This is a genomic window from Kitasatospora sp. MAA4 (genome assembly GCF_029893355.1).
In the GTDB taxonomy this organism is placed as follows: domain Bacteria; phylum Actinomycetota; class Actinomycetes; order Streptomycetales; family Streptomycetaceae; genus Kitasatospora.
The window spans coordinates 1-99,429 of sequence record NZ_JARZAI010000028.1 but is presented as its reverse complement, the minus strand read 5'-3'; the positions used below and the strand labels follow the sequence as shown (position 1 = coordinate 99,429).

The window sequence follows — 99,429 nt, the reverse complement described above, 5'->3', positions numbered from 1 at the left end:
CTAGCCCCTGTACGCCGAGAAGCACGGTGGGGGGGGCGGCCGCGGGCGGCCCCCCCCCCCGGCGTGGCGGGTGGGGGGGGCGGCGGCGAAAAGCCCCGGGGGTGGTGCCCCCGGGGCGGCCCCCCCCGGGGGGCGGGGGCGCCCCCCGGCGCGCGGGCCCCCAACGTCGCCTCGGCCCGCGCCGCCCGGGTGCCCCCGTGCGCAAGGGCCCCCGGCACGGAGACAGCCGGCGCCGACAGCGCGTCCGGGTAGCGGAAGGCCAGCGCGATCTCGCACTCGCCGCCGCGCAGCATCGCCAGCGACTCCGGCGGCTCGGCCTCCACCAGCGACACGCGGACCCCCGGATGGGCGCCCCGCAGCCGGGCGACAGCGGGCGGCACAAGAGTGGAACTCGCGGTCGGGAACGACACCAGGCGCACCCGTCCGGCCCGCAGGCCGGCGATCGCCGCCACCTCCTCCTCGGCGGCCGAGAGGCCGGCCAGGATCCCGGTGGCGTGCTTCAGCAGCACCTGGCCGGCCTCGCTCAGCTGCATGCCGCGGCCGACCCGGACCACCAGGGGCAGCTGCACCGACTTCTCCAGCGCCTTCATCTGCTGGCTGACCGCCGGCTGGGTGCATCCCAGTTCGCGAGCGGCGGCGGAGAAGGAGCCGGTGCGGGCGACGGCCCGCAGGACACGGAGATGGCGAGCCTCGATCATGCGTTCACGCTACGCCCCCGAGAGCCCGTCCCCGTACCGCGCGGGCCCGGGTACGCCGAAGGCCCGGCACCCCCGCTGAGCAGGGGTGCCGGGCCTCGAACGTACGTACTTAGTGCGAGTGGCCGTGGCCGCCGTGCGAGTGGCCGGCGTCGGCCTCCTCCGCGGCGGGCTTCTCCACCACGAGGGTCTCGGTGGTGAGGAGCAGCGAGGCGATCGAGGCCGCGTTCTCCAGCGCCGAGCGGGTGACCTTGACCGGGTCGATGACGCCGGCCTTCAGCAGGTCGCCGTACTCGCCGGTGGCGGCGTTGAAGCCGAAGCCCGCCTCCATCTCGGCGACCTTGTGGGTGATGACGTAGCCCTCGAGGCCGGCGTTCTGGGCGATCCAGCGCAGCGGCTCGGCGAGCGCCTTGCGGACCACCGCGACACCGGTCGCCTCGTCGCCGGTCAGGCCCAGGCCGCCGTCGAGCACCTTCTGGGCGTGCACGAGAGAGGCGCCACCACCGGCGACGATGCCCTCCTCGACCGCGGCACGGGTCGCCGAGATGGCGTCCTCCAGGCGGTGCTTGCGCTCCTTGAGCTCCACCTCGGTGGCGGCGCCGACCTTGATCACGCAGACGCCGCCGGCCAGCTTGGCCAGGCGCTCCTGCAGCTTCTCGCGGTCCCAGTCCGAGTCGGTGTTGGCGATCTCGGCCTTGATCTGGGCCACTCGGCCGGCGACGGCCTCGTGGTCACCGGCACCGTCGACGACCGTGGTCTCGTCCTTGGTGATGGTCACCCGGCGGGCGGTGCCCAGCAGGTCCAGACCGGCCTGGTCGAGCTTGAGGCCGACCTCCTCGGAGATGACGGTGGCACCGGTCAGGGTGGCCAGGTCGCCCAGGATGGCCTTGCGGCGGTCACCGAAGCCGGGGGCCTTGACGGCCACCGCGTTGAAGGTGCCGCGGATCTTGTTCACCACGAGGGTGGAGAGCGCCTCGCCGTCCACGTCCTCGGCGATGATCAGCAGCGGCTTGGAGGCACCGCCCTGGAGGATCTTCTCCAGCAGCGGGAGCAGCTCCTGGATCGAGGAGATCTTGCCCTGGTTGATCAGGATGTAGGGGTCCTCCAGGACCGCTTCCTGACGCTCCGCGTCGGTCACGAAGTACGGCGAGAGGTAGCCCTTGTCGAACTGCATGCCCTCGGTGAAGTCCAGCTCCACGCCGAAGGTGTTCGACTCCTCGACGGTGATGACGCCGTCCTTGCCGACCTTGTCGATCGCCTCGGCGATCAGCTCGCCGACCTGCGGGTCCTGGGCGGAGAGCGACGCGACGGCGGCGATGTCGTCCTTGCCGTCGACCTCACGGGCGACCGAGAGCAGGTGCTCGGTGACGGCCGCGACGGCCTTGTCGATGCCCTTCTTCAGGGCGGCCGGGCCGGCGCCCGCGGCGACGTTGCGCAGACCCTCGTTGACCAGGGCCTGGGCCAGCACGGTGGCGGTGGTGGTGCCGTCACCCGCGACGTCGTTGGTCTTGGTGGCGACCTCCTTGACGAGCTGCGCGCCAAGGTTCTCGTACGGGTCGTCGAGCTCGACCTCGCGGGCGATGGTGACGCCGTCGTTGGTGATGGTCGGGGCGCCGAACTTCTTGTCGATGACGACGTTGCGGCCCTTGGGACCGATGGTCACCTTGACGGTGTCGGCCAGCTTGTTCACACCGCGCTCCAGCGAGCGGCGGGCGTCCTCGTCGAACTGCAGGATCTTCGGCATGGTTCCGTTTCCTTGGGTTTCTGCGCTACGTGAGCCAACAACCGCGCCCCGGGCCCCTGTCAGTGCTGACACGGATCCGGGGCGAGGCGAGGTGGCGGGCGGCTGGCCCGCCGGACTTGCTTACTTCTCGATGATGGCGAGAACGTCGCGAGCCGAGAGGACGAGGTACTCCTCGCCCGCGTACTTCACCTCGGTGCCGCCGTACTTGGAGTACAGGACGACGTCGCCGACGGCGACATCGAGCGGAAGACGCTGGCCGTCCTCGAAGCGGCCCGGGCCGACGGCCAGGACAACGCCCTCCTGGGGCTTCTCCTTGGCGGTGTCCGGGATAACCAGGCCGGAGGCCGTGGTGGTCTCGGCGTCGAGCGGCTGGACCACAATGCGGTCCTCAAGCGGCTTGATGGCAACCTTGCTGCTGGCGGTGGTCACGTCCGAGTTCCCCTTCGGAGATTACGGGGTTGTCTTACAGGTAGGTGGCGACGTCTGCCGGTCTGCCGTCGCGGGGGTCAGACCTGCTCTGTCGCGTTAGCACTCTCCCTGGGGGGAGTGCCAGGAACGACCATAGGCCGCGGTTAGCACTCAGTCAACCAGAGTGCCAACGGCGCGCCCATGGTTTCGCTGTGACCGGTGTGCCCGGGCGCGTCGCCGCCGGGGACAATGGGCGGGTGGAGACCGAGATCTTTGAGGCCCTGCTGACCGACGCGGGCCGGCAGCTGCTGGCCGAGCTGCGCGAGTACGCCCCCGGCGAGGAGCTGGCGCTGGCCACCCGGCTGCGCCGCGAGCACCCCGCCGAGCTGGTCTCCGCCGCGCTCGCGCAGGCGCTGCTGCGCCAGCGTGCCCGGGCGAAGTTCGGCGAGGACGCCGACTCGATGTACTTCACCCCCAACGGCGTCGAGCAGTCCACCCGGCGCAGCGTGGCCGACTGGCGGGCGCAGCGCTTCGCGGCGCTGGGCGTACGGCGGCTGGCAGACCTGTGCGGCGGCATCGGCGGCGACGCGATCGCGCTGGCCCGGGCCGGGATCGAGGTGCTGGCCGTCGACCGCGACCCGCTGGCCTGCGCGGCCGCCGCCGCCAACGCCGCGGCGCTCGGCCTCGCCGACCGGATCGAGGTGCGCTGCGCCGACGTCACCGAGGTGGACGTCACCGGCTTCGACGCGGTCTTCACCGACCCCGCCCGGCGCACCTCCAAGGGCAGGGTCTTCGACCCCTCGGCCTACTCCCCGCCGCTCTCCTGGGCCGTCGAGGCCGGTCGCCGGACCCCGTTCGGCGCGCTCAAGGTGGCGCCCGGCATCCCGCACGACCTGGTGCCCGAGGACGCCGAGGCCGAGTGGGTCTCCGACCACGGGGACGTGAAGGAGGCGGTGCTCTGGTTCGGCACCAAGGCCGCCGAACCGCACCGGGCCACCCTGCTCCCCGGCGACCGCACGCTGACCGGCGGCCGACTGCCCGACCCGGCGGCGGGCCCGACCCGGCGCTACCTCTACGAGCCGGACGGCGCGGTGATCCGCGCCCACCTGGTCGCCGAGGTCGCCGAGCAGGTCGGCGGCACGCTGATCGACCCGATGATCGCCTACCTGACGTCCGACCAGCTGGTCCCGACCCCCTACGCCCATGCGTACGAGATCACCGACCAGCTGCCGTTCAACATCAAGAAGCTCAAGTCCCTGCTGCGCAAGCGCGGGGTGGGCACCGTGGTGATCAAGAAGCGCGGCATCGGCCTGACCCCGGAGGAGCTGCGCCGCGCGCTCAAGCCCGAGGGCCCGAACACGGCGACCGTCTTCATGACCCGGATCGGCACCACCCCGGTGATGCTGCTGGGGCAGCCGGCGGGCTAGGGCCTAGGCGGGTGGCTGGATGTAGTCCTCGAGGCGGGCCACCGAGAAGCCCTGCTCCTGGATACGGCTGAGCAGTTCGCCGAACATCTCGGTCATCGTCTCGCCCTTGAGGTCCTTGGGACCGCGGAAGTGCGCCAGGATGATGTCGCCGGGCTTCAGCTTCTTGTCGCCCGTCTGGTACTGCATGTCGTGGATCTGCATGGTCTCGTGCCACAGCACGACGGCACGCGGACCGCACTGCTGGACGGCGGTGTTGAGCGTCGGGGTGTGCGCGCCGTCGCCGTAGGGCGGGCGGAACAGGAAGGGCGCGGCGCCGTACTGCTGGGTCAGCACCTGCTGGTCGCCGCAGACCTCGGTCTTCTGCTGCTCGGCCGACTTGGTGCTCATCGCCGGGTGGTGCAGCGTGTGGTTCTGGATCAGGTTGCCCTGTGCCTGAAGTGGCTTGAAGTAGCCGTAGTCGTTCTTGATGGCGTCGTCCATCAGGAACATCGTGATCGGGACCTTGAGGTCGTTCATCATCTCGATGAACTTGGGGTCCTTCTCCGCGCCGTCGTCGATCGTCACGAAGACCACCTTGTCGGTGGTCGGGATCGCGCTGATCACCGGGACGGCACCGGTCTTGGTGAGCTTGACGGGCTTGTCCGCCGGGGCCGGCGGGGCCGGCTGCATCGGCTGGAGCTTCCACTTGGCCCAGGCCGCGGCGCCGGCGGCGCCTGCCGGAGCCGAGGACTTGGGCACTGGCGGCAGCGCCGTCTGCACGGGCTGCGCGGAGGCCGCGGGCGACAGCGCACCCGGCGCGGACCTGGCGCCGCCACTGCTGCCGCAGCCGCTGATCGCGGCGGCCAGGGCGAGCGAGCCGGCCAGGTAGATCCTCGTCCGGCTCCAGTCGTACGTCTTCACCGCGTTGCGCTCCCCGGGCTGCTGTTCGGTCAGGTCTAGACCGAGAACGCTACCGTGCCACGACGTACTCACTGTTGAACGACCAGCGGTGCACGGGCCGCGCCAGCAGCCCGGCCGGCGGTTCGGGGACGGCCGCCGGCTCGGTCCCCTCCCACCAGCCGATCAGCAGCACGCGCTCCCCCGGCGCGCTGAACAGCTCGACCCGGGCCGCGCCTTCGAGCGCGGGCACCGCGAACTCCCGTGCCCAGGCGAGCAGTTCAGGCGCCCGGCCGTCCGCCGCCCGGGCCTCCCACATCGCCGCGACGGTGCTCACGCACCGCCGCCCAGGGCGCGGTAGGCCTCGCCGTGCACGTCGTTGTGCGGCACCGAGACCTCGGTGACCGGCAGCGAGGAGTCCGCCGACAGGTCCAGCGCGGAGGCAGCGCGGCCCCGCCAGACCATCTCCGAGCCGAGTGCCGCCACCATCGCGCCGTTGTCCGTGCAGAGCCCGGGACGCGGCACCCGCAGCCGGATGCCCGCCTTCTCGCAGCGCTGCAGGGCCATCTCGCGCAGCCGCGAGTTGGCCGCCACGCCGCCGCCGATCATCAGGTGGTCCACGCCGTTCTCCCGGCAGGCCTTGACCGCCTTGCGGGTCAGCACGTCGGTGACCGCCTCCTGGAAGGACGCGGCGACGTCCGCGATCGGCACCTCCTCGCCGGCCCGCCGCTTGGCCTCCACCCAGCGGGCGACGGCGGTCTTCAGGCCGGAGAAGGAGAAGTCGTAGGCGGGGTCCTTCGGGCCGCTCAGGCCGCGCGGGAAGGCGATCGCCTTCGGGTCGCCCTCGCGAGCCATGCGGTCCACCACCGGACCGCCGGGGAAGCCCAGGCCCAGCACCCGGGCCACCTTGTCGAAGGCCTCGCCGGCCGCGTCGTCGATGGTGGCGCCGAGCGGGCGGACGTCGCTGGTGATGTCGGTGGTCAGCAGCAGCGAGGAGTGGCCGCCGGAGACCAGCAGCGCCATCGTCGGCTCGGGCAGCCGGCCGTGCTCCAGCTGGTCCACGCAGATGTGCGAGGCCAGGTGGTTGACGCCGTACAGCGGCTTGTCCAGCGCCCAGGCGTAGGCCTTGGCCGCCGAGACGCCGACCAGCAGCGCGCCGGCCAGGCCGGGACCGGCGGTGACCGCGATGCCGTCCAGGTCGGAGGCCTTGATGCCGGCGGTGTCCAGCGCGCGCTGGATGGTCGGGACCATCGCCTCCAGGTGCGCGCGGCTGGCGATCTCGGGGACCACGCCGCCGAAGCGGGCGTGGTCGTTGACGCTGGAGGCCACCGCGTCGGCCAGCAGGGTGGTGCCGCGCACGATGCCGACGCCGGTCTCGTCGCAGGAGGTCTCGATGCCGAGGACGAGCGGTTCGTCAGCCATGGAGGGATTCCTTCAGATCATCGTTCGGGTGAGCATCGCCGCTCGGGTGGTCCAGGCGCATCACCAGGGCGTCCACGTCGATCGGCTGGTAGTAGCCGCGCCGGATGCCGACTGGGACGAAGCCGAAGCGCTCGTAGAGCCGCTGGGCGCGCAGGTTGTCGACCCGAACCTCCAGCAGCAGTTCGGTGCAGCCGCGCCGCACCGACTCGTCGATCAGGTCGGTGAGCAGCACCGCGCCGAGCCCCGCCCCCTGGTGGCGCTCGTCGACGGCGATGGTCTGGACGTCGCCCTCGGTGCCGATGGCCATCAGGCCGGCGTAGCCGACGATCGTGCCGTCCTCGGTGGTGGCCACGGTGTAGTGGCGGTTGCCGCCGGGGTGGGTCTCGGCGAGTTCGGACCAGTACATGGCCGGCGACCAGGCGTCGTCGGGGAAGAGCCGCAGCTCCAGCGCCATCACCGGGTCGATGTCCCACCAGCGCATCGGCCGCAGCGTGGTCCGCGTGTGCACAGCGGTCACGCCGGGAGCACCGCCTTGTAGCCTGCGGGCACCTGGGCGTCGGGGCGGCGCAGGTAGAGCGGGAGCGGGGGCAGCAGCTCGCGGCCGGCCGCCAGCTCGGTGGCGGCGAAGTCGGCCATCGCGCCGGCCGAGACGTGCTCGGGGGCACGGGCGTCGGTGAACACCTCGCGGTAGAGCAGCGCGCCGGCGCCGACCGCGACCGGACGGGCCGTCAACTCGGCGGGACGGTCGACCGAGGGACCCTCGGCGCGGGTGCCGTCGGCGTCGTAGGAGGCCCAGTAGACCTCCTTGCGCCGGGCGTCGGTGGCGACCGTGAACGGGCCGGTCAGCCCCTCGGCGCGGGCCTGGTGGGCGATCGCGTCCAGGGTGCAGACGCCGTACACCGGCAGGCCGAGCGCGTGGCCGAGCGCGGCGGCGGTGACCAGGCCGACCCGCAGGCCGGTGTACGGGCCGGGGCCGACCCCGACCACCAGCCCCGTGAGCTCGTGTTTGTCGACGCCGGCCTCGGCGAGCGCCCGGCCGATCGCGGGGAGCAGCAGCTCCCCGTGGCGACGGGCGTCGACCTGGTGGGTCTGCGCCAGGACGGCCGTTCCGTCATGGACGGCGGCGGTGACGGCGGGGGTAGCGGTGTCGAACGCGAGCAGCAGCACGGCTCCAGGTTAGAGGGTCGGCGGCTCGACCATTTGTCCTGGTACGGAACACACGTTCTCGGCGTCGCCGAGCGGGGCCGTGGAACTGGCACCATAAGACCGACCAGCACTACGGATGGTGGGAGCACTCGTGGCAAAGATCGGTCCCGGAGTCGTCGTCACCGGTCTGACCCTGGGCGCCCTGGCGGTGGTGAGCCTGCTCGCCATCCAGGCGAACGGCGCCGAGACGCGCACCGCGGCCGCCGGCCCGCGGCCCGGCGCCACCGGCTCCCCGTCCGCCTCGCCCTCGCCGAGCGCCTCTCCCTCGGCCGCCCTGGCCGCACTGCCCGCCGCCTCCGGCACCGGCCGCCGGGTGGTCTACTCGGTGAGCGCCCGCCAGGTGTGGCTGGTCGACCCGAAGAAGACCCCGCAGGTGCAGGCCGCCTTCGCGGTGGAGCCCGGTTCGGTCAGCCCGGAGACCGGCAGCTTCACCGTCTACAGCCGGGCGGCGGCGACCACCGGCACGGACGGCCGGCAGGTCGAGCACGTGGTCCGGTTCGCCGAGCAGAGCGGGACGGTCTTCGGCTTCAGCGCCGCCGTCGACGGCGCGACCCCCTCGCCCGACCCCAAGGTCAGGACCGGCGGCATCCGGGAGAGCCGGGAGAACGGTCAGACGCTCTGGGACTTCGCCCCGACCGGCACCCGGGTGATCGTGATCGCCTGAGCGCGCCGGCGCCCGGCCACGGCGTCCCCTCTCCCTGCCACGGCGTCCCCTCGCTCTGCCACGGCGTCACCCGGCCGCGGCGGCGTGCAGACCGCCGCGGCGGCCGCGGTCGCGGCCAGCAGGGCGCGCATCGGGACTGTGCTCTGAGCGGGGGTGCTGCTCGACATGGCGCCTCCGTAGTTAGGCATACCTAACTGCCGCACCCATCCCATCACGCCCGGTGCCCTACCCGCAACACTTTCCCGACACCGTGTCGGGAAAACCTCAGCGCGCGTCCAGGGCCGCCAGGTCGACGCCGTCCCAGCGGCTGCCCAGGCCGTTCAGGGTGACCCGGCGCGGGTCGGGTCCGTCCACCGACACCTCGGCATCGCCACGCTCGATCCGCACCTCCAGTCGGCTCTCGGAGAGGTCCTCGACCTTGCCCTCGCCCCACTCGACCACCACCACCGACTCGGGCAGCGACACGTCCAGGTCGAGATCCTCCATCTCGTCCAGGCCGCCGCCCAGCCGGTAGGCGTCCACGTGCACCAGCGCGGGGCCGCCGACCAGCGACGGATGCACCCGGGCGATCACGAAGGTCGGCGAGGTGACCGCCCCGCGCACGCCGAGGCCGACCCCGAGCCCCCGGGTCAGCGTGGTCTTCCCCGCGCCCAGCTCACCGGAGAGCAGCACCAGGTCCCCGGGTCGGAGCAGGCCGGCCAGCCGCTCGCCGAGACCGTTCATCCGTTCGGGGGTGGGGACGGTGAGAGTGGTGTACGAGCCCATGATTCCTCTGCCTGTGTCGGTCGGTCCAAGCCAACGGTGCCATAAGACCGACCGGCGATTGGGGGGCGGCGTCGCGGGCCGATGGCTCTCTCCCCCACCCTTCGGGCGGGAGGTGCCCCCTTGGACGGCTTCTCCTCAGTCGCCCTCCTTGCCCGGCAACGGGCAGGAGGGGCCCTGATGCTCCGCATGGACTCCTTCGTCGGCACCGCCCAGACTCGGCCCTCGACCCTCCCCCAGCCTTCGGCCGGGGGCACCCCCTCCTTCACCCACCCCCCAATCGCCGGTCGGTCTAACGCAGTCGGTGCCTACTGCGGTCCCGCCAACTCCTGGACGGCACGCGGCAGTCGCAGACCGGCGCGGGCGGCGGCGCGGCCGAGCAGCGCCGCGAGGCTGCGGTTCACCTCGTCCGGGCGCTCCAGCATCACCAGGTGCCCGGCGTCGGGCAGCAGCACCAGGTCGGCGTCCGGCAGCGCGCGGGCGATCGCCTCGCTGTGCGCCGCCGGCGTCAGCAGATCCCTGGTGCCGGCCAGCACCAGCGCCGGCACCCCCGCGACGGTGGCCAGCGCGGTGGCCTTCTCGTGCACCCCGAACGCCGGGTAGAACTCGGCCACCACGTCGATCGGCGTGCTGTCCAGCAGCTGCTCGGCGAACCGGGCCACCGCCGGGTCGACGTCCTTGGCGCCAAAGGAGAACCGGCGGTAGAGCACCGCGGCCAGATCCGCGCCGACCCGCCGGGTGGCCTCCACCAGGCCGACCTGGCTGCCCAGCAGCCTCACCACGCCGGGGCCCAGCCGGCGCCAGACCCGGGCGCCCATCGCGGGCAGGCCGAGCGTGACGGTGTCCCAGTCGCCGGCCGTGGTACCGATCAGCGCGACGCCGACCACCCGCTCCCGGAACAGCTCCGGGTGCTGGTCGGCCAGCGCCATCACCGTCATGCCGCCCATCGAGTGGCCCACCAGCACGACGGGCCCGGTCGGCACGACCTCGTCCAGCACGGCCTTGAGGTCGGAGCCCAGCTGGTCGATGCTCGCGGGCTCGCCGGCCAGGTAGGAGCGGGAGCGCTCGGAGCGGCCGTGGCTGCGCTGGTCCCAGCACACCAGCCGCAGGCTGCCGCGCAGCGCGGCCCGCTGGAAGTGCCAGCTGTCCTGGTTGAGGCAGTAGCCGTGGCAGAGCACCACGGTGAGTCCGCCGGCGTCCGGGGCGTCCGGGGTGTCAGGGGTGTCCACCTCGACGTAGAGCTCGGTGCCGTCGGCGGCCGCCACCGTGCGCGACCGGCCGCGCAGGGTGCCGAACGGCGCGGCCGCGTCGAGCTCCTCGCGGGCCCGGCGGCGGGTCGCCCGGCCCACCGTCAGCCGTTCGATGGCGACGCCCGCGGCGGCGCCGGCCGCGACCACGCCGACCGAGATGCCGATCAGCCCGGCCCGGCTCACCCCGCTGCCACCGGCCGGCTCGGTCATCCGACGGTTCCGATGCCACCGACATAGCGGCGCGGCACGCGGGCGCCGATCCGGGTGACGATCTCGTACGCGATGGTGCCGGCCGCGCGGGCCCAGTCCTCGGCCGTCGGCTCGCCGCGCTCGCCGTTGCCGAAGACCAGCACCTCCTCGCCCACCTCGGGCGTCTCGCCGGCGAGGTCCACCACGAACTGGTCCATCGCGATCCGCCCGGCCGCGGTCCGCCACTTGCCGCCGATCTGCACCGGTCCCGCGCCGCTGGCCTGCCGGGGCAGGCCGTCCGCGTAACCGAGCGGGACCAGACCCAGGGTGGTCTCGCCGGGGGTGTGGTACAGGTGCCCGTAGCTGACGCCGTGCCCGCCCGGCACGGTCTTCACCAGCGCCAGGCGCGCGTGCAGCGCCATCACCGGGCGCAGCCCGAAGTCGGCGGGCGGGCCGACCTCCGGGACCGGCGACAGTCCGTACATCGCCAGCCCGGTGCGGACCAGGTCGTAGTGGGCCTCGGGCAGCAGCAGGGTGGCCGGCGAGTTGGCCAGGTGCCGCACCTCGGGCGTGACCCCGGCCCGCTCGGCGTGGTCGAGGGCCGCCGCGAAGGCGTCCAGCTGGGCCCGGACGGACGGGTGGCCGGGCTCGTCGGCGGCGGCGAAGTGCGACCAGAGGCCGACCACCTCGATCAGCCCCTCGGCCTGGGCGCGCAGCGCGGCGTCCACCAGGTCGGGCCAGTCGTGCGGCTGGCAGCCGTTGCGGCCCAGACCCGTGTCGGCCTTGAGATGCACCCGGCCCGGGACGCCGGTCAGCCGGACGGCCGCGAGCAGCTCGTCCAGCGCCCACCGGCCGCTCACCGAGATGTCCACCGAGGCCCGCAGTGCCTCGGCCCACGGGCCGCCGGGGGTCCAGAGCCAGCACAGGATGCGGGCCCGCTCCGGTCCGATGCCGCCCGCGCGCAGCGCGAGCGCCTCGTCGGGCGTCGCGGTGCCGAGCCAGCGGACGCCGGCCGCCAGGGCCTCCAGGGCGCACGGCAGCGCGCCGTGGCCGTAGCCGTTGGCCTTCACCACGGCCATCAGCGCGGCGCTCGGCGCGCGCTCCCGCAGAGCCGCGAGGTTGCCGCGCAGGGCCGCCAGATCGATGGCGGCCTCGGCGCGCACTCCGTCAGCGAGCATGGCGGTCCCGGTCGTCGTCGCAGTTGTCATCCGGGTCAGTCTCCCAGACCTGCGGAGATTCCCGTCCGACGCCCCTGCGGCCCCCGGTGTCCCTCCTGCACCGCGCGCCAGGCGCTCGGCAGGGCGGCGGCGACCTCCGAGGCGGTGACAGGCGCACCGGGTCCGCCGCCGAGGACGCCGCCCGCGGCGGCGATCCGGCCGGCCAGGCCGTGCAGGTAGGCGGCGGCCGGGGCGGCGTCCCAGGGGTCGAGCCCGGCGGCCAGCAGGGCGCCGGCCAGGCCGGCCAGCACGTCGCCGCTGCCCGCCGTGGCCAGCCAGGAGGTGCCGGTGGGGTTGACCCGGACGGCGCCGTCCGGGCGGGCGACCACCGTGGTCGAGCCCTTGAGCAGCACGGTCGCGCCGAAGCGGACGGCCAGTTCGCGGGCGTACCGCAGCCGGGCCGCGGCGACCTGGTCCGCGGTCACGCCGCCGCCGAGCAGCCGGGCCGCCTCGCCGGTGTGCGGGGTCAGCAGGGTCGGTGCGCTGCGGCCGGCCAGCTCGGTGGGGCCGCGGCGGGCGAGTTCGGTCAGGGCGTCGGCGTCGATCAGCGCCGGGACCTCGGCGGCCAGCGCGTCGGCCAACGCGTCGGCGGCGTCGTCGCCGGAGCCCGGGCCGACCACCCAGGCCTGCACCCGCCCGGGGGTCAGCAGCACCTCGGGGTGGCACCGGACCACCTCCTCGGCCGGCCGGCCCTGGTAGCGGACGGCGCCCGCGCCGCCGTGCAGCGCTCCGGCCACGGCCAGCAGGGCGGCGCCCGGGTAGCGCTCGGAGCCCGCGAGCAGGCCGAGGACGCCCCGACGGTACTTGTCGCTCTCGGTGGCCGGGTGCGGCAGCAGGGCGGCCAGCTCGGCGTGCTGAAGAGCCTGGACGGCGGCCTCGGCGGGCGCCAGGCCGATCGGCACCAGTTGGAGCGCGCCGACGTAGCCGGCGCCCGGGTCCACCAGCAGGCCGGGCTTGTACGTCCCGAAGGTCACCGTGACGTCGGCGCGCAGCGCCGCGCCCGGGACCTCGCCGGTGTCCGCGTCGACCCCACTCGGCAGGTCCACCGCGACCAGCACCCCGGTCCGCGGCGCCGTCGCGTACGGCTGGGCCGCCGGGCGCAGGCCGCCGCTCCCGCCGATGCCGACGATGCCGTCGAGGACGAGGTCGGCGCGCCGGAAGTCGGCCAGGCCGACGTCCGGGTCCGCACTCACCCGGCCACCCGCGGCCCGCAGCGCCGCCAGGCCGCCCGCGTGGGCGCGGTCCGGGCTGAGCAGCACCGCACTGACGGCCGCGCCGCGACGGGCCAGCCGGGCGCCTGCGAAGAGCGCGTCACCACCGTTGTCACCGCTGCCGGCCAGCACCAGGACACGGCTGCCGTAGACCCGCCCCCGACGCTCCGTCAGCAGTCGCGCGCAGGTGGCGGCCAGGCCGGCCACCGCGCGGTCCATCAGCGGCTGCCCGGCCAGCGCGGCCTCGGCGGCACGTACCTGTTCGACGGTGTGAGCGTGGCGCATGGCTCGACGCTACCCCGCGCCCTCAGCGATCACCACGGCCGTCGCCACGCCGGCATCGTGGCTCAGCGAGAGGTGCCAGCTGCGGACACCCAGCCGCTCGGCCAGTGCCTCGATCGTCCCCGTGACGTGCAGAGTCGGCCGGCCCGACTCCTCGGACCGCACCTCCGCGTCGTGCCAGTCCAACCCACCCGGCGCACCGAGCGCCTTGGCCAGCGCCTCCTTCGCGGCGAACCGCGCCGCCAGCGAGGCCGCCCCCCGCCTCGCGCCACTCGCAAGCAACTGCTCCGCCGGGGTGAACAGCCGGTCCGCCATCCCCGGCGTCCGCTCCAGCGCAGCCTCGAACCGCTCGATGGAGGCGACGTCGATTCCCACTCCGATGATCACCCAGCCGACGATACGGGACGCCCCCGCGACAGGGAGCCCGGTCGCCCGGCACACTTTCGAGTGAGCATCACGTCGACAGCCCGCCCTGCCCGGTCCGCGCACCTACGGTGGCGTTACCGGAGCAGCAGGAGGGAGAAGGGCCATGGTCGCCATGCCAGCCATCGAGCGTCCGGTGAGCGCCGAAGGGGATCTCCTTCAGGAGTTCCTGGAGCTCTCCACCCCGGAGGGCTACCGAGCCGAACTCATCGACGGGGAGATCGTCGTGACACCACCACCGGACGGCGCGCACGAGACCGCGATCGCGCTGATCGTCAGGCAGCTGATGCGCAAGGCCGCCACCGAGTGCGACGCTCTGGGCAACAAGGGCCTGATCACCCCCGGAGGCCGATTCATCCCTGACGGTACTGTCACGCCGGTCGGCCACTTCGAGCATGCCGAGTCCTGGGCGGGGACCGCCGGCGTGCTGTTGGTCTACGAGGTCACCTCCACCCACCCCGCCAAGGACCGCGAGGCCAAGCGGCTCGGCTACGCCGCCGCGGGCATCCCCTGCTACCTGCTGGTCGACCGCGACGAGGCCAAGGTGACACTGTTCACCGACCCGGAGAGGGGCGACTACGCCTCGAGCCACCAGGTCGCCTTCGGCAAGCCCCTCGACCTGCCCGCCCCGTTCTCCTTCACCCTGGACACCGGCCCCCTGCGGTAGTCCGCAGGGGGCCGGGGGCCTCGCTACTCCACCGTGACGGACTTCGCCAGGTTGCGGGGCTGGTCCACCTCGTGGCCCTTGGCCGTCGCCAGCTCGCAGGCGAAGACCTGGAGCGGGACGGTCGACACCAGCGGCTGGAGCAGGGTCGGCGTCACCGGGATGCGGATCAGGTGGTCGGCGTACGGGACGACCGCCTCGTCGCCCTCCTCGGCGATCACGATGGTCCGCGCACCGCGGGCCCGGATCTCCTGGATGTTGGAGACGATCTTGTCGTGCAGGATCGAGCGCCCGCGCGGCGAGGGGACGACGACCACGACCGGCAGCCCCTCCTCGATCAGCGCGATCGGTCCGTGCTTCAGCTCGCCCGCCGCGAAGCCCTCGGCGTGCATGTACGCCAGCTCCTTGAGCTTGAGCGCACCCTCCAGCGCCACCGGGAAGCCCACGTGGCGGCCGAGGAACAGCACCGAGTTGGCGTCCGCCAGCGACCGGGCCAGCTCGCGCACCGGCTCCATGGTCTCCAGCACCTGCTCGACCTGGCGCGGCGCGTCCGCGAGCTGCTCGATGACGGCGCGGATCTCGTCGCCCCACTTGGTGCCGCGCACCTGGCCCAGGTACAGGGCGACCAGGTAGCAGGCGACCAGCTGGGTGAGGAACGCCTTGGTGGAGGCGACCGCGACCTCGGGGCCGGCGTGCGTGTAGAGCACGGCGTCCGACTCGCGCGGGATCGTCGACCCGTTGGTGTTGCAGATCGCCAGCACCTTGGCGCCCTGCTCGCGGGCGTGCCGCAGCGCCATCAGGGTGTCCATGGTCTCGCCGGACTGCGAGATCGCGATGACCAGCGTGCGGTCGTCCAGGATCGGGTCCCGGTAGCGGAACTCCGAGGCCACCTCGACCTCGCACGGGACGCGGGTCCAGTGCTCGATGGCGTACTTGGCGATCATGCCGGCGTGGAACGCGGTGCCGCAGGCCACGATGACGACCTTGTCGACCTCGCGCAGCACCGAGTCCGGGATGCGCACCTCGTCCAGGGTCAGCCGGCCGTCGGTGCCGATCCGGCCGAGCAGGGTGTCCGCGACCGCCTTCGGCTGCTCGGCGATCTCCTTGAGCATGAAGTAGTCGTAGCCGCCCTTCTCGGCGGCCGAGGCGTCCCAGTCCACGTGGTACTCGCGGACGTCGGCGGGGGTGCCGTCGAAGTTGGTGACGGTCACCGCGTCGCCGCGCAGCTCCACGACCTGGTCCTGGCCCAGCTCGATCGCCTCGCGGGTGTGCGCGATGAACGCCGAGACGTCCGAGGCGAGGAAGTTCTCGCCGACGCCGCGCCCGACCACCAGCGGCGAGTTGCGCCGCGCACCGACCACCACGTCCGGCGCGTCCGCGTGCACCGCGACCAGCGTGAAAGCGCCGTCCAGCTGGCGGCAGACGATCCGCATGGCCTCGGCCAGGTCACCGGTGTAGGCCTCGGCCAGCAGGTGGGCGACCACCTCGGTGTCGGTCTCCGAACGCAGCGTGTGGCCGCGCTCGGTCAGCTCGGACCGCAGCCAGGCGAAGTTCTCGATGATGCCGTTGTGCACCACCGCGACCCGCAGGTCGTCGTCCAGGTGAGGGTGGGCGTTGGCATCGGTCGGGCCGCCGTGGGTGGCCCAACGGGTGTGGCCGATACCGGTGGTGCCGCCGGGGAGGGGGGTCTCGGCGAGCGACTTCTCAAGATTGACGAGCTTGCCGGCCCGCTTGTCGGTGGCGAGGCTCCACTGCCCTGCGGAGTCCGCCGTCTGGATGGCCACGCCGGCTGAGTCGTACCCTCGGTACTCCAGCCGCCGCAGCCCTGCGATCACTACATCGAGCGCGGGCTGAGAGCCCACATAACCAACAATTCCGCACATGTGTGTCAGCATAAGGGCCGCTCGATTTCACCCAGGCCACGGCCGGGACAACGGTGCGTGACCGACACCACAGCACCGGCCCGGCCGACTACGGCCCACAATGGACGGGTGCTGACCGAACTGTGTACGCGGGGCGCTGCCACCGCGCCCGGCCCATCGCCGTCTCCGTACGTCGATCTCTCCCGGGCCGAGTGGAGCGCCCTGCGCGACCGAACGCCGCTGCCGCTCTCCGCGCAGGAGGTGGAACAGCTGCGTGGCCTCGGCACCGCCCTGGACCTGGACGAGGTACGGGACGTCTACCTGCCGCTCTCCCGGCTGCTCAACCTCTACATCCACGCCACCCACGAACTGCGCGGCGCGCTGGGCACCTTCCTCGACATGGGGGACACCGAGCGCACCCGGACGCCGTTCATCATCGGCGTGGCCGGGTCGGTGGCGGTGGGCAAGTCCACCAGCGCCCGTCTGCTGCAGGCCCTGCTCGCCCGCTGGCCCGAGCACCCGCGGGTCGAACTGGTGACCACCGACGGCTTCCTGCTCCCCAACGAGGAGCTGCGCCGACGCGGCCTGATGGCCCGCAAGGGCTTCCCGGAGTCCTACGACCGCCGGGCGCTGATGCGCTTCGTCGCGGACGTGAAGGCGGGCAAGCAGGAGGTCACCGCGCCGGTCTACTCGCACCTGGTCTACGACATCGTGCCGGACCGCCGGCTCACCGTGCAGCGCCCGGACATCCTGATCGTCGAGGGACTGAACGTCCTGCAGCCGGCCCTGCCCGGCCACGACGGCCGGACCCGGCTCGCGGTGGCCGACTACTTCGACTTCTCGATCTACGTCGACGCCCGCACCGACGACATCGAGAGCTGGTACCTGTCCCGCTTCAAGAAGCTGCGGGACACCGCCTTCCTGGACCCGAACTCCTACTTCCGCCGCTTCACCGAGGTGCCGGAGAGCGAGGCGCTGGAGTACGGCCGGCAGGTCTGGCGGACCATCAACAAGCCCAACCTGCTGGAGAACGTGCTGCCCACCCGCGGCCGGGCGACGCTGGTGCTGCAGAAGGGCGCCGACCACAAGGTCCGCCGCGCCCTTCTGCGCAAACTCTGACCGCAGGTCAGCCCAGGTGGGTGCGGACCGACTCGGCGAGCCGCTCGGCGATCGCCCGGGCCTGGTCCTGGTCGGCCGCCTCCACCATTACCCGAACCAGCGGCTCGGTACCGGACGGACGGAGCAACACCCGTCCGGTGCCGCCGAGTTCGGCCTCCGCCTCGGCGACGGCGGCAGTCAGCTCGGCGCAGTCGCCGACCCGGGTGCGGTCCACGCCCTTGACGTTGATCAGCAGCTGCGGGAGCCGGGTCATCACGGCGGCGAGATCGGCCAACGGCTGCTTGGTGGCGGCCAGTCGGGCTCCGAGCATCAGGCCGGTGAGCGTGCCGTCGCCGGTGGTCGCGTGGTCCAGCAGGATCACGTGGCCGGACTGCTCACCGCCGAGCGCGTAGCCGTGCGCCTTCATCGCCTCCAGCACGTAGCGGTCGCCCACCGCGGTCTGGATCAGCTCGATACCCTCGCGCTCCATGGCCAGCTTGAAGCCGAGGTTGGACATCACGGTGGCCACCGCGGTGTTGCGGCGCAGCGTGCCGGCCTCGCGCATGGCGACGGCGAGGATGGCGAGGATCTGGTCGCCGTCCACCACGTTGCCGTCCGCGTCGGCGGCCAGGCAGCGGTCCGCGTCGCCGTCCAGCGCGATGCCGAAGTCGGCCCTGTGCTCGCGCATCGCGGCCTGGAGCTGGTCCAGGTGGGTCGAGCCGACGCCGTCGTTGATGTTCAGACCGGTGGGCTCGGCGCCCAGCGTGTAGACCACCTCCGCGCCGGCCCGGGCGAAGGCCTCGGGGGCGACCCGGGCGGCCGCGCCGTGCGCGCCGTCGATGACGACCTTGACGCCGTCCAGCCGGTTCGGCAGCACCGCGACCAGGTGGGCGACGTACTTGTCGAAGCCCTCGGTGTACTCGCGCACCCGGCCGACGGCCTCGCCGGTCGGGCGGGTCCAGTCCTCCTCGGTGCCGTGCGAGTAGCGGTGGTAGTGCGCCTCGATGGCGTCCTCGATGGCGTCGTCCAGCTTGATGCCGCCGCGGGCGAGGAACTTGATGCCGTTGTCGGGCATCGCGTTGTGGCTGGCGGAGAGCATCACGCCGAAGTCCGCGCCGAGCGAGCCGGTCAGGTACGCCACTGCGGGGGTGGGCAGCACGCCGACCCGCAGGACGTCCACGCCCGCGCTCGCGAGGCCGGCGATGACCGCCGCCTCCAGGAACTCGCCCGAGGCGCGCGGGTCGCGGCCGACCACCGCGACCGGGCGGTGCCCGGCGAACGCCCCCGCGTCGCCCAGTACATGGGCTGCCGCCACCGAGAGGCTCAGCGCCAGCTCGGCGGTCAGCCCCTCATTGGCCACACCACGTACGCCGTCCGTACCGAAGAGTCGTGCCACTGGTCCCGTCCTTTGTCGCCGGCCGCCGGCGGGGGCGCCCAGCGCCGACCCGGCCCGCGGGAAGGAGTCCCCCTGGCCGCCTGACCGGTCCAGGGAGCACGACGCCCCGGGGCACATGAAGTGCTCCGGGGCGTACAAGTCCCACCTGCGGGGTGCGCACCATGGCTGGTACGCACCCCGCGGCGTGACTAGCGCTTGCTGTACTGCGGGGCCTTGCGGGCCTTCTTGAGACCGGCCTTCTTGCGCTCGACGGCACGGGCGTCACGCATCAGGAAGCCGGCCTTCTTGAGGGCGGGACGGTTGTTGTCCACGTCCACCTCGTTCAGGGCACGGGCCACGCCGAGGCGCAGCGCGTAGGCCTGACCGGAGACGCCGCCACCCGAGATGCGGGCGATGACGTCGTAACGGCCGTCCAGCTCAAGGAGCTTGAAGGGCTCGTTCACGGTCTGCTGGTGCACCTTGTTGGGGAAGTAGTTCTCCAGGGTGCGACCGTTGATCTTCCACTTGCCGGTGCCGGGGACGATGCGCACGCGGGCGATCGCCTCCTTGCGACGGCCCAGGCCGGCGGCCGGGATGGCCTCGGCGAAGCGGCCGACCGAGGACTCGGTCGAGTAGGAGGTCTCTTCCTCGGAGGTGTACTCGGTGAGCTCCACCTCGTCGTTGAAGTCGACCTCAAGGGTGGTCTCAGCGGCAGTCTCGGCCACGGTGTTCCTCAGCTTTTCAGTGATGGGGGGCTTGGTGGCCGGAATTACTGCGCGACCTGGGTGATCTCGAACGGCACCGGCTGCTGCGCAGCGTGCGGGTGCTGGTCGCCCGAGTAGACCTTCAGCTTGGAGAGCATCTGGCGGCCCAGGGTGTTCTTGGGGATCATGCCCTTGATGGCCTTCTCGACTGCCTTCTCCGGGTTCTTGTCCAGGAGGTCGTCGTAGCGGACCGAGCGGAGACCGCCCGGGAAACCGCTGTGGCGGTAGGCCAGCTTCTGGGTCTTCTTGTTCCCAGACAGGTGCACCTTGTCCGCGTTGATGATGATGACGAAGTCACCAGTGTCAACGTGCGGCGCGTAGATCGCCTTGTGCTTGCCCCGGAGGAGGTTGGCGGCCTGGGAGGCCAGGCGGCCGAGCACAACGTCTTGCGCGTCGATGACGTGCCACTGACGCTGGACGTCGCCGGGCTTGGGGCTGTACGTACGCACGGTCGTAGCCTTCGCTTTTCAGTGAGTGAGTCCTGACAGGAGCACCTGGACGAGGGATCAGCCCGGACCCGCTTGGACGCAATTCAAGGGGGAGCCGCTGGTCATCGGCCTGGTATCTCCGGCGTACCGACCTCTCACGTGAGATGGAGCGAGCCAATACGCACAACAAGGGCCAACCTTACCCGCCCGGCTGGGCAGGTCCAAATCACCGGCCCGTGCTCACCGCTCGCGCTGCACCCGGGCCTCGTCCCAGACCGGCTCCGGCGACTCGTAGACCTTGCCGTCCGAGCCGAAAACCAGGAAGCGGTCGAAGGTCTTGGCGAACCAGCGGTCGTGCGTGACGCACAGCACCGTGCCGTCGAAGGCCTCCAGCCCCTCCTGGAGGGCCTCGGCGCTCTCCAGGTCCAGGTTGTCCGTGGGCTCGTCCAGCAGCAGGGCGGTGACGCCGTCCAGCTCCAGTTTGAGGATCATCAGCCTGGCCTGCTGGCCACCGGAGAGCGACTCGAAGCGCTGCTCCTCCTGCTTGTCCAGCTCGTAGCGGCGCAGCACGCCCATCGCGGCCTTGCGGTCCAGCGCGTGCTCCTCCTCGACGATCGAGCGCACGGTGCGGCCGAACAGCTCGGGGTGCGCATGGGTCTGCCGGAAGTGCCCGGCCACCACCCGGGCGCCGAGCTTCCAGGTTCCGGTGTGGGCCACCGTCTCGTCGCCCGCCAGCATCCGCAGGAAGTGCGACTTGCCGGAGCCGTTGGAGCCCAGCACCGCGACCCGCTCGCCGTAATAGACCTCCAGGTCGAAGGGCATCATCAGGCCGGTGAGCCCCAGCTTCTCCAGGGTGACCGCCCGCACACCGGTGCGGCCGCCCTTGAGGCGCATGCTGATGGACTGCTCGCGCGGGGGCTCCTCCGGGCGGCCGGCGTCCTCGAACTTCTTCAGCCGGGTCTGCGCGGCGGCGTAGCGGGTGGCCAGCGCGTGGCTGACCGAGGCCGCCTGGCGCAGCGTGACCACCAGCTTCTTGAGCTTGGCGTGTTCCTCGTCCCAACGCCGCCCGAGCTCCTCGAAGCGGGCGAAGCGCTCCTTGCGGGCCTCGTGGAAGGACTCGAACCCGCCGCCGTGCACCCAGACGCTGCTGCCACCGCCGCCGAAGCCCGACTCGACGCTGATGATCTTGTCGGCGGCCCGGGAGAGCAGCTCCCGGTCGTGCGAGATGAAGAGCACGGTCTTGGAGGTGGACCGGATGGCCTCCTCCAGCCAGCGCTTGCCCGGGACGTCCAGGTAGTTGTCCGGCTCGTCCAGCAGCAGCACCTCCTCGGGGCCGCGCAGCAGCGCCTCCAGCACCAGCCGCTTCTGCTCGCCGCCGGAGAGCGTGTTGAGGCCGCGGAACTGGGCCCGGTCGAACGGCATCCCGAGGGCCGCCGTGGTGCAGACGTCCCAGTCGGTCTCGTACTCGTAGCCGCCCGCGTCGGCCCAGTCGGCCAGCGCCTGGGCGTAGGCCATCTGGCTCTTCTCGTCGTCCTGCGCCATCATCGCCAGCTCGGCGGCGTCCACCGTCCTGGCGGCCACCGCGATCCGCTGCGGCGCGACGGAGACCAGCAGGTCGCGGACGGAGGCGTCGGCCGGCAGCGCGCCGGGCGTCTCGCGCTGGTCCTCGCGGCCGGTGGTGCCGACGAACTGGCGCATCACGCCGAGCCCGCCGCTGACCGTCACCGTGCCGCCGTGCGGCTGCGTGTCGCCCGCGATCATGCGCAGCAACGTGGTCTTGCCGGCGCCGTTGGCGCCCACCAGGGCGACCGCGGAGCCCTCGCCGACCCGGAAGGACGCGTCGTCGAACAGCACCCGCCCGTCCGGCAGGTAGTACTCAAGGTGCGAAATCTCGACGTGTCCCATGAGGGCGATTTTGCTATGCCGAGGGCTCCCGGCCCAAACGGATTACCCCTGGCCAGGCAGCGTGCGCATCCGGCGCGCCTCGCGGTTGCGCTCGGCGAGCTTGTCGTCGGCCGGGTAGCCGACCTCCTCCAGCGTCAGCCCGTACGGCCGGACCACGTTGACGGCGCTGTTGCGCACCCGCCCGGCCAGCACCTGTCCGGGGAACTCCACCGGCCGGTGCCCGTCGCCCACCAGCAGCATCGAACCGACCAGCGCCCGCACCATGTTGTGGCAGAAGGCGTCCGCCCGCACCGTGGCCACCGCCAACTGCCCGGCCACACCGGCGGTGTGGCTGTCCGCCGGGACCCGCTCCCAGTGCAGGTCGAGCAGCGTGCGGATGGTGGTGGCACCCTCGCGCTTCTTGCAGTACGCGGCGAAGTCGTGCTCGCCGAGCAGCAGCCGGGCCGCCTCGTTCATCAGGTCGATGTCCAGCGGGCGGTCGTGCCAGAGCACATGGCCGCGCAGCAGCGGGTCCACGCCGCCCTGGTGGTCGGCCACCCGGTAGGCGTACCGGCGCCAGATCGCGGCGAAGCGGGCGTCGAAGCCGGCCGGCGCCTCGGACAGCCGGTAGATCCGGACGTCGCCCGGCAGCCGCCCGGCGAGCCGGCGCAGCAGCTTCTCACCGTGCTCGGCCCACAGCTCGACCGGCAGGTCCACATGCGCGACCTGCCCGCGCGCGTGCACCCCGGCGTCCGTGCGCCCGGCCACGGTCAGGTCGTAGGGCTCGGCGGAGCGCGTCACGATCTGCAGCGCGCTCTCGATCTCGCCCTGCACCGTCCGCCGCCCGGGCTGCCGCGCCCACCCGGAGAACTCGGCCCCCTGGTACGCCAGATCCAACCGGATCCGCACGGTCCCCTCGGCCGGCCCGTCCTGCCGCTGGGGCTGCTCGCAATCCTTCAGCACTGCCAGTACTCCCGTACTCCCGGTAGAAAGGAACGGGCCCGCTCCCCCATCACTGGGAGAACGGGCCCGGACAACACCTCAGGGTGTTCAGGCGGTCTCGACCTCAGAGGTCTCGACAGCAGGAGCCTCGGCAACCTCGGCGTCCTTGGCGGCACGCTTGGTGGCACCCTCGGCCTCGCCGACGGCGGTCTGCGCGACGGTCAGCGCCTCGACCAGCTCGATCACGGCCATCGGGGCGTTGTCGCCACGACGGGGACCGATCTTGGTGATACGGGTGTAGCCACCCGGGCGGTTCTCGTAGCGCGGCGCAATCTCGGTGAAGAGGGTGTGCAGCACGGAGACGTCGGTGATCGTCTTGCGGACGATACGACGGTTGTGGATGTCACCGACCTTCGCCTTGGTGATCAGGCGCTCGGCCAGCGGGCGCATCCGACGGGCCTTGGCCTCGGTCGTGGTGATGCGGCCGTACTGGAACAGCTCGCGGCACAGGCCGGCGAGCAGCAGCGGCTCGTGGTGCGGGCCACCGCCGAGGCGGGCACCCTTCGTGGGACGGGGCATGGTAGCTCCTTGTATCTCCGAATCCGGCCGTATCAGGTACCGGAACGGGCGTCCGGGCACTGTTGCCCGAGCGGCTTTCCTTCATGAATCGGGGCGGCTCCGGTGGGAGCCGCCCCGAGCCAAACTCAGTACTGCTCAGTCTCCGCGTAACCCGCGTCGTCCAGGTCGTCGGCGCCGAAGGCGTCGGCGGCGGCGGTCGGGTCGAATCCGGGCGGGCTGTCCTTGAGGGCCAGGCCCATGCCGGCCAGCTTCGCCTTGACCTCGTCGATCGACTTCGCACCAAAGTTGCGGATGTCGAGCAGGTCGGCCTCGGAGCGGGCCACGAGCTCACCCACGGTGTGGATGCCCTCGCGCTTGAGGCAGTTGTACGACCGAACGGTGAGCTCGAGCTCCTCGATCGGCAGCGCCAGGTCGGCCGCCAGGGCGGCGTCCGTCGGCGAGGGGCCCATGTCGATGCCCTCGGCGTCGATGTTCAGCTCGCGGGCGAGACCGAACAGCTCCACCAGGGTCTTACCGGCCGACGCCATGGCGTCACGCGGGCGCATGGCGGGCTTGGTCTCGACGTCGACGATCAGCTTGTCGAAGTCGGTGCGCTGCTCGACACGGGTGGCCTCGACCTTGTAGGTGACCTTCAGCACGGGGCTGTAGATCGAGTCGACCGGGATACGGCCGATCTCCTGGCCGGAAGCCTTGTTCTGGACGGCGGAGACGTAGCCGCGACCGCGCTCGACGGTCAGCTCCATCTCCAGCTTGCCCTTGCCGTTGAGCGTGGCGAGGACGAGCTCGGGGTTGTGCACCTCGACACCGGCCGGGGGGGCGATGTCGGCGGCGGTGACCACACCGGGGCCCTGCTTGCGCAGGTACATCACGACCGGCTCGTCGTGCTCCGAGGAGACGACCAGCTGCTTGATGTTGAGGATGAGGTCGGTGACGTCCTCCTTGACGCCCGGCACGGTGGTGAACTCGTGCAGGACACCGTCGACGCGGATGCTGGTGACAGCGGCACCCGGGATCGAGGAGAGGAGCGTGCGGCGCAGGGAGTTGCCGAGGGTGTAGCCGAAGCCCGGCTCGAGCGGCTCGATCACGAACCGCGAGCGGTACTCGTCGACGACCTCTTCGGTCAGCGAGGGGCGCTGAGCGATCAGCATTTTGGATCCTCCAGTTGTTCTCGACGCCCACTATTTGACGTCGAACAGAACCAAGCGTACGGGGTCCCAATCGCAGCAACAACGAACTGCATGGGACCCCGTACGTGGTTTAAAGCACCAGTACCCGAAGGCGCTGCGTCAGACGCGGCGACGCTTCGGCGGACGGCAGCCGTTGTGCGGGGTGGGGGTGACGTCCTGGATCGAGCCGACCTCCAGGCCGGTGGCCTGGAGCGAGCGGATCGCGGTCTCGCGGCCGGAGCCCGGACCCTTCACGAAGACGTCGACCTTGCGCATGCCGTGCTCCTGCGCGCGACGGGCAGCGGCCTCGGCGGCCATCTGCGCGGCGAACGGGGTGGACTTGCGCGAGCCCTTGAAGCCGACGTGGCCGGCGGAGGCCCAGGAGATCACGTTGCCCGCGGGGTCCGTGATCGAAACGATGGTGTTGTTGAACGTGCTCTTGATGTGGGCGTGCCCATGAGCGACGTTCTTCTTCTCCTTGCGGCGCACCTTCTTGGCGCCGGCAGCCTGACGACCCTTGGGGGGCATAAGTCTGTTTCTCCTACTGAGGTGATCGGTCCGCTACCCGCGGGCCGGAGGGAAGTCCGGTTTAGGGGCGGACTACTTCTTGCCCGGCTTCTTCTTGCCGGCAATCGCGCGACGCGGGCCCTTGCGGGTACGCGCGTTGGTGTGGGTGCGCTGACCGCGGACCGGCAGGCCACGGCGGTGACGCAGACCCTCGTAGCAGCCGATCTCGACCTTGCGGCGGATGTCGGCGGCCACCTCACGGCGGAGGTCACCCTCAACGGTGTAGTTGGCGTCGATCCACTGCGCGAGCTTGACGAGGTCGTCCTCGCTGATGTCGCGAACGCGGATGTCGGGGTTCACGCCAGTCTCGGCCAGCGACTGCTGGGCGCGGGTACGGCCGATGCCGTAGACGTACGTGAGGGCGATCTCGATCCGCTTTTCGCGGGGGAGATCAACGCCGGCGAGGCGTGCCATTCATGGCTCCTGTGATTCTTCAGAGGTCTTACGAACTGCCTACTCCTACAACTCTCGCTGAGGGAGCCCCGGCCTCTGACCGGGGGTGGCAGTCCGTCCAAGGGTGGACGGATCGGGCAGCCCGTGTATGACGTTGGTGCGCGTCGCGCGAAGTACTACGAGAAATGCGGGGGGACGATCAGCCCTGGCGCTGCTTGTGGCGCAGGTTGTCGCAGATCACCATGACCCGGCCGTGACGGCGGATCACCTTGCACTTGTCGCAGATCTTCTTGACGCTCGGCTTGACCTTCATGGTTCAGGTTCTCCGGGTCTAGATCTGACGTTACTTGTAGCGGTAGACGATCCGACCACGCGTCAGGTCGTAGGGGCTGAGCTCCACCACGACCCGGTCGTCCGGCAGGATGCGGATGTAGTGCATACGCATCTTGCCGCTGATGTGCGCGAGGACCTTGTGACCGTTCTGCAGCTCAACCTTGAACATGGCGTTCGGGAGAGACTCGATCACGGTGCCCTCGATCTCAATGGCGCCTTGCTTCTTTGCCATGAACTGCGAGATCCACCTTCCGGGACCGGCTACCGTATGCGGCACGCTCGTGCGAACCTGGGTTCACCCCGTCCCTAGGGAAGAGGGCGTGCAAGAGCACGCTACGAGTGAGCCGACAGTCCATCGTACGTTACCGGCGCACGGAACCCAAAACCGGGGCTAGTACTGCGAGTGCTGCTGCGCACCGATCCGGATCGGCTGGACGACGGCGGTGCAGGCGGCGCAACGGCTCGCGGCCTCCGGTATCTCGGTGAGGCACTCGGGGCACGGGCGCTTCGCCGCCTTCGGCTTCTTCGGCAGGTAGCGGGCGCTCGCCTTGCTCACCGGCAGCACCACGCAGAAGTACAGCACCGCCGCGGTCATCACGAAGGTGATCAGCACGTTCAGGAACTGCCCGTACGGGAAGGTCACTCCGGCCTGGGTGAACGACTTCGAGCTGAAGTCGCCGGCCGCGCCGGTCGCCACGCCCACCAGCGGGGTGAGGAAGGCCTTGACGAAACCGCCGACCACGGCCGTGAACGCGGAGCCGATGACGATGCCGACGCCCATGTCGACGACGTTGCCGCGCATCATGAACTCGCGGAAGCCCTTGAGCACTGTTGTCCCCTATATGTCCGATACGCCTGGTGTTCGAACCAGTGACGATACCGGCTATCCGAGCGGGTCCGGCGCCGCGGTCACGCCCAGCGCCGCGAGCTGCGCCTTTCCGCCGTCGAAGGCGGTCAGCACCAGCGGGCCCTGCTCGGTGACGGCGACCGAGTGCTCCCAGTGCGCCGCCCAGGTCCCGTCGTTGGTGACGACCGTCCAGTCGTCCTCCAGCACGCTGGTGTGCGGGGTGCCCAGCGAGACCATCGGCTCGATCGCCAGGACCGTGCCGGGGATCAGCTTCGGGCCCTTGCCGCGGCCGCGCTCGACGTAGTTCAGCACGTGCGGCTCCATGTGCATCGCGGTGCCGATGCCGTGGCCGCCGTAGCCCTCGGTGATGCCCCACTTGCCCTTGGGCGGCAGCGGCTGACGGCGGATGAAGCCCTCGATCGCCTTGGACACGTCGGCCAGCCGGTTGCCCTTCTTCATCTGGGCGATGCCGGCCCACATCGAGCCCTCGGTCACCCGGCTGAGCATCTCGACCTCGGGACGAACCTCGCCGACCGGGACGGTGATGGCGGCGTCGCCGTGCCAGCCGTCCACGATCGCGCCGCAGTCGATGGAGATGACGTCGCCCTCGAGCAGCACCCGGTCACCGGGGATCCCGTGCACCACCTCGTTGTTGACCGAGGCGCAGATCACCCCGGGGAACCAGAGGCCGCCGTGGTCGGCGCGGAAGTTGGAGGTGGCGCCGTGGTCGGCGATGACCTTGGCCGCGATGTCGTTCAGCTCCTGGGTGCTGATCCCGGGGGCCACCGCGGCGCGGCAGGCCTTGAGGGCCTCGGCGACGACCAGGCCGGCCACCCGCATCTTCGCGATCTGCTCGGAGGTCTTGATCTCCACCATCTGGGCCACGCCTTTCGTCTGTGTACCGCACGGTCCTTGCCGGGCGGCCCTTCGCTGAGACAACGGTACGACGCCGCACGGCCGCGGCGCCCCGACCCGGGGCGCCGCGGCCGTGGGGCACGCGGGGTGTCGCTCAGAAACCTGTTGTTCAGGCCTGCTTGCGCTGCTCCAGCGCGTCAACGGCGCGCTGGGTGACCTCGTCCACCTTGCCGAGCGCCGGGATCGTGGTGACCAGGCCCTGCTGGGCGTAGTACTCGATGATCGGCTCGGTCTCGGTGTGGTAGACCTCGAGGCGGTTGCGGACCGTCGACTCGGTGTCGTCGGCACGCTGGTACAGCTCGCCACCGCACTCGTCGCAGACGCCCTCGACGGACGGCGCGTTGTAGTGCACGTGGAACACGTGGCTGCCGTCGTTGCGGCACAGCCGGCGACCGGCGATGCGCTTGACGACCTCGTCCTCGGGGACCTCCAGGTCCAGCACGCCGTTGAGGGCGATGCCGGACTCCGCAAGGATCTCGTCCAGGGCCTTGGCCTGCACGAGGTTGCGGGGGAACCCGTCCAGCAGGAAGCCGTGGGCGGCGTCCTCCTGGGCGAGCCGGTCCTTGGCCATCCCGATGGTCACCTCGTCCGGTACGAGCCGACCTGCGTCCATGTAGCCCTTGGCCTCGAGCCCCAACGGGGTGCCCTGGCTGATGTTGGCCCGGAAGAGGTCGCCGGTGGAGATGTGCGGGATGGACAGGGTCTTGGCCAGAACATGCGCCTGAGTACCCTTCCCGGCCCCGGGAGGTCCGACGAGGACGATACGCATCAGCGGAGGAACCCTTCGTAATTACGCTGCTGGAGCTGGCTCTCGATCTGCTTCACAGTTTCGAGTCCGACGCCGACGATGATGAGGATGCTGGTGCCGCCAAACGGAATGGTTGTGCTCTGCTTGAGGGCGACGAGGCCGATCATCGGGATCAACGCGATCAGGCCCAGGTAGAGCGATCCCGGCCACGTGATGCGGGTGAGCACGTAGTTCAGGTATTCGGCCGTCGGGCGGCCGGCCCGGATGCCCGGGATGAAGCCACCATACTTCTTCATATTGTCGGCAACTTCTTCGGGGTTGAAGGAGATGGCGACGTAGAAGAAGGCGAAGAACACGATCAGGACGAAGTACGTCGCCATGTAGATCGGGTGGTCACCCTTGGTGAAGTTGTTCTGGATCCAGACCGCCCAGCCCGCCTTGCTGCTCGTCAGCTGGGCCACCAGGGCCGGGATGTACAGCAGCGACGAGGCGAAGATCACCGGGATGACACCGGCCTGGTTGACCTTCAGCGGGATGTAGGTCGAGGTGCCGCCGAAGGCACGCCGCCCGATCATGCGCTTGGCGTACTGCACCGGGATCCGGCGCTGCGCCTGCTCGACGAAGATGACCAGGACCACCACCACGACGCCCACACCGAGGACCGCGAAGAAGTCGATCCAGCCGCTCGCGAGCGTGCCGGCCTTCTTGATGGCCCAGAGCTGGCCCGGGAAACCGGACGCGATCGAGGTGAAGATCAGGATGGACATGCCGTTGCCGATGCCGCGGTCGGTGATCAGCTCACCGAGCCACATGATCATCGTGGTACCGGCGGTCATCGTCACGACCATGACCATGATCCGGAAGACCGAGGTGTCCGGGACGACCTGGTTGCCGACCGGGCAGGTCGAGAACAGCGCGCCGTTGGACGCGGTGGCCACGATGCCGGTGCCCTGGAGGATCGCGAGCGCGATGGTCAGGTAGCGGGTGTACTGCGTGATCTTCGTGGTGCCGGCCTGACCCTCCTTCTTCAGCGCTTCCAGTCGCGGGATCACGACGGTCAGCAGCTGGAGGATGATGCTGGCGGTGATGTAGGGCATGATGCCGAGCGCGAAGATCGTCAGCTGGAGCAGAGCTCCACCACTGAACAGGTTCACAAGGCCGAAGAGACCGTTGTTCGCCTGCTTCACACATGTGTTCACGGCGACAAAGTTGACGCCCGGGACGGGAACGTGCGCACCCATCCGGAACAGCACCATGATGCCCAGCGTGAACAGCAGCTTCTTGCGCAGGTCGGGCGTCTTGAACGCCCGCGCGAACGCACTGAGCACGGTGCCTCCTGCGCCCCCCGCGCGTCGTCGGCGGGAGGGTCGGTCCTGATGGGGGGAGTAAGGGTGTTCCAGCTACCACAAGGCAGACTGTCGCAGCCTACAAGGGAACTCCACGGACTCTAACAGTGTGTGGCCACCCGAATGAAGCTCGTGCGCCATGCGCTTCGCCCGGCCGGGCCGGGATGCCCGGTTTTGGCCGGGGATGCGTCCGGCAGAGTCCGGATTCGGGTGCAGATGAACACACAAAAGGCTGGGCCCCGCCCCTCTCGAAAGAGGGACGGGGCCCAGCCCGTGAAGCTGAGTCAGCCTTGCGTGACCTGAAGTCAGATCAGCTCGGTGACGGTACCGCCGGCGGCGGTGATCTTCGTGGCGGCCGAAGCGGAGACGGCGTCAACCGAAACCTGCAGCGCGACGGAGACCTCGCCGGTGCCCAGGACCTTGACGAGCGAGTTCTTGCGAACCGCGCCCTTCTCGACCAGGCCCTCGACGGTGACCTCTCCACCCTGCGGGTAGAGCTCGGCCAGCTTGTCGAGGTTGACCACCTGGAAGGTGATCTTGAAGGGGTTCTTGAAGCCCTTGAGCTTCGGCAGACGCATGTGGAGGGGCATCTGCCCACCCTCGAAGCGCTGCGGAACCTGGTAACGGGCCTTGGTGCCCTTGGTGCCACGACCAGCGGTCTTACCCTTGGATGCCTCACCACGACCAACACGGGTCTTGGCGGTCTTGGCACCCGGGGCGGGCCGCAGGTTGTGGATCTTGAGCGGAGAGTCCGCCATGTCAGTCAACCTCCTCGACCGTGACGAGGTGACGCACGGTCTGGGCCATCCCGCGAATCTCGGGACGGTCCTCCTTGACGACCACATCGTGCATACGCTTCAGACCCAGCGAGCGCAGCGTCTCGCGGTGGTTCTGCTTGCTACCGATGTAGGACTTGGTCTGGGTGATCTTCAGGCGAGCCATCAGACACCCGCCCCTGCCGCAGCGGCGGTGCCGGCCGCGCGAGCGCGCAGCAGGGCGGCCGGGGCCACGTCCTCCAGCGGCAGGCCACGACGGGCAGCGATCTCCTCGGGGCGAACAAGGCCCTTCAGAGCGGCCACCGTGGCGTGCACGATGTTGATCGCGTTGTCCGAGCCGAGCGACTTCGACAGGATGTCGTGAACGCCGGCGCACTCCAGGACGGCACGCACCGGGCCACCGGCGATAACGCCGGTACCGGGGGACGCCGGCTTCAGGAGCACGACGCCGGCGGCCTTCTCACCCTGGATCGGGTGCGGAATGGTGCCCTGGATACGGGGGACCTTGAAGAAGTTCTTCTTGGCCTCCTCAACACCCTTGGCGATGGCGGCCGGAACCTCCTTCGCCTTGCCGTATCCGACACCCACGGTGCCGTCACCGTCGCCCACCACGACCAGCGCGGTGAAGCTGAAACGACGACCACCCTTGACAACCTTGGCGACACGGTTGATCGCAACGACGCGCTCAACGTAAGCGGTCTTCTCGACGGCGGGGGCGTTGCCCCGGTCGTCGCGCTTACGGTCACGCCGCTCGCCACCGCCGGTGCCGCCGCCGGCGCCGCTACCGCGGCGCTGGGGTCCAGCCATTGGAATTACCTCTCTCGATTACGTCCGTCGACTGAGCCGACGAGCGGCTTAGAAGTCGAGCCCAGCCTCACGGGCAGCGTCCGCCAGGGCGGCGATGCGCCCCGCGTAACGGTTGCCCGCGCGGTCGAAGACGACCGTCTCGATGCCGGCGGCCTTGGTGCGCTCAGCGACCAGGGCGCCGACCTTCTTGGCCAGCTCGCTCTTGTCGCCCTCGACGCCCTTGACGGACACGTCGAGGGTGGACGCCGACGCGAGGGTGTGACCCTTGGCGTCGTCGATGACCTGGGCGAAGATGTGGCGGTTCGAGCGGGTCACGACCAGACGAGGACGAACCTCGGTGCCGGTGACGCGCTTGCGAACGCGGATGGCACGGCGCTTGCGGGCAGAGGGCTTGTAAGCGTTGCCCTTGCCGATCTTGACAGAAAGACTCTTGCCCATGGCTTACTTACCGCTCTTTCCGACCTTGCGGCGGATGACCTCGCCCGCGTACTTGATGCCCTTGCCCTTGTACGGGTCGGGCTTACGCAGCTTGCGGATCTTGGCCGAAATTTCTCCGACCAGCTGCTTGTCGGTCCCGTCCACGTGGAACTTGGTGGGAGACTCGACCGCGAAGGTGATGCCCTCCGGGGCCTCGATCAGGACCGGGTGGCTGAAGCCGAGCTGGAACTCCAGGTTGGAGCCCTTCAGCGCGACACGGTAACCAACACCGTTGATCTCCAGCGACTTGCGGTAGCCCGCGGTCACGCCGGTGATCATGTTCGCCACCAGCGTGCGGGAAAGGCCGTGAAGGGCCTTCGACTGACGCTCGTCGTTCGGGCGCGAGACGACAAGGGTGCCGGTCTCGTCCTTGCTGATCTCGATCGGCTCGGCAACGGTGTGCGAGAGGGAGCCCTTGGGGCCCTTCACGCCGACCGTCTGGCCATCGATGGTGACGTCCACGCCGGCGGGAACCGGGATGGGCAGCCGTCCAATACGCGACATTGCTGTACCTCCGTTTCCCGAATTACCAGACGTAGGCGAGAACTTCTCCGCCTACGCCCTTCTTGGCGGCCTGCTTGTCCGTGAGGAGACCCGAGGACGTGGAGATGATCGCCACGCCCAGGCCGCCGAGGACCTTCGGCAGGTTGGTGGACTTTGCGTAGACCCGCAGGCCCGGCTTGCTGATGCGCTTGATACCAGCGATCGAGCGCTCGCGGTTGGGGCCGAACTTGAGCTCGATGGTCAGCTTCTTGCCGACCTCGCCCTCCTGCGGCTCCTCGACCTTCCAGCCGGAGATGTAACCCTCCTGCTGCAGGATCTGCGCGACGTGCGACTTGATCTTGCTAGCCGGCATCGCCACGGTGTCGTGGTACGCCGAGTTCGCGTTACGCAGACGCGTGAGCATGTCTGCGATGGGGTCGGTCATGGTCATGATGGCCTCAGGCCTCTCTCGCCGTGGTTTCTCCGCGCCAGGTCCCCCCGTCGCACTCCGAGGAGTGCGACAGGGGCACAGACGCAGGGGACCTGCGGCGTTAGTAAGACTGGGTGCGAGCCTTCCGAAGAAGGTCACGACAGCTACGGAGCTGCCGCGCCAGGGGGCCCGACCCCACTACCTTACGGGATCCGGTACAGGAGCCCAAAAGGAGGTGCTGTGGGGTCGGACACCACTGTGTCTCGCGTTGGCGTGCCGAGGGTCCTGGACTACCAGGAGCTCTTGGTCACGCCCGGCAGCTCGCCGCGGTGCGCCATCTCACGGAGGCAGACACGGCACAGGCCGAACTTGCGGTACACCGAGTGCGGACGGCCGCAGCGCTGGCAGCGCGTGTAGGCGCGGACCGCGAACTTCGGCTTACGAGCGGCCTTCGCGATAAGGGACTTCTTCGCCATGGCTTACGCCTCCTTGAACGGGAAGCCCAGAGCGCGCAGGAGCGCCCGGCCCTCGTCGTCGGTCTGGGCGGTGGTCACGACGGTGATGTCCATACCGCGCTGACGGTCGACCTTGTCCTGGTCGATCTCGTGGAACATGACCTGCTCGGTCAGACCGAAGGTGTAGTTGCCACGGCCGTCGAACTGCTTCGGGGAGAGACCACGGAAGTCACGGATACGCGGCAGAGCCAGCGACACCAGACGGTCCAGGAACTCCCACATGCGGTCACCACGGAGGGTGACGTGGGTGCCGATCGGCTGGCCCTCACGCAGCTTGAACTGCGCGATGGACTTGCGAGCCTTCGTCACCGCCGGCTTCTGGCCGGTGATGGCGGTGAGGTCGCGGATGGCACCGTCGATCAGCTTGGAGTCGCGGGCGGCCTCGCCCACACCCATGTTGACCACGACCTTGACCAGGCCGGGGATCAGCATGACGTTCTCGTAGGAGAACTCTTCCTTGAGCTGGCCCTTGATCTCGGAGTTGTAACGCTCCTTGAGGCGGGGGGCCACCTTCTCGACGTTCTCGATGGTCGTCTCAGACATCAGATGTCCTCACCGGTTCGCTTGGCAACGCGGATCTTGTTGCCCTCGTCATCGAAGCGGTAACCAACGCGAGTGACGACCTTCTTGCCGTCCTTCTCCACGACCAGCTGCACGTTGGAAACGTGCACCGGGGCCTCGACGGTGATGATGCCACCGGCGGTGCCCTGGCCGGGCTTGGTGTGCTTCTTGACCCGGTTCACACCCTCGACGAGAACCTTGTTGGCCTCGGGCATGGCCTGAATGACCTTGCCCTGCTTGCCGCGGTCCTTGCCGGTGATGACCTGAACCAGGTCACCCTTCTTGATCTTCATGCTGTTCGCCATGGGTTAGAGCACCTCCGGCGCAAGCGAGATGATCTTCATGAACTTCTTGTCGCGCAGCTCGCGGCCCACCGGGCCGAAGATGCGGGTTCCACGGGGGTCACCATCGGTGTTCTTCAGAACAACCGCGGCGTTCTCGTCGAACCGGATGTACGAACCGTCGGGACGACGGCGCGACTTCACGGTGCGGACGATGACGCACTTGACGACATCACCCTTCTTCACCGAACCACCGGGGATCGCGTCCTTGACGGTCGCGACAATGACGTCCCCGATACCGGCGTAGCGGCGACCGGAACCACCGAGAACGCGGATGCAAAGGATTTCCTTTGCGCCCGTGTTGTCGGCGACACGCAGTCGCGACTCCTGCTGGATCACAGCTTTCTCCTGATCGTCAACGAGAGCTGACGGGCCGGCCGCTGCTCACACCGGCGCCCGCGAGGGACCCGATGCACATACGGCCGTACCCGAACAACTTCGTTACTTGGCCTTCTCGAGGATCTCGACGACGCGCCAGCGCTTCGTCGCGGACAGCGGGCGGGTCTCCGCGAGGAGGACCCGGTCGCCGATGCCGCAGGCGTTCGCCTCGTCGTGCGCCTTCAGCTTGTTCGTACGGCGGATGACCTTGCCGTACAGAGCGTGCTTGACGCGGTCCTCGACGGCGACGACGACGGTCTTGTCCATCTTGTCGCTGACGACGAGACCCTCACGGGTCTTGCGGAAGCCGCGCGCCTCAGTCTCGTTGGTGGTGTTCTCAGTCATCAGGCGTTCTCCACCGTCTCGATGCCCAGCTCGCGCTCGCGCATCAGGGTGTAAATACGCGCGATGTCCTTACGGACGAGCTTGAGCCGTCCGTGGTTGTCGAGCTGCCCGGTCGCCGCCTGGAAGCGGAGGTTGAACAGCTCCTCCTTGGCCTCGCGCAGCTTGCCAACGAGTCCGTCGTTGTCGAGCTCGCGAAGCTCTGCAGCCTTGGTGCCGGCCGACATCAGCTCTCACCTGCCTCGCGCCGGACAATCCGGCACTTCATCGGGAGCTTGTGAGCAGCGCGGGTGAGCGCCTCACGAGCAACCTTCTCATTGGGGTAGGACAGTTCAAACATGATCCGTCCCGGGTGAACGTTGGCAATCCACCACTCCGGCGAACCCTTACCGGAACCCATGCGGGTCTCGGCAGGCTTCTTGGTGAGGGGACGGTCCGGGTAAATGTTGATCCAGACCTTGCCGCCACGCTTGATGTGACGGGTGATGGCGATACGAGCGGACTCGATCTGCCGGTTCGTCACGTAGGCCGGGGTGACGGCCTGGATGCCGTACTCGCCGAACGCGAGTTCGGTGCCACCCTTCGAAGCGCCGCGGCGCTTCGGGTGGTGCTGCTTGCGGTGCTTGACCCGACGGGGGATCAGCATGTCGGTCAGGCCTCCGTTCCGGTGCTCTCGACAGCCGGCGCCTCGGCGGTCACCTGGGCAGCGCCCTCGGTGTTCGCCGGACGACGGCCGCCACGGGCTGCGCCACCGCGCTCGCCACCGCGGCCACCGCGCTCGCCGCCACGCGCGGGGCGGGCGTCGGTGCGGGCCGGGCGGTTGCCCGAGCGGGCAGCAGCGTTCTCAGCGCGGACCTCGGCGATGTTCTTGACATCACCCTTGTAGATCCAGACCTTCACGCCGATACGGCCGAAGGTCGTCTTGGCCTCGAAGAAGCCGTAGTCGACGTTCGCGCGCAGCGTGTGCAGCGGCACACGACCCTCGCGGTAGAACTCCGAACGGCTCATCTCGGCGCCGCCGAGACGACCGGAGCACTGGACCTTGATGCCCTTGGCGCCGGACTTCATGGTGCCCTGCATGCTCTTGCGCATGGCACGGCGGAACGACACGCGGGAGGACAGCTGCTCCGCGACGCCCTGAGCCACGAGCTGGGCGTCCAGCTCGGGGTTCTTGACCTCGAGGATGTTCAGCTGGACCTGCTTGCCGGTCAGCTTCTCGAGGTCGCCGCGGATGCGGTCGGCCTCGGTGCCACGGCGACCGATCACGATGCCGGGGCGGGCGGTGTGGATGTCGACCCGGACGCGGTCGCGGGTGCGCTCGATCTCAACCTTCGAGATACCGGCACGCTCCATGCCCTTCGTCATCATGCGACGAATGGCAACGTCTTCCTTGACGTAGTCCGAGTACAGCTTGTCGGCGTACCAGCGGGACTTGAAGTCCGTGCTGATGCCGAGGCGGAACCCGTGCGGGTTAACCTTCTGGCCCATTACCGGGTCCCTTCCTTGCTGCTGACGACCACGGTGATGTGGCTGGTCCGCTTGCGGATCCGGTAGGCGCGGCCCTGGGCACGCGGACGGAACCGCTTCAGGGTCGGGCCCTCGTCAACGTACGCCTCGCTGATGACGAGGTCGTCCACGTTGTTGTGGTTGTAGTTGTGCACGGCGTTGGCAATGGCGCTGTCAAGCACCTTGCCGACCGGCACAGTCGCGGCCTGCGGAGCGAAACGCAGGACCGCCTGGGCCTCCGTGGCGTTCAGGCCACGGATGAGGTCCACCACGCGGCGGGCCTTCATGGGCGTGACGCGGATGTACCGCGCCTGGGCCCTGGCTTCCATGGTTGTCCCCTTGCTGGTGTAAGTCATGAGTCGTTGCTTATCCGCTTGGCGACTAGCGACGCTTCGACTTGCGGTCGTCCTTGACGTGACCGCGGAACGTACGCGTCGGCGCGAACTCGCCGAGCTTGTGGCCGACCATCGACTCGGTGACGAACACCGGGACGTGCTTACGACCATCGTGCACCGCGATCGTGTGACCGAGCATGCTCGGGCTGATCACGGAGCGACGGGACCAGGTCTTGATGACGTTCTGGGTACCCGCTTCGTTCTGGACATCCACCTTCTTGATGAGGTGGCCGTCGATGAAGGGGCCCTTCTTGAGACTGCGCGGCATCTGACCTGCTCCTAGCGCTTCTTGTTGGTCTTGCGGCGGCGCACGATGAGGGCGTTCGAGGCCTTGTTCGGCTTACGAGTACGACCCTCCTTCTTGCCCCACGGCGAAACCGGGTGGCGACCACCGGAGGTCTTACCCTCACCACCACCGTGCGGGTGGTCGATCGGGTTCATGGCCACACCACGCACGGTCGGGCGAACGCCCTTCCAGCGCATACGGCCGGCCTTGCCCCAGTTGATGTTCGACTGCTCGGCGTTGCCGACCTCGCCGATGGTCGCGCGGCAGCGCGCGTCCACCATGCGGGTCTCGCCGGACGGCATACGAAGGGTCGCGAAGCGCCCCTCGCGGGCCAGCAGCTGGATACCGGCGCCGGCGGAGCGGGCCATCTTGGCACCGCCGCCCGGACGCAGCTCCACAGCGTGGATAACGGTACCGACCGGGATGTTGCGCAGCGGCAGGTTGTTGCCCGGCTTGATGTCGGCCGCGGGGCCGTTCTCAATACGGTCACCCTGCGACAGCTTCGCGGGGGCGATGATGTAGCGCTTCTCGCCGTCCGCGTAGTGCAGCAGCGCGATGCGCGCGGTGCGGTTGGGGTCGTACTCGATGTGCGCGACCTTGGCCGGCACGCCGTCCTTGTCGTGACGACGGAAGTCGATCACGCGGTAGGCGCGCTTGTGTCCGCCACCCTGGTGGCGAGCGGTGATACGACCGGCGTTGTTACGGCCGCCCTTGCTGTGCAGGGGGCGAACCAGCGACTTCTCCGGCGTGGACCGCGTGATCTCTACGAAGTCGGCCACGCTGGAGCCACGACGGCCCGGCGTAGTCGGCTTGTACTTGCGGATGCCCATTTGGCTCTCTCGTCCTCGTCCTTATCGACGGCACGATCTCCGTTAGGAGACCGGACCACCGAAGATGTCGATGCGGTTGCCCTCAGCCAGCGTCACGATGGCGCGCTTGGTGTCCTTGCGCTTGCCAAAGCCCGTCTTGGAGCGCTTGCGCTTGCCCTGACGGTTGAGCGTGTTGACGGACTCGACCTTGACCGAGAAGACCGCTTCGATGGCCTGCTTGATCTGGGTCTTGTTGGCACCCGGCGACACGACGAACGTGTACTTGTTCTCGTCGAGGAGCGAGTAGCTCTTCTCCGAGATGACCGGCTTCACCAAGATGTCACGGGGGTCCGTGAACGTCTTGCTCGTGATCTCTGCAGCCATCAGGCGGCGCTCCCTTCGAGCTCGCCCTCAGCAGCCACAGCCTTGGCGGACGCGGCGGGACCCGCCACGAAACGCTCGAAGGCGGCCTGGGTGAAGACCACGTCGTCGGAGACGAGCACGTCGTAGGTGTTCAGCTGACCGGCGTCCAGGATGTGGACGTTCGGCAGGTTGCGGGCGCTCTTCAGACCCAGCTCGTCGGCACGCTCGACGACGAGGAGGATGTTCTTGCGCTCGGTGATCTTGCCGAACAGGCCCTTGGCGGCCTTGGTCGACGGCGCCTCGGTCGCGGTCACGTCGGTGATGACGTGGATGCGGTCGTAACGGGCCCGGTCGGTGAGCGCGCTGCGCAGAGCGGCGGCGATCATCTTCTTCGGGGTCCGCTGCGAGTAGTCACGCGGCTTGGGGCCGTGGACGATGCCACCGCCCGCGAACTGCGGCGCGCGGGTCGAGCCCTGACGGGCGCGGCCGGTGCCCTTCTGGCGGTACGGCTTGCGGCCGCCGCCTCGGACCTCGCCACGACGCTTGGTCGAGTGCGTACCCTGGCGGGCGCCGGCGAGCTGAGCCACGACGACCTGGTGCATCAGCGGAACGCTGACCTTGGCGTCGAAGATCTCAGCCGGCAGCTCAAGGGTGCCGGTCTTGTCGCCCGCGGGCGACAGGATGTCAATGGTGCTCATATCCTCACAGCCCCTTCGCCGCGGTGCGGACGAGGATGAGGCCGCCGTTCGGACCGGGGATTGCGCCCTTGATCAGGAGCAGCCCCTTCTCCGCGTCAACGGCGTGGATGGTCAGGTTCTGGGTGGTCACGCGCTCGTGGCCCATCCGGCCGGCCATCTTCATGCCCTTGAACACGCGACCCGGGGTGGCGCAGCCACCGATCGAGCCGGGCGAACGGTGCTTGCGCTGCACGCCGTGACCGGCGCCGAGGCCCTTGAAGTTGTGACGCTTCATGACACCGGCGAAGCCCTTGCCCTTGGAGGTGCCGGTCACGTCGACCTTGACACCCGCCTCGAACAGCTCGGCGGTGATCTCCTGGCCCAGCGTGTACTCGGACGCGTCCGAGGTACGCAGCTCGACCAGGTGGCGGCGCGGGGTGACACCGGCCTTGGCGAAGTGACCCGCGAGGGGCTTGTTCACCTTGCGGGGGTCGATCTCGCCGAAACCGATCTGCACGGCGTCGTAGCCGGTGCCATCAGCGGTGTGGATCTGGGTCACGACATTGGGCCCGGCCTTGACGACGGTCACCGGAACGATCCGGTTGTTCTCGTCCCAGACCTGGGTCATGCCGAGCTTCTCGCCCAGGATGCCCTTAATCTGCTTTGCCATCTTCGTCGCGCCTCTCAGAGCTTGATCTCGATGTCGACGCCGGCCGGAAGGTCGAGGCGCATCAGCGAGTCAACGGTCTTCGGGGTCGGGTCGAGGATGTCGATCAGACGCTTGTGGGTGCGCATCTCGAAGTGCTCGCGCGAGTCCTTGTACTTGTGCGGCGAGCGGATGACGCAGTAAACGTTCTTCTCAGTGGGCAGCGGCACCGGGCCCGCGACCTGCGCACCAGTGCGAATGACGGTCTCGACGATCTTCTTCGCCGAGGAGTCAATCACCTCGTGGTCGTAGGCCTTGAGCCGGATGCGGATCTTCTGTCCCGCCATGGCTACTCAGTAGTCCTTTGTCTCGTCTGCTGCTTCTACTGCCGGATTCATCCGGGTGGACTGGTCCGGTGGTGCCCCTGGGTGGTTACCCTCCGGTCCACGCGCTCGGGCGTGTCGCCCTGACGCTCAAGAAAAAGGTAAAACAGTTACCTTTTTCAGTGGATCTGGAGTGTCTTGCACCCATCGGATACCGGGTCGAGGCCCTGCCCACGCTTCCCGGAAGATTCCCGTACGTCCGCCCCGCAGCTGCCGCGGTGTCGCTTACACACCACTGCATTCACATACAGCACGTGAACACATGAACGGCCATCACGGGAACGACGAGTACTTGGGACTCGCTTCCGGTCCTCCCGGTGGGAGGCGCGCAGCATCGGCACTCAACCGAGCAACCCAGGTAGTCTGCCATACCAGCAGGCACCGGCGCCAATCGGGACAACCCACTGGGCCGTAGGAGCGATGTCCGCACAGGTGCGCGACCCCGCACGTGGTTGCGGCAGGTCGGCATCTTATGATTTGGGGCTCTGGCGCCATTCACTCCCGGGCGAGACCACTGACGCCGCATCAGGCGGCCCGGCCCCACCTCTGAGGAAGAACGATCTTGACGACCCACCCTGCGTCACCGGTCGCCGCGCCGGCCGCGGTGCTCCCGATCTCAGGACTCCGGGCGCGAACCGCCGCCATCCGCGAGCAGGCGACCGCGAGGTCGGCAGCAGGGTACGCCGTCGAGGCGCTGGTCGCCTTCACCGCGGCGCTGATCCTGCCGATCTCCGTACGGCACCTGCGACTGGACCCGCTGGACCGGATCGGGCAGGTCAGCGGGCTCGCCGCACTGCAGCTCCGGTTCGCTCTGGTCGGCATCGTACTCGTTGCCATGCTCATGGCAGCACTCCGGCTCCGCGGTTCCCGCCACTTCCCGCTCGTGGTGCGCCTCAGCGCCGCCGCCGCGGCGGGCCTGGCGAGCGGGTTCGTGGCCGGCGGCGCGGTGATCTCGCTGCTCGGCACCCCGTGGCCGATGTTCGGCCTGAACGGGGACAGCGGCCGGATCGTCGAGTGGTCCAGCCTGGTCGCCCACGGGCACTCGGTTCCGCCGGAGGCCCTGGTCTACCCGCCCGGACCGCTCTACACGCTGGGCTACTACGCCGAGTGGTTCCGCGGCGGCAACACCGCGTACGCCTTCAAGGACCTGCAGATCCTCGGCGCGGCCGTCACCGGCCCGCTGGCGTACCTGTGCTGGCGCCTGGTGCTCAGCCCGGTCCGCGCGCTGGCCTTCGGCGTGCTGCCGGCCTTCGCCATCATCGACGCCTACAAGCCGTACAGCGCCACCGTGTTGATCATGCTGGTGCCCGTACTGGCCGCGATGGTACGGGAGTTGAGCAAGTCCGCCACCCAGCGCTGGACGCCGGTGCTGGTCAAGGGCGCCGCCTTCGGGGTGGTGCTCGGCGTGCTGTTCCTGACCTACTCCGGCTGGTTCGTCTGGAGTGCGGCGGGGGTGATAGCGGCTGCCGCCATCTTCTTCCCCTGGCGGACCGGACTGCTCAAGGGCGCCGGGTTCCTGGGCGCCACCGTCGCCGCCTTCGTGGTCGTCGCCGGCAGCTACGCCGTGACGCTGCTGCAGCAGTCGGCCACGACGGTGGACAAGAACTTCTCGTTCGACACCAAGACCGACCCGGCGTACTTCCTGATGTGGCGCACCGACATGCCCGGCAAGGTCGGCCAGTGGCCGGTGCCCGGTGAGCTCGGCGGCATCGGGCTGTTCGCCATCGTGCTCTTCGTCTGCCTGGGCGTCTGCCTCTGGCTCGGCATGCGCAAGCCCTTCGTGGTCACCGTGGTCTGCATGTTCGCCAGCGCCTGGGTGATGCGGATGTACTTCGCCTCGGAGATGTACTCGACCCAGACGGTGCAGCTCTGGCTGCGGACCGACAACCAACTGCTCTACTGCGCGCTGATTCTGGGCGGCCTGGCCGTCCACCTGGTGGTGCGCGAGCTCACCGCCCGCGGGAAGTTCCCGAGCCCGCAGACCGCCGTGATCGGGGCCTTCGTCGGACTGCTCTTCCTCTTCGGGTCGGTGGCCTCCTCGATGTCGGACCGCTACATGCCGGCCAAGGAGAACAGCTACAAGATCCTGCCCTGGGTCTCGCACACGGTCCGCGAGCTCAACGGCAAGTGCCCCACCTACGCGCCGAACCACACCTGTAGCCAGGATGGCGACCAGACCTGGCAGCAGCTGATCCAGTAGGGACGCCCTGACCAGCCGCACCGGCGGCCCGATCTGCTGCCCTCTCTCATCCGGAGACCCAATCTTCATGTCGGACGTATCCCGAGAATCCCGAACTGCTGGAATCGCGCGCCCACTTCGAGCCTTCGTCAGCTGGCCGGCGGCCTCCCGTCGGCGACTGTGGGTGATGGGCTTCCTGCTGTTCTTCACGCTGGCCGGCGCGTGGTCGATCGCGACGCCCATCGTGGGGTCCCCGGACGAGCCGTCCCACATCGTCCGGGCCGCCGCGGTCGCCCGCGGTGAGATCAACGGCCGCGAGGTGATGGTCAAGTCGAGCGTCGGCTGGATCCCGACGGTGTTCGCCAACTCCCAGTTCGACCTGCCGGAGTGGTACAGCGAACTCGAGGGCAACAACCACTGCTACGAGGACAACCTCAACTCGGCCGCCTGCGCGCCGAAGATCAGCAACAACACCGAGACCGCGCCGGCGACCACCGCGGCCGGGCGCTACAACCCCTTCTACTACGTGTTCGTGGGGTGGCCCAGCCTGCTGGTGGCGGGCCCCAACGCGATCTACCTGATGCGGCTCGCCTCGGCGGCCTTCACCGCCGCGCTGCTGGCCAGCGCGCTGGTGACCGCCGCGGAGTGGCGCCGCAACGCGCGGGTGGTCAAGATCGGCGTCCTGACGGCGGCGACGCCGATGGTGCTGTTCCTGGGCGGGGCGGTGAACCCCAACGGCGTCGAGTCCGCGGCCGGCCTGCTGGCCTGGACGGCGATCCTGTCCATGCTGATGGAGCACCGGCCCGAACTGCTCAGGCGCCGGCTCGTCCGAGCCACCGTCGCGATGGTGATCGTGCTGGAGATCAGACCGCTCGGCCCGATCTGGATCGCCGGGGCCGTGCTCACCGGCCTGATCGTCGCCGACCGGCAGGCGCTGCGCGAGATCCTGCGCAGCACCGGCGTCCGGATCTCCGCGGGGATCGGCGTGCTGGCCACCGCGCTGGCGCTGCTGTGGAGCCACACCCACCCGGACCACTCGTACATCGACGCGCACCTGGGCCACAAGCGCATCCTGCACGACACGATCATCCAGTCCTCGGACTACTTCCACGGCATGATCGGCAACTTCGGCTGGCTGGACACCCCGGCGCCCTTCCTCACCTACCTGATCTGGGGCGGGGTGCTCTGCGCCATCGGCACCCTGGCGCTGATGTACGGCAAGGGCCGGGAGATCTTCGCCGTGCTCGGCACCACCTTCGCCCTGTTCATCATCCCGATCGTCGCGATGCTGCTGCAGGCCGGCAAGCTCGGCGAGATCTGGCAGGGCCGCTACCTGCTGCCGCTGGCCGTCGGCCTGCCGCTGCTGACCGCGATGGTCATCTCGCGTCGGCTGCCCGAGAGCAGCCTGCCCCAGCTGCGGCTGCCGCTCACGGTCGGCGTCTCGCTGGCGATGGCGAACGTCGCGGCGTTCTACTGGGCGCTGCGCCGCAACGGAATCGGCAACGTCAACCTCCAGGCGATGGCCAAGATGGACTGGAACCCGCCCTACGGCTGGGAGTTGTGGACCGTGCTCTACCTGGTCGCCGCCTTCGCGCTGGTCTGGCCGCTGCTGGGCCGCACGGTCCAGCGCGTCCCCGGCGTCCCGGCCGCCGGATCGCAGCCGGGCACCCCGGACGCGACCACCGGCCAGGAGCTCTCGCCCCGGATCCCGGTCCGCCCGTGAGCTGACCGCACCGCGGGCAACGCGAAGGAGCCCGGCTCGCAGACACCGTCTGCGAGCCGGGCTCCTTCGCGTTGCCTCAGGAGATCTTGACCCACCCGTTGAAGGGGCCGCCCTGGACCTGCTCGCCGGTCGCCCAGGTGGCGCCGGTCGCGTCCACCGCGGTGACGGTCATCGTGCCGTTGCCGTCCAGCGTGACCGCCGGTCCGCGGACGAAGGCGGGGCCGCCGACCAGCAGCTGCCGGTCGTGCCAGCCGGAGCCGTTCTGCTCGAAGCGGGCTATCGTGCCGTCGGCCGTCCGGGCGAAGAGGTTCTCGGTCCCGCCGCGGACCGAGGAGAGCGCGATCGCCGGCGTGCCCTGCTGGCCGCCGCTGGTGCTCACCCGCTGCCAGCCGGTGAAGGCCTCGCCGGCCACCTTCTGGCTGTCCACCCAGAGGTCGCCCGCGGTGTCCACCGCGGAGACCGACATGCCGCCCTTGGTGGTCAGGGTCACCGCCGGGTCGCTCGCGAAGACCGGGCCGCCGGGCAGCAGGGCCCGGGGGCGCCAGCTCGGGCCGGACTGGCCGAAGTAGCCGATCGCCCCCTGCGCGGTGCGGACGAAGACGTTCTGCGTCCCGCCGCCGGCCGGGGAGACCAGCATCGCCGGGGTGCCGGCCAGGCCGCCGCCCGTGCTCATCCGCTGCCAGCCGCCGAACGGCGTGCCGGGGAGCACCTGGGTGTCGACCCAGACGTCGCCCGCGGTGTCCACCGCAGAGACCGACATGCCGCCTGCGGGCGTCAGCACGACCGCCGGGTCGCCGGCGAACACCGGGCCGCCGGAGAGCAGCTGGCGGTCCTGCCAGCCGGAGACGGTGTGCGAGTAGTACCCGATCGCACCGCCGGCCGTCCGGACGAAGACGCTCTGCGTGCCGCTGGCGGCGACGGAGACCAGCATCGCCGGGGCGCCGGCCAGGCCGCCGCCCGTGCCGATCCTGGTCCAACCGGTGAACGGGCCGCCGGCGTCCGCCTGGTTGGCCACCCACAGGGCGCCCTGGGCATCGATCCGGGCGGTGGAGGTCACGCCGGTCTCGGTGGTGACGGCCGTGGTGCCGTTGTGCGTCCCGCACGCCGTCAGGTCCTGGTTGTAGACCAGCAGATCGGAGGAGCCGAACAGCCCGAAGGTCCGGTAGTGGACCACCTGGTAGGGGCTGCCGGTCTTCTCGGGGGTGGCGGTCTCCAGGAAGCAGGGCACCATCGAGGGGAACTCGATCATGCCGATCAGCGCCAGGCGCTGCGAGGAGTGGGTGCCGTTCCACTCCAGACCGGCGTCGATGTGCTCGACGGGCGCGCCCGCGTCCGCCAGCCGCTGCGCGGTCCGCCAGCGCACCGTGTCGTACGCCATGCCGCTGGCCGTGATGGCCAGCGAGAACAGCGTGACGACCAGCGTCAGCAGGCCGGCGACGGTGCGCTGCGCGGTGTGCAGCCGACCCGGCGCCGGGGTGCGCGACTCGGCGAGCAGCACCGCGAGCAGCGGCGCCATGACCATCAGGCAGTAGCGGTCGAAGACCGACTGGCCGGTCGTCTCGGCGCCGAACGTGCCGAGGACCACCAGCAGCGCGAAGACGCCCAGCAGCGGGTCCAGGTCGCGGATCCGGCGCACCAGCACGCCGGCCATCAGGACGCCCGACACGCAGGCCAGCGTGACCACCAGCGGCCAGGCGCTCAGCGGGAAGACCGAGGGGACCCCGTTGCCGGCCCCCCAGTACGGGCCGCCGGGGGCGATGTAGTTCGGCAGGAAGAAGCCGAGCTGGCCGTAGTCGGCCACGGTGAGCGCCGCGACGACCGCGACCGCCAGCGCGACCAGCCAGGTCCCGCGCCGCCAGGTCCACGGCCTGGCCACCAGGAAGACCGCCGGGACCACCGCCAGCGCCAGCGTGAAGTAGGCCTGCACCGAGGTGTGGACGAGGGTCTGCAGCAGCAGGTGCGGGGACTCGATCTGCGGCGGGTCGCCGTCCGGCAGGGAGCGGCGCCACAGTTCGAAGGCCAGCACGGCGAGGCCGAAGGCGGCGCCGTTGGCGATCAGCACCCGCCGGCGGAAGGTGCCGCGCCGCCGGGCGTGCAGCGCGAGCACCAGCAGCACCGCCACCGGGGCGGCCAGCACCTGCTCGCGGATGGTCACGCCCCAGACGCCGAAGGCCATCGAGAGGGCCAGCATCCGGGTGGAGTGCTGCGCCAGCGCCCGGCGGCCGAAGGTCAGCGAGAGGGTCATCGCGGCCAGCGCCGGGACGTCGGCCATGAACGTGGTGGAGAGCAGGCCGAAGCCGGGCCACACCGCCATGGTCAGCGCGGCGAACGCACTGCGCCGGCGGCCGATGCTCGGCACCAGCAGGTCGTACGTCGCGTAGAGCGCCACCAGGGCCAGCAGTGCGACGTAGAGCTGCTGGACGGTCAGCGAGGCCGCCAGCGGGCCCAGCACGATGAACTGGCCGATCAGCGCCGAGCGGTTCCAGCTCAGCAGCTGGATGTGCCCGGTGCGGGCGAAGGTCTGCGCGATCCGGCTGTACGCCCAGGCGTCGTTGTGCGGGATCGAGAGGCTGCCCGAGGCGACCGCCAGCCCCAGCGGCAGCACCACCGCGACCAGCGCGGCGAGGCCCAGCACCAGCAGCGTCCGCCGGTCCGCGCGAACCCGCCCGCGCCGACCGGACTGCTCGGGGACGGACGGGTCGCGGGTCTCGCGCAGCGCGGCTCCGCTGCTGCCGCTCACGCGGAGCCCGAGTTCGCGCGGGCCGCCGTCGGCTGCGGGCCGGCCACCGCGTCCGGCACCGCGGTGCCGCGCACCGCCGGGCTGCGCAGCAGCATCAGCACCATGGCCGCCGCGGCGACCAGCGAGCCCGCCGCGAAGGCCGCCGAGACCCGGGTGGCGATGTCGCCCGGCAGCAGGGTCACCCCGACCAGCACGGCCACGGCCAGCACCCAGGCCAGCAGCTGCGAGCGGTGGCGGTGCAGCACCATCAGCGCCTGGCCCAGGACCATCGCGAGCATGTAGCAGGTGGTGCCGGCGGCCAGCCAGAGGAAGTCGAGGTGGCTCAGCACGTTGGCGGACTTGAACAGGACCTGGATCAGCCAGGGGCCCAGCAGCGCCGCCGGCACTCCCCCGGACAGCCCGAGCAGCAGCACGACCACCCCGGTCTTGCGCAGCATCTTCACGAAGCCCGGGTGGTCGCCCGCCGCGGCCGAGCTGGACAGCCCGGAGAGCAGCGAGGCCTGCAACGAGCCGAAGACGAACAGCGGCACCCGCGCCAGCACCAGCGCGCTCAGCAGCGCCGCGACCAGCGCGACCTGGGTCGGCGCCAGCAGCTTGGTGCTCACCACCGCGGCGTTGACCACCACCTGGGCGAGCAGCGTCGAGCAGATCAGCAGGCCGAGCCCGCGGACCAGCTCCGACCAGGCGATCGGCGCGCCCGGCAGGGCCGCCTTGAGCGTCACCGGCAGGGTGCAGGCCAATGCGACCAGCGGCGCCACCGAGAGGATCAGGCTGAAGGCCAGCGCCGAGTGCACACCGGCCAGCGCGCAGCCGACCGCGAGCACGATCCGCAGGCCGCCGTCGATGGCCAGCTGGACGCCGTACGCGGTGAACCGGCCGAGCCCGGCGAGGATGCCGCGCGTCACGTAGCAGAGCGCCATCCCGACGAAGGCGCCGCCGAGGGCCAGCACGAGCTGCATGTCCCCGCTGAAGAGCCGGTCGGCGATCAGGCGGGCGAAGGCCCCGATCAGGCCCAGCACCACCACCAGGATGCCGGCGGTGAGCAGGGCCGCCCGGCGCAGCACGGGCGCCGCGCCCTCGCCGCGCACCGCGCGGGCCGCCACGATCCGGGTGAGCTCCTGCTCGATGGGGAAGAAGAGCCCGATGCCCACCGACATCACCAGGGTCCACAGCAGCGACACGCCTGCCATGTCCTGCTTGGACAGGCTGTGGCCGGCCGCCGCGATGTGCAGGTACGAGGCGGCACCCAGCACCACCGTGCCGCCGGCCACCACCTGGGTGCCGGGCGGCAGTGCCTTGAGCAGTTTCGCCAGGGGGTTCATCAAGCACGCTTCCAGGGATTCAGCGGACAGTGAGGGGTCCGTCGCACTCCCACCGACCCCCAGCGGTCCGGAGCGAGACAGGCCGTGACCGAGCTCGGTCAGCGACTCCCGAGGGAGTGCCGGAGCATCGCACCGACACCGGGACGGCCGGCGTGCTTGGCCGCGCCCGGAAGCAGCGTCAGTGCGTGCAGACGGGAGGAGAGGTGCAGGCGGGACGCCTTGGCGGCGGTGGGCCAGCCGAAGGCGTCCAGGCGGTCCGCGGTCTCCAGGAAGAACCGCTTGGCCTCCGTGAAGCGCTGGCCGGTGAACGCCTTGGCGGAGGACTCGCTCTCGGCGTGCCGCCGGTAGCTGAAGCAGACCTCGGGGGTGATCGCCAGGGTCGCACCGTCGACCAGCAGGTCGATCACCAGCGCGAGGTCCTGGATCACGCCCAGGTCCGCACGGAAGCCGAAGCGCTTGACCGCGTCGGTCCGCCAGCAGATCGAGGGGAAGTAGAGCCAGTTGCCGCGCAGCAGGCTCAGTGCGAGCTCCTGGCCGCCCAGCAGCGCCCGGTCCGGGCCCTTGGGCGCGTACAGCTTGCGCTTGGTCCGGTCCCCCAGGGTGTCGTACGGGAGGCCGTCGCTGCCGATCACCTGGACGCCCGGCTGCACCATGGTGGCCTCGGGGTCGCGCTGGAGCGCGGCCCGGACCACCTGGAGGTAGTTCGGGTGCATGATGTCGTCGCAGCCCATGAGCACCAGGTACTCGGACTCGGCGAGCGAGACGCAGTGGTTGAAGTTGCCGGTGACGCCGAGGTTCTGCTCGTTGCGGAAGTAGCGCACCCGGTCGTCGGCGAGGTCGGCGAACCACTGCGGGACACCGGGTTCCTGGCCGTCGTCCACGACGGTGAGCCGCCAGTCGTCCCCGTCCTGGGCCAGCACGCTGCGCACCGCGTCCTGCATCAGCGGCACGTCGCCGTAGTACGGCAGCAGGATCTCGAAGCGGCCAGGGGTGCTCATCTACGCCTCGACCGGGAGCTGCTGCGCCGCACGCTGCTTGCTGGCCGCGTACGCGGGGGTGCCCGGGGCTATCGCCTTCAGGTCCTCCGGCATCCGGCGGATCATCGCGAGCAGCAGGACCAGACCGGCCCGGGCGAGGTAGACCATCGCGCGGAACGGCGAGGCGCTGGGCCGGCCGGTGGTGCGCGCGCGCATCGCCACCGGGACCTGGCGGACCTTGAAGCCCAGTCGGGCCGCGCCCACCATGCTCTCGATGGTGTCGCCCAGGTACTCCACGGGGTACCAGCGGGCGAAGAACTCTATCATCGGGCGGTTGCAGGCCCGGAAGCCCGAGGTGGTGTCGGTCAACCGGGTCCGGGCGATCCGGGAGAGCACGACGGAGAGCAGGCTCATCGCCCACTTGCGCGGCCCGCGGACCTGGTAGTCGCCCTCGCCGTCGAAGCGGGCGCCGATCACCAGGTCGACCTCGTCCAGCTGGGCCAGCAGGGTCGGCACGTACGACGGGTCGTGCTGGCCGTCGGCGTCGACCTGGATCGCGATGTCGTAGCCGTGCAGCTTGGCGTACCGGTAGCCGCAGCGCATGGCACCGCCGACGCCCAGGTTGAACGGGAGCCGGGCCACCGCGGAGCCGGCCGCCAACGCCACGGCGGAGGTGTTGTCGGTGGAGCCGTCGTCCACCACCAGGGTGTCCACGTACGGCAGCTGGCGCTGGATCTCGGCCAGGACGGAGGGCAGCCCCTCCTCCTCGTTCCAGGCGGGGAGGATGATCAGGACCCGGCGGTCGTCGATCACGAGAGCACCTCTGAGTCGATGGCGTCGGCAGCGGCCGCGCGCGGCGTTGAAGCGGGGTATCCGCCATGGGCCACCAGATGCGCGCGGATCAGCGCGACATCCTCGGCCAACGTCCTGGTCTCCGCCTCCAGCCGGCTGGCCTCCCAGCTCAGGTGCAGGCTCACCAGCAGTATCAGCAGGAATCCGGCGAACAGCACCAGGCTCGCACCGGAAGCGACGCCCAGCCTCTTCGCCGTCGAGTCGAGCAGGTCGGGGAAGAACCCCAGCGGCGCCACGAGCAGGCCGATGAGCAGCCAGATCGCCGCGTACTTCTCGCGCAGCTGCTGCCGGCGGAGCAGCTCGAGGATGTACCCGAGCACCAGGAGACCTGTGATCGAGGTGAGGATGGAGAGTTGCACGGCAGGTGGCGCCTTTCGAGCGCAGGGGCGGGCCTCGCGGTGGGGTCAGCCTAGGGCAAGGGGGGAATGCGCATTCGGTCGGCCTGCGGTACCAGTTCGAGGAAACCGGGCTCGCGCAGCGCCTGGGCCAGCATCTCCTGCCAGGGCGCGAGCGGCTCCAGACCGGCCTCGGCCCAGCGTCCGTGGGCGAGCACACTGAAGGCCGGCCGGACCGCCGGACGGGCGAACGCCGCCGAGGTCGTCGGGCGGATCCGCTCGGGGTCGAGCCCGCTCAGCCGGTAGGCCTCGCGCGCCAGCCCGAACCAGGTGGTGCGGCCCGTCGCGGTGCCGTGGTAGACGCCGGCCGGCGCGCGGCCGGCCAGGGCGGCCCGGCCGAGCACGGCCAGTCGCTCGGCGAGCGCACGGGACCAGGTCGGCTGGCCGTGCTGGTCGTCCACCACGTCCAGGGTGTCGCGCTGGGCGGCCAGCTTGAGCATGGTGGCGACGAAGTTCGGGCCGTGCTCGCCGTAGAGCCAGGCGGTCCGGACGGTGTAACCGGTCTGCGGCAGCAGCTCGGCCACCGCCTGCTCGCCCGCCAGCTTGCTGCGGCCGTAGGCGTTGACCGGCGAGGTCGGGGCGTTCTCCTCGTACGGCTGCTCGGCGTCGCCGGGCAGCACGTAGTCGGTGGAGACGTGCAGCAGCACCGCGCCGGTGTCGGCGCAGGCCTGCGCGAGGTGGCGCACCCCGGTGCCGTTCACGGCGGTGGCGGCCTGCTCGGCGCTCTCGGCGCCGTCGACGTCCGTCCACGCGGCGCAGTTGACGACCACCTGGTGGCCCTCGACCGCGGCGCGCACGGCGGCCGGGTCGGTGATGTCGAGGTCGGCGCGCCGCAGCGCGGTGACCTTCGCCTCGGGGTCGGCGCCGAGCACCGACAGCAGGTCGCGGCCGAGCATCCCCGCCGCGCCGGTCACCAGCCAGTTCGTCGTCACTTGGCCAGTGCCGCCTTCGCCTTGAGCGGCTCCCACCAGTCGCGGTTGTCGCGGTACCAGGCGATGGTGGCCGCGAGGCCGTCCTCGAAGCGGACCTGCGGGCTGTAGCCGAGCTCCTCGTGGATCTTGCCGATGTCGATCGAGTACCGCAGGTCGTGCCCCTTGCGGTCCTCGACGTACTCGACCATCTCCCAGCCGACGCCGGCCGCGTCCAGCAGCAGGCCGGTCAGCTCCTTGTTGGTCACCTCGGTGCCGCCGCCGATGTTGTAGACCTCACCGGCCCGGCCGCCGCGCATCACGAGCTCGATGCCGCGGCAGTGGTCCGAGACATGCAGCCAGTCGCGGATGTTGCCGCCGTTGCCGTACAGCGGGACCTTGCGGCCGTCGATCAGGTTGGTGGTGAAGAGCGGGATGACCTTCTCCGGGAACTGGTAGTGCCCGTAGTTGTTGGAGCAGCGGGTCACCACCACGTCCATGCCGTGCGTGCGGTGGTAGGCCAGCGCGAGCAGGTCGGAGGACGCCTTGGAGGCGGAGTACGGGGAGTTGGGCTGCAGCGGCCACTCCTCGGTCCACGAACCCTCGGCGATCGAGCCGTAGACCTCGTCGGTGGAGACGTGGACGAAGCGGCCGACGCCGTGCTTGCGGGCCGCGTCGAGCAGCACCTGGGTGCCCACCACGTTGGTCAGCACGAACGGGCCGGCGCCCTCGATCGAACGGTCCACGTGCGACTCGGCGGCGAAGTGCACCACCACGTCGTGACCGGCCATCACCTGATCGACCACCACCGGGTCGCAGATGTCGCCCTGGACGAAGGCGTAACCCGGATGGCCCGCCACCGGCGCGAGGTTGGCCTCCACGCCGGAGTAGGTCAGCTTGTCCAGAACGGTGATCCGGGCCGTGGCGTCCGCGCCCAGCAACTGGCGGACGAACTCTGAACCGATGAAGCCGGCGCCGCCGGTCACAAGGATGCGCATAGTGTGCGTATCCTACCGTCGCGCAGGTGTCCGGACGGACCCCGCCCCGGCGGCCCGGAGCGTGTCATCGCCTAGGCTGCACGCATGCGTGGAATTCTCTTGGCGGGCGGTACCGGCTCTCGTCTGTGGCCCCTGACCCGTGCGGTGTCGAAGCAGTTGCTGCCGGTCTTCGACAAGCCGATGATCTACTACCCGCTGTCGACCCTGGTGATGGCGGGGATCAGCGAAATTCTGATCATCACCACGCCGCAGGACCGCGATCAGTTCGAGCGGCTGCTCGGCGACGGCTCGGAGTTCGGCCTGCGGCTGGAGTACGCCGTCCAGGAGCGCCCGGAGGGCATCGCCCAGGCGTTCGTGCTGGGCGCCGACTTCATCGGCGACGAGTCGGTGGCGCTGATCCTCGGCGACAACATCTTCCACGGCAGCGGCCTGGGCACCCGGCTCGCCGAGCACACCGACTCCCCCGGCGGCCGGGTCTTCGCCTACCCGGTGGCCGACCCGACGGCCTACGGCGTGGTCGAGTTCGACGAGCACGGCCAGGCGATCTCCATCGAGGAGAAGCCCGAGCAGCCGAAGTCCCGCTACGCGGTGCCCGGCCTCTACTTCTACGACAACCGGGTGGTGGAGATCGCCCGCGGCCTGAAGCCCAGCGCCCGCGGCGAACTGGAGATCACCGCGGTCAACGACGCCTACCTTCAGGCGGGCGAGCTGCACGTCACCATCCTTGATCGCGGCACGGCCTGGCTGGACACCGGAACCTTCGTCTCGATGGTGCAGGCCACCGAGTTCGTCCGGGTGATAGAGGAACGCCAGGGCTTCAAGATCGGCTGCATCGAGGAGGCGGTCTGGCGGGCCGGCCTGATCGACTCCGCCAAGCTGCGCGAGCTCGCCGAGCCGCTGCTGAAGAGCGGGTACGGCCAGTACCTGCTGGCCCTGCTGGACGAGGAGAACGCACGGTGAAGTTCCGCGAACTCGGTATCGAGGGTGCGATCGAGATCACTCCGCAGCTGCACGGGGACCCGCGCGGCCTGTTCACCGAGTGGTACCGCTTCGACCGGCTGGCCGAGGTGGTCGGCCACCCGCTGAACCTGGCGCAGGCCAACCTCTCGGTCTCCGCCCGCGGCGTGGTCCGCGGCATCCACTTCGCCGACGTGCCGCCCGGCCAGGCCAAGTACGTGACCTGCGTGCGCGGCGCCGTGCTGGACGTCATCGTCGACCTGCGGGTGGGCTCGCCCACCTTCGGCCAGTGGGAGGGCGTCCGGCTGGACGAGACCGACCGCAGGGCCGTCTACATCCCCGAGGGCCTGGGCCACGGCTTCTGCGCGCTGAGCGACGACGCCACGCTCTCGTACCTCTGCTCGACCACCTTCAACCCGACCGCGGAGCACTCGGTGCACCCGCTGGACCCGGAGCTGGGCATCGAGTGGCCGGCCGACGCGCCGCAGCTCTCCGCCCGCGACGAGGCCGCCCCCTCGCTGGCCGAGGCGATCGCCACCGGCCTGCTGCCCGACTACGCGGCCTGCCAGGCCTTCACCGAGTCGCTGCGCACGGTCTGACGAAGCACCGACGGGCCCCGCTCCTGCATCGCAGGGGCGGGGCCCATCGTCTTTCCCACACGCTGTGGACACACGACAGCGGGCCCGTTCCGAGGAACGGGCCCGCTGTGTTGCCTTGCGGCGAGCCTGTCGTGCAGGCAGGTCAGAGCATCAATTACTTGATGATCTTGGTGACCCGGCCGGCGCCGACGGTGCGGCCACCCTCACGGATGGCGAACTTCAGGCCCTGCTCCATGGCGATCGGCTGGATCAGCGCGACGGTCATGGCGGTGTTGTCGCCCGGCATGACCATCTCGGTGCCCTCGGGGAGGGTCACGACGCCGGTCACGTCCGTGGTACGGAAGTAGAACTGCGGGCGGTAGTTGTTGAAGAAGGGGGTGTGACGGCCACCCTCGTCCTTCGACAGGATGTAGGACTGGGCCTCGAAGTCGGTGTGCGGCGTGACCGAACCCGGCTTGATGATGACCTGGCCGCGCTCGACGTCCTCGCGCTTGATGCCACGGAGGAGCAGACCGACGTTCTCGCCCGCCTGGCCCTCGTCGAGCAGCTTGCGGAACATCTCGATACCGGTGACCGTGGTGGTGGTCTTGGTGGTCTTGATGCCGATGATGTCGACGGTCTCGTTGACCTTGAGGACACCACGCTCGATACGACCGGTGACGACGGTGCCACGACCGGTGATCGTGAAGACGTCCTCGATCGGCATCAGGAACGGCTGGTCGACCTCGCGGACCGGGGTCGGGATGGCCTCGTCGACCGCGTGCATGAGGCCGAGGAGCTTCTCGCCCCACTCCTTGTCGCCCTCAAGCGCCTTGAGCGCCGAGACGCGCACGACCGGCAGGTTGTCGCCGTCGAACTCGTACTCGGACAGCAGCTCGCGGACCTCGAGCTCGACGAGCTCCAGGATCTCCTCGTCGTCCACCATGTCGGCCTTGTTCAGGGCGACAACGATGTAGGGGACGCCGACCTGGCGGGCCAGGAGCACGTGCTCCTTGGTCTGCGGCATCGGGCCGTCGGTGGCGGCGACGACGAGGATCGCACCGTCCATCTGGGCCGCACCGGTGATCATGTTCTTGATGTAGTCCGCGTGACCCGGGCAGTCGACGTGGGCGTAGTGACGCGCCTCGGTCTGGTACTCGACGTGCGCGATCGAGATGGTGATACCGCGCTGCCGCTCCTCCGGCGCCTTGTCGATCTGGTCGAACGGCGTGAAGGGGTTGATGTCGGGGTACGCGTCGTGCAGCACCTTGGTGATCGCCGCGGTAAGGGTCGTCTTACCGTGGTCGATGTGACCGATGGTGCCGATGTTGACGTGGGGCTTCGTCCGCTCGAACTTCGCCTTCGCCACTGCAGTCCTCCTGAGGACAGTTCTGTACGCCGTACGACGTCAGTTGGTCTTTGATCGGGTTGGGTACGGGGCGCGGTTGCGCTCCATGCCGTCCCGCGGGTGGGGGCGGAGACGCCGGCGGGGTCGGGGTGGACCCCGCCGGGTTTGCCTCCTAATAGCCTAAAGGTTGCGATAAGTCCCGATGGCGGGACTTACTCTCCCTTGGCCTTGGCGATGATGTCGTCCGCCACGTTCCGCGGAACCTCGGCGTACGAGTCGAACTGCATCGAGTAGCTCGCGCGACCAGAGGTCTTGCTGCGCAGGTCACCGACGTAGCCGAACATCTCGGAGAGCGGGACGAGCGCCTTGACGACGCGAGCACCGCTGCGCTCCTCCATGGCCTGGATCTGGCCACGGCGGGAGTTGATGTCGCCGATCACATCGCCCATGTAGTCCTCGGGCGTGGTGACCTCGACGGCCATCATCGGCTCGAGGAGAGCCGGGGACGCCTTGCGAGCGCCCTCCTTGAAGGCCATCGAACCGGCGATCTTGAACGCCAGCTCGGAGGAGTCGACGTCGTGCGAGGCACCGTCGAGCAGCGTCACGCGAACGCCCTGGAGCGCGTAGCCCGCGAGGACACCGAACTCCATGGCCTCCTGGCAACCGGCGTCGACCGAAGGGATGTACTCCTTCGGCACGCGGCCACCGGTGACCTTGTTCACGAACTCGTAGCCCTCGCCGGACTCGAGCGGCTCGATCGCGATCTGGATCTTCGCGAACTGGCCGGAACCACCGGTCTGCTTCTTGTGCGTGTAGTCGATGCGCTCGACGGCCTTGCGGATCGTCTCGCGGTAGGCGACCTGCGGCTTGCCGACGTTGGCCTCGACCTTGAACTCACGCTTCATACGGTCGACCAGCACCTCGAGGTGCAGCTCGCCCATACCCGCGATGATGGTCTGGCCGGTCTCCTCATCCGTGTTGACCTGGAAGGACGGGTCCTCCTCGGCCAGACGCTGGATGGCGGTGCCCAGACGCTCCTGGTCGCCCTTCGACTTCGGCTCGATCGCGACGCGAATAACCGGGGCCGGGAAGTCCATGGACTCCAGGATGACCGGGTGCTTCTCGTCGGACAGGGTCTCGCCGGTGGTGGTCTGCTTGAGACCCATGACGGCGACGATGTCGCCGGCGCCCACCGAGTCGATCTCCTCACGCTTGTTCGCGTGCATCCGGTAGATCTTGCCGATGCGCTCCTTGCGACCCTTCACCGCGTTGAGGACGGCGGTGCCGGCCTCGAGACGCCCGGAGTAGATCCGGACGAAGGTGAGCTTGCCGAGGTGCGGGTCCGACATGATCTTGAACGCCAGCGCCGCGAGCGGCTCGTCGTCCGAGGCCTTGCGGGAGATCTTCACCGTGTCGTCGCCGGGCTTGGTGCCCTCGATGGACTCGATGTCCAGCGGCGACGGCAGGTACTTGACGACCGCGTCGAGCAGGGGCTGAACGCCCTTGTTCTTGAAGGCGGTGCCACAGAAGATCGGCGTGAACGCCGACTCCAGGGTGCCCTTGCGGATCGCGGCGACCAGCAGCTCCTCGGGGACGTCCTCGCCCTCCATGGCGAGTTCCATCACCTCGTCGCTGACGTTCGACACGGTGTCGAGCAGCTGCTCGCGGTACTCGTTCGCCTGGTCGACCAGGTCGGCCGGGATGTCGACGACGTCGTACATCTCGCCCTTGGCGGCCTCGGCGGACCAGACCAGCGCCTTCATGCGGACCAGGTCCACAACGCCGGCGAAGTCGCCCTCAGCACCAATGGGGAGCTGCATGACCAGCGGGGTCGCCTTCAGGCGGTCCACGATGGTGTCGACGCAGAAGAAGAAGTTCGCGCCGGTGCGGTCAAGCTTGTTGACGAAGCAGATGCGCGGAACCTTGTAACGGTCAGCCTGCCGCCACACGGTCTCGGACTGGGGCTCGACACCCGCAACACCGTCGAACACCGTGACGGCACCGTCGAGGACGCGCAGCGAGCGCTCCACCTCGACGGTGAAGTCGACGTGACCCGGGGTGTCGATGATGTTGATGGTGTTGTCGACATCGTCGACCGTCCAGTGACAGGTCGTCGCGGCCGACGTGATCGTGATGCCGCGCTCCTGCTCCTGCTCCATCCAGTCCATGGTGGCAGCGCCATCGTGGACCTCACCGATCTTGTACGAGACACCGGTGTAGAACAGGATCCGCTCGGTGGTGGTGGTCTTGCCCGCGTCGATGTGCGCCATGATCCCGATGTTGCGGACCCTGGCAAGGTCAAGGGAGGTTGCAGCCATGGTGGCTCGTTCTCTCTCTGTCTAGTGACGGGGTTAGGACTACCAGCGGTAGTGCGCGAAGGCCTTGTTGGACTCGGCCATCTTGTGCGTGTCCTCGCGACGCTTCACGGAAGCGCCCAGGCCGTTGCTGGCGTCGAGGATCTCGTTCATGAGGCGCTCGGTCATGGTCTTCTCGCGACGGGCGCGGGAGTAACCGACCATCCAGCGCAGCGCCAGCGTGGCGGCGCGGCCCGGACGAACCTCGACCGGGACCTGGTAGGTCGCGCCACCGACACGGCGGGACTTGACCTCGAGGGCCGGCTTGACGTTCTCAAGCGCGCGCTTGAGGGTCACGACGGGGTCCGAGCCGGTCTTCTCACGAACGCCCTCAAGGGCGCCGTAGACGATCCGCTCGGCGGTGGAGCGCTTGCCGTGCAGGAGGATCTTGTTGACGAGCGACGTCACCAGGGGGGATCCGTAAACCGGGTCGATGATGACCGGGCGCTTCGGGGCGGGGCCCTTACGAGGCATTTTTTACTTCTCCTTCTTGGCGCCGTAGCGGCTGCGGGCCTGCTTGCGGTTCTTGACACCCTGGGTGTCGAGGGAGCCGCGGATGATCTTGTAACGCACACCCGGCAGGTCCTTCACACGACCGCCACGCACGAGCACGATGGAGTGCTCCTGCAGGTTGTGGCCCTCGCCCGGAATGTAAGCGGTGACCTCGATCCCGCTGGTGAGGCGCACACGGGCGACCTTACGGAGAGCCGAGTTCGGCTTCTTCGGGGTGGTCGTGTACACACGCGTGCAGACGCCCCGACGCTGGGGCGAACCCTTCAGCGCGGGAGTCTTGTTCTTCTCGACCTTGTCCTGCCGGCCCTTTCGGACCAGCTGCTGGATCGTAGGCACCGTTTCTCCGATTTCTGTGTGCCATCGCTTAGTAGATCTAACCTGTGGTGTTCCCAGCTCACGCCGACCCACGAGGTCGGGTGTGTTGGGCTCCCCCCGACCGTCGGAGCCGGCATCTCAGCCAGCTCACTCGGTGGAGGAATCGCGGAATCCCTGAAGTGCTGATGTGCAGCGACGGCGCTCGCGCGCGCGAGGCGCTGGGAGGCGCTTCGGCGTGGCGCGGCAGCCGGTGTGGTTGCACGCACAAGGACCCGGGGACACCCCAGGCACAAGGTCAGAGCGTACCTAGCGCATCGGGCGCGGTCAAAACAAATGGACCGCAGCTCAGCTGTGCGTCGCCGCCAGCAGCACGCCGAAGAGCACCAGAGCCACCCAGCCCGCGGTCACGACCCAGCCGATCGCGAGGCCGATCGAGGCCATCAGATCGCCCTCCTCGCCGCGCTGGCGGATCTGGCTCTTCGCGACGTGGCCGGTCACCAGGGCCGGGATGCCGAGCAGGCCCATGGTGGGCAGGCTCAGCACGCCCAGCGTCAGCGAGGCGACCGCCAGAGCGTTGGTCGCTCTCGGCTTCGGCGGCAGGAAGGTCATCGGGACGGACTGCGCCGTGGCGCTGAACGGAACCGCCATCGGACCGCTCGGCAGGTCTCCCACCAGCTGCGACAACTGACCGTAGGTCTGCGCGCGATGGGCCGCGTCGAAGCGCTGGGAGTACTCCTCGGCCGACAGTCGCCCCTCCGCGTAGGCGGCCTTGAGCACGTCGACGGTGCGGTCGCGATCCGTGTGGGCGGCGCGCATGGCGGACTGCGGGGTCGCCAGCGGCTGCCAGCTGCCCGTCCCCTTGTCCCACGGTGGCGGCGAACCCTGCCAGGGCTGCATGCCGCTCATGTGGTCTCCTCCCGACCCGGAACGCCGATTCTCACAGACATCTTCGCCTCTCCGGTGGCCGGATGCGGCGTCACCAGACAGGACGTTCCAGGGCCCCGAATGGTTTCCGTCACACTCCTCGGGCTGGGGCGTGTCTCGCGGTGCTGCACTATTGCGGGATGAGCAGGGACAGGCAGGAAAGCGGCGCGTCGGAGACAGGTGAGCTGGTCGAGCGGGCGGTCGGCGCGGTGATCGGTGCGACCGACCGGCAGGTGGACGGCGCCCTGGACGGCAGCGCCTCGATGCTCGCCGCCTCGGCCGAGCAGTGGCCGCACGTGAGCCGGGCGCTGCTGGCGCTGACCGACCGCTCGCTGGCGCGGCTCTGGGAGCACGGCTGGCGCCCGGCCGACCTGGCCCGGCTGGTCCGCCGCGACCTGGCGGCGGTGCACCTGGCGCTGCTGGTCGACCTGGTCGCCGCCGACACCCGGCGCTACTCCCCCGCCGTGCTGGACCGGCGCTGGCAGGAGCAGCTGCGCGAGCTGGCCGCCGAGGTCTGGTGGCCCGCCGACGAGGACTTCCTGCCGGGCTTCGCCGAGCGCCACCGGCTGGACCGGTTCGCGCTGGCCACCGCCGCCCTGGAGCTGCTGCGGCTGCTCGGGCGGCTGCCGGTGATCGCACCGGTCGGGCCGGCCCCCGGCGCCCGCAAACTGGAGCACCGGGCGATGCGCCCGACGCCGGGTGAGCCGCGGATGCTGGGGCGGATCCGCGCGCTGCTGGCGAAGGCCGAGTCCACCGAGTTCCCCGAGGAGGCCGAGCTGCTGACCGCCAAGGCCCAGCAGCTGATGGCGCAGCACAGCATCGACGAGGCGCTGCTCTCGGCCGACCACCGCGGCGACGACGCGCCCGGCGCGCTGCGGATAGGCGTGGAGAACCCGTACGAGGGCCCCAAGGCGATGCTGCTGGACGCGGTCGCGGTGGCGAACCGCTGCCGGGTGGTCTGGGCGAAGGAGTTCGGCTTCTGCACGGTCGTCGGCTTCGACTCCGACCTGGACGCGGTCGAGCTGCTCTACACCTCGCTGCTGGTGCAGGCCACCACCGCGATGAACAGGGCCGGCAGCCGCACCCACCAGGACGGCTCCTCCCGCACCAAGGCGTTCCGGCACTCCTTCCTGGTCTCCTACGCGGCCCGGATCCGCGAGCGGCTGGTCGCCGCCACCGAGAAGGCCGTGCGGGCCGCGGCGGCCGGCCGGCGCGAGCGCGCGGACGGCACGGACGAGCAGCTGGTGCCCGACGAGCGGCTGCTGCCGGCCCTGGCCGCGCGCGGCGAGGCGGTCGACTCCGCCACCGGACGGATGTTCCCCAAGCTCACCTCCCAGCGTGTACGGGTGAGCGACGGCGAGGGCTGGGCCGCCGGCCGCGCCGCCGCCGACCGGGCCGCGCTCCACGAGCGACGGGGTAGGGTCACGCGCGGACGCAAGTAGAGGGGGTTCCAGGTGGAGGGCTATCGGGAGCGGGTGCGGGGCACGCTGCTCGGCGGGGCGGTGGGGGACGCGCTGGGCTGGCCGGTGGAGTTCCTGCAGCTGCCGCAGATCCACGAGCAGTACGGCCCGGCGGGCGTCACCGGCTTCAGGCCGAGCGAGCACCGCGGCTACCGGGACAAGCCGGCCGACCGGCCCGGGGACGTCACCGACGACACCCAGATGACCCTGTTCAGCGCCGAGGGCCTGATCCGCGCCCGGCTCGCGGGCGGCCCCGAGGGCGTCGGTCCGGCGCTGCACGCGGCATACCAGCGCTGGTTCCTGACGCAGCAGCAGAACGCCCCCGACGCCGGCCCGCGCCCCGCGCCCTACGACGGGTGGCTGCTGCGCCAGCCGTTCCTGTACGCCCGCCGGGCGCCCGGACGGGCCTGCTGGAGCGGCCTGCAGGACAACCCCGGCTACCGGGCGCCGGTGCCGTTCGGGCAGCCCGGACCGATCAACAGCAACTCCAAGGGCTGCGGGACGGTGATGCGGTCGGCGCCCTTCGGGCTGCTGCGGCTGGGCCCGCTCTGGTCCTTCGAACTGGCCGGCCGGTGCGCGCAGATCACCCACGGCCACCCGACCGGCTACCTGGCGGCCGGCGCCTTCGCCGCGCTGGTGGACCGGCTGACGTCCGGTCAGCCGCTGCGCGCGGCCGTCGAGCAGACCCTGGCGCAGGTCGCGCAGTGGCCGCAGGGCGAGGAGACGGCGATCGCGCTGCGCCGGGCGCTGGCGCTGGCCGCCGAGGAGCCGTCGGAGCAGGTCGTCGAGCGGGTCGGGCTCGGCTGGATCGCCGAGGAGTGCCTGGCGATCGCGGTGTACGCGGCGCTGGTCGCGGAGCGGGTGGGGGTCCGGCGGGCGCTGCTGCTGTCGGTCAACCACTCGGGCGACAGCGACTCGGTGGGCGCGGTCTGCGGCAACCTGCTGGGCGCCGCGTACGGCCTGGCCGGGCTGCCGGGCGAGTGGGTGGCCGCGGTCGAGGGACGGGACGTGGCGCTGCGGGTGGCCGACGACCTGGTGGACCTGTTCGCCGGCGCCGGCACCGAGCTGGAAGGGCGCTACCCCGCGGGGTGACGCCCCGCCCGTCAGTCCCAGAGCTTTAGTCCCAGAGCGCGCCGAGCGCGATCAGCTCGTCGCGGTGTTCGATCCGGCGCACCCAGTCGGCCGGCCAGACCTCCGCACCGCCGTACGCGCCCGCGAAGGCGCCGGCCAGGCAGGCGATCGAGTCGGAGTCGCCGCTGGAGTAGGCCGCGCGGCGGACCGCGGCGACCGGGTCGTCCGGGAACAGCAGGAAGCAGAGCAGGCCGGTGGCCAGCGCCTCCTCGGCGATCCAGCCCTCGCCGGTGGCAAGGCACGGATCGGCCTCCCGGTCGCGCGCCACGAGCGCGGCGTCCAACCGGTCCAGCACACCCAGGCAGTCGTCCCAGCCCCTGGCCATGAACTCCTCGGCCGAGTGGTCGTGCGCCCGGGCGACCAGGTCGCCGAGCCAGAACGCGTCGTAGCGGGTGCGGTTCGCCAGCGCGTACGCCCTCAGGGCGGCCGGCAGCTCGGCCGGCTCGGCACCCCGGGCGAGCAGCCGGACGGCGTACGCGGTCAGGTCGCTGGCGGCGAGCGCGGTGGGGTGGCCGTGGGTCAGCGCGGACTGCAGCTGGGCCGCGCCGGAGAGCTGGCGCTCGGTCAACTCGCGGACCAGGCCCAGCGGGGCCACCCGCATGTTGGCGCCGCAGCCCTTGGAGTCGATCTGGCTGGCCTGCTGCCAGGGCCGCTCGGGCTTGCTGAGCAGCTGGCAGCCGACCAGGCAGGTCCGGCCGGGGGCGCGGTTGTTCTCCGGGGAGCGCCACCAGTCGACGAACTCCTCGCGGACCGGGCGCTCCAGGCGCAGCGGGGTGAGCGGGCCGCGCTCCAGCGCGATCCGCAGGCCGCGGGCGAGGGCCAGGGTCATCTGGGTGTCGTCGGTGACCAGCGCGGGCACGGGCAGGGCGAGTTCGCGCCAGTCGGGGCAGTAGGCGGCGATGTGCTCGATCTCGTCGAACTCGGTCGGGTGGCCGAGGGCGTCGCCGATCGCCAGGCCGAGCAGCGCGCCGGTGGCGGGGGTGCGGGTGGTCATTGGGTGCTCACCAGGAGTTCGGTCAGCCCGCGGATCACGTAGCCGGGCTGCCAGTTCGGCTCGCTCAGCAGCGTCAGGCGCGGTGCGCGGCGCAGCAGGGCGCCGTAGGACTCGGTCAGTTCGAGGCGGGCCAGCGGCGCGCCGAGGCAGAAGTGGATGCCGGCCCCGAAGGTGATGTGCGGGTTGTCGGTGCGGGTGACGTCCAGCCGGTCGGGGTCGGCGAAGCGGGCCGGGTCGCGGTTGGCCGAGCCGAACAGCAGCGCGACCTCCGAGCCGCGCGGGATCCGCACCCCGGCCACCTCGATGTCCTCCAGCACCCAGCGCTCGAACATCTGCAGCGGCGTGTCGTAGCGCATCAACTCCTCGATCGCCGTCGGGAGCAGGCGCTGCGGGTCGGAGCGCAGCAGTTCGAGCTGGTCGGGGTTGCGGAACAGCGCCCACCAGCCGTTGCCGGTGGTGTTGACGGTCGCCTCGTGCCCGGCGTTGAGCAGCAGCACGCAGGTCGAGATCATCTCCTGCTCGCTGAGCGCGTCCCCCTCGTCCTGGGCCTGGACGAGGGCGGAGATCAGGTCCTGGCCCGGCTCGCTGCGGCGGGCCCGGATCAGCTCGCGCAGGAAGTCGGAGAACTCGACGCTGGCGTCCACCGCGCGCCGGGCCGTCTCGGGCGTCGGATTCAGCTCGAACATCCCGGTGATCGCCGCCGACCAGGGCCGCAGCAGCGCGCGGTCGGCCTGCGGCACCCCCAGCATCTCGGCGATCACCGCGACCGGCAGCGGCTCGGCGACGGCGGCGATCAGGTCGCCGCCGCCCGCCGCGAGCAGCCCGCCCACCAGCTCGTCGGCCAACCGGGCCACCGTCGGGCGCAGCGACTCGACCATTCGCGGCGTGAAGGCCTTGGAGACCAGGCGGCGGATCCGGGTGTGGTCCGGGGCCTCCAGGTCGAGCAGCCCGTTGCCGTTCAGGGTGTGAAACGGCTCGTGGGCCGGGTCGGGCGGCTGCTGCCCGAACTCCTCGTGGCTGAACCGGTGGGTGTACGTCCGTCCCAGCCGGCGGTCGCGGAGCAGCGCGCTGACGTCCTCGTAGCGGGAGATCAGCCACTGGCCGGTCGGCTCGTAGCGGCAGACCGGCGCGGTGGCGCGCAGCTCGGCGTAGGCGTCGTACGGGTGCGCGATGAACTGCGCCGACCAGGGATCGAAAACCGTCATGCGGTCAGCCTATTGACCAGGGCCGGCAGCGCCGTCGAGATGGGGTCCCGGAGGATCTCGTCGGCCAGCTCGTCGTACGGCGTCGGCTCGGCGTTGACGATGACCAGCCGCGCGCCGCCCTCCACCGCCGTCTCGACCAGCCCGGCCGCCGGATGCACCTGGAGGGTGGAGCCGACGGCGAGGAACAGGTCGCAGGCCTTGGCGACGGTCCGCGCCTGGTCCAGGACGACCGGGTCGAGCGCCTCGCCGAACATCACGGTGGCGGGCTTGAGCACGCCGCCGCAGTCCAGGCAGGCCGGGTCCGGCTCGCCGGCCGCGACGCGGTCGAGCGCAGCGGCCATCGTGCTGCGCCGCCGGCACCGCAGGCACTGCACCTCACGGGCGGTGCCGTGCAGTTCGAGCACCTTGCGGTCCGGCAGGCCGGCCAGCTGGTGCAGCCCGTCGACGTTCTGGGTGAGCACCCGCACCGGCAGCACGCGCGCCAGGTCGACCAGCGCGCGGTGCCCGGCGTTCGGCTCGGCCGCGAGCGCGCCGGCGTCCCGCCGCATCAGCCAGGCCCGGCGGCGGACGTCCGGATCGGCGCGGTAGGGGCCGATCGTCACCAACTGCTGGGCCTGCGGGTCGCGCTGCCAAAGGCCTTGCGGGCCACGGTAGTCGGGGATGCCGGAGTCGGTGGAGATACCGGCACCGGTGAGGACGGCGACGAGCGTGCGGTGGGTCATGCGCCGACAGTAGGGGCTGCCGGAGGGTACCGCATCCGAGTATCGGCGCTCCGCCGGCCTGCGGATCTGACTAACCTGGCCGGGTGAACAGCGCCACCGACCTCACCACCTGGCTGACCCGACGCACCCCCGAGCAGCTCGTCGAACTGCTGGAGCAACGCGAACTCCCGTACGCCGGTGGGGCCGGCCTCGACTCCCCCGCGAGACTGGCCCAGCACCTGCTCGGCGACGCCTCGGTGACGCTGGCTCTGCGCGGCCTCAACCAGGTGCAGCTCCAGGTCCTGTCAGCCGTCGCGGTCCTCGCCGAGCAGGTGCACGGGCCCGCGCCGGCATCCGTCGAGCGCTCCACGCCGGCGGGTTTCGCGGGTTGGGCGCCGGCCGCCCGGTCGGCGGAACCGGCGCTGGAGTGCTCCGAGCGGTCCGTACCGCGCGCTCGGCTGCGGGCCGCGCTGGCCGGCTCCGCCGACGAGCTGGATGCGGTGCTCGACCAGCTCGCCGACCGCGCCCTGCTGCTGCCCCCGCACGGCGCCGCGCTCACCGTCCCGCCGCTGCTGCACCGACAGGCTCGCGAACTCCAGGGCTACGGGCGGCCGGTGGACACCCTGCTGAGCTCGGCGTACAAGGCCGCCGAGATCCACCGGGTGGCCACCGAACTGCACCTGGGAGCGAACGGCACCCGGGACGCCGCCCAGCGGCTGATCGTCGAGCACCTGACGGACCGCGAGGCGGTCCGACGGCTGGCGGCGCAGGCCCCGGCGGCGGCCGTCGAGCTGCTGGAGCGGCTGGTGCCGGGGCCGCCGCTGCTGCGCACCCACTGCTTCGTCTCCGAGCACGGCACGTACTACAGCGCCACCAGCAAGTTCCGCTTCCGCGAGGGAGGCTCGGGCGATCCGGGCACCGACTGGCTGGCCGCCCGCGGCCTGCTGGTCCCGGTCGGCCCCGACCTGGCCGAGCTCCCCCAGGAGGTGGCCGCCGCGCTGCGCGCGGAGAGCGCGGCGCCGGCCTACGACCCCGCGCCGCCGCCCGTCCGGGCCGCCGGACCGCTGCCCGCCCGCCAGGCGGGCGAGGCGCAGACCGTCGCGACCGCCACCGCCACCCGGGTCGAGCTGCTGCTGCGCGCCACCGCCGCGCAGCCGCTCGCCGTGCGCAAGGCGGGCGGCATCGCGGTGCGGGACACCCGCCGGCTGGCCAAGCTCGTCGATGCGTCCGAGGCGCAGACCAGGCTCTGGCTGGACCTCGGCGCGAACGCCGGCCTGATCGCGCCGCACCGCGACGTCCCCCCGCCCACCCGCAGCCGCAAGCCCGCGCCGCTGCCGCCCGCCCGGATCCTGCCGACCGCACGCTACGACCGTTGGCTGGCCGACTCGCCGGCCCACCGGCTGGTCCCGCTGATCGCCACCTGGGCCGTCACACCCGAGGTGTTCAGCTACTGGCCGGACGAGAACGAGACCCCGGTCGCCCTGGTCGCCCCGCAGGACCGCAGCGCCGTCGAGCTGCGCCGCACGCTGCTCGAAGCCCTCGCCGCGCTGCCCGCCGGCACCGGCCTCGGACCGGCCGCCGCGCTGGACGAGCAGGCGCTGACCCAACTCGTGCTGGCCGCCTCCTGGCACCGCCCGGCCCTCGGCCCGGACCCCTTCACGCTGGAGCGGGCCGCCGCCACGCTGGCCGAGGCGGAGCTGCTCGGCGTGGTCGCGCACGGCGCGCTCACCCCCGTCGGCCACGCGGCGCTCGGACTGCTGCGGGCCGGCGCCGGCCGCTACTTCCCCGCCGTGCCCGGGGCCGGGACCTCGCTGACCGGCCGACCCGCGCTGGCCGCCGCCGTCGCGGCACTGCGCACGGCGCTGGAGGAGCTGGTGCCGCCGCCGCGCACCACCGCCCGCTTCCAGGCCGACCTGACGGCGGTCGTCTCCGGCCCGGCCGCCCCCGAACTGACCGAACTGCTCGGCTCGGTGGGCACCCGGGAGTCCGAGGGGCACGCGGTGGTCTGGCGGATCGGCGCGGCCTCGGTGCGCCGCGCACTGGACCGCGGCGAGGACCCGCAGGAGCTGCTGGCCCGGCTGACCGAGGTGTCCGAGGGCGGCCGGCCGCTGCCGCAGCCACTGACGTACCTGGTCAACGACGCGGCGCGGACGCACGGCCGGATCCGGGTGGTGCGCTCGGCCTGCTGCATCAGGTCGGACGACGAGGCGCTGGTCACCGAGCTGTCCCAGGCCCGCGTGCTGGCCAAGCTCGGGCTGCGCCGGATCGCGCCGACCGTCCTGATCAGCACCGCCTCGCCGACCGACACGCTGGCCGCGCTCCGGCTGGGCGGCTACGCCCCGGTGCTGGAGGCCGAGACCGGCACCACCGTGGTGGAACGCGCCTCGGACGAGCGGGCCGAGAACGCGATGCCCTCGCTCACCGCCGCCCGCAGCTACTACGGCAGCGGCCCGGGCACCCCGGAGGCGCTGGCGGCGAAGCTGCTGTCCAAGGCCTGATCTCAGGACTCGCCGGCCACCACCGCGCCCGCCTCGTACGCGAAGACCACCGCGTGCACCCGGTCGCGCAGGTGGAGCTTGCTCAGGACGTTGCTGACGTGCGTCTTGACGGTGTGCTCGCTGACCACCAGCTCGGCGGCGATCTCCGCGTTGGAGCAGCCGCGGGCCAGCAGCCGCAGGGTCTCCTGCTCACGGGCCGTCAACTGCTCCAGCAGCTTGGACGGCGCGCGCACCCCGGCGCCGGGGCCGGCCGCGGCGGCCGGCCTGCGGGCCGCGAACTCGCTGATCAGGCGTCGGGTGACGGAGGGCGCCAGCAGCGCCTCGCCGGAGGCCACCAGCCGGACGCCGTGCGCCAGATCGTCCCGGCGGACGTCCTTGAGCAGGAAGCCGCTGGCCCCCGCGTACAGCGCGTCGTAGACGTAGTCGTCGATGTCGAAGGTGGTCAGCATGATCACCTTGGTCTCGGCGTACTCGGCGCAGACCCGGCGGGCCGCCTCCAGGCCGTCCATCACCGGCATCCGGACGTCCAGCAGCAGGACGTCGGGGCGGTGCGCGGCGACCGCCTCGACCGCCTCGGCGCCGTTGCAGGCCTCGGCGACCACCTCGATGTCCGGCTGGGCGTCCAGGATCATGCCGAACCCGGCCCGCACCAGCTCCTGGTCATCGGCGACCACCACCCGTATCGCGGCCATGCCGTTCCTCCCGTTCACAGTCTCTCGGCGCCCAGCGGTAGTTGGGCGGTCACCAGGAATCCCACGCCGTCCGGTCCGGCTCCGGCCTCGGCCCGGCCCCCGCAGGCCGCGGCCCGCTCCCGGATGCCGACCAGCCCGCGCCCGCCGGACCAGCCGCTCACCGCGGCCCCGCCGGCACCCGTCCGCGGCACGCCGCGCCCGTTGTCGCAGACCGCGATCTCCAGCACCGCGCCGACCCGCGCGAGCCGCACGGCGGCGTGGTCCGCGCCCGCGTGCTTGACGGTGTTGGTGAGGGCCTCCTGGACGATCCGATAGGCGGCCGCCTCGATGTCCGAGGGCATCGTACGCTCCAGCCCGACGAGTTGGAGGTCCACCTGGAGGCCCGCCTGACGGACCCGCTCGGCCACCGCCGGCAGCTCGGCCAGCGTCGGCTGCGGTGCCAGCTCGGGGCCGGCGCCCTCCTCCTTGAGCACCCCGAGCACCCGGCGCAGCTGCACCATCGCGTCGCGGCCGGAGTCGGCGATGGTGTCGAAGGCCTTGATCGCCCGCTCCGGATCGCTGTGCACCACCACCGGGCCCGCCTCGGCCTGGATCACCATCAGCGAGACGGCGTGCGCCAGGATGTCGTGCATCTCGCGGGCGATCCGGCCGCGCTCCTCGGCCACCGCGCGGGCCGCCTCGGTGGCCGCCCGTTCGCCCGCCTGGTGCGCGCGCTCCTCCTGGGCCCTGGCCTTCCTCCGCCAGCCGCGCACCACCGAACCGAAGACGAACGGGCCCAGCGAGGTGATCAGGCTGAACAGCGCGCCGTCCGGCGAGTGGGTGCCCAGGATGTTGGCCGGCACCACGATCGCCACCAGCAGCCAGCGCTGCCAGTCGCGGCAGCGGTCACCGATGGTGTAGCTCATCAGCACCACGAAGATCGGGATCTGCGCCTGCGCGGAGTGCGCCACGATGCTCAGCGCGATCGCGGGCACACCGGTCGCCAGGAAGACCGTGAACGGCGCCCGGCGGCGCCAGGGCAGCGGCAGCGCGGTGGAGACCGCCAGCAGGTACACCCACCACGCAGAGTGCGGGTTGTCGTGCAGCACCGACCAGGCCGAGACCAGCGCGGACGCCAGCGCCCACAGGCTGTCCGCGACGTACGGGTTCAGCCGGCCCGAGCGCCACTGCAACCGGTCGAGCAGCTCCTTGCCGCGCGCCTCCCAGCGCGATATCCGTTCCACGTCCGCCCCTCCCCCGCCGTACGGGAGCACCCCGCCCCCGCCGGGATGATCTTGCCGTACGGGCGGGCGCAGGCCGCGGGCGGCCACCAGGTCACGCACCGTTGACCGTCACGTTGCCGGTGCCCGCCGTGGCGGTGATCGTGCGGGCGGCGCCGTCCTGCCGCGGGATCGACACCTTGACGTTGCCGGTGTCCGTCGTGGCGCGGACCGCGTAGCCGGGGCCCAGCGGTACGGAGACCCGGACGTTGCCGGTCTGCGTGCTGGCCGCCACCCGCTGCGGGTCGACGGTGAAGGCCGCGGTGACGCTGCCGGTCTGGGCGCTCAACTCGGCGCCGCCGGTCGAGCCGAGCCCGGAGGCGCCCACGTCGCCGGTCCGGGTGGCCGCCTGGACGTCGGCGGTGAGGCCGGCCAGCAGCACGTTGCCGGTCTCCGCCTGCACCTTGACCACCGTGCCGGCCGGCACCTGGACGTCGTAGCCGACACCGCAGCCGGAGCAGTCGTACGTCAGGGTGAGCGTGCCGTCGACGACGGCGTGGGTGGTGGCCGGTGGCTTGTCGCGGTAGTTCTGGTGCTCCGTCACCTCGACCGCCGTGCCGCCGCCGGTGACCTTGACGTCGCCGGTGTGCCCCTCGATCACCAGGGTGCGGACCTGGCCGCTCACCCCGTAGCTGACGTCCTGCTTCTGGTCGTCGCCGAGGAAGCAGCCCGACATCCCGACGGCGACGAAGGCGGTGATACCGGTGGTGGTGAGCAGGCGGAGCAGGCGCGGGTGCATCGGGTTCCTCTCGGCAGCGATCCGGACGCTCCGAACCGACCACCACAGCCTGCCCGCCGCACCCGCGCCACCGGATCACCCGCCCGAGCGGTTTGCCGCCCTCCCCCGCACGGGGGAGAAACGCCGCAGGGCGGCCACCCCGGTGGGGTGGCCGCCCTGCGGCTTGGTGCGGTGACCGTCAGCCCGTGTAGGGGCCGTAGTCGTAGTCGTCCAGCGGGACCGCCTGGCCGGAGCCGGCGCCGAAGGGCGACAGGTCGTAGTCGTCGTAGCCGACGGCCGAGTACATCGCGGCCTTGGCCTCTTCGGTGGGCTCGACCCGGATGTTGCGGTAGCGGGGCAGACCCGTACCGGCCGGGATGAGCTTACCGAGGATGACGTTCTCCTTGAGGCCCAGCAGCGGGTCCGACTTGGCGTGGATCGCCGCGTCGGTGAGCACCCGGGTGGTCTCCTGGAAGGAGGCCGCCGACAGCCAGGACTCGGTGGCCAGCGAGGCCTTGGTGATACCCATCAGCTGGGGACGGCCAGAGGCCGGGTGGCCGCTCTCCGACACCACGCGACGGTTCTCGGTCTCGAAGCGGCCGCGCTCGACGAGCTCGCCCGGGAGCAGCTCGGCGTCGCCCGACTCGATGATCGTCACGCGGCGGAGCATCTGCCGGATGATGATCTCGATGTGCTTGTCGTGGATCGACACACCCTGCGAGTTGTAGACCTTCTGGACCTCGGCGACCAGGTGGATCTGGACCGCGCGCTGGCCCATGATCCGCAGGACGTCGTGCGGGTTCATGGTGCCCTGGGTCAGCTTCTGGCCGACCGAGACCGCCTCGCCCTCGCTGACCAGCAGCTTGATGCGCTTGGAGATCGGGTAGGCGATCTCCTCGGTGCCGTCGTCGGGGGTGACGACGAGCTTGCGGGTCTTCTCGGTGTCCTCGATGCGGACCCGGCCGTCGGCCTCCGAGATCGGGGCCAGACCCTTGGGGGTACGGGCCTCGAAGAGCTCGACGACACGGGGCAGACCCTGCGTGATGTCGTCACCGGCCACACCACCGGTGTGGAAGGTACGCATCGTCAGCTGGGTACCGGGCTCACCGATGGACTGGGCGGCGATGATGCCGACCGCCTCACCGATGTCGACCAGCTTGCCGGTGGCCAGCGAGCGGCCGTAGCAGAAGGCACAGGTGCCGACCGCGGACTCGCAGGTGAGGATCGAGCGGGTCTTGACCTCGCTGATGCCGTGGCGGATCAGCTCGTCGATCAGCACGTCACCGAGGTCGGTGTTCGCGGTGGCGATGAGCTTGCCGTCGACCGTGATGTCCTCGGCCAGCATGCGGGCGTAGACGCTGGTCTCGACGTCGTCCGTCTTGCGCAGGACGCCGTTCTCGACCACGCCGATCGCCAGCTTGAGGCCGCGCTCGGTCCCGCAGTCCTCCTCGCGAATGATGACGTCCTGGGAGACGTCGACCAGACGACGGGTGAGGTAGCCGGAGTCCGCGGTACGAAGCGCGGTGTCGGCCAGACCCTTACGGGCACCGTGGGTCGAGATGAAGTACTCGAGAACGGTGAGGCCCTCACGGAAGGACGCCTTGATGGGACGCGGAATCGTCTCGTTCTTGGCGTTCGACACCAGACCACGCATACCGGCGATCTGACGCATCTGCATCATGTTTCCACGAGCACCCGAGTCGACCATCATGAAGATGGGGTTGGTCTTCTCGAAGTTCGCGTTCATGGCCTCGGCAACCTCGTTGGTCGCCTTGGTCCAGATGCCGACGAGCTCACTGCTGCGCTCGTCCTTGGTGATCAGGCCGCGCTCGTAGTTCTTCTGGACCTTCTCGGCCTGCGCCTCGTAGCCCTCGAGGATCTGCGGCTTGCTCGGCGGCACGACGACGTCGGAGATCGACACCGTCACGCCCGAGCGGGTGGCCCAGTGGAAACCGGCCGCCTTGAGGTTGTCCAGGGTCGCCGCGACGGTGACCTTGGGGTAGCGCTCCGCCAGGTCGTTGACGATCGCGGAGAGCTGCTTCTTGCCCACCTCGTAGTCGACGAACGGGTAGTCCTCGGGCAGCAGCTCGTTGAAGAGCGCGCGGCCCAGGGTGGTGCTCAGGCGGAAGGGCTCGCCCTCGAACCAGGTCGACTGACCGTCCTCGTCCACCGGCGGGGTCCAGCCGCGCGGCGGGACGGTGCCGATCGGCAGGCGGATGTCGACCGGGGCCTGGACGTCCAGCTCGCGGGCGTCGAAGGCCATGATCGCCTCGGCGGTCGAGGAGAAGGAACGACCGGCGCCCTTCACCTTCTCGCGGTCCGAGGTGAGGAAGAACAGACCGAGCACCATGTCCTGGGTCGGCATGGTGACGGGACGACCGTCGGCCGGCTTCAGGATGTTGTTCGAGGACAGCATCAGGATGCGGGCCTCGGCCTGCGCCTCCGCGGAGAGCGGCAGGTGGACGGCCATCTGGTCACCGTCGAAGTCCGCGTTGAACGCGGTGCAGACGAGCGGGTGGATCTGGATGGCCTTGCCCTCGACCAGCTGGGGCTCGAAGGCCTGGATGCCGAGTCGGTGCAGGGTGGGTGCACGGTTGAGCAGCACCGGGTGCTCGGCGATGACCTCTTCGAGGACGTCCCAGACGACCGGGCGGGCGCGCTCGACCATGCGCTTGGCCGACTTGATGTTCTGCGCGTGGTTCAGGTCCACCAGGCGCTTCATCACGAACGGCTTGAAGAGCTCCAGCGCCATGGCCTTCGGCAGACCGCACTGGTGCAGCTTGAGCTGCGGGCCGACGACGATGACCGAACGGGCCGAGTAGTCGACGCGCTTGCCGAGCAGGTTCTGACGGAAACGACCCTGCTTGCCCTTGAGCATGTCGGACAGCGACTTCAGCGGACGGTTGCCGGGGCCCGTGACCGGGCGACCACGACGGCCGTTGTCGAAGAGCGCGTCGACGGCCTCCTGAAGCATGCGCTTCTCGTTGTTCACGATGATCTCGGGGGCACCGAGGTCGAGGAGGCGCTTCAGGCGGTTGTTGCGGTTGATCACGCGGCGGTACAGGTCGTTCAGGTCGGAGGTCGCGAAGCGGCCACCGTCCAGCTGCACCATCGGACGCAGGTCCGGCGGGATGACCGGGACGCAGTCCAGCACCATGCCGTTGGGCTTGTTGGTGGTCTGCAGGAACGCCGAGACGACCTTGAGGCGCTTGAGCGCACGGGTCTTCTTCTGGCCCTTGCCGCTGCGGATGATCTCGCGCAGCCGCTCGGACTCCTCGGCCAGGTCGAACGTCTCCAGGCGGTCCTTGAGCGCCGCGGCGCCCATCGAGCCGGAGAAGTACGTGCCGAAGCGGTCGCGCAGCTCGCGGTAGAGCAGCTCGTCGCCCTCGAGGTCCTGAACCTTGAGGTTCTTGAAGCGCGCCCAGACCTCGTCGAGACGGTCGATCTCGCGCTGCGAGCGGTCCCGCAGCTGCTTCATCTCACGCTCGGCACCCTCGCGCACCTTGCGGCGCACGTCGGCCTTGGCACCCTCGGCCTCGAGCTCGGCGAGGTCGGTCTCGGCCTTCTTGGCGCGGTTCTCCAGGTCGGAGTCGCGACGGTTCTCGATCTGCTGGCGCTCGACCGAGACATGCGCCTCCAGGGACGGGAGGTCGCGCTGGCGACGCTCGTCGTCCACCCAGGTGATCATGTAGGCGGCGAAGTAGATGACCTTCTCGAGGTCCTTCGGCGCCAGGTCGAGCAGGTAGCCGAGGCGGCTGGGGACACCCTTGAAGTACCAGATGTGGGTGACCGGCGCGGCCAGCTCGATGTGGCCCATCCGCTCACGACGCACCTTGGCGCGAGTGACCTCGACGCCGCAGCGCTCACAGATGATGCCCTTGAAGCGGACGCGCTTGTACTTGCCGCAGTAGCACTCCCAGTCCCGGGTCGGACCGAAGATCTTCTCGCAGAAGAGTCCGTCCTTTTCGGGCTTCAGGGTGCGGTAGTTGATGGTCTCCGGCTTCTTGACCTCGCCGTGGGACCACTGGCGGATGTCGTCGGCGGTCGCGAGGCCGATGCGGAGCTCGTCGAAGAAGTTGACGTCAAGCACTGGTCGTCAAGCCCTCTTTCGTAAGTCGAAAGTCGTTCATCTGGTCTGAGGGGGGCCTGGGGGCGGGCCGGCCACCTGGTAGGTGGCCGGCCCGGCCTCCGTCAGACCTCTTCGACGCTGCTCGGCTCGCGCCGGGACAGGTCAATACCGAGCTCCTCGGCTGCGCGGAAGACATCCTCGTCGGAGTCCCGCAGCTCGATGTTGGAGCCGTCCGAGGACAGCACCTCCACGTTGAGGCAGAGCGACTGCATTTCCTTGATGAGCACCTTGAAGGACTCGGGAATGCCCGGCTCGGGGATGTTCTCGCCCTTGACGATCGCCTCGTAGACCTTCACGCGGCCCAGGACGTCGTCGGACTTGATGGTGAGGAGCTCCTGCAGCGCGTAGGCCGCGCCGTACGCCTCAAGGGCCCACACCTCCATCTCACCGAAGCGCTGACCACCGAACTGCGCCTTACCACCCAGCGGCTGCTGCGTGATCATCGAGTACGGACCGGTCGAACGGGCGTGCAGCTTGTCGTCGACCAGGTGGTGCAGCTTGAGGATGTACATGTACCCGACCGAGACCGGCATCGGGAACGGCTCACCGGAGCGGCCGTCGAACAGGTTCGCCTTACCGGTGGAGTTCACCAGGCGCTCACCGTCACGGGTGGGCGTGGTGTGGTCCAGCAGGCCGGTGATCTCGTCCTCACGGGCGCCGTCGAAGACCGGGGTGGCGAGGTTGGTGCCGCCCTCGACCTTGTCGGCGCCGATGCCCTGCAGGCGCTGGGCCCACTCGTCGGCGAGGCCGGAGACGTCCCAACCCTGTTTGGCGAGCCACCCGAGGTGGATCTCCAGTACCTGTCCCGGGTTCATTCGGGACGGGACACCCAGCGGGTTCAGGATGATGTCGACCGGGGTGCCGTCCTCGAGGAACGGCATGTCCTCGACCGGGAGGATCTTGGAGATGACGCCCTTGTTGCCGTGACGGCCGGCCAGCTTGTCACCGTTGGTGATCTTGCGCTTCTGGGCCACGTAGACCCGGACCAGCTGGTTGACGCCCGGGGGAAGCTCGTCGCCCTCTTCGCGGTCGAAGACGCGGACGCCGATGATCTTGCCCTGCTCGCCGTGCGGCACCTTCAGCGAGGTGTCGCGGACCTCACGGGCCTTCTCACCGAAGATCGCGCGCAGCAGGCGCTCCTCCGGGGTCAGCTCGGTCTCACCCTTGGGCGTGACCTTGCCGACCAGGATGTCGCCGGTGACGACGTCCGCGCCGATCCGGATGATGCCGCGCTCGTCGAGGTCCGCGAGGACCTCCTCGGAGACGTTCGGGATGTCCCGAGTGATCTCCTCCGGGCCCAGCTTGGTGTCACGGGCGTCGACCTCGTGCTCCTCGATGTGGATCGAGGAGAGGACGTCGTCCTGCACGAGGCGCTGCGACAGGATGATCGCGTCCTCGTAGTTGTGGCCCTCCCAGGACATGAACGCCACGAGGAGGTTCTTGCCCAGCGCCATCTCGCCCTCGTCGGTGCACGGGCCGTCGGCCAGCACCTGGCTGACCTCGACGCGTGCGCCCTCGTCCACGAGCACCTTCTGGTTGAAGGCGGTGCCCTGGTTCGAGCGGGTGAACTTGGCGGCGCGGTACGTGGTGTACGTGCCGTCGTCGTTGGCCACGGTGACGTAGTCGGCCGAGACCTCCTGGACGACACCGGCCTTCTCGGCCACGATCACGTCGGCGGCGTCGACCGCACAGCGGTACTCCATGCCGGTGCCGACCAGCGGAGCCTCGCTCTTCAGCAGCGGCACCGCCTGACGCATCATGTTGGAGCCCATGAGCGCGCGGTTGGCGTCGTCGTGCTCGAGGAACGGGATCATGGCGGTCGCGACCGACACCATCTGGCGCGGCGAGACGTCCATGTAGTCGATCTCGGAGCCGGGGATGTAGTCGATCTCCCCGCCACGGCGACGGACCAGGACACGCGGCTCGGCGAAGTGCAGGTCGTCCGTCAGCGGGGCGTTGGCCTGCGCGATGACGAAGCGGTCCTCCTCGTCAGCGGTCAGGTAGTCCACCTGCTCGGTGACGATGCCCTCGACGACCTTGCGGTACGGGGTCTCGATGAAGCCGAAGGCGTTGACCCGACCGTACGAGGCCAGCGAGCCGATCAGACCGATGTTCGGGCCTTCAGGGGTCTCGATGGGGCACATGCGGCCGTAGTGCGACGGGTGAACGTCACGGACCTCGAAGCCGGCGCGCTCACGGGACAGACCACCGGGGCCCAGCGCGGAGAGACGACGCTTGTGGGTCAGGCCCGACAGCGGGTTCGTCTGGTCCATGAACTGGGACAGCTGGCTGGTGCCGAAGAACTCCTTGATGGAGGCGACGACCGGCCGGATGTTGATCAGGGTCTGCGGCGTGATCGCCTCGACGTCCTGGGTGGTCATGCGCTCGCGCACGACGCGCTCCATACGGGCGAGACCCGTACGGACCTGGTTCTGGATCAGCTCGCCGACGTTGCGGAGGCGACGGTTGCCGAAGTGGTCGATGTCATCGACCTCGACGACGATGTCGCGACCCTCGTTGTCGCGCCACTCGGTCTCGCCCGCGTGCAGCTTCACCAGGTACTTGATCGCACCGATGATGTCGGGCTCGGTGAGCACGCCGGAGTCCAGCGACTCGGCGTTGCCCAGCTTGCGGTTGACCTTGTAACGGCCGACCTTGGCGAGGTCGTAGCGCTTCGGGTTGAAGTAGAGGTTCTCCAACAGCGTCTGCGCGGCCTCGCGGGTCGGCGGCTCGCCAGGGCGCAGCTTGCGGTAGATGTCCAGCAGCGCGTCGTCCTGGCCCTGGGTGTGGTCCTTCTCCAGGGTGGCGCGCATCGACTCGTACTCGCCGAACTCCTCGAGAATCATCTCGTTGGTCCAGCCGAGGGCCTTGAGCAGAACGGTGACCGACTGCTTGCGCTTGCGGTCGATGCGGACACCGACCATGTCGCGCTTGTCGATCTCCATCTCCAGCCAGGCACCACGCGAGGGGATGACCTTGCAGGAGAAGATGTCCTTGTCGGACACCTTGTCCAAGGTGGAGTCGAAGTACACACCCGGGGAACGGACCAGCTGCGAGACGACGACACGCTCGGTGCCGTTGATCACGAACGTGCCCTTGTGGGTCATGAGCGGGAAGTCGCCCATGAAGACCGTCTGAGACTTGATCTCACCGGTCTCGTTGTTGGTGAACTCGGCGGTGACGAAGAGCGGGGCGGCGAACGTGAAGTCGCGGTCCTTGCACTCGTCAATGGAGTTCTTCGGCGGCTCGAAACGGTGGTCGCGGAAGGTCAGCGACATCGACCCGCTGAAGTCCTCGATCGGGGAGATCTCTTCGAAGATCTCCTCCAGACCGGACTTCGTGGGGACGTCCTGACCACTCTCCAGGGCCGCCTCGACCCGGGACTTCCAGGCCGCATTGCCGAGCAGCCAGTCAAAGCTCTCGGTCTGCAGGGCCAGGAGGTTCGGGACCTCGAGGGGCTCCTTGATCTTCGCGAAGGAGACGCGGAGCGGGGCGGTGGAATTAGCGTTGTTCGAGGCGTTGCGCGGCGCGGCCAAGAGGGGGGTCCTTCCGAGGGCTCGGAGCTCACTGCGCGCGTACCGGCCGGCTCTTGTCGGGCTAGGTCTCGCCTCCGGCGCCGTGGGTCTCAGCCGGGAGGTGAATCCCAGGTCAGAGCCGCTTTGCGGAGGCGATGCCAGGCCCCATCAGGGCAGCGCGAACTCCGGGCGACGAGTCACGGAGCAGCTAACAGGCAGCGCAAAGGGACAGTGTAGCCAATAGGCACACTGCTGTCCAGTCCTGATTCGGAGACCGAATCGGACACTCCCTCCGGTAGCCACCCGAACGGCCCCGCACCCCCTGCCGGGGGCCGAACCGCAGGGTGGTCCCTGCCTTGTCGCCACTGCTGCACACCCCGAAGGGTGGCACCTCGCACCACAGCGGTGCCCCACCTCGCATCGAGGCCGGCACCGCGACTCACGTTGAGTCATTTCCCGCCATGACCCCGGGTTATGCATCCAGGGACACTCAAACTAACGGCCGACTGCCTCCGCGGTGTCGGCGCGCGCCTTGAGAATCGCGCGCCGCGTGCGGTTCGTCAAGGCCCCGCCTGCGGCGAGAGCCTCGCGCAGTTCATCGCTCCCGGCGGCCCCAGCGTTACAAGAACCCGTGGTGAGGACCCTGCGCCCGTGCCGTACAGCCCTGCGGTTGACGACAACGATCACGATACCGGCCCGGACCGACAGTGCCGAGGGCACAATCGGCCAGACTATGGCCGAACATCTGTTCGTACGGCTGGGCGGACCCGGAAACGAAAGCAGGCCGGGCCGACCACCCCGTGAGGGGTGGCCGGCCCGGCCCGAGAGCTCCGGTCAGGAGCGCTGGGTCACTTGATGGTGACCTTGGCGCCGGCAGCCTCGAGCTGCTCCTTGGCCTTCTCGGCCGCGTCCTTGGCAACCTTCTCCAGGACCGGCTTCGGGGTGCCGTCAACGAGGTCCTTGGCCTCCTTCAGGCCGAGGGAGGTCAGGGCGCGCACCTCCTTGATGACCTGGATCTTCTTGTCACCAGCGGACTCGAGGATGACGTCGAACTCGTCCTGCTCCTCGACCTCGTCGGCGACGGCGGCAGCGCCACCGGCGGCGATGGCGACCGGGGCGGCAGCCTTGACGTCGAACTTCTCCTCGAACGCCTTGACGAACTCGGACAGCTCGATGAGGGTCAGGGTCTCGAACTGCGCGAGCAGCTCGTCCTGGGACAGCTTCGCCATGATGGCGTCCTTCCACTATTTCGGCAGGTGCCGGATGTACGGGATGGCGGGCGTACGGGCCCGCTGCGACCGGAGGTACCGGACGCTGAGCGCTTCAGGCCTGGGCCTGAATTACTCGGCAGCCTCGGTGGTGTCCTCGGCCTCGGCGGGAGCCGGCGTACCGGCACCGCCCTGCTCGACCTTCGCGCGGAGTGCCTCGGCAGTGCGGGCGAACTCCACCAGCGGAGCCTGGAAGGTCGCCGCGGCCTTGGCCATGGACGCCTTCAGGCCGCCGGCCAGCTTGGCGAGCAGCACCTCGCGGGACTCGAGGTCCGCGAGCTTCTTGATCTCATCGGCGGTCAGCGCCTTACCGTCAAGGACACCGCCCTTGATGATGAGAGCGGGGTTCTCCTTGGCGAAGTCACGCAGAGCCTTCGCCGACTCCACCGGGTCACCGGTGACGAAGGCGACAGCCGTCGGACCCGTGAACAGGTCGTCCAGCACAGAGATCCCGGCCTCGTTGGCCGCAATCTTGGTCAGCGTGTTCTTCACCACGGCGTACTGGGCGTTCTCGCCCAGCGAGCGACGCAGGTTCTTGACCTGCTTCACCGTCAGACCGCGGTACTCGGTCAGCACTGCCGCGTTCGAGGTACGGAACTTGTCCGTGATCTCTGCGACGGCAGCGGCCTTGTCGGGCCTTGCCATAGGCTTACGCCTCCTTCCGTGATGTCGAGGTCGGCCGACCTTGGACAAGTCGACCTACTACGCCTCGGACCGCGCGGATAGGAGTGCTCTCGGAAGATCCGCGCCACGGACGCGCCGTGGTGCGAAAACACTGAGAGCCCCGGTGCGCAGGCGCACGGGGCTCATGAGAACCTCGACAGTCACGCGGCGAACCACGGGACCGGAAGTCCAAGCTCCAAACACTCCTGCGCGGGCTGCCTGCGACAATGCGCAGATCCTTCGGTCACCACGCATCCTTGCGGACACACGGCAACAACCAGCGGTCTTTGGCTTCCACCAGAGTACGGGTGATTGGCTCGCGGGCCAAATCGCTACTGGCCGGCGTCCTGGGTGTCGCTCTCCGCCGGGGCCTGCACCGAGAAGGCGCCGCCGTAGTCGCTGAAGAGCACGGTCTCGTCGAAGCCGCCCTGACCGCCCTGGCCGGACCGCTCCAGCTTCACCAGCTGGTCGTGGTCGTTGAGCCAGAGGTCGAGGTCGAGCGTGGTCACGCCGCCCTGGGAGAGCGCCGTGGCCAGCTGCTGCTGGCGGTAGGCGGTCAGCAGGGGCTGCTGGGCCGCGACGTAGTCGGCCACCGAGACGGTCGCCCGGTAGTGCTGGACGGTGCTCTCGCCCAGCTTCTCCTCGCCCAGCAGCTGAAGATCCGCGGCGGCGGCCGCACCGGCCACCGCTACCTGCGGGTTGAGCTGGTCGATCAGCTGCGCGAACGGGGTCTCGGTGCGCCCGTCCGGTCCGGTGACCTCGGCGGACTTCTCCCAGTGCCGGCCGCCGAGCCGGGCCGCGGTGGCGGCGTCGCCGCCCTGGTAGGAGACGGTGTCCAGGACGATCAGCTGGCTGCTGGTGCCGTCGACGGTCCGCTGGAGCTGCATCACCGTCCGCGGTGCCCAGAAGAGCACTCCGTCGCCGCTCTCACTGTCGGAGCGGCCGGCCGAGGTGCTGCTCAGCTGGTAGCTGATCTTGGCCCGGCGGGTGGTCAGCAGCCCCTGCTCGGACGAGACCAGGACGCCGTGCGGGGAGCGGTCGGCGGACTTGGAGCCCTCCGAGGGCGAGGCGCTGGCGGACGGGGAGGCCGAGGACCCGGGCTGGTCGCCCGCTCCCCCGCCGCAGGCCGCTAGCGTGCCGATCATCGTAATCGCGATCGCCAGTGCCGCTGCCGTGCGCCGTCCCGCCACCCTTGCCTCCTGGTCCACTCAGTCCCTTCAGGTTGCCACGTCCCGCTGAGACAGCCCCCGGCTGACTGCCGGCCCGGGGCACGGTACGCGCCCCGGGCCGGCAGTCAGCCGCCCATCATCACGCCGAGCAGCTTGAGCTGGTCGGCCGGCGCGACCTGGTCGCTCGCCGGCGGAGCCGTCACGGTGACCTTCACGCCGAAGTCGGAGTACTTCGTGGTGGTGGCGGTGCTCTGGTCCGCGGACGGCGCGGCCGAGGCGTCGTTCGTGCCGACCTCCTTCTGCTGGACCAGCTGGTGCTGGCCGTTCAGCCAGAAGTCGGAGGTGATCGTGGAGCCCTCCTGGGTCAGCGCGGTCAGCACCGTCTTGCGATCGGCGTCCGAGAGGTTCGGGACGGAGGCCACCATGGTCGCGGTGGGCATCACGCTCTGGTAGTGCTCGGTGCTCGCCCCGTCCAGCGACTCGGAGCCGACCTTGCTGAGCTTGCCGCCCTGCGCGGCGGCGGTGAGCTGGACGGCCGGGTTCACCATCATGGCCAGCGCCTGGAAGTTGGCGGTCATGCTGCCGGCCGGGCCGGTGCCGTCGAGCTTGATCCAGTGCTTGCCACCGACGGCGGCCGCCTGCTGGTCGCTCACCCCGAGGTACATCACGCCGCCGACCATCCGGACCTTCATCGCCTGGCCGGACTGCTGCTCGGAGATGTCCATGGCCGGCTGGGCGCCGCCCCAGGAGTACAGGCCGGTGCCCTCGTCGGCCTTGCCGCCCGCCGAGCTGACCGCCAGCTTGGCGCTGCCGGCCTTCTGCATGACCGCGGCCGCGGCCAGCAGGTCGGCCTTCGGGCCGAGCGAACCCGCCGCTCCGCCGCCCGCGCCCGCACCCGCGGCGCTCGCCACGGCGGTCGGCAGGACGTCCGTGCTCTTCTTGGCGCTGCTGCCGCAGGCCGCCAGGGCCCCGACCAGCAGAGCCGATGCCGCCACCGCCGACGCGATCCGCACTGCTCGCACGACAACTCCCCCTTGTTACTTCTCAGATCAAAACTTCTCAGATCAAACGACCAGCGGACTCTAACTGAAACCGAGGACACCCCGGCAACCGGGTTTGGTTCCCCGGGCCGTCCCCGGAACGACGCAGGACCCGCACCCCCGGAAGGGGTACGGGTCCTGGTGGTACGTCAGACCTACGGCACGTCAGACCTGGAGAGGTCAGATCGAGGCCGGGTCCTCCTCGACCATGAGGTTGCGGGTCTTGTTCGGGTCCACCTGGATGCCGGGGCCCATGGTGGTGGAGACCGCGGTCTTCTTGATGTAGCGGCCCTTGGCGGCGGACGGCTTGGCCCGGAGGACCTCGTCCAGCGCCGCGGCGTAGTTCTCGACCAGCTGCTCGTCGGTGAAGGAGGTCTTCCCGATGATGAAGTGCAGGTTCGAGTGCTTGTCCACGCGGAACTCGATCTTGCCGCCCTTGATGTCCGTGACAGCCTTCGCCACGTCCGGGGTGACCGTTCCGGTCTTCGGGTTCGGCATCAGGCCACGGGGACCGAGCACGCGGCCGAGGCGGCCGACCTTGCCCATGAGGTCCGGGGTGGCGACGACGGCGTCGAAGTCCAGACGGCCCTTGGCGACCTCGTCGATGAGCTCGTCGGAGCCCACGATGTCGGCGCCCGCAGCCAGCGCAGCCTCTGCACGGTCGCCGGTCGCGAAGACCAGGACCCGGGCGGTCTTACCGGTGCCGTGCGGCAGGTTGACGGTGCTGCGGACCATCTGGTCGGCCTTGCGCGGGTCGACACCCAGACGCATGGCAACCTCGACGGTCGCGTCGAACTTGGTGGTGGACGTCTCGCGGGCGAGGCGGATGGCCTCGAGCGGGGCGTACAGGCGGTCTACGACCTTGGCGTCTGCGGCCTTGAGGGCCTTGCTGCGCTGCACTTCTGCTCCTGAGTTGTGGAGTCGTGGTGTCTACGGGCCGCGCTGGCCCTACCACAGTGGAAAAAAGCGGGTTACTTAGCCCTCGACCGTGATGCCCATCGACCGGGCGGTGCCGGCGATGATCTTCTCCGCCGCGTCCAGGTCGTTGGCGTTCAGGTCGGGGAGCTTCGTGGTGGCGATCTCGCGGACCTGGGCGCTGCTGATCTTCGCGACCTTGGTCTTGTGCGGCTCGCCGGAGCCCTTCTCCACGCCCGCGGCCTTCAGGATGAGGCGAGCGGCCGGCGGAGTCTTGGTGATGAAGGTGAAGGAGCGGTCGTCGTAGACCGTGATCTCCACCGGCACGACCATTCCGCGCTGCGACTCGGTCGCGGCGTTGTAGGCCTTGCAGAACTCCATGATGTTGACGCCGTGCTGACCCAGCGCGGGGCCGACCGGCGGAGCCGGGTTGGCCGCGCCGGCCTTGATCTGGAGCTTGATAAGCCCCGTGATCTTCTTCTTCTTGGGAGGCATGTCTCTCCGGGTCCTTCCGTTAGGTGGGTGTGTACGGACCGGGGCGACACCCGGACGAGAGTACACACAGCGGACCAGGCTAACGCGAATGCGCTGCCAGGCCAAAACGGGTTCGGGGCGAGGCCGTCGGCCCCACCCCGAACCCGAAGACTTTGAACCGCCCGGTAGGGCTAGTTCTTCTGGATCTGGTCGAAGGAGAGCTCGACCGGGGTCTCCCGGCCGAAGATCTCGACCAGGCCCTTGACCTTCTTCGAGTCGGGGTTGATCTCGTTGATGGTCGCCTGGAGGGTCGCGAACGGGCCGTCCGTGACGGTGACCGAGTCGCCGACCTCGAAGTCCAGGACCTGGATCTCGCTCGGCTTGACCGGCGAGGGCTTGCCGGCGTCCTTGGCCGCCTGGCGCTCCACGTCGGGGGCGAGCATCTTGACGACCTCGTCCAGGGTCAGCGGGTACGGGTCGTAGGCGTTGCCGACGAAGCCGGTGACACCGGGGGTGTTGCGCACGACGCCCCAGGACTCCGGGGTCAGGTCCAGGCGCACCAGCACGTAGCCGGGGAGCTTGTTCTGGCGGATCGTCTTGCGGTCGCCGTTCTTGATCTGGACGACCTCTTCCTGCGGCACCTCGGCCTGGAAGATGTACTCCTCGACGTTCAGCGAGACGGCGCGCTGCTCGAGGTTCTGCTTCACGCGGTTCTCGTAGCCGGCGTAGGTGTGGATGACGTACCACTCGCCGGGAGCGGTGCGCAGCTCCTCGCGGAACTTGGCGACCGGGTCGACGTCCTCCTCGGCCTCCTCCGCCTCCTCGACCAGCTCGGCCTCGGCGGAGTCGTCGAACGCCTCGGCGGCCTCGGCGTCCTCGTCGCTCACCTCGTGCAGCGCGGCCTCCTCGGCGGGCAGGCCGACCTCGGCCTCGTCCGCAGCTTCGACCTCGTCCTCGTCGCTGTCCACGGCGTTGACGATCTGCTCTTCATCCTGGGAGTCGTCGGCCGACTCGGTGAACTCAGCGGCCTCGACGTCGTCGCCAGCCTCGTCGGACAACTCGGTGGCCTCGGGGTCGGCAGCCTCAGCCGCATCCAGCTCGGCGGCGACATCCGCATCCGCCTCGCGGACGGTCTCGTCGGCGTCGTACAGGGGGGACTCAGACACGGTGGCTGCTTCTTTCCTGGAGGTGTGGAGATGGTACGGCTCCGTGCCGCTCCGGCTGCGCGCCGCTGGCGCGGTGCGTGAGGCGGTGCGGCTCGAAGTCTCAACAGTACCGAGTCAACGGTAGCGGGCTCGTCCGGCAGGTGCAGACAGCTCGACCCGGACCGGTCCCCTCAGGTTTTCTGAAGGGCCGATCCGGGTCGGGGAAAGCTGTGTGCGCGAGTGGCTCCCGTACGGGTCAGCCGAAGACCCAGAAGCTGAGCTTCGCGAAGCCCCAGTCCAGCGTGGCGACCACACCGATGATGACGGCCACGAAGACCACCACGACGCTGGTGTAGTTCATCAGCTCGCTGCGGGTGGGCCAGACGACCTTGCGCAGCTCCGCGATGATCTGGCGGTAGTACAGGCCGGTCCGAGCGATCAGGCCGCGCTTGGCGCGCTTGCCCGACGTCTTCTCGACACCGCCGGCAGCCTTGTTGGCACGCTTGCGAGCACGCCGCGAGAGCGACGTGTCACTCTCGGAGCTCGCAGTGCCTTCCGCGGCATCCTCGATGGGCGCCGCGTCCTCGGCACCCTCGGGGTTGCCGCTCTCAGGCGTTGCGGTGGAGCCCGTGGTCTCCGTCACTCGTCCTCACCTGAATCCGGGTCCTGCCGAGTGTCACTGGCGTGCCGCGGGGAGCACGAGCGATCCGGCGAAAGGCAGTGCTAGTGGGGCCCTCTCCGCATCAAGCCCGCTCGCTCGGTCGGAGCGAACGGGCTGGACTTGGATCAAGCAGCAGGGCACGAGGGACTCGAACCCCCAACCGCCGGTTTTGGAGACCGGAACTCTACCAATTGAGCTAGTGCCCTACAGCGCCTTGCGGCGCTTGAGATGTCCCCTAACCTACCGCATCGGACCGGCTGCGTGGTGAACGCTTTCGGTGATCCAGCGGGCCGGAGCCATCGATCAGTGAGTGTACGGGTTCGGAGGCGATTGGTCGAACCCCTTCACCCGGTGAACCTGATGAGACGCCAGAGGTACGGATGGTGAAACGGCGATGCCCGGGTCGTGCGGTGTCTGCGACGATGCAGGTATGAGCGCTTCCACCTCCGCTAACACCACTCCGACCGACCGCCGGGTCTCGGCCCGCGTCGGCGCCATCGCCGAGTCCGCCACCCTCGCCGTCGATGCCAAGGCCAAGGCCCTCAAGGCCGCCGGCCGGCCCGTGATCGGCTTCGGCGCGGGCGAACCGGACTTCAACACTCCGGACTACATCGTCGAGGCGGCCATCGCGGCCTGCCGGGAGCCGAAGAACCACCGGTACACGCCGGCCGGCGGCCTCCCCGAGCTCAAGGCGGCCATCGCGGCGAAGACCCTGCGCGACTCCGGCTACCAGGTGGAGGCCTCGCAGGTACTGGTGACCAACGGCGGCAAGCAGGCCATCTACGAGGCCTTCGCCGCCATCCTGGACCCGGGCGACGAGGTCATCGTCCCCGCGCCCTACTGGACCACCTACCCCGAGTCGATCCAGCTCGCCGGCGGTGTCGCGGTCGAGGTGGTGGCCGACGAGACCACCGACTACAAGGTCTCCGTCGAGCAGCTGGAGGCGGCCCGCACCCAGCGCACCAAGGTGGTGCTCTTCGTCTCGCCGTCCAACCCGACCGGCTCCGTCTACACGCAGTCCGAGGCCGAGGCGATCGGCCGCTGGGCCCTGGAGCACGGCCTGTGGGTGCTGACCGACGAGATCTACGAGCACCTGGTCTACGGCGACGCGACCTTCACCTCGCTGCCCGCCCTGCTGCCCGAGCTGGCCGACAAGTGCATCGTGGTCAACGGCGTGGCCAAGACCTACGCGATGACCGGCTGGCGGGTCGGGTGGCTGATCGGCCCCAAGGACGTGGTGGCCGCCGCGACCAACCTGCAGTCGCACGCCACCTCCAACGTGAGCAACGTGGCCCAGCAGGCCGCGCTGGCAGCCGTCAGCGGCGACCTCACCGCGGTCGACGAGATGCGCAAGGCCTTCGACCGCCGCCGCCAGACCATCGTGCGGATGCTCAACGAGATCGACGGCGTGGTCTGCCCCGAGCCCGAGGGCGCCTTCTACGTCTACCCGTCGGTCAAGGGCCTGCTGGGCAAGGAGATCCGCGGGCGCCGTCCGCAGACCTCCGCCGAGCTGGCCGCGCTGATCCTGGACGAGGCCGAGGTCGCGGTCGTTCCCGGCGAGGCCTTCGGCACCCCCGGCTACCTGCGGCTCTCCTACGCGCTGGGTGACGCCGACCTGGCCGAGGGGGCGGCCCGGATGCAGAAGCTGCTGGGCGAGGCCCGCGACTGACGTCCATGTGACCGGTACCGCCCCCTTCACCCTTCCGAGGGACTTGCAGGGGGCGGTTCCCGTTCCGGGGGTGGATACGGCAGGATCGGCGAATGGAACACCAGCCGCCGCGCCGAGACGTCCTGGGCCTGCCGAAGGCCCACCTCCATCTGCACTTCACCGGTTCGATGCGCCCGGCCACCCTGCTGGAACTGGCCGACAAGCACCGGGTCCGGCTGCCCGAGGCCCTGAGCAGCGGCACGCCCCCGAAGCTGCGGGCGACCGACGAGCGCGGCTGGTTCCGCTTCCAGCGCCTCTACGACACCGCGCGCTCGGTGCTGCGCGACGAGCAGGACATCCGCCGGCTGGTCCGGGAGACCGCCGAGGACGAGGTCGCCGACGGCTCGCGCTGGCTGGAGATCCAGGTCGACCCGACCTCCTACGCGCCGCTGCTCGGCGGCCTGATCCCGGCGCTCGAACTGATCCTGGACGCCGTCCGGGAGGCCTCCACCGCCACCGGCGTGGGCATCCGGGTACTGGTGGCCGCGAACCGGATGAAGTCACCGATGGACGCCCGGACGCTGGCCCGGCTCGCGGTGCGCTACGCGGACCACGGCGTGGTGGGCTTCGGCCTCTCCAACGACGAGCGGCGCGGCCTGGCCCGGGACTTCGACCGGGCCTTCCTGATCGCCCGCAAGGGTGATCTGCTGGCCGCCCCGCACGGCGGGGAGCTGGCCGGCCCGGAGTCGGTGCGGGACTGCCTGGACGACCTGGGGGCCGGCCGGATCGGCCACGGCGTCCGGGCCGCCGAGGACCCGCGGCTGCTCCAGCGGCTGTCCGATCGTCAGATCACCTGCGAGGTGTGCCCGACGTCGAACGTCTCGCTCGGCGTCTACGAGGAGGCCTCCGCCGTACCGCTGCGGACGCTCTTCGACGCCGGGGTGCCGCTGGCGCTGGGCGCGGACGACCCGCTGCTCTTCGGCTCCCGGCTGGCTGCCCAGTACCGGCTGGCGCGCGACGTGCACGGCTTCTCGGACGCCGAACTCGCCGAGCTGGCCCGGCAGTCGGTGCGCGGCTCGCGGGCCCCGGACAGCGTGCAGAAGGAGCTGCTGGCCGATATCGACACCTGGCTGACCACGCCACTGACTGAGAGAACCGCCGCCTCATGAGCCACAGCCACCACAGCAGCCACAGCAGCCACAGCAGTAGCCACACGACCCACCACAGCGGCGGCTACGGCACCCACGGGGGATCGAGCGGCGGCAGCAGCGCCGGTACCGTCCTGACCATCGTGCTGCTGGCGATCGCGCTGGTCTTCGGCACGGTGATCCTGCTGGTCAGACGGGCCAACCGGCGCAGCTGACCCCTACAGCTCGACGCCCACCATCACCGGCTCGTTGACCAGTTCCACCCCGAACGAGGCGTGCACGCCGTCGCGGATCTCGCGGGCCAGCGCGAGCAGGTCCTCGGTGCTGGCCCGGCCGCGGTTGGTCAGCGCCAGGGTGTGCTTGGTGGAGAGGGTGGCCGGGCCGGAGCCGTAGCCCTTGGTGAAGCCGGCCCGGTCGATCAGCCAGGCCGCGGAGGTCTTGGTGCAGCCGTCCGCAGCGGGGTAGAGCGGCGCGTTCAGCCCCTCGACGCGGCTCAGGAAGGCCTGGTGCTCCTCGGGGGTCAGGATCGGGTTGGTGAAGAAGGAGCCCGCCGACCAGGTGTCGTGGTCGGCCGGGTCCAGCACCATGCCCTTGCCGGCCCGCAGCGCCAGCACCGTCTCGTACGCCGTGCGCAGCGGCACCCGCTGCCCGGCCTCGGCGCCCAGGGTCCTGGCCACCTCGGCGTACCGGACCGGCGAGGACTGCCCGGCGGCGTCCTCCAGCGCGAAGCGGACCCGCAGCACCACGTAGCGGTCGGGGTCCGCCTTGAAGCGGCTGTGGCGGTAGGAGAAGGCGCAGTCGGCGTTGTCCAGGGTGACCGTCTCGCCGGCCACCCGGTCGTAGGCGACCACCTCGGTGATGCCGGTGGCCACCTCCTGGCCGTACGCGCCGACGTTCTGCACCGGCGTGGCACCGGCCGAACCCGGGATCCCGGCCAGGAACTCGACACCGGCCAGCCCCGCGTCCACCGTCCGGGCCACCGCCTCGGACCAGACCTCGCCGGCCGCCAGCTCCAGCGCGGTGCCCTCCAGCGCGAACCCGGTGGTGGCGATCCGCAGCACCGTCCCCTCGAAGCCCGCATCCCCGATCACCAGGTTGCTGCCGCCGCCGATCACCAGCAGCGGCTCACCGGCGGCATCGGCCTCACGGACGACCGCGACGACCTCGGCATCGGTCTCCGCGGTGACCAGCCGACGGGCGGGCCCGCCGAGCCGGAGCGTGGTCAGAGGGGCGAGAGGAGCGTTTTCAAGTACCAGCACGCCCCCAGCGTACGGGTCCCGTGGAGGGCGATTCGTCCGTAGCGTGTGGTCAGGCGGACTGGAGGGTGTGGGCGTCGGCGGGGGTGACGGCGGGGTCGGCGGGGCGGGCGCGGGGGATCAGCAGGGCGCAGAGCGCCGCGGCGGCGACGGCGGCGGCGCCCACGTAGAGGGCGGGGACCAGGCCGTCGGTGAAGCGCTGGGTGGAGCCGTAGCCGCCGCGGGCGGTGAAGACCGAGGAGAGCGCGGCCACCCCCAGTGCGCCGCCGACCTCGCGCATCGCGTTGTTGGCGCCGGAGGCTATGCCCTGCTCCTGCGGGCGGACACTGGCCATCACCAGGTTGGCGGTGGGAGCGAAGTAGAGCGACATCCCGATGCCGCAGACCACCAGCGAGGGCACCTGGGCGCCGTACGAGCCGCCGGAGTGCGTGACCGCGGCGAACATCGCCAGGCCGAGGGCCTGCAGGGCGAGCCCGGTGGCCACGATCGGGCGGCCGCCGATCCGGTCCGAGAGGACGCCGGCGATCGGCGAGACGATCAGCGGCATGCCGGTCCAGGGCAGCATCCGGATGCCGGCCTCGGTCGGGGTGTAGCCGCCGCTGCCCTGGAGGAACTGGCTGATCAGGAAGATCGAGCCGAACATGCCGAGGTACATCAGCAGGCTGGCGGCGTTGACGGCGGAGAACGCCCGGCTGCGGAAGAGCCGCATCGGGAGCATCGGGTGGGCCGCCCGCAGTTCGTAGCGGACGAAGCCGACCAGCAGCACGGCGCCCGCGATCAGTCCGGTGAGCACCGGGCCGCTGGTCCAGCCGTCGGCGTTGGCGCGGATCAGGCCGAAGACGATGCCGAACAGCGCGCTGCTGACCAGCGCCGTCCCGACCGCGTCCAGTCGGGCCCCGGCGCCCCTGCTCTCGCTCAGGCGCAGCCGGGCCAGCGGCAGCAGGAGCAGGCCGATCGGGACGTTCAGCCAGAAGATCCACTGCCAGGAGAGGTGCTGGGTGAGGACGCCGCCGATCAGCGGTCCGGTGGCGACGGCGAGGCCGTTGACGCCGGACCAGATGCCGAAGGCCATGCCGCGCCGGGCGGCGGGGACGGCGGTGGTCAGCAGGGTGAGGGTGAGCGGCATCATCACGGCCGCCCCGACGCCTTGCAGTGCCCGGGCGGCGATCAGCCAGTTGATGGTGGGGGCGAGCGCGGCGGCGGCGGAGCCCGCGGTGAAGATGGCGAGCCCGGAGAGGAAGAACAGGCGGCGGCCGAACCGGTCGCCGAGCGCGGCACCGAACATCAGCAGCACGGCGAAGGTGAGCGTGTAGGCGCTCACCGTCCACTCCAGGTCGGAGAGTTGGCCGCCGAGGTCGGCGCGGATGGAGGGCAGTGCGGTGGTGACCACCAGGTTGTCGAGGGCGGCCATGAAACCGGCCACGCTGGTGATCACCAGGGTCCAGACTGCGGGGCGGCCGAAACCGGCTGACCCGGCGGGTTCCTGCTCGACGGCGGTGGTGCTGACCTTGGCCATGAGGTGCGGTCCTGTCCTGTCCGTATACGGCGAGATAGTTAGTAGTCACTAAGTTCTGCTGGCAACAGAGAGGCCGGGCAACCCCGGCCGCCGCCGATCACTGCGGCTCCGGTTGACCTCCGCGGAGTCCGTCCCAGACCCGGTGCTGCTGGGGGTAGCCGAGCAGCAGCAGGACGTTCATCAGCATCCCGTGCGACATGAAGCCGGCGGTCGCCTGCGCGTCCGCCCCCAGCTTCAGGTGCACCAGGTCGTACAGGTCCGACCAGGACTCCCGGATGGCCGCGCCGAACTCGTGGTCACCCTCGATCTCGGCGGAGCTGACCGCGACGTACATCTGCATCTGGAACAGCAGGCGCTCGCGGTCCACGATCATGCGCTCGTACTCGCGGGACATCGCCTCCCGGGCGTCCTCCCCCTCGCGGCCCTCGGCGGCCCGCTCGAAGCCCGCCCGGATGTCGGCGGTGCAACTGCGGCAGGCCGCCAGGAAGATCGCCTGCTTGCTGCCGAAGAGCCGGAACAGGTACGGCTGCGAGACCCCGACCCGGCGGGCGATCGCCTCGGTCGAGGTGCCGTGGTACCCGTGCTTCGCGAACTCGGTGATCGCGGCCCGCACGACGCTCTCGCGCCGCTCCTCGGCACTCATCCGGATGCTGGTCTTCGCCATGAGCGCTAAGTTAGTAACTACTTACTACCTTGTCAAAGGGACGCGGCGGGTCGGGAGCAGCGGCCCCCGACCCGCTCGCGCGGGCAGTGCGTCAGCCGAGCTGGACCACGGCCCGCGACATGCCGAGCACCTTCAGGTCGCGGTTCTTCACCAGCAGGTCGACCCGCACCCGGCGGTCCTCCAGCAGGGCGGCGACCTTGGCGGTGACCTCGATGCTGGTCCCCACACCGTCGTTCGGCACCGGGACGGGCTTGGTGAAGCGCACGCCGTACTCGATCACCGCTCCCGGGTCGCCGACCCAGTCGGTCACCACCCGGACGGCCTCGGCCATCGTGAACATCCCGTGCGCGATGACGTCGGGCAGGCCGACCTCCAGCGCGAACTTCTCGTTCCAGTGGATCGGGTTGAAGTCGCCGGAGGCGCCCGCGTACTGGACGAGCGCGGCGCGCGTCACCGGGAAGGACCGTGCCGGGAGCTCGGTCCCGACCTCGACGTCGTCGAAGCTGATCGCCATCGTCACTCCCCCGTCTCTTCGGCGGCCCGGGCCACCAGTGTCATGAAGGAGGTCACCACGTGCTCGCCGCTCGCCTCGTGCAGCTCGCCGCGCACCGTGAGAACCTCGTTGCCCGCCAGCGACTTGATGGCGTCGATGACGATCGTCACAGTGAGCCGGTCGCCGGCCCGGACCGGACGGGTGTAGACGAAGCGCTGGTCCCCGTGCACGACCCGGCTGAAGTCCAGCCCCAGTTCGGGATCCCCGACCACCTGCCCGGCGGCCCGGTAGCTCAGCACGAACGGGAAGGTCGGCGGAGCGATCACGTCGGGGTACCCGAGCGCCTTGGCCGCCTCCGGGTCGGTGTACACCGGGTTGGCGTCACCGATCGAGACGGCGAACTCGCGGATCTTCTCCCGGCCCACCTCGTACGGCTCGGTGGGCGGATACGTCCGCCCGATGAAGGAGGGGTCGAGCGGCATGGCTACTCCTCGGATTCCTTTGGGGCGGATACGACTTCAGGCCGCACCCCTGAGAGGGATGCGGCCTGAAGCCTATGACCTGCTTGCACAGGCCCGGTTGACGCCCTAGGGGGTCAGCGGGTCTCGCGGTGCGCGGTGTGCGAGTTGCAGCGGGGGCAGTGCTTCTTCATCTCAAGACGGTCCGGGTCGTTACGCCGGTTCTTCTTGGTGATGTAGTTCCGCTCCTTGCACTCCACGCAGGCCAGCGTGATCTTCGGGCGGACGTCGGTGGCAGCCACGGGAGTGCCTTCCTTGAACAATGAATGATGACACGACAAGAGTAGTCGATCGGGAGTCTGACTCCCGATCGACTACGCGGGTAGCGGTGACCGGACTTGAACCGGTGACACAGCGATTATGAGCCGCTTGCTCTACCAACTGAGCTACACCGCTTTGATGGACCGGCCTCCCGCCGAAGCGGGAGGTCTGTCCACCAGAGCCCCCATGCGGAATCGAACCGCAGACCTTCTCCTTACCATGGAGACGCTCTACCGACTGAGCTATAGGGGCGAACGAGGAAGAGATTACACGGTTCCGGGCCAGAGGTGAAATCCGTATGCCGGCCGCAAGATCCCAGGTGGACGGCTTGCACAGAGCAGCGAGCCAAGGCTGCACGTTCGAGTCGGCCATGACTTGCGCGAGCCTCCCGGCTCCGTACCCGAACTGACCATAGGCTCGACCGCCAGTGATCTTTCGGCGACCGGCCAGCAGCTGGACCGGCGCGGCACAGCTGGGAGGAGCCTGGATGAGCGCGGACAGCGCACCCACCGACGGGCCGCAGCCCGGCAGCCCCGGTCCCGGCCCACTCGGCGGCAACCCGCTGGGGCACGGACCCGTCCTCCTGCTGACCGGCGCCCGGTTGGCCGACGGGCGGGTGGTGGACGTCCGGATCAGCGGCGACCGGATCCAGGCCGTCGGCACGGTGGGCAGCCTGGGCCCGCTGCCGCAGGCCGCCCTGCCGCCCACCGCCTCGCCCGGTGGACCAGCCGTCGTCGCCACCGGGGCCCGGATCGATCTGGCCGGCTATCTGCTGCTGCCCGCCCCCGCCGAGCCGCACGCCCACCACGACACCGCCTTCTCGGCCGCCCTGCCGCCGCCCACCGCACTGCCCGGCATCGGACCGACCGGCTCCCCCGTCCCGAGCGGGCCGCCGCGGCTGGTCCGGCCGCCCGCCCAGGAGAGCCCGGCCGAGCTGATCCGCCGGATCACCGAGGCCTCACTCACCTCACTGGGCTACGGCGCCACCGCCCAGCGCACCCACGTACGGATCGGCGACGTGCACGGACTGCGCCGCCTGGAGGCGGTGCTCACCGCCCGCCAGGCGCTGCGCGGGCTGGCCGAGCTCCAGGCCGTGGCCGTCCCGCGGCTGCTCACCGGGGCGGCCGGCGCGGACGGCCGGGCCGCGCTGCGCGAGGCGCTCAAGCTGGGCGCGGACGCCGTCGGCGGCTGCCCGGAACTCGACCCTGACCCGGCGGGCTACGTGCAGGTGCTGGTGGAGGCCGCGCTGGAGTTCGACTGCCCGGTGGACCTGCACACCCGCGGCGCCGAGCCGGCCAAACTGGCTCGCACGGTGGCCGCGTTGGCCCCGCTGCGGCCGCGGGTCACGCTCGGCCCCTGCGACGCCCTGGCCGAGGGCGGAGCGGCCGCCCTGCGGGCCGCCGGCATGCGGGTGGTCTGTCTGCCGCAGAGCGGCTCGTGCTGCGGCGTGGAGGGCCGTCCCGAGGGCCTGCGGCCCACGCTGGTACGGGAGCTGGCGGCGGCCCAGGTGCCGCTGGCGGCCGGCAGCGGCGCGCTGCGGGACGCGGCCAACCCGGTCGGCCGGGCCGACCCGCTGGAGGCGGCCTACCTGCTGGCCGGCAGCGGCGCGCTGAGCACGGCCGCCGCGTACGAGGCGGTCAGCAACCAGGCGCGGCTGCTGATGGGCCTGGCCCCGGTCCGGGTGGACGCCGGGTTCCCCGCCGAGCTGCTGGCGGTGCGCGGCGACAGCCTGGCCGGCGCACTGTCCGGCGGCCACAGCCGGCTGGTGGTGCACAGCGGACGGATCGTCAGCAGGACCAGCGCGGTCCGCGAGTTCGCGGACACCGTCGCACTGGCCCTGCCCCGCCAGAGCGGGCCCCACTAGGTCCCTCAGCGGTACTCGCGCAGCCGGGGGCGGACGGCGAGCAGGGTCAGGCCGAGGCCGGCCAGCAGCAGGACGGCGGCGGTGCCGGCCGCCCCGGCGCCCAGGTCGCCGTCGGACTGGCCGACCGCGTGGTCGAAGGCCTGCTGGTTGATCGCGATGACGTCCCCGAAGGCGTCCGAGAGGAGGCCGAAGTCGGCGTTGGACTGGCCGGGCGCGTTGCCGGTGTCGAAGGTGACGGCGTCCTGCAGCCGGCCCGCGGTGTTGAGCGCGCGGAGCTTGCGGTCGTCCGCCTGGTAGACCTGGAAGGTCGTCAACACCCGGTCGGCGGCGGCCTGTTCGCCGGGGAAGGTGATGTTGCGCAGCTCCGAGCCGAGGTAGCCGCCAAAGCCGACCTGGGAGGGGTTCTGCTGGTGGGCGGCGACCAGGGGGGCGAGCTTGTCATTGTAGGTGGAGAGCCCGGCGCCGTCGATCTGCGCGATCGACTGGGTCTTGTCGAAGAAGTTTTGCTGGTAGGCGTCGGCGCCGGCCGGGTCGCTGAGGTAGCGGCTCTCGTCCGCATTGCTGTCGTAGGCCACCGCGCGGGCCCGGCTGAGCGCGATCACCGAGTCGTACGCATTGCTCTTGGCGACCCGCAGGTGCTGTTCGGACGCGGAGACCAGCGAGAGCCCGTAGATCAGGCCGACCGCGGTGAGCACGGTCGCCAGCGCGGCCGGCGGGCTGACCCGTCGGCGGTAGCGGACGGCGATGGTGCGCTGGAGCAGGCCCAACGCGAGCAGGGCGAGCAGGCCGAAGGCCAGCAGCCACCACCGGCCGGACGCCAGGTCGGACCGCTGGGAGGCGTAACTGCCGTCCACGGTGGCCTCGCTGGCGCCCGCGACCTGGTCGGCGCCGGGCAGCAGCTGCTGCCGCAGCAGGCCGGTGGCCTGGGTGTACGCGGCCAGTGCGTCGGCGGAGGGCTTGCCGGGCGCGTCCTTGCCCTGGTCCTCCAGCAGCTCGGAGCGGGCGACCAGGGCCTCGTACTGGCCCAGGGCGCCGAGCACCGAGCCGACCGCGTGCTCGGCCGCCGGGTCCCCCGCGGCGGCCTCGGTGGCCTGCTGGAGGTCGCCGTCGGCCTGCGCCCGGCGCTGCTCGTAGACGGCCTGGGTGCTCTTGCGACGCCCGGCGTCGGCCGGGTCCGAGCCGACCAGCAGCAGGTTGGCCGCCTGGGCGTCCATGTCGCTGAGCGCGAAGTACAGGTCGGAGGCCCGGACGGCCTGCGGCGCGGCCTGGTGCCCGATGGTGTCGATGCTGGTGCGGGCGCCGCCGAGGACGGTGGCGGCGACGGCGGCGAAGGCGAGCAGGGCCGCCAGGCAGCACAGGGTGAGCGCCTGGATCCGGCGCGGCGTCGTCCAGGTGGCGCCGTGCAGCAGCCGCCGCAGCAGAGCCGCGGCCGGCCCGGTGCGGGGGACGCGCACCGGCACGGGAGTCCTCCCGGTCGTACCCGAACCCGTCTCCGCCGACGGATGCTTCCCCGGTACGACCTTTGTTCTGACTCCCGCTGCCATGGCGCGCGTCCCCTCCCCCTCACCTGGCCGCCGGTCGGGACGGGACCCGGTCGGGCCCGCCGTCTTCCGGCGCTGGTTCTGCTCCTGACCCGACCGTTGGCCGGGCTCCCCCACGGAGCGGAGCGGAACCGTCTGTGCACCGCTGACGCTATGCCCGTGGAGATCGCATTCTGCGCCTCCCTGACGCTCCCTTGGCGATCTTCGGCCCGGTCTTGACGCATCATTAGCGCCTTCTGAGCGTGCGGGGCGCTCAGGGCTCGTAGCGGTAGCCGATCCCGGGCTCGGTGATCAGGTGCCGGGGCCTGGCCGGGTCGCGCTCCAACTTCCGTCGCAGGCCCGCGAAGTAGACCCGCAGATAGTTGCCGCGGTGCTCGTGGTCGGGCCCCCAGACCGCCCGCAGGATCTGCCGGCCGGGCAGCAGCCGGCCCGGGTTGGCCAGCAGCATGGTGAGGATCCGCCACTCGGTGGGGGTCAGCCGCAGCTGCCCCTGGCTGCCGTCGGCGGGGACGACGGTGCAGGCCGCCAGGTCGATCAGGTGGTCGCCGAGCAGCACCCGGGCGATCGGTTCGGAGGCGGTCGGGCGGCGCAGCACCGCCCGCAGCCGGGCGAACAGCTCGTCCATCAGGAAGGGCTTGGTGACGTAGTCGTCGGCCCCCGCGTCCAGGGCCTGGATCTTGTCGTCCGCGCCGCTGCGCCCGGAGAGCACGATGATCGGCGCGGGGCTGCGGATCCGCAGCCGGTGGATCACCTCGACGCCGTCCAGGTCGGGCAGGCCCAGGTCCAGCAGGACGGCGTCCGGCCTGGTCCGCTCGGCGGACTCCAGTGCGTCGGTGCCGGTGGCGGCGGTGGCCACCTCGTACTTGCGGGCCCGCAGGTTGATCCGCAGGGCGCGCAGCAGTTGCGGTTCGTCGTCGACGACCAGGATGTGCGTCATGGTCCCTCCTCCGCGGCGGGCAGGGTGAGCAGCATGGTGGTGCCGCCGCCCGGGGTGTCCTCGACCTCCAGCGTGCCGCCCATCGCCTCGGCGAGGCCGCGGGAGAGAGCAAGGCCGAGTCCGACGCCGGTGGTGTTGTCGGTGTCGCCCAGGCGCTGGAAGGGCAGGAAGACCCGGTCGCGGTCGGCGGCCGGGATGCCGGGGCCGCGGTCGGCGATCCGGATCTCCACCTGGTCCAGGTGCGCGCCGGCGGTGACCAGGACGGGCGCGCCGGGGGCGTTGTGCCGCAGCGCGTTGGTGATCACGTTGGCCAGCACCCGTTCCAGCAGCGGCGGGTCGGCGAGCACCGGCGGCACGGCGGGCAGGTCGACCAGCTGCACGGGGGCGTCGGGATCCTCCAACGAGTCCAGGGCGCGCGGCAGCACCTCGTCCAGGTGGACCGGCGCCAGGTGCAGGGTGAGCGCGCCGGCCTGGAGGCGGCTCATGTCCAGCAGGTTGTCCACCAGGCGGGTCAGCTTGACCAGCGACTCGTCGGCGGTGGCGAGCAGTTCGGCCTGGTCCTCCGCGGAGAACTCGACGTCCGGGCTGCGCAGTGAGCCGACCGAGGCGCGCGCGGCGGCCAGCGGCGTACGGAGGTCGTGGCTGACGGCGGCCAGCAGCGCGGTGCGCATCCGGTCGGCGGCCTTGATCGGTTCGATCTCGGCGGCCACCGCCGCCAGCCGGTCGCGCTCCAGGGCGGCCGCGACATGGGCGGCGAAGGCGGTCAGCACCCGCTGCTCGTCGGCGGGCAGCCGGCGGCCCGAGAGGATGAGCAACGCGTCGGTGCCGACCGGGACTTCGGTGATGTCCCGGTCGACGGCACGCTCCCCTCCGGCGTCGCTGCGGGCCATCACCTCGCCGCTCTCCCGGGAGAGCAGGGCGACCGAGTCCAGGCCGAAGGTGGTCCGGGACTGCTCCAGCAGGGTCGGGATGGCGGAGCCGCCGCCCGGGCTGCCGTCGTGTCCGCGCAGCACGCTCCCCGCGAGGGTGCTGAGCGCCTCGGCCTCGGCAGTGGCCCGGGCCGCGCGGCCGGTCTGCCGGGTGGCCCGGTCGACCACGGTGGAGACGGTGAGCGCGACGACGGCGAAGACCACCAGCGCGATCACGTTGTTCGGTTCACCGATGGTGAAGGTGTGGACGGGCGGGATGAAGTAGTAGTTCAGCAGCAGCGAGGCGACCAGCGAGGCCATCAGCGCGGAGGCCGCGCCGCCGAGCAACGCGACGGCCACCACGCCGAGTTGGAAGAGCAGCGCGACGGTGGTCAGGTTCAGCGAATGCGGCAGCTCGGAGAGCAGGGCGGTCAGCCCGCAGGGCAGCACCAGGCCGGAGGTGAAGCCCGCCACGGTCCGGCGCCGGGAGTGCCGGCGGCCCAGCGAGGGCAGCCGCCCGCGGCCGGTGAACTCGTGGGTGACCATGTGGACGTCGATGTCCTCGGAGGCGTCGACGGTGGTCTCGCCGATCCCGGGACCGGTCAGGAAGCGGGCGATCCGGCCGCGCCGGCTGGTGCCCAGCACCAGCTGGGTGGCGTGGTTGGCGCGGGCGAAGCTCAGCAGTGCGGTGGGGATGTCGTCGCCGACCACCACGTGGTAGCTGCCGCCCAGGCTCTCCACCAGCTGCCGCTGGGTGGCGAGCGCGCCGGGCGAGGCGCCCGCCAGGCCGTCGCTGCGGGTGACGTGCACGGCCAGCAGTTCGCCGCCGGCCGTCCGGTCCGAGATCCGGGCCGCCCGGCGCACCAGCGTCTCGCCCTCGGGCCCGCCGGTGAGCGCGACCACGACGCGCTCCCGGGTCTCCCAGACCCGGTCGATGTTGTGCTGAACCCGGTAGTCGCGCAGGCCCTCGTCGACCCGGCCGGCCACCCAGAGCAGGGCGAGTTCCCGCAGGGCGGTCAGGTTGCCGACCCGGAAGTAGTTGGAGAGCGCGGCGTCCACCTTCTCGGCCTTGTAGACGTTGCCATGGGCCATCCGCCGGCGCAGAGCCTGCGGGGCCATGTCGACGAGTTCGATCTGATCGGCCCGCCGCACGACGTCGTCGGGGACGGTCTCGCGCTGCGGGATGCCGGTGATCTTCTGGACGACGTCGTTGAGGCTTTCCAGGTGCTGGATGTTGACGGTGGTGATGACGTCGATGCCGGCCGCCAGCAGTTCCTCGATGTCCTGCCAGCGCTTGGCGTTGCGCCCGCCGGGGATGTTGGTGTGGGCGAGCTCGTCCACCAGCGCCACGGTGGGGCGCCGGGCGAGCAGCGCGTCCACGTCCATCTCGCGGAACTCCGACTCCCGGTAGGTGCGGGTGAGCCGGGGAATGACGTCCAGCCCCTGCAGCATGCCCTCGGTGTGCCGGCGGCCGTGGCACTCGATGTAGCCGACCACCACGTCCGCCCCGCGCTCCTGTCTGCGCCGCGCCTCGTCCAGCATCCGGTAGGTCTTTCCTACTCCGGGGGCCGAGCCGAGGTACACCCGTAGCCGGCCGCGCCGGGCAGGGGTGTCGGAGCCAAGATCGCGGGCCATCAGTCCTCTTCGTCAATAGGGTCGGAAACGCGGACCGACCGGTCCGGGTGACAACCCGGACCGGCCAGCCTTTCATCCATCCTGACCTGCGGTCACTTCGTCTCGCTGAGTGCCTTGTTGAGCAGGACGACATTGACGCCGGGGTCGCCGAGGAAGCCCAGCGAGCGGCCCTCGGTGTACTTGGCGACCAGTGCCGAGACCGTCTCGAGGGACAGGCCGCGGGCCTTGGCGACCCGGGCGGTCTGCTCCTTGGCGTACGCCGGGGAGATGTGCGGGTCCAGGCCCGAGCCCGAGGCGGTCAGCGCGTCGGCCGGCACGGTGGCCGGGTCGACGCCGTCGAACGCGGCGTCCGCGGCACGGCGATCGTTGACCGCCTTCAGCAGGTCCGGGCTGTTGGGGCCCAGGTTGGAGGGCGAGGACCCGTGCGGGTCGTAGCCGTTGCCGGCCGCCGAGGGACG

The 99,429-nt window shown here is 70.4% G+C and carries 102 protein-coding genes, 3 tRNA genes and 1 pseudogene; 15 read left to right on the top strand and 91 right to left on the bottom strand.

Features of this window, described 5'->3' with window-relative positions; genetic code table 11:
- The 3 genes from P3T37_RS30025 to groES form a co-directional block, all read right to left on the bottom strand.
- Positions 1-698: LysR family transcriptional regulator (locus P3T37_RS30025; RefSeq protein WP_280727045.1), on the bottom strand; the 698-nt coding region annotated here is incomplete at its 3' end.
- A 109-nt stretch (positions 699-807) separates the two neighbouring features.
- Positions 808-2,439, bottom strand: coding sequence for a chaperonin GroEL (gene groL / locus P3T37_RS30020; RefSeq protein ID WP_280727044.1), 1,632 nt, complete (start codon positions 2,437-2,439; stop codon positions 808-810).
- A 120-nt stretch (positions 2,440-2,559) separates the two neighbouring features.
- Positions 2,560-2,868 (bottom strand): co-chaperone GroES, encoded by a 309-nt coding sequence (groES, locus tag P3T37_RS30015; protein WP_035800903.1) that lies wholly within the window; start codon positions 2,866-2,868, stop codon positions 2,560-2,562.
- A gap of 236 nt (positions 2,869-3,104) precedes the next feature.
- On the opposite strand from groES, the gene P3T37_RS30010 reads away from it, so the two are divergent.
- Positions 3,105-4,274, top strand: coding sequence for a class I SAM-dependent methyltransferase (locus P3T37_RS30010; RefSeq protein WP_280727043.1), 1,170 nt, complete (start codon positions 3,105-3,107; stop codon positions 4,272-4,274).
- 3 nt (positions 4,275-4,277) lie between these two features.
- Here P3T37_RS30010 and P3T37_RS30005 read toward each other — a convergent pair whose 3' ends face one another.
- From P3T37_RS30005 to tsaB, 5 genes are read right to left on the bottom strand one after another with little or no spacing between them, the layout of a single operon-like run.
- On the bottom strand, positions 4,278-5,174 hold the full coding sequence (locus P3T37_RS30005) for a polysaccharide deacetylase family protein (protein WP_280727042.1): 897 nt from the start codon (positions 5,172-5,174) through the stop codon (positions 4,278-4,280).
- Positions 5,175-5,223: 49 nt separating this feature from the next.
- Entirely contained in the window at positions 5,224-5,469 is a 246-nt protein-coding gene (locus tag P3T37_RS30000) for a hypothetical protein (RefSeq protein ID WP_280727050.1), read from the bottom strand.
- A gap of 14 nt (positions 5,470-5,483) precedes the next feature.
- On the bottom strand, positions 5,484-6,572 hold the full coding sequence (gene tsaD / locus P3T37_RS29995) for a tRNA (adenosine(37)-N6)-threonylcarbamoyltransferase complex transferase subunit TsaD (protein WP_280727041.1): 1,089 nt from the start codon (positions 6,570-6,572) through the stop codon (positions 5,484-5,486).
- On the bottom strand, positions 6,565-7,089 hold the full coding sequence (gene rimI / locus P3T37_RS29990) for a ribosomal protein S18-alanine N-acetyltransferase (protein WP_348533294.1): 525 nt from the start codon (positions 7,087-7,089) through the stop codon (positions 6,565-6,567). The genes tsaD and rimI overlap by 8 nt, the downstream gene beginning before the upstream one ends.
- Positions 7,086-7,739, bottom strand: a complete 654-nt coding sequence (gene tsaB, locus P3T37_RS29985) for a tRNA (adenosine(37)-N6)-threonylcarbamoyltransferase complex dimerization subunit type 1 TsaB (protein ID WP_280727040.1) — start codon at positions 7,737-7,739, stop codon at positions 7,086-7,088. The genes rimI and tsaB overlap by 4 nt, the downstream gene beginning before the upstream one ends.
- A 130-nt stretch (positions 7,740-7,869) precedes the next feature.
- Here tsaB and P3T37_RS29980 point away from each other — a divergent pair, with 130 nt between their 5' ends.
- Positions 7,870-8,442 (top strand): hypothetical protein, encoded by a 573-nt coding sequence (locus P3T37_RS29980; protein WP_280727039.1) that lies wholly within the window; start codon positions 7,870-7,872, stop codon positions 8,440-8,442.
- 264 nt (positions 8,443-8,706) lie between these two features.
- Here P3T37_RS29980 and tsaE read toward each other — a convergent pair whose 3' ends face one another.
- The 5 genes from tsaE to P3T37_RS29955 all read right to left on the bottom strand — a co-directional run bounded on the left by tsaE (position 8,707) and on the right by P3T37_RS29955 (position 13,740).
- A complete protein-coding gene (gene tsaE / locus P3T37_RS29975; protein ID WP_280727038.1) occupies positions 8,707-9,207 on the bottom strand; it encodes a tRNA (adenosine(37)-N6)-threonylcarbamoyltransferase complex ATPase subunit type 1 TsaE in 501 nt (166 codons plus the stop codon).
- Positions 9,208-9,512: 305 nt separating this feature from the next.
- The gene (locus tag P3T37_RS29970) at positions 9,513-10,664 is read right to left on the bottom strand and encodes an alpha/beta hydrolase (RefSeq protein ID WP_280727037.1); all 1,152 of its coding nucleotides are present in this window, start codon (positions 10,662-10,664) and stop codon (positions 9,513-9,515) included.
- A complete protein-coding gene (alr, locus tag P3T37_RS29965; protein WP_280727036.1) occupies positions 10,661-11,851 on the bottom strand; it encodes an alanine racemase in 1,191 nt (396 codons plus the stop codon). The genes P3T37_RS29970 and alr overlap by 4 nt, the downstream gene beginning before the upstream one ends.
- A gap of 5 nt (positions 11,852-11,856) precedes the next feature.
- Complete coding sequence (locus P3T37_RS29960) at positions 11,857-13,356, bottom strand: NAD(P)H-hydrate dehydratase (protein WP_280727035.1); 1,500 nt, start codon at positions 13,354-13,356, stop codon at positions 11,857-11,859.
- Positions 13,357-13,365: 9 nt separating this feature from the next.
- Positions 13,366-13,740 carry a holo-ACP synthase gene (locus P3T37_RS29955; RefSeq protein ID WP_280727034.1) on the bottom strand — a complete coding sequence of 125 codons (375 nt, stop codon included), beginning with the start codon at positions 13,738-13,740 and terminating at the stop codon, positions 13,366-13,368.
- A 142-nt stretch (positions 13,741-13,882) separates the two neighbouring features.
- On the opposite strand from P3T37_RS29955, the gene P3T37_RS29950 reads away from it, so the two are divergent.
- Positions 13,883-14,443, top strand: coding sequence for a Uma2 family endonuclease (locus P3T37_RS29950; RefSeq protein WP_280727033.1), 561 nt, complete (start codon positions 13,883-13,885; stop codon positions 14,441-14,443).
- Positions 14,444-14,466: 23 nt separating this feature from the next.
- Here the strand turns inward: P3T37_RS29950 and glmS are convergent, their stop codons facing one another.
- Positions 14,467-16,323 (bottom strand): glutamine--fructose-6-phosphate transaminase (isomerizing), encoded by a 1,857-nt coding sequence (gene glmS, locus P3T37_RS29945; protein WP_280727032.1) that lies wholly within the window; start codon positions 16,321-16,323, stop codon positions 14,467-14,469.
- Between the two features lie 111 nt (positions 16,324-16,434).
- Here glmS and coaA point away from each other — a divergent pair, with 111 nt between their 5' ends.
- Entirely contained in the window at positions 16,435-17,421 is a 987-nt protein-coding gene (gene coaA, locus P3T37_RS29940; protein WP_280727048.1) for a type I pantothenate kinase, read from the top strand.
- A gap of 7 nt (positions 17,422-17,428) precedes the next feature.
- Here coaA and glmM read toward each other — a convergent pair whose 3' ends face one another.
- The 36 genes from glmM to rpsJ form a co-directional block, all read right to left on the bottom strand.
- Positions 17,429-18,796: a phosphoglucosamine mutase gene (gene glmM, locus P3T37_RS29935; RefSeq protein WP_280727031.1), complete on the bottom strand. Its 1,368-nt coding sequence runs from the start codon at positions 18,794-18,796 to the stop codon at positions 17,429-17,431.
- Between the two features lie 188 nt (positions 18,797-18,984).
- A complete protein-coding gene (gene rpsI, locus P3T37_RS29930) occupies positions 18,985-19,500 on the bottom strand; it encodes a 30S ribosomal protein S9 (protein ID WP_280727030.1) in 516 nt (171 codons plus the stop codon).
- A gap of 44 nt (positions 19,501-19,544) precedes the next feature.
- Positions 19,545-19,988 carry a 50S ribosomal protein L13 gene (gene rplM / locus P3T37_RS29925; RefSeq protein WP_280666709.1) on the bottom strand — a complete coding sequence of 148 codons (444 nt, stop codon included), beginning with the start codon at positions 19,986-19,988 and terminating at the stop codon, positions 19,545-19,547.
- Positions 19,989-20,207: 219 nt separating this feature from the next.
- On the bottom strand, positions 20,208-21,872 hold the full coding sequence (locus P3T37_RS29920; protein WP_280727029.1) for an ATP-binding cassette domain-containing protein: 1,665 nt from the start codon (positions 21,870-21,872) through the stop codon (positions 20,208-20,210).
- A gap of 42 nt (positions 21,873-21,914) precedes the next feature.
- On the bottom strand, positions 21,915-22,814 hold the full coding sequence (truA, locus tag P3T37_RS29915; protein ID WP_280727028.1) for a tRNA pseudouridine(38-40) synthase TruA: 900 nt from the start codon (positions 22,812-22,814) through the stop codon (positions 21,915-21,917).
- Between the two features lie 87 nt (positions 22,815-22,901).
- Positions 22,902-23,372, bottom strand: a complete 471-nt coding sequence (gene rplQ, locus P3T37_RS29910) for a 50S ribosomal protein L17 (protein WP_280727027.1) — start codon at positions 23,370-23,372, stop codon at positions 22,902-22,904.
- A 125-nt stretch (positions 23,373-23,497) separates the two neighbouring features.
- Entirely contained in the window at positions 23,498-24,520 is a 1,023-nt protein-coding gene (locus P3T37_RS29905; protein WP_035800873.1) for a DNA-directed RNA polymerase subunit alpha, read from the bottom strand.
- A 138-nt stretch (positions 24,521-24,658) separates the two neighbouring features.
- On the bottom strand, positions 24,659-25,066 hold the full coding sequence (gene rpsK / locus P3T37_RS29900) for a 30S ribosomal protein S11 (RefSeq protein ID WP_035800872.1): 408 nt from the start codon (positions 25,064-25,066) through the stop codon (positions 24,659-24,661).
- 72 nt (positions 25,067-25,138) lie between these two features.
- Positions 25,139-25,519: a 30S ribosomal protein S13 gene (rpsM, locus tag P3T37_RS29895; protein WP_145790757.1), complete on the bottom strand. Its 381-nt coding sequence runs from the start codon at positions 25,517-25,519 to the stop codon at positions 25,139-25,141.
- A gap of 178 nt (positions 25,520-25,697) precedes the next feature.
- Positions 25,698-25,811, bottom strand: coding sequence for a 50S ribosomal protein L36 (gene rpmJ / locus P3T37_RS29890; RefSeq protein ID WP_003956441.1), 114 nt, complete (start codon positions 25,809-25,811; stop codon positions 25,698-25,700).
- 30 nt (positions 25,812-25,841) lie between these two features.
- The gene (gene infA / locus P3T37_RS29885) at positions 25,842-26,063 is read right to left on the bottom strand and encodes a translation initiation factor IF-1 (RefSeq protein ID WP_003956442.1); all 222 of its coding nucleotides are present in this window, start codon (positions 26,061-26,063) and stop codon (positions 25,842-25,844) included.
- A 159-nt stretch (positions 26,064-26,222) separates the two neighbouring features.
- Complete coding sequence (gene mscL / locus P3T37_RS29880; protein ID WP_280727026.1) at positions 26,223-26,660, bottom strand: large conductance mechanosensitive channel protein MscL; 438 nt, start codon at positions 26,658-26,660, stop codon at positions 26,223-26,225.
- A 54-nt stretch (positions 26,661-26,714) separates the two neighbouring features.
- The gene (gene map, locus P3T37_RS29875; RefSeq protein WP_280727025.1) at positions 26,715-27,554 is read right to left on the bottom strand and encodes a type I methionyl aminopeptidase; all 840 of its coding nucleotides are present in this window, start codon (positions 27,552-27,554) and stop codon (positions 26,715-26,717) included.
- 148 nt (positions 27,555-27,702) lie between these two features.
- A complete protein-coding gene (locus P3T37_RS29870) occupies positions 27,703-28,362 on the bottom strand; it encodes an adenylate kinase (protein WP_280727024.1) in 660 nt (219 codons plus the stop codon).
- Positions 28,362-29,669 carry a preprotein translocase subunit SecY gene (gene secY, locus P3T37_RS29865; protein ID WP_280727023.1) on the bottom strand — a complete coding sequence of 436 codons (1,308 nt, stop codon included), beginning with the start codon at positions 29,667-29,669 and terminating at the stop codon, positions 28,362-28,364. Before secY ends, P3T37_RS29870 begins: the two co-directional genes overlap by 1 nt.
- 323 nt (positions 29,670-29,992) lie before the next feature.
- Positions 29,993-30,445: a 50S ribosomal protein L15 gene (gene rplO, locus P3T37_RS29860; RefSeq protein WP_280727022.1), complete on the bottom strand. Its 453-nt coding sequence runs from the start codon at positions 30,443-30,445 to the stop codon at positions 29,993-29,995.
- A 1-nt stretch (position 30,446) separates the two neighbouring features.
- Entirely contained in the window at positions 30,447-30,629 is a 183-nt protein-coding gene (gene rpmD, locus P3T37_RS29855) for a 50S ribosomal protein L30 (RefSeq protein ID WP_030300409.1), read from the bottom strand.
- Positions 30,629-31,270 (bottom strand): 30S ribosomal protein S5, encoded by a 642-nt coding sequence (rpsE, locus tag P3T37_RS29850; protein ID WP_184937234.1) that lies wholly within the window; start codon positions 31,268-31,270, stop codon positions 30,629-30,631. Before rpsE ends, rpmD begins: the two co-directional genes overlap by 1 nt.
- A 48-nt stretch (positions 31,271-31,318) precedes the next feature.
- The gene (rplR, locus tag P3T37_RS29845; protein WP_280727021.1) at positions 31,319-31,708 is read right to left on the bottom strand and encodes a 50S ribosomal protein L18; all 390 of its coding nucleotides are present in this window, start codon (positions 31,706-31,708) and stop codon (positions 31,319-31,321) included.
- Between the two features lie 3 nt (positions 31,709-31,711).
- A complete protein-coding gene (gene rplF / locus P3T37_RS29840) occupies positions 31,712-32,251 on the bottom strand; it encodes a 50S ribosomal protein L6 (protein ID WP_280727020.1) in 540 nt (179 codons plus the stop codon).
- A 22-nt stretch (positions 32,252-32,273) separates the two neighbouring features.
- Positions 32,274-32,681, bottom strand: a complete 408-nt coding sequence (rpsH, locus tag P3T37_RS29835; protein ID WP_035800857.1) for a 30S ribosomal protein S8 — start codon at positions 32,679-32,681, stop codon at positions 32,274-32,276.
- 269 nt (positions 32,682-32,950) lie between these two features.
- Positions 32,951-33,136 carry a type Z 30S ribosomal protein S14 gene (locus tag P3T37_RS29830; RefSeq protein ID WP_035800856.1) on the bottom strand — a complete coding sequence of 62 codons (186 nt, stop codon included), beginning with the start codon at positions 33,134-33,136 and terminating at the stop codon, positions 32,951-32,953.
- Positions 33,137-33,139: 3 nt separating this feature from the next.
- A complete protein-coding gene (rplE, locus tag P3T37_RS29825) occupies positions 33,140-33,718 on the bottom strand; it encodes a 50S ribosomal protein L5 (protein ID WP_035800855.1) in 579 nt (192 codons plus the stop codon).
- Positions 33,718-34,029 carry a 50S ribosomal protein L24 gene (gene rplX / locus P3T37_RS29820; RefSeq protein WP_280672141.1) on the bottom strand — a complete coding sequence of 104 codons (312 nt, stop codon included), beginning with the start codon at positions 34,027-34,029 and terminating at the stop codon, positions 33,718-33,720. The genes rplE and rplX overlap by 1 nt, the downstream gene beginning before the upstream one ends.
- Before the next feature lie 15 nt (positions 34,030-34,044).
- Positions 34,045-34,416: a 50S ribosomal protein L14 gene (gene rplN, locus P3T37_RS29815; protein WP_035800854.1), complete on the bottom strand. Its 372-nt coding sequence runs from the start codon at positions 34,414-34,416 to the stop codon at positions 34,045-34,047.
- A 102-nt stretch (positions 34,417-34,518) separates the two neighbouring features.
- Positions 34,519-34,800: a 30S ribosomal protein S17 gene (gene rpsQ, locus P3T37_RS29810; protein WP_035800852.1), complete on the bottom strand. Its 282-nt coding sequence runs from the start codon at positions 34,798-34,800 to the stop codon at positions 34,519-34,521.
- Positions 34,800-35,024, bottom strand: coding sequence for a 50S ribosomal protein L29 (gene rpmC / locus P3T37_RS29805; RefSeq protein ID WP_280666724.1), 225 nt, complete (start codon positions 35,022-35,024; stop codon positions 34,800-34,802). Before rpmC ends, rpsQ begins: the two co-directional genes overlap by 1 nt.
- Positions 35,024-35,443 (bottom strand): 50S ribosomal protein L16, encoded by a 420-nt coding sequence (gene rplP, locus P3T37_RS29800; RefSeq protein WP_035800849.1) that lies wholly within the window; start codon positions 35,441-35,443, stop codon positions 35,024-35,026. Before rplP ends, rpmC begins: the two co-directional genes overlap by 1 nt.
- Before the next feature lie 5 nt (positions 35,444-35,448).
- Positions 35,449-36,285, bottom strand: a complete 837-nt coding sequence (gene rpsC / locus P3T37_RS29795) for a 30S ribosomal protein S3 (RefSeq protein WP_035800847.1) — start codon at positions 36,283-36,285, stop codon at positions 35,449-35,451.
- Positions 36,285-36,632, bottom strand: coding sequence for a 50S ribosomal protein L22 (gene rplV, locus P3T37_RS29790; RefSeq protein ID WP_033824229.1), 348 nt, complete (start codon positions 36,630-36,632; stop codon positions 36,285-36,287). The genes rpsC and rplV overlap by 1 nt, the downstream gene beginning before the upstream one ends.
- 52 nt (positions 36,633-36,684) lie before the next feature.
- Positions 36,685-36,966: a 30S ribosomal protein S19 gene (gene rpsS / locus P3T37_RS29785; protein WP_030232469.1), complete on the bottom strand. Its 282-nt coding sequence runs from the start codon at positions 36,964-36,966 to the stop codon at positions 36,685-36,687.
- A gap of 11 nt (positions 36,967-36,977) precedes the next feature.
- Positions 36,978-37,814: a 50S ribosomal protein L2 gene (rplB, locus tag P3T37_RS29780; protein ID WP_280666726.1), complete on the bottom strand. Its 837-nt coding sequence runs from the start codon at positions 37,812-37,814 to the stop codon at positions 36,978-36,980.
- Between the two features lie 42 nt (positions 37,815-37,856).
- Entirely contained in the window at positions 37,857-38,180 is a 324-nt protein-coding gene (rplW, locus tag P3T37_RS29775) for a 50S ribosomal protein L23 (protein ID WP_157536559.1), read from the bottom strand.
- Positions 38,177-38,854 (bottom strand): 50S ribosomal protein L4, encoded by a 678-nt coding sequence (gene rplD / locus P3T37_RS29770; RefSeq protein WP_280727019.1) that lies wholly within the window; start codon positions 38,852-38,854, stop codon positions 38,177-38,179. Before rplD ends, rplW begins: the two co-directional genes overlap by 4 nt.
- 4 nt (positions 38,855-38,858) lie before the next feature.
- Positions 38,859-39,503, bottom strand: a complete 645-nt coding sequence (rplC, locus tag P3T37_RS29765) for a 50S ribosomal protein L3 (RefSeq protein WP_035800835.1) — start codon at positions 39,501-39,503, stop codon at positions 38,859-38,861.
- A gap of 14 nt (positions 39,504-39,517) precedes the next feature.
- On the bottom strand, positions 39,518-39,826 hold the full coding sequence (gene rpsJ / locus P3T37_RS29760) for a 30S ribosomal protein S10 (protein ID WP_012785157.1): 309 nt from the start codon (positions 39,824-39,826) through the stop codon (positions 39,518-39,520).
- A 598-nt stretch (positions 39,827-40,424) separates the two neighbouring features.
- Between rpsJ and P3T37_RS29755 the strand changes: the two genes are divergently transcribed.
- Positions 40,425-42,062: a hypothetical protein gene (locus tag P3T37_RS29755; protein WP_280727018.1), complete on the top strand. Its 1,638-nt coding sequence runs from the start codon at positions 40,425-40,427 to the stop codon at positions 42,060-42,062.
- Positions 42,063-42,228: 166 nt separating this feature from the next.
- The gene (locus P3T37_RS29750; RefSeq protein WP_280727017.1) at positions 42,229-43,764 is read left to right on the top strand and encodes a DUF2142 domain-containing protein; all 1,536 of its coding nucleotides are present in this window, start codon (positions 42,229-42,231) and stop codon (positions 43,762-43,764) included.
- Positions 43,765-43,840: 76 nt separating this feature from the next.
- Here P3T37_RS29750 and P3T37_RS29745 read toward each other — a convergent pair whose 3' ends face one another.
- The 7 genes from P3T37_RS29745 to rfbB all read right to left on the bottom strand — a co-directional run bounded on the left by P3T37_RS29745 (position 43,841) and on the right by rfbB (position 51,956).
- Positions 43,841-46,504, bottom strand: a complete 2,664-nt coding sequence (locus P3T37_RS29745; protein WP_280727016.1) for a glycosyltransferase family 39 protein — start codon at positions 46,502-46,504, stop codon at positions 43,841-43,843.
- On the bottom strand, positions 46,501-47,826 hold the full coding sequence (locus tag P3T37_RS29740; RefSeq protein WP_280727015.1) for a hypothetical protein: 1,326 nt from the start codon (positions 47,824-47,826) through the stop codon (positions 46,501-46,503). Before P3T37_RS29740 ends, P3T37_RS29745 begins: the two co-directional genes overlap by 4 nt.
- Positions 47,827-47,924: 98 nt before the next feature.
- Positions 47,925-48,824 carry a glycosyltransferase gene (locus P3T37_RS29735; protein ID WP_280727014.1) on the bottom strand — a complete coding sequence of 300 codons (900 nt, stop codon included), beginning with the start codon at positions 48,822-48,824 and terminating at the stop codon, positions 47,925-47,927.
- Positions 48,825-49,616 carry a glycosyltransferase family 2 protein gene (locus P3T37_RS29730; RefSeq protein ID WP_280727013.1) on the bottom strand — a complete coding sequence of 264 codons (792 nt, stop codon included), beginning with the start codon at positions 49,614-49,616 and terminating at the stop codon, positions 48,825-48,827.
- A complete protein-coding gene (locus P3T37_RS29725) occupies positions 49,613-50,014 on the bottom strand; it encodes a DUF2304 domain-containing protein (protein ID WP_280727012.1) in 402 nt (133 codons plus the stop codon). Before P3T37_RS29725 ends, P3T37_RS29730 begins: the two co-directional genes overlap by 4 nt.
- 50 nt (positions 50,015-50,064) lie before the next feature.
- Positions 50,065-50,982 (bottom strand): dTDP-4-dehydrorhamnose reductase, encoded by a 918-nt coding sequence (gene rfbD / locus P3T37_RS29720; protein ID WP_280727011.1) that lies wholly within the window; start codon positions 50,980-50,982, stop codon positions 50,065-50,067.
- Positions 50,979-51,956, bottom strand: a complete 978-nt coding sequence (rfbB, locus tag P3T37_RS29715; protein ID WP_280727010.1) for a dTDP-glucose 4,6-dehydratase — start codon at positions 51,954-51,956, stop codon at positions 50,979-50,981. The genes rfbD and rfbB overlap by 4 nt, the downstream gene beginning before the upstream one ends.
- A gap of 84 nt (positions 51,957-52,040) precedes the next feature.
- Here rfbB and rfbA point away from each other — a divergent pair, with 84 nt between their 5' ends.
- The gene (rfbA, locus tag P3T37_RS29710) at positions 52,041-52,916 is read left to right on the top strand and encodes a glucose-1-phosphate thymidylyltransferase RfbA (RefSeq protein WP_280727009.1); all 876 of its coding nucleotides are present in this window, start codon (positions 52,041-52,043) and stop codon (positions 52,914-52,916) included.
- A complete protein-coding gene (rfbC, locus tag P3T37_RS29705) occupies positions 52,913-53,512 on the top strand; it encodes a dTDP-4-dehydrorhamnose 3,5-epimerase (RefSeq protein WP_280727008.1) in 600 nt (199 codons plus the stop codon). Before rfbA ends, rfbC begins: the two co-directional genes overlap by 4 nt.
- 154 nt (positions 53,513-53,666) lie before the next feature.
- Here rfbC and tuf read toward each other — a convergent pair whose 3' ends face one another.
- From tuf to P3T37_RS29680, 5 genes are all read right to left on the bottom strand, one after another.
- Positions 53,667-54,860: an elongation factor Tu gene (tuf, locus tag P3T37_RS29700; protein WP_280727007.1), complete on the bottom strand. Its 1,194-nt coding sequence runs from the start codon at positions 54,858-54,860 to the stop codon at positions 53,667-53,669.
- A 191-nt stretch (positions 54,861-55,051) separates the two neighbouring features.
- Positions 55,052-57,157 carry an elongation factor G gene (gene fusA, locus P3T37_RS29695; RefSeq protein WP_280727006.1) on the bottom strand — a complete coding sequence of 702 codons (2,106 nt, stop codon included), beginning with the start codon at positions 57,155-57,157 and terminating at the stop codon, positions 55,052-55,054.
- 39 nt (positions 57,158-57,196) lie between these two features.
- Positions 57,197-57,667, bottom strand: a complete 471-nt coding sequence (gene rpsG / locus P3T37_RS29690) for a 30S ribosomal protein S7 (RefSeq protein ID WP_035800817.1) — start codon at positions 57,665-57,667, stop codon at positions 57,197-57,199.
- A gap of 3 nt (positions 57,668-57,670) precedes the next feature.
- A complete protein-coding gene (rpsL, locus tag P3T37_RS29685) occupies positions 57,671-58,042 on the bottom strand; it encodes a 30S ribosomal protein S12 (protein ID WP_014144289.1) in 372 nt (123 codons plus the stop codon).
- Positions 58,043-58,366: 324 nt separating this feature from the next.
- Positions 58,367-58,927 (bottom strand): DUF1707 and DUF4190 domain-containing protein, encoded by a 561-nt coding sequence (locus tag P3T37_RS29680; protein ID WP_280727005.1) that lies wholly within the window; start codon positions 58,925-58,927, stop codon positions 58,367-58,369.
- A 158-nt stretch (positions 58,928-59,085) separates the two neighbouring features.
- Here P3T37_RS29680 and P3T37_RS29675 point away from each other — a divergent pair, with 158 nt between their 5' ends.
- Positions 59,086-60,387 (top strand): DUF2786 domain-containing protein, encoded by a 1,302-nt coding sequence (locus P3T37_RS29675; RefSeq protein ID WP_280727004.1) that lies wholly within the window; start codon positions 59,086-59,088, stop codon positions 60,385-60,387.
- Between the two features lie 12 nt (positions 60,388-60,399).
- Complete coding sequence (locus P3T37_RS29670; protein WP_280727003.1) at positions 60,400-61,497, top strand: ADP-ribosylglycohydrolase family protein; 1,098 nt, start codon at positions 60,400-60,402, stop codon at positions 61,495-61,497.
- 25 nt (positions 61,498-61,522) lie between these two features.
- On the opposite strand, the gene P3T37_RS29665 is transcribed toward P3T37_RS29670, so the two are convergent.
- Genes P3T37_RS29665 through P3T37_RS29655 form a run of 3 tightly spaced genes read right to left on the bottom strand, consistent with a single transcriptional unit; the run spans position 61,523 to position 64,457 of the window.
- Positions 61,523-62,530: an ADP-ribosylglycohydrolase family protein gene (locus P3T37_RS29665; protein WP_280727002.1), complete on the bottom strand. Its 1,008-nt coding sequence runs from the start codon at positions 62,528-62,530 to the stop codon at positions 61,523-61,525.
- Positions 62,527-63,735 (bottom strand): cytochrome P450, encoded by a 1,209-nt coding sequence (locus P3T37_RS29660; protein WP_280727001.1) that lies wholly within the window; start codon positions 63,733-63,735, stop codon positions 62,527-62,529. Before P3T37_RS29660 ends, P3T37_RS29665 begins: the two co-directional genes overlap by 4 nt.
- Positions 63,732-64,457 (bottom strand): Sir2 family NAD-dependent protein deacetylase, encoded by a 726-nt coding sequence (locus P3T37_RS29655; protein ID WP_280727000.1) that lies wholly within the window; start codon positions 64,455-64,457, stop codon positions 63,732-63,734. The genes P3T37_RS29660 and P3T37_RS29655 overlap by 4 nt, the downstream gene beginning before the upstream one ends.
- Before the next feature lie 83 nt (positions 64,458-64,540).
- On the opposite strand from P3T37_RS29655, the gene P3T37_RS29650 reads away from it, so the two are divergent.
- Positions 64,541-66,934 (top strand): helicase-associated domain-containing protein, encoded by a 2,394-nt coding sequence (locus P3T37_RS29650; RefSeq protein WP_280726999.1) that lies wholly within the window; start codon positions 64,541-64,543, stop codon positions 66,932-66,934.
- Between the two features lie 2 nt (positions 66,935-66,936).
- Here the strand turns inward: P3T37_RS29650 and P3T37_RS29645 are convergent, their stop codons facing one another.
- The 14 genes and pseudogenes from P3T37_RS29645 to P3T37_RS29580 all read right to left on the bottom strand — a co-directional run bounded on the left by P3T37_RS29645 (position 66,937) and on the right by P3T37_RS29580 (position 84,788).
- Positions 66,937-67,626 carry a response regulator transcription factor gene (locus P3T37_RS29645; protein WP_280726998.1) on the bottom strand — a complete coding sequence of 230 codons (690 nt, stop codon included), beginning with the start codon at positions 67,624-67,626 and terminating at the stop codon, positions 66,937-66,939.
- A 14-nt stretch (positions 67,627-67,640) separates the two neighbouring features.
- Positions 67,641-68,849 (bottom strand): histidine kinase, encoded by a 1,209-nt coding sequence (locus tag P3T37_RS29640; protein WP_280726997.1) that lies wholly within the window; start codon positions 68,847-68,849, stop codon positions 67,641-67,643.
- A gap of 91 nt (positions 68,850-68,940) precedes the next feature.
- On the bottom strand, positions 68,941-69,624 hold the full coding sequence (locus P3T37_RS29635; protein ID WP_280726996.1) for a hypothetical protein: 684 nt from the start codon (positions 69,622-69,624) through the stop codon (positions 68,941-68,943).
- Between the two features lie 178 nt (positions 69,625-69,802).
- Complete coding sequence (locus tag P3T37_RS29630; protein WP_280726995.1) at positions 69,803-73,693, bottom strand: DNA-directed RNA polymerase subunit beta'; 3,891 nt, start codon at positions 73,691-73,693, stop codon at positions 69,803-69,805.
- A gap of 101 nt (positions 73,694-73,794) precedes the next feature.
- The gene (gene rpoB / locus P3T37_RS29625; protein ID WP_280726994.1) at positions 73,795-77,268 is read right to left on the bottom strand and encodes a DNA-directed RNA polymerase subunit beta; all 3,474 of its coding nucleotides are present in this window, start codon (positions 77,266-77,268) and stop codon (positions 73,795-73,797) included.
- A gap of 827 nt (positions 77,269-78,095) precedes the next feature.
- Positions 78,096-78,476 carry a 50S ribosomal protein L7/L12 gene (gene rplL / locus P3T37_RS29620; RefSeq protein ID WP_280726993.1) on the bottom strand — a complete coding sequence of 127 codons (381 nt, stop codon included), beginning with the start codon at positions 78,474-78,476 and terminating at the stop codon, positions 78,096-78,098.
- A gap of 111 nt (positions 78,477-78,587) precedes the next feature.
- Complete coding sequence (rplJ, locus tag P3T37_RS29615) at positions 78,588-79,160, bottom strand: 50S ribosomal protein L10 (RefSeq protein ID WP_280726992.1); 573 nt, start codon at positions 79,158-79,160, stop codon at positions 78,588-78,590.
- A 350-nt stretch (positions 79,161-79,510) separates the two neighbouring features.
- The gene (locus tag P3T37_RS29610) at positions 79,511-80,323 is read right to left on the bottom strand and encodes a hypothetical protein (protein ID WP_280726991.1); all 813 of its coding nucleotides are present in this window, start codon (positions 80,321-80,323) and stop codon (positions 79,511-79,513) included.
- 149 nt (positions 80,324-80,472) lie between these two features.
- On the bottom strand, positions 80,473-81,369 hold the full coding sequence (locus tag P3T37_RS29605; protein WP_280726990.1) for a hypothetical protein: 897 nt from the start codon (positions 81,367-81,369) through the stop codon (positions 80,473-80,475).
- 198 nt (positions 81,370-81,567) lie between these two features.
- Positions 81,568-82,287, bottom strand: a complete 720-nt coding sequence (gene rplA, locus P3T37_RS29600) for a 50S ribosomal protein L1 (protein WP_035800790.1) — start codon at positions 82,285-82,287, stop codon at positions 81,568-81,570.
- A gap of 75 nt (positions 82,288-82,362) precedes the next feature.
- Positions 82,363-82,797, bottom strand: coding sequence for a 50S ribosomal protein L11 (gene rplK / locus P3T37_RS29595; protein ID WP_035800788.1), 435 nt, complete (start codon positions 82,795-82,797; stop codon positions 82,363-82,365).
- A 170-nt stretch (positions 82,798-82,967) separates the two neighbouring features.
- Positions 82,968-83,873, bottom strand: a complete 906-nt coding sequence (gene nusG, locus P3T37_RS29590) for a transcription termination/antitermination protein NusG (RefSeq protein ID WP_348533295.1) — start codon at positions 83,871-83,873, stop codon at positions 82,968-82,970.
- Positions 83,874-84,177: 304 nt separating this feature from the next.
- Positions 84,178-84,384 (bottom strand): annotated as a pseudogene (gene secE / locus P3T37_RS37105) (preprotein translocase subunit SecE); the annotation flags it as partial.
- 331 nt (positions 84,385-84,715) lie between these two features.
- Positions 84,716-84,788, bottom strand: a tRNA-Trp gene (locus tag P3T37_RS29580).
- 224 nt (positions 84,789-85,012) lie between these two features.
- Between P3T37_RS29580 and P3T37_RS29575 the strand changes: the two genes are divergently transcribed.
- From P3T37_RS29575 to P3T37_RS29565, 3 genes are all read left to right on the top strand, one after another.
- Complete coding sequence (locus tag P3T37_RS29575) at positions 85,013-86,251, top strand: pyridoxal phosphate-dependent aminotransferase (protein ID WP_280726988.1); 1,239 nt, start codon at positions 85,013-85,015, stop codon at positions 86,249-86,251.
- Positions 86,252-86,343: 92 nt separating this feature from the next.
- Entirely contained in the window at positions 86,344-87,399 is a 1,056-nt protein-coding gene (locus P3T37_RS29570; RefSeq protein ID WP_280726987.1) for an adenosine deaminase, read from the top strand.
- Positions 87,396-87,593, top strand: coding sequence for a hypothetical protein (locus P3T37_RS29565; RefSeq protein WP_280726986.1), 198 nt, complete (start codon positions 87,396-87,398; stop codon positions 87,591-87,593). Before P3T37_RS29570 ends, P3T37_RS29565 begins: the two co-directional genes overlap by 4 nt.
- Positions 87,594-87,596: 3 nt before the next feature.
- Here P3T37_RS29565 and P3T37_RS29560 read toward each other — a convergent pair whose 3' ends face one another.
- From P3T37_RS29560 to P3T37_RS29525, 8 genes are all read right to left on the bottom strand, one after another.
- Positions 87,597-88,637, bottom strand: coding sequence for a UDP-N-acetylmuramate dehydrogenase (locus P3T37_RS29560; protein ID WP_280726985.1), 1,041 nt, complete (start codon positions 88,635-88,637; stop codon positions 87,597-87,599).
- A 49-nt stretch (positions 88,638-88,686) separates the two neighbouring features.
- The gene (locus tag P3T37_RS29555; protein ID WP_280727046.1) at positions 88,687-90,045 is read right to left on the bottom strand and encodes a DHA2 family efflux MFS transporter permease subunit; all 1,359 of its coding nucleotides are present in this window, start codon (positions 90,043-90,045) and stop codon (positions 88,687-88,689) included.
- Between the two features lie 202 nt (positions 90,046-90,247).
- Positions 90,248-90,814, bottom strand: a complete 567-nt coding sequence (locus tag P3T37_RS29550; RefSeq protein WP_280726984.1) for a TetR/AcrR family transcriptional regulator — start codon at positions 90,812-90,814, stop codon at positions 90,248-90,250.
- A 91-nt stretch (positions 90,815-90,905) separates the two neighbouring features.
- Positions 90,906-91,334, bottom strand: coding sequence for a MaoC family dehydratase (locus tag P3T37_RS29545; RefSeq protein ID WP_280726983.1), 429 nt, complete (start codon positions 91,332-91,334; stop codon positions 90,906-90,908).
- Positions 91,331-91,789: a MaoC family dehydratase N-terminal domain-containing protein gene (locus tag P3T37_RS29540; RefSeq protein WP_280726982.1), complete on the bottom strand. Its 459-nt coding sequence runs from the start codon at positions 91,787-91,789 to the stop codon at positions 91,331-91,333. The genes P3T37_RS29545 and P3T37_RS29540 overlap by 4 nt, the downstream gene beginning before the upstream one ends.
- A 113-nt stretch (positions 91,790-91,902) precedes the next feature.
- Positions 91,903-92,067 carry a 50S ribosomal protein L33 gene (rpmG, locus tag P3T37_RS29535; protein ID WP_006604855.1) on the bottom strand — a complete coding sequence of 55 codons (165 nt, stop codon included), beginning with the start codon at positions 92,065-92,067 and terminating at the stop codon, positions 91,903-91,905.
- 81 nt (positions 92,068-92,148) lie between these two features.
- A tRNA-Met gene (locus P3T37_RS29530) sits at positions 92,149-92,221 on the bottom strand.
- Between the two features lie 44 nt (positions 92,222-92,265).
- A tRNA-Thr gene (locus P3T37_RS29525) sits at positions 92,266-92,338 on the bottom strand.
- A gap of 235 nt (positions 92,339-92,573) precedes the next feature.
- Here P3T37_RS29525 and P3T37_RS29520 point away from each other — a divergent pair.
- On the top strand, positions 92,574-93,950 hold the full coding sequence (locus P3T37_RS29520) for a hydrolase (protein WP_280726981.1): 1,377 nt from the start codon (positions 92,574-92,576) through the stop codon (positions 93,948-93,950).
- A gap of 5 nt (positions 93,951-93,955) precedes the next feature.
- Here the strand turns inward: P3T37_RS29520 and P3T37_RS29515 are convergent, their stop codons facing one another.
- The 4 genes from P3T37_RS29515 to P3T37_RS29500 form a co-directional block, all read right to left on the bottom strand.
- Positions 93,956-95,404, bottom strand: a complete 1,449-nt coding sequence (locus P3T37_RS29515) for a hypothetical protein (RefSeq protein WP_280726980.1) — start codon at positions 95,402-95,404, stop codon at positions 93,956-93,958.
- Between the two features lie 340 nt (positions 95,405-95,744).
- Positions 95,745-96,428: a response regulator gene (locus P3T37_RS29510; RefSeq protein WP_280726979.1), complete on the bottom strand. Its 684-nt coding sequence runs from the start codon at positions 96,426-96,428 to the stop codon at positions 95,745-95,747.
- The gene (locus P3T37_RS29505) at positions 96,425-98,971 is read right to left on the bottom strand and encodes a sensor histidine kinase KdpD (protein WP_280726978.1); all 2,547 of its coding nucleotides are present in this window, start codon (positions 98,969-98,971) and stop codon (positions 96,425-96,427) included. The genes P3T37_RS29510 and P3T37_RS29505 overlap by 4 nt, the downstream gene beginning before the upstream one ends.
- Positions 98,972-99,063: 92 nt before the next feature.
- A partial coding sequence (locus P3T37_RS29500) for a potassium-transporting ATPase subunit C (RefSeq protein WP_280726977.1) occupies positions 99,064-99,429 on the bottom strand: 366 nt, incomplete at its 5' end.

Bases quoted from the DNA above. Each gene is read 5' to 3' on its own strand.
- groL (WP_280727044.1), bottom strand. From the start codon at position 2,439: ATGCCGAAGATCCTGCAGTTCGACGAGGACGCCCGCCGCTCGCTGGAG.
- P3T37_RS30000 (WP_280727050.1), bottom strand. From the start codon at position 5,469: ATGTGGGAGGCCCGGGCGGCGGACGGCCGGGCGCCTGAACTGCTCGCC.
- tsaD (WP_280727041.1), bottom strand. From the start codon at position 6,572: ATGGCTGACGAACCGCTCGTCCTCGGCATCGAGACCTCCTGCGACGAG.
- tsaE (WP_280727038.1), bottom strand. From the start codon at position 9,207: ATGGGCTCGTACACCACTCTCACCGTCCCCACCCCCGAACGGATGAAC.
- P3T37_RS29970 (WP_280727037.1), bottom strand. From the start codon at position 10,664: ATGACCGAGCCGGCCGGTGGCAGCGGGGTGAGCCGGGCCGGGCTGATC.
- alr (WP_280727036.1), bottom strand. From the start codon at position 11,851: ATGACAACTGCGACGACGACCGGGACCGCCATGCTCGCTGACGGAGTG.
- P3T37_RS29960 (WP_280727035.1), bottom strand. From the start codon at position 13,356: ATGCGCCACGCTCACACCGTCGAACAGGTACGTGCCGCCGAGGCCGCG.
- P3T37_RS29950 (WP_280727033.1), top strand. From the start codon at position 13,883: ATGGTCGCCATGCCAGCCATCGAGCGTCCGGTGAGCGCCGAAGGGGAT.
- glmS (WP_280727032.1), bottom strand. From the start codon at position 16,323: ATGTGCGGAATTGTTGGTTATGTGGGCTCTCAGCCCGCGCTCGATGTA.
- P3T37_RS29920 (WP_280727029.1), bottom strand. From the start codon at position 21,872: ATGGGACACGTCGAGATTTCGCACCTTGAGTACTACCTGCCGGACGGG.
- rplQ (WP_280727027.1), bottom strand. From the start codon at position 23,372: ATGCCCCGTCCCACGAAGGGTGCCCGCCTCGGCGGTGGCCCGCACCAC.
- P3T37_RS29905 (WP_035800873.1), bottom strand. From the start codon at position 24,520: ATGCTGATCGCTCAGCGCCCCTCGCTGACCGAAGAGGTCGTCGACGAG.
- rpsK (WP_035800872.1), bottom strand. From the start codon at position 25,066: ATGCCCCCCAAGGGTCGTCAGGCTGCCGGCGCCAAGAAGGTGCGCCGC.
- rpsM (WP_145790757.1), bottom strand. From the start codon at position 25,519: ATGGCACGCCTCGCCGGCGTTGATCTCCCCCGCGAAAAGCGGATCGAG.
- rpmJ (WP_003956441.1), bottom strand. From the start codon at position 25,811: ATGAAGGTCAAGCCGAGCGTCAAGAAGATCTGCGACAAGTGCAAGGTG.
- infA (WP_003956442.1), bottom strand. From the start codon at position 26,063: ATGGCAAAGAAGCAAGGCGCCATTGAGATCGAGGGCACCGTGATCGAG.
- map (WP_280727025.1), bottom strand. From the start codon at position 27,554: ATGGTGGAGATCAAGACCTCCGAGCAGATCGCGAAGATGCGGGTGGCC.
- P3T37_RS29870 (WP_280727024.1), bottom strand. From the start codon at position 28,362: ATGCGTATCGTCCTCGTCGGACCTCCCGGGGCCGGGAAGGGTACTCAG.
- rplO (WP_280727022.1), bottom strand. From the start codon at position 30,445: ATGGCGGACTCTCCGCTCAAGATCCACAACCTGCGGCCCGCCCCGGGT.
- rpmD (WP_030300409.1), bottom strand. From the start codon at position 30,629: ATGGCTCGCCTGAAGATCACCCAGACCAAGTCCTACATCGGTAGCAAG.
- rpsE (WP_184937234.1), bottom strand. From the start codon at position 31,270: ATGGCTGGACCCCAGCGCCGCGGTAGCGGCGCCGGCGGCGGCACCGGC.
- rplR (WP_280727021.1), bottom strand. From the start codon at position 31,708: ATGGGCAAGAGTCTTTCTGTCAAGATCGGCAAGGGCAACGCTTACAAG.
- rplF (WP_280727020.1), bottom strand. From the start codon at position 32,251: ATGTCGCGTATTGGACGGCTGCCCATCCCGGTTCCCGCCGGCGTGGAC.
- rpsH (WP_035800857.1), bottom strand. From the start codon at position 32,681: ATGACCATGACCGACCCCATCGCAGACATGCTCACGCGTCTGCGTAAC.
- P3T37_RS29830 (WP_035800856.1), bottom strand. From the start codon at position 33,136: ATGGCGAAGAAGTCCCTTATCGCGAAGGCCGCTCGTAAGCCGAAGTTC.
- rplE (WP_035800855.1), bottom strand. From the start codon at position 33,718: ATGTCTGAGACGACCATCGAGAACGTCGAGAAGGTGGCCCCCCGCCTC.
- rplX (WP_280672141.1), bottom strand. From the start codon at position 34,029: ATGAAGATCAAGAAGGGTGACCTGGTTCAGGTCATCACCGGCAAGGAC.
- rpsQ (WP_035800852.1), bottom strand. From the start codon at position 34,800: ATGACTGAGAACACCACCAACGAGACTGAGGCGCGCGGCTTCCGCAAG.
- rpmC (WP_280666724.1), bottom strand. From the start codon at position 35,024: ATGTCGGCCGGCACCAAGGCTGCAGAGCTTCGCGAGCTCGACAACGAC.
- rplP (WP_035800849.1), bottom strand. From the start codon at position 35,443: ATGCTGATCCCCCGTCGGGTCAAGCACCGCAAGCAGCACCACCCGAAG.
- rpsC (WP_035800847.1), bottom strand. From the start codon at position 36,285: ATGGGCCAGAAGGTTAACCCGCACGGGTTCCGCCTCGGCATCAGCACG.
- rplV (WP_033824229.1), bottom strand. From the start codon at position 36,632: ATGGAAGCCAGGGCCCAGGCGCGGTACATCCGCGTCACGCCCATGAAG.
- rpsS (WP_030232469.1), bottom strand. From the start codon at position 36,966: ATGCCGCGCAGTCTCAAGAAGGGCCCCTTCATCGACGGCCACCTCATC.
- rplB (WP_280666726.1), bottom strand. From the start codon at position 37,814: ATGGGCATCCGCAAGTACAAGCCGACTACGCCGGGCCGTCGTGGCTCC.
- rplD (WP_280727019.1), bottom strand. From the start codon at position 38,854: ATGAGCACCATTGACATCCTGTCGCCCGCGGGCGACAAGACCGGCACC.
- rplC (WP_035800835.1), bottom strand. From the start codon at position 39,503: ATGGCAAAGCAGATTAAGGGCATCCTGGGCGAGAAGCTCGGCATGACC.
- rpsJ (WP_012785157.1), bottom strand. From the start codon at position 39,826: ATGGCGGGACAGAAGATCCGCATCCGGCTCAAGGCCTACGACCACGAG.
- P3T37_RS29750 (WP_280727017.1), top strand. From the start codon at position 42,229: ATGGGCTTCCTGCTGTTCTTCACGCTGGCCGGCGCGTGGTCGATCGCG.
- P3T37_RS29740 (WP_280727015.1), bottom strand. From the start codon at position 47,826: ATGAACCCCCTGGCGAAACTGCTCAAGGCACTGCCGCCCGGCACCCAG.
- P3T37_RS29735 (WP_280727014.1), bottom strand. From the start codon at position 48,824: ATGAGCACCCCTGGCCGCTTCGAGATCCTGCTGCCGTACTACGGCGAC.
- rfbB (WP_280727010.1), bottom strand. From the start codon at position 51,956: ATGCGCATCCTTGTGACCGGCGGCGCCGGCTTCATCGGTTCAGAGTTC.
- rfbA (WP_280727009.1), top strand. From the start codon at position 52,041: ATGCGTGGAATTCTCTTGGCGGGCGGTACCGGCTCTCGTCTGTGGCCC.
- fusA (WP_280727006.1), bottom strand. From the start codon at position 57,157: ATGGCTGCAACCTCCCTTGACCTTGCCAGGGTCCGCAACATCGGGATC.
- rpsG (WP_035800817.1), bottom strand. From the start codon at position 57,667: ATGCCTCGTAAGGGCCCCGCCCCGAAGCGCCCGGTCATCATCGACCCG.
- P3T37_RS29680 (WP_280727005.1), bottom strand. From the start codon at position 58,927: ATGAGCGGCATGCAGCCCTGGCAGGGTTCGCCGCCACCGTGGGACAAG.
- P3T37_RS29675 (WP_280727004.1), top strand. From the start codon at position 59,086: ATGAGCAGGGACAGGCAGGAAAGCGGCGCGTCGGAGACAGGTGAGCTG.
- P3T37_RS29665 (WP_280727002.1), bottom strand. From the start codon at position 62,530: ATGACCACCCGCACCCCCGCCACCGGCGCGCTGCTCGGCCTGGCGATC.
- P3T37_RS29660 (WP_280727001.1), bottom strand. From the start codon at position 63,735: ATGACGGTTTTCGATCCCTGGTCGGCGCAGTTCATCGCGCACCCGTAC.
- P3T37_RS29655 (WP_280727000.1), bottom strand. From the start codon at position 64,457: ATGACCCACCGCACGCTCGTCGCCGTCCTCACCGGTGCCGGTATCTCC.
- P3T37_RS29645 (WP_280726998.1), bottom strand. From the start codon at position 67,626: ATGGCCGCGATACGGGTGGTGGTCGCCGATGACCAGGAGCTGGTGCGG.
- P3T37_RS29635 (WP_280726996.1), bottom strand. From the start codon at position 69,624: ATGCACCCGCGCCTGCTCCGCCTGCTCACCACCACCGGTATCACCGCC.
- rplL (WP_280726993.1), bottom strand. From the start codon at position 78,476: ATGGCGAAGCTGTCCCAGGACGAGCTGCTCGCGCAGTTCGAGACCCTG.
- rplJ (WP_280726992.1), bottom strand. From the start codon at position 79,160: ATGGCAAGGCCCGACAAGGCCGCTGCCGTCGCAGAGATCACGGACAAG.
- P3T37_RS29610 (WP_280726991.1), bottom strand. From the start codon at position 80,323: ATGATCGGCACGCTAGCGGCCTGCGGCGGGGGAGCGGGCGACCAGCCC.
- rplK (WP_035800788.1), bottom strand. From the start codon at position 82,797: ATGCCTCCCAAGAAGAAGAAGATCACGGGGCTTATCAAGCTCCAGATC.
- P3T37_RS29575 (WP_280726988.1), top strand. From the start codon at position 85,013: ATGAGCGCTTCCACCTCCGCTAACACCACTCCGACCGACCGCCGGGTC.
- P3T37_RS29570 (WP_280726987.1), top strand. From the start codon at position 86,344: ATGGAACACCAGCCGCCGCGCCGAGACGTCCTGGGCCTGCCGAAGGCC.
- P3T37_RS29565 (WP_280726986.1), top strand. From the start codon at position 87,396: ATGAGCCACAGCCACCACAGCAGCCACAGCAGCCACAGCAGTAGCCAC.
- P3T37_RS29555 (WP_280727046.1), bottom strand. From the start codon at position 90,045: ATGGCCGCCCTCGACAACCTGGTGGTCACCACCGCACTGCCCTCCATC.
- P3T37_RS29550 (WP_280726984.1), bottom strand. From the start codon at position 90,814: ATGGCGAAGACCAGCATCCGGATGAGTGCCGAGGAGCGGCGCGAGAGC.
- P3T37_RS29540 (WP_280726982.1), bottom strand. From the start codon at position 91,789: ATGCCGCTCGACCCCTCCTTCATCGGGCGGACGTATCCGCCCACCGAG.
- P3T37_RS29520 (WP_280726981.1), top strand. From the start codon at position 92,574: ATGAGCGCGGACAGCGCACCCACCGACGGGCCGCAGCCCGGCAGCCCC.
- P3T37_RS29510 (WP_280726979.1), bottom strand. From the start codon at position 96,428: ATGACGCACATCCTGGTCGTCGACGACGAACCGCAACTGCTGCGCGCC.
- P3T37_RS29505 (WP_280726978.1), bottom strand. From the start codon at position 98,971: ATGGCCCGCGATCTTGGCTCCGACACCCCTGCCCGGCGCGGCCGGCTA.